This window comes from Neobacillus sp. NRS-1170 (assembly GCF_050468025.1).
In genome coordinates, this window is sequence record NZ_JBITPF010000025.1 from 173015 (window position 1) to 288357 (window position 115343).

Annotated in this window: 109 protein-coding genes and 2 riboswitches (1 of these 111 cut by a window edge); of the genes, 88 read left to right on the top strand and 21 right to left on the bottom strand. The window is 38.9% G+C overall.

The features are described from left to right. From cstA to ACIFOT_RS11080, 16 genes are all read left to right on the top strand, one after another. On the top strand, positions 1–1290 hold the 3' portion of the coding sequence (gene cstA, locus ACIFOT_RS11005; protein ID WP_430064524.1) for a carbon starvation protein CstA. It extends 504 nt beyond the left edge of the window; only the last 1290 of its 1794 coding nucleotides appear in the window; its start codon lies off the left edge, out of view; it ends in the stop codon at positions 1288–1290. Positions 1291–1594: 304 nt separating this feature from the next. Continuing rightward, a complete protein-coding gene (locus ACIFOT_RS11010) occupies positions 1595–3010 on the top strand; it encodes an amino acid permease (RefSeq protein WP_430064525.1) in 1416 nt (471 codons plus the stop codon). Positions 3011–3186: 176 nt separating this feature from the next. Beyond that, positions 3187–4428 (top strand): ATP-binding protein, encoded by a 1242-nt coding sequence (locus ACIFOT_RS11015; protein ID WP_430064526.1) that lies wholly within the window; start codon positions 3187–3189, stop codon positions 4426–4428. A 218-nt stretch (positions 4429–4646) separates the two neighbouring features. Next, entirely contained in the window at positions 4647–5807 is a 1161-nt protein-coding gene (locus ACIFOT_RS11020; protein WP_430064527.1) for an HD-GYP domain-containing protein, read from the top strand. A 142-nt stretch (positions 5808–5949) separates the two neighbouring features. Next, complete coding sequence (locus tag ACIFOT_RS11025; protein WP_430064528.1) at positions 5950–7131, top strand: hypothetical protein; 1182 nt, start codon at positions 5950–5952, stop codon at positions 7129–7131. A 149-nt stretch (positions 7132–7280) separates the two neighbouring features. Continuing rightward, a complete protein-coding gene (locus ACIFOT_RS11030; protein WP_430064529.1) occupies positions 7281–8369 on the top strand; it encodes a hypothetical protein in 1089 nt (362 codons plus the stop codon). Beyond that, positions 8356–10536, top strand: coding sequence for a molybdopterin oxidoreductase family protein (locus ACIFOT_RS11035; RefSeq protein WP_430064530.1), 2181 nt, complete (start codon positions 8356–8358; stop codon positions 10534–10536). The genes ACIFOT_RS11030 and ACIFOT_RS11035 overlap by 14 nt, the downstream gene beginning before the upstream one ends. Further along, complete coding sequence (locus ACIFOT_RS11040; RefSeq protein ID WP_430064531.1) at positions 10537–11097, top strand: 4Fe-4S dicluster domain-containing protein; 561 nt, start codon at positions 10537–10539, stop codon at positions 11095–11097. Positions 11098–11109: 12 nt separating this feature from the next. Continuing rightward, the gene (locus ACIFOT_RS11045; RefSeq protein WP_430064532.1) at positions 11110–11634 is read left to right on the top strand and encodes a Rieske 2Fe-2S domain-containing protein; all 525 of its coding nucleotides are present in this window, start codon (positions 11110–11112) and stop codon (positions 11632–11634) included. Beyond that, positions 11624–11815, top strand: a complete 192-nt coding sequence (locus ACIFOT_RS11050) for a hypothetical protein (protein WP_430064533.1) — start codon at positions 11624–11626, stop codon at positions 11813–11815. The genes ACIFOT_RS11045 and ACIFOT_RS11050 overlap by 11 nt, the downstream gene beginning before the upstream one ends. Beyond that, positions 11808–12119: a hypothetical protein gene (locus ACIFOT_RS11055; protein WP_430064534.1), complete on the top strand. Its 312-nt coding sequence runs from the start codon at positions 11808–11810 to the stop codon at positions 12117–12119. The genes ACIFOT_RS11050 and ACIFOT_RS11055 overlap by 8 nt, the downstream gene beginning before the upstream one ends. Beyond that, positions 12106–12420, top strand: a complete 315-nt coding sequence (locus ACIFOT_RS11060) for a hypothetical protein (RefSeq protein ID WP_430064535.1) — start codon at positions 12106–12108, stop codon at positions 12418–12420. Before ACIFOT_RS11055 ends, ACIFOT_RS11060 begins: the two co-directional genes overlap by 14 nt. Before the next feature lie 129 nt (positions 12421–12549). Then, the gene (locus tag ACIFOT_RS11065; RefSeq protein ID WP_430064536.1) at positions 12550–13203 is read left to right on the top strand and encodes a sensor histidine kinase; all 654 of its coding nucleotides are present in this window, start codon (positions 12550–12552) and stop codon (positions 13201–13203) included. Positions 13204–13227: 24 nt separating this feature from the next. Further along, complete coding sequence (locus ACIFOT_RS11070) at positions 13228–13881, top strand: response regulator (protein ID WP_430064537.1); 654 nt, start codon at positions 13228–13230, stop codon at positions 13879–13881. A 15-nt stretch (positions 13882–13896) separates the two neighbouring features. After that, positions 13897–14349: a GAF domain-containing protein gene (locus ACIFOT_RS11075; protein WP_430064538.1), complete on the top strand. Its 453-nt coding sequence runs from the start codon at positions 13897–13899 to the stop codon at positions 14347–14349. A gap of 15 nt (positions 14350–14364) precedes the next feature. Beyond that, positions 14365–15384 carry a PAS domain-containing sensor histidine kinase gene (locus ACIFOT_RS11080; RefSeq protein WP_430064539.1) on the top strand — a complete coding sequence of 340 codons (1020 nt, stop codon included), beginning with the start codon at positions 14365–14367 and terminating at the stop codon, positions 15382–15384. 32 nt (positions 15385–15416) lie between these two features. On the opposite strand, the gene ACIFOT_RS11085 is transcribed toward ACIFOT_RS11080, so the two are convergent. Beyond that, entirely contained in the window at positions 15417–17072 is a 1656-nt protein-coding gene (locus tag ACIFOT_RS11085; protein ID WP_430064540.1) for a glutamine--tRNA ligase/YqeY domain fusion protein, read from the bottom strand. A gap of 186 nt (positions 17073–17258) precedes the next feature. Between ACIFOT_RS11085 and ACIFOT_RS11090 the strand changes: the two genes are divergently transcribed. The 8 genes from ACIFOT_RS11090 (at position 17259) to ACIFOT_RS11125 (ending at position 27316) form a co-directional block, all read left to right on the top strand. Continuing rightward, on the top strand, positions 17259–18245 hold the full coding sequence (locus tag ACIFOT_RS11090) for a Gfo/Idh/MocA family protein (RefSeq protein WP_430064541.1): 987 nt from the start codon (positions 17259–17261) through the stop codon (positions 18243–18245). A gap of 161 nt (positions 18246–18406) precedes the next feature. Further along, positions 18407–19423: a 4Fe-4S binding protein gene (locus tag ACIFOT_RS11095; protein WP_430064542.1), complete on the top strand. Its 1017-nt coding sequence runs from the start codon at positions 18407–18409 to the stop codon at positions 19421–19423. Between the two features lie 300 nt (positions 19424–19723). After that, positions 19724–20326, top strand: coding sequence for a TetR/AcrR family transcriptional regulator (locus ACIFOT_RS11100; protein WP_430064543.1), 603 nt, complete (start codon positions 19724–19726; stop codon positions 20324–20326). Positions 20327–20614: 288 nt separating this feature from the next. Beyond that, complete coding sequence (locus ACIFOT_RS11105) at positions 20615–21982, top strand: alkaline phosphatase (RefSeq protein ID WP_430064544.1); 1368 nt, start codon at positions 20615–20617, stop codon at positions 21980–21982. A 118-nt stretch (positions 21983–22100) separates the two neighbouring features. Beyond that, entirely contained in the window at positions 22101–22799 is a 699-nt protein-coding gene (locus tag ACIFOT_RS11110; protein ID WP_430064545.1) for a DUF4352 domain-containing protein, read from the top strand. A gap of 402 nt (positions 22800–23201) precedes the next feature. Then, positions 23202–23567 (top strand): SCP2 sterol-binding domain-containing protein, encoded by a 366-nt coding sequence (locus ACIFOT_RS11115; RefSeq protein WP_430064546.1) that lies wholly within the window; start codon positions 23202–23204, stop codon positions 23565–23567. Positions 23568–23601: 34 nt separating this feature from the next. Further along, the gene (locus ACIFOT_RS11120) at positions 23602–25485 is read left to right on the top strand and encodes an AMP-dependent synthetase/ligase (RefSeq protein ID WP_430064547.1); all 1884 of its coding nucleotides are present in this window, start codon (positions 23602–23604) and stop codon (positions 25483–25485) included. Positions 25486–25600: 115 nt separating this feature from the next. After that, on the top strand, positions 25601–27316 hold the full coding sequence (locus tag ACIFOT_RS11125) for a WG repeat-containing protein (RefSeq protein ID WP_430064548.1): 1716 nt from the start codon (positions 25601–25603) through the stop codon (positions 27314–27316). A gap of 38 nt (positions 27317–27354) precedes the next feature. Here the strand turns inward: ACIFOT_RS11125 and ACIFOT_RS11130 are convergent, their stop codons facing one another. Beyond that, the gene (locus ACIFOT_RS11130) at positions 27355–28443 is read right to left on the bottom strand and encodes a copper resistance D family protein (RefSeq protein ID WP_430064549.1); all 1089 of its coding nucleotides are present in this window, start codon (positions 28441–28443) and stop codon (positions 27355–27357) included. Continuing rightward, entirely contained in the window at positions 28444–29076 is a 633-nt protein-coding gene (locus ACIFOT_RS11135) for a copper resistance CopC family protein (RefSeq protein ID WP_430064550.1), read from the bottom strand. A gap of 226 nt (positions 29077–29302) precedes the next feature. Here ACIFOT_RS11135 and ACIFOT_RS11140 point away from each other — a divergent pair, with 226 nt between their 5' ends. The 4 genes from ACIFOT_RS11140 to ACIFOT_RS11155 all read left to right on the top strand — a co-directional run bounded on the left by ACIFOT_RS11140 (position 29303) and on the right by ACIFOT_RS11155 (position 32974). Then, positions 29303–29602 (top strand): DUF5658 family protein, encoded by a 300-nt coding sequence (locus ACIFOT_RS11140; protein ID WP_430064551.1) that lies wholly within the window; start codon positions 29303–29305, stop codon positions 29600–29602. 111 nt (positions 29603–29713) lie between these two features. Continuing rightward, positions 29714–30859, top strand: coding sequence for a DEAD/DEAH box helicase (locus ACIFOT_RS11145; RefSeq protein ID WP_430064552.1), 1146 nt, complete (start codon positions 29714–29716; stop codon positions 30857–30859). Between the two features lie 454 nt (positions 30860–31313). After that, positions 31314–32783 carry an amidase family protein gene (locus ACIFOT_RS11150; RefSeq protein WP_430064553.1) on the top strand — a complete coding sequence of 490 codons (1470 nt, stop codon included), beginning with the start codon at positions 31314–31316 and terminating at the stop codon, positions 32781–32783. Between the two features lie 56 nt (positions 32784–32839). After that, entirely contained in the window at positions 32840–32974 is a 135-nt protein-coding gene (locus ACIFOT_RS11155) for a hypothetical protein (RefSeq protein ID WP_263297732.1), read from the top strand. A 37-nt stretch (positions 32975–33011) separates the two neighbouring features. Here ACIFOT_RS11155 and ACIFOT_RS11160 read toward each other — a convergent pair whose 3' ends face one another. Then, positions 33012–34550, bottom strand: coding sequence for an FAD-dependent oxidoreductase (locus tag ACIFOT_RS11160; protein ID WP_430064554.1), 1539 nt, complete (start codon positions 34548–34550; stop codon positions 33012–33014). Positions 34551–34684: 134 nt separating this feature from the next. Here ACIFOT_RS11160 and ACIFOT_RS11165 point away from each other — a divergent pair, with 134 nt between their 5' ends. Then, complete coding sequence (locus tag ACIFOT_RS11165; protein ID WP_430064555.1) at positions 34685–35593, top strand: phosphotransferase; 909 nt, start codon at positions 34685–34687, stop codon at positions 35591–35593. Here ACIFOT_RS11165 and ACIFOT_RS11170 read toward each other — a convergent pair. Continuing rightward, the gene (locus ACIFOT_RS11170) at positions 35590–35736 is read right to left on the bottom strand and encodes a hypothetical protein (RefSeq protein WP_430064556.1); all 147 of its coding nucleotides are present in this window, start codon (positions 35734–35736) and stop codon (positions 35590–35592) included. The two genes, ACIFOT_RS11165 and ACIFOT_RS11170, sit on opposite strands and share 4 nt — an antisense overlap. 102 nt (positions 35737–35838) lie before the next feature. Next, positions 35839–36213 carry a DUF1360 domain-containing protein gene (locus tag ACIFOT_RS11175; RefSeq protein ID WP_430064557.1) on the bottom strand — a complete coding sequence of 125 codons (375 nt, stop codon included), beginning with the start codon at positions 36211–36213 and terminating at the stop codon, positions 35839–35841. Between the two features lie 104 nt (positions 36214–36317). Here ACIFOT_RS11175 and safA point away from each other — a divergent pair, with 104 nt between their 5' ends. The 12 genes from safA (at position 36318) to ACIFOT_RS11235 (ending at position 48835) form a co-directional block, all read left to right on the top strand. Continuing rightward, the gene (gene safA, locus ACIFOT_RS11180; RefSeq protein WP_430064558.1) at positions 36318–36932 is read left to right on the top strand and encodes a SafA/ExsA family spore coat assembly protein; all 615 of its coding nucleotides are present in this window, start codon (positions 36318–36320) and stop codon (positions 36930–36932) included. A 141-nt stretch (positions 36933–37073) separates the two neighbouring features. Next, positions 37074–37421, top strand: coding sequence for a flagellar basal body rod protein (locus tag ACIFOT_RS11185; protein ID WP_335715054.1), 348 nt, complete (start codon positions 37074–37076; stop codon positions 37419–37421). Between the two features lie 212 nt (positions 37422–37633). After that, a complete protein-coding gene (locus ACIFOT_RS11190; protein ID WP_430064559.1) occupies positions 37634–38278 on the top strand; it encodes a PspA/IM30 family protein in 645 nt (214 codons plus the stop codon). Positions 38279–38395: 117 nt separating this feature from the next. Continuing rightward, positions 38396–39139, top strand: coding sequence for a cell wall-active antibiotics response protein LiaF (gene liaF, locus ACIFOT_RS11195; protein ID WP_430064560.1), 744 nt, complete (start codon positions 38396–38398; stop codon positions 39137–39139). After that, positions 39136–40185, top strand: a complete 1050-nt coding sequence (locus tag ACIFOT_RS11200; protein ID WP_430064561.1) for a sensor histidine kinase — start codon at positions 39136–39138, stop codon at positions 40183–40185. The genes liaF and ACIFOT_RS11200 overlap by 4 nt, the downstream gene beginning before the upstream one ends. Then, positions 40178–40810, top strand: coding sequence for a response regulator (locus tag ACIFOT_RS11205; RefSeq protein ID WP_430064562.1), 633 nt, complete (start codon positions 40178–40180; stop codon positions 40808–40810). Before ACIFOT_RS11200 ends, ACIFOT_RS11205 begins: the two co-directional genes overlap by 8 nt. 291 nt (positions 40811–41101) lie before the next feature. After that, entirely contained in the window at positions 41102–41950 is an 849-nt protein-coding gene (gene efeO / locus ACIFOT_RS11210; RefSeq protein ID WP_430064563.1) for an iron uptake system protein EfeO, read from the top strand. Continuing rightward, positions 41951–43237 carry an iron uptake transporter deferrochelatase/peroxidase subunit gene (efeB, locus tag ACIFOT_RS11215; RefSeq protein ID WP_430064564.1) on the top strand — a complete coding sequence of 429 codons (1287 nt, stop codon included), beginning with the start codon at positions 41951–41953 and terminating at the stop codon, positions 43235–43237. Between the two features lie 30 nt (positions 43238–43267). Beyond that, complete coding sequence (locus tag ACIFOT_RS11220; RefSeq protein WP_430064565.1) at positions 43268–45013, top strand: FTR1 family iron permease; 1746 nt, start codon at positions 43268–43270, stop codon at positions 45011–45013. Between the two features lie 108 nt (positions 45014–45121). Next, the gene (locus ACIFOT_RS11225) at positions 45122–46468 is read left to right on the top strand and encodes a polysaccharide biosynthesis protein (RefSeq protein ID WP_430064566.1); all 1347 of its coding nucleotides are present in this window, start codon (positions 45122–45124) and stop codon (positions 46466–46468) included. A gap of 67 nt (positions 46469–46535) precedes the next feature. Beyond that, entirely contained in the window at positions 46536–47054 is a 519-nt protein-coding gene (locus ACIFOT_RS11230) for an RNA polymerase sigma factor (RefSeq protein WP_430064567.1), read from the top strand. Positions 47055–47095: 41 nt separating this feature from the next. After that, positions 47096–48835, top strand: a complete 1740-nt coding sequence (locus ACIFOT_RS11235) for an aromatic amino acid hydroxylase (RefSeq protein ID WP_430064568.1) — start codon at positions 47096–47098, stop codon at positions 48833–48835. A 43-nt stretch (positions 48836–48878) separates the two neighbouring features. Here the strand turns inward: ACIFOT_RS11235 and ACIFOT_RS11240 are convergent, their stop codons facing one another. Together ACIFOT_RS11240 and mscL are read right to left on the bottom strand one after the other, a co-directional pair. Next, on the bottom strand, positions 48879–49514 hold the full coding sequence (locus ACIFOT_RS11240; protein WP_430064569.1) for a Bax inhibitor-1/YccA family protein: 636 nt from the start codon (positions 49512–49514) through the stop codon (positions 48879–48881). Positions 49515–49562: 48 nt separating this feature from the next. Next, positions 49563–49961, bottom strand: a complete 399-nt coding sequence (mscL, locus tag ACIFOT_RS11245; RefSeq protein ID WP_430064570.1) for a large conductance mechanosensitive channel protein MscL — start codon at positions 49959–49961, stop codon at positions 49563–49565. Between the two features lie 157 nt (positions 49962–50118). Then, positions 50119–50165, top strand: a riboswitch (PreQ1 riboswitch). 90 nt (positions 50166–50255) lie between these two features. Here mscL and queF point away from each other — a divergent pair. Continuing rightward, on the top strand, positions 50256–50753 hold the full coding sequence (gene queF, locus ACIFOT_RS11250; protein WP_223589673.1) for a preQ(1) synthase: 498 nt from the start codon (positions 50256–50258) through the stop codon (positions 50751–50753). A gap of 38 nt (positions 50754–50791) precedes the next feature. On the opposite strand, the gene ACIFOT_RS11255 is transcribed toward queF, so the two are convergent. Beyond that, positions 50792–52294: a response regulator transcription factor gene (locus ACIFOT_RS11255; RefSeq protein ID WP_430064571.1), complete on the bottom strand. Its 1503-nt coding sequence runs from the start codon at positions 52292–52294 to the stop codon at positions 50792–50794. Between the two features lie 204 nt (positions 52295–52498). Between ACIFOT_RS11255 and ACIFOT_RS11260 the strand changes: the two genes are divergently transcribed. From ACIFOT_RS11260 to ACIFOT_RS11270, 3 genes are read left to right on the top strand one after another with little or no spacing between them, the layout of a single operon-like run. After that, complete coding sequence (locus tag ACIFOT_RS11260; protein WP_430064572.1) at positions 52499–53071, top strand: DUF6230 family protein; 573 nt, start codon at positions 52499–52501, stop codon at positions 53069–53071. Positions 53072–53084: 13 nt separating this feature from the next. Then, positions 53085–53471 carry a DUF6114 domain-containing protein gene (locus ACIFOT_RS11265; protein WP_430064573.1) on the top strand — a complete coding sequence of 129 codons (387 nt, stop codon included), beginning with the start codon at positions 53085–53087 and terminating at the stop codon, positions 53469–53471. Positions 53472–53484: 13 nt separating this feature from the next. Continuing rightward, on the top strand, positions 53485–54678 hold the full coding sequence (locus ACIFOT_RS11270; protein WP_430064574.1) for a hypothetical protein: 1194 nt from the start codon (positions 53485–53487) through the stop codon (positions 54676–54678). 66 nt (positions 54679–54744) lie between these two features. On the opposite strand, the gene ACIFOT_RS11275 is transcribed toward ACIFOT_RS11270, so the two are convergent. Together ACIFOT_RS11275 and ACIFOT_RS11280 are read right to left on the bottom strand one after the other, a co-directional pair. Beyond that, positions 54745–55977 (bottom strand): aminopeptidase, encoded by a 1233-nt coding sequence (locus ACIFOT_RS11275; RefSeq protein ID WP_430064575.1) that lies wholly within the window; start codon positions 55975–55977, stop codon positions 54745–54747. A 345-nt stretch (positions 55978–56322) separates the two neighbouring features. Beyond that, on the bottom strand, positions 56323–57594 hold the full coding sequence (locus ACIFOT_RS11280) for an MDR family MFS transporter (protein ID WP_430064576.1): 1272 nt from the start codon (positions 57592–57594) through the stop codon (positions 56323–56325). Positions 57595–57725: 131 nt separating this feature from the next. On the opposite strand from ACIFOT_RS11280, the gene ACIFOT_RS11285 reads away from it, so the two are divergent. Both ACIFOT_RS11285 and hutH read left to right on the top strand, forming a co-directional pair. After that, positions 57726–59915: a DNA topoisomerase III gene (locus ACIFOT_RS11285; RefSeq protein ID WP_430064577.1), complete on the top strand. Its 2190-nt coding sequence runs from the start codon at positions 57726–57728 to the stop codon at positions 59913–59915. 330 nt (positions 59916–60245) lie between these two features. Continuing rightward, positions 60246–61763 (top strand): histidine ammonia-lyase, encoded by a 1518-nt coding sequence (gene hutH, locus ACIFOT_RS11290; protein ID WP_430064578.1) that lies wholly within the window; start codon positions 60246–60248, stop codon positions 61761–61763. A 31-nt stretch (positions 61764–61794) separates the two neighbouring features. On the opposite strand, the gene ACIFOT_RS11295 is transcribed toward hutH, so the two are convergent. Then, positions 61795–61995 (bottom strand): hypothetical protein, encoded by a 201-nt coding sequence (locus tag ACIFOT_RS11295; RefSeq protein WP_430064579.1) that lies wholly within the window; start codon positions 61993–61995, stop codon positions 61795–61797. A 142-nt stretch (positions 61996–62137) separates the two neighbouring features. Here ACIFOT_RS11295 and ACIFOT_RS11300 point away from each other — a divergent pair, with 142 nt between their 5' ends. Then, positions 62138–62512: a DnaJ family domain-containing protein gene (locus ACIFOT_RS11300; protein WP_430064580.1), complete on the top strand. Its 375-nt coding sequence runs from the start codon at positions 62138–62140 to the stop codon at positions 62510–62512. A gap of 539 nt (positions 62513–63051) precedes the next feature. Further along, positions 63052–63142: riboswitch (cyclic di-GMP riboswitch) on the top strand. A gap of 29 nt (positions 63143–63171) precedes the next feature. Then, complete coding sequence (locus ACIFOT_RS11305; RefSeq protein ID WP_430064581.1) at positions 63172–63321, top strand: anti-repressor SinI family protein; 150 nt, start codon at positions 63172–63174, stop codon at positions 63319–63321. Positions 63322–63401: 80 nt separating this feature from the next. Here the strand turns inward: ACIFOT_RS11305 and ACIFOT_RS11310 are convergent, their stop codons facing one another. After that, positions 63402–63731, bottom strand: coding sequence for a helix-turn-helix domain-containing protein (locus ACIFOT_RS11310; protein WP_223589693.1), 330 nt, complete (start codon positions 63729–63731; stop codon positions 63402–63404). Positions 63732–64016: 285 nt separating this feature from the next. Here ACIFOT_RS11310 and map point away from each other — a divergent pair, with 285 nt between their 5' ends. Then, positions 64017–64769, top strand: a complete 753-nt coding sequence (map, locus tag ACIFOT_RS11315) for a type I methionyl aminopeptidase (protein ID WP_430064582.1) — start codon at positions 64017–64019, stop codon at positions 64767–64769. A gap of 28 nt (positions 64770–64797) precedes the next feature. Here map and ACIFOT_RS11320 read toward each other — a convergent pair whose 3' ends face one another. Continuing rightward, positions 64798–65022 (bottom strand): DUF1128 domain-containing protein, encoded by a 225-nt coding sequence (locus ACIFOT_RS11320; RefSeq protein ID WP_223589697.1) that lies wholly within the window; start codon positions 65020–65022, stop codon positions 64798–64800. Between the two features lie 201 nt (positions 65023–65223). Here ACIFOT_RS11320 and ACIFOT_RS11325 point away from each other — a divergent pair, with 201 nt between their 5' ends. Both ACIFOT_RS11325 and ACIFOT_RS11330 read left to right on the top strand, forming a co-directional pair. Beyond that, entirely contained in the window at positions 65224–65562 is a 339-nt protein-coding gene (locus ACIFOT_RS11325) for a YtxH domain-containing protein (protein WP_430064583.1), read from the top strand. A gap of 30 nt (positions 65563–65592) precedes the next feature. Then, entirely contained in the window at positions 65593–66429 is an 837-nt protein-coding gene (locus ACIFOT_RS11330; protein WP_430064584.1) for a YihY/virulence factor BrkB family protein, read from the top strand. A 228-nt stretch (positions 66430–66657) separates the two neighbouring features. Here the strand turns inward: ACIFOT_RS11330 and ACIFOT_RS11335 are convergent, their stop codons facing one another. After that, on the bottom strand, positions 66658–68574 hold the full coding sequence (locus tag ACIFOT_RS11335) for a heavy metal translocating P-type ATPase (RefSeq protein WP_430064585.1): 1917 nt from the start codon (positions 68572–68574) through the stop codon (positions 66658–66660). A gap of 197 nt (positions 68575–68771) precedes the next feature. Beyond that, positions 68772–69947: an MFS transporter gene (locus ACIFOT_RS11340; RefSeq protein ID WP_430064639.1), complete on the bottom strand. Its 1176-nt coding sequence runs from the start codon at positions 69945–69947 to the stop codon at positions 68772–68774. A 185-nt stretch (positions 69948–70132) separates the two neighbouring features. On the opposite strand from ACIFOT_RS11340, the gene cax reads away from it, so the two are divergent. The 13 genes from cax (at position 70133) to ACIFOT_RS11405 (ending at position 83958) form a co-directional block, all read left to right on the top strand. Continuing rightward, positions 70133–71191, top strand: a complete 1059-nt coding sequence (gene cax / locus ACIFOT_RS11345; protein ID WP_430064586.1) for a calcium/proton exchanger — start codon at positions 70133–70135, stop codon at positions 71189–71191. A gap of 386 nt (positions 71192–71577) precedes the next feature. Further along, entirely contained in the window at positions 71578–72219 is a 642-nt protein-coding gene (locus tag ACIFOT_RS11350; RefSeq protein ID WP_430064587.1) for a YczE/YyaS/YitT family protein, read from the top strand. A 92-nt stretch (positions 72220–72311) separates the two neighbouring features. Beyond that, the gene (locus tag ACIFOT_RS11355) at positions 72312–73100 is read left to right on the top strand and encodes a YfkD family protein (RefSeq protein WP_430064640.1); all 789 of its coding nucleotides are present in this window, start codon (positions 72312–72314) and stop codon (positions 73098–73100) included. A 116-nt stretch (positions 73101–73216) separates the two neighbouring features. Next, the gene (locus ACIFOT_RS11360; RefSeq protein WP_223589708.1) at positions 73217–73417 is read left to right on the top strand and encodes an SE1561 family protein; all 201 of its coding nucleotides are present in this window, start codon (positions 73217–73219) and stop codon (positions 73415–73417) included. Positions 73418–73756: 339 nt separating this feature from the next. Continuing rightward, positions 73757–75304, top strand: a complete 1548-nt coding sequence (locus tag ACIFOT_RS11365) for a fumarate hydratase (protein WP_430064588.1) — start codon at positions 73757–73759, stop codon at positions 75302–75304. A 770-nt stretch (positions 75305–76074) separates the two neighbouring features. Then, positions 76075–77040: a nuclease-related domain-containing protein gene (locus tag ACIFOT_RS11370; RefSeq protein WP_430064589.1), complete on the top strand. Its 966-nt coding sequence runs from the start codon at positions 76075–76077 to the stop codon at positions 77038–77040. A gap of 63 nt (positions 77041–77103) precedes the next feature. Next, complete coding sequence (gene pdaA / locus ACIFOT_RS11375) at positions 77104–77862, top strand: delta-lactam-biosynthetic de-N-acetylase (RefSeq protein WP_430064590.1); 759 nt, start codon at positions 77104–77106, stop codon at positions 77860–77862. 69 nt (positions 77863–77931) lie between these two features. After that, a complete protein-coding gene (locus tag ACIFOT_RS11380; RefSeq protein ID WP_430064591.1) occupies positions 77932–78096 on the top strand; it encodes a hypothetical protein in 165 nt (54 codons plus the stop codon). A 77-nt stretch (positions 78097–78173) separates the two neighbouring features. After that, entirely contained in the window at positions 78174–79034 is an 861-nt protein-coding gene (locus ACIFOT_RS11385; protein WP_430064592.1) for a DNA-3-methyladenine glycosylase family protein, read from the top strand. 15 nt (positions 79035–79049) lie between these two features. Further along, positions 79050–80429 (top strand): 23S rRNA (uracil(1939)-C(5))-methyltransferase RlmD, encoded by a 1380-nt coding sequence (gene rlmD / locus ACIFOT_RS11390; RefSeq protein WP_430064593.1) that lies wholly within the window; start codon positions 79050–79052, stop codon positions 80427–80429. A 262-nt stretch (positions 80430–80691) separates the two neighbouring features. Then, positions 80692–81675 (top strand): tRNA dihydrouridine synthase, encoded by a 984-nt coding sequence (locus ACIFOT_RS11395; RefSeq protein WP_430064594.1) that lies wholly within the window; start codon positions 80692–80694, stop codon positions 81673–81675. Between the two features lie 768 nt (positions 81676–82443). Further along, positions 82444–83601, top strand: coding sequence for an NlpC/P60 family protein (locus ACIFOT_RS11400; RefSeq protein ID WP_430064595.1), 1158 nt, complete (start codon positions 82444–82446; stop codon positions 83599–83601). Positions 83602–83730: 129 nt separating this feature from the next. Further along, entirely contained in the window at positions 83731–83958 is a 228-nt protein-coding gene (locus tag ACIFOT_RS11405) for a hypothetical protein (RefSeq protein WP_430064596.1), read from the top strand. A gap of 55 nt (positions 83959–84013) precedes the next feature. Here the strand turns inward: ACIFOT_RS11405 and ACIFOT_RS11410 are convergent, their stop codons facing one another. Then, positions 84014–84796 carry an acetoacetate decarboxylase gene (locus ACIFOT_RS11410; RefSeq protein ID WP_430064641.1) on the bottom strand — a complete coding sequence of 261 codons (783 nt, stop codon included), beginning with the start codon at positions 84794–84796 and terminating at the stop codon, positions 84014–84016. Positions 84797–85048: 252 nt separating this feature from the next. On the opposite strand from ACIFOT_RS11410, the gene ACIFOT_RS11415 reads away from it, so the two are divergent. Together ACIFOT_RS11415 and ACIFOT_RS11420 are read left to right on the top strand one after the other, a co-directional pair. Then, a complete protein-coding gene (locus ACIFOT_RS11415) occupies positions 85049–85738 on the top strand; it encodes a CoA transferase subunit A (protein WP_430064597.1) in 690 nt (229 codons plus the stop codon). A gap of 1 nt (position 85739) precedes the next feature. Further along, positions 85740–86444 (top strand): 3-oxoacid CoA-transferase subunit B, encoded by a 705-nt coding sequence (locus tag ACIFOT_RS11420; protein WP_430064598.1) that lies wholly within the window; start codon positions 85740–85742, stop codon positions 86442–86444. 42 nt (positions 86445–86486) lie between these two features. Here ACIFOT_RS11420 and ACIFOT_RS11425 read toward each other — a convergent pair whose 3' ends face one another. The 4 genes from ACIFOT_RS11425 to ACIFOT_RS11440 all read right to left on the bottom strand — a co-directional run bounded on the left by ACIFOT_RS11425 (position 86487) and on the right by ACIFOT_RS11440 (position 90188). Beyond that, entirely contained in the window at positions 86487–87977 is a 1491-nt protein-coding gene (locus ACIFOT_RS11425) for a peptide MFS transporter (RefSeq protein ID WP_430064599.1), read from the bottom strand. A 269-nt stretch (positions 87978–88246) separates the two neighbouring features. Then, positions 88247–89323 carry a GIY-YIG nuclease family protein gene (locus ACIFOT_RS11430; RefSeq protein ID WP_430064600.1) on the bottom strand — a complete coding sequence of 359 codons (1077 nt, stop codon included), beginning with the start codon at positions 89321–89323 and terminating at the stop codon, positions 88247–88249. Between the two features lie 99 nt (positions 89324–89422). Then, on the bottom strand, positions 89423–89794 hold the full coding sequence (locus ACIFOT_RS11435; RefSeq protein ID WP_430064642.1) for a DoxX family protein: 372 nt from the start codon (positions 89792–89794) through the stop codon (positions 89423–89425). A 91-nt stretch (positions 89795–89885) separates the two neighbouring features. Further along, positions 89886–90188, bottom strand: coding sequence for an EthD family reductase (locus tag ACIFOT_RS11440; protein ID WP_430064601.1), 303 nt, complete (start codon positions 90186–90188; stop codon positions 89886–89888). 243 nt (positions 90189–90431) lie between these two features. Between ACIFOT_RS11440 and ACIFOT_RS11445 the strand changes: the two genes are divergently transcribed. From ACIFOT_RS11445 to ACIFOT_RS11545, 21 genes are all read left to right on the top strand, one after another. Further along, positions 90432–91196 carry a MerR family transcriptional regulator gene (locus tag ACIFOT_RS11445; protein WP_430064602.1) on the top strand — a complete coding sequence of 255 codons (765 nt, stop codon included), beginning with the start codon at positions 90432–90434 and terminating at the stop codon, positions 91194–91196. Positions 91197–91324: 128 nt separating this feature from the next. Next, positions 91325–92941 (top strand): acyl-CoA dehydrogenase family protein, encoded by a 1617-nt coding sequence (locus ACIFOT_RS11450; protein WP_430064603.1) that lies wholly within the window; start codon positions 91325–91327, stop codon positions 92939–92941. 216 nt (positions 92942–93157) lie between these two features. Next, on the top strand, positions 93158–94171 hold the full coding sequence (locus tag ACIFOT_RS11455) for an ABC transporter ATP-binding protein (protein WP_430064604.1): 1014 nt from the start codon (positions 93158–93160) through the stop codon (positions 94169–94171). Beyond that, a complete protein-coding gene (locus ACIFOT_RS11460) occupies positions 94152–95120 on the top strand; it encodes an ABC transporter ATP-binding protein (protein WP_430064605.1) in 969 nt (322 codons plus the stop codon). The genes ACIFOT_RS11455 and ACIFOT_RS11460 overlap by 20 nt, the downstream gene beginning before the upstream one ends. 52 nt (positions 95121–95172) lie before the next feature. Next, a complete protein-coding gene (locus ACIFOT_RS11465) occupies positions 95173–96789 on the top strand; it encodes an ABC transporter substrate-binding protein (RefSeq protein ID WP_430064606.1) in 1617 nt (538 codons plus the stop codon). Between the two features lie 70 nt (positions 96790–96859). After that, on the top strand, positions 96860–97867 hold the full coding sequence (locus tag ACIFOT_RS11470) for an ABC transporter permease (RefSeq protein WP_430064607.1): 1008 nt from the start codon (positions 96860–96862) through the stop codon (positions 97865–97867). Between the two features lie 12 nt (positions 97868–97879). Beyond that, positions 97880–98779: a nickel transporter permease gene (nikC, locus tag ACIFOT_RS11475; RefSeq protein ID WP_430064608.1), complete on the top strand. Its 900-nt coding sequence runs from the start codon at positions 97880–97882 to the stop codon at positions 98777–98779. 327 nt (positions 98780–99106) lie between these two features. Beyond that, positions 99107–99625, top strand: a complete 519-nt coding sequence (locus ACIFOT_RS11480) for a shikimate kinase (RefSeq protein ID WP_430064609.1) — start codon at positions 99107–99109, stop codon at positions 99623–99625. A gap of 42 nt (positions 99626–99667) precedes the next feature. Next, entirely contained in the window at positions 99668–100432 is a 765-nt protein-coding gene (gene aroD / locus ACIFOT_RS11485; protein WP_430064610.1) for a type I 3-dehydroquinate dehydratase, read from the top strand. A 217-nt stretch (positions 100433–100649) separates the two neighbouring features. After that, on the top strand, positions 100650–101687 hold the full coding sequence (gene argC, locus ACIFOT_RS11490) for an N-acetyl-gamma-glutamyl-phosphate reductase (RefSeq protein ID WP_430064611.1): 1038 nt from the start codon (positions 100650–100652) through the stop codon (positions 101685–101687). Between the two features lie 69 nt (positions 101688–101756). After that, positions 101757–102986, top strand: a complete 1230-nt coding sequence (gene argJ, locus ACIFOT_RS11495) for a bifunctional ornithine acetyltransferase/N-acetylglutamate synthase (protein WP_430064612.1) — start codon at positions 101757–101759, stop codon at positions 102984–102986. 14 nt (positions 102987–103000) lie between these two features. Continuing rightward, positions 103001–103798 (top strand): acetylglutamate kinase, encoded by a 798-nt coding sequence (gene argB, locus ACIFOT_RS11500; protein WP_430064613.1) that lies wholly within the window; start codon positions 103001–103003, stop codon positions 103796–103798. Then, positions 103798–104997, top strand: coding sequence for an acetylornithine transaminase (locus tag ACIFOT_RS11505; protein WP_430064614.1), 1200 nt, complete (start codon positions 103798–103800; stop codon positions 104995–104997). The genes argB and ACIFOT_RS11505 overlap by 1 nt, the downstream gene beginning before the upstream one ends. A gap of 5 nt (positions 104998–105002) precedes the next feature. Beyond that, the gene (locus ACIFOT_RS11510; RefSeq protein WP_430064643.1) at positions 105003–106079 is read left to right on the top strand and encodes a carbamoyl phosphate synthase small subunit; all 1077 of its coding nucleotides are present in this window, start codon (positions 105003–105005) and stop codon (positions 106077–106079) included. Beyond that, entirely contained in the window at positions 106066–109302 is a 3237-nt protein-coding gene (carB, locus tag ACIFOT_RS11515; RefSeq protein WP_430064615.1) for a carbamoyl-phosphate synthase (glutamine-hydrolyzing) large subunit, read from the top strand. Before ACIFOT_RS11510 ends, carB begins: the two co-directional genes overlap by 14 nt. Further along, complete coding sequence (gene argF / locus ACIFOT_RS11520) at positions 109286–110251, top strand: ornithine carbamoyltransferase (RefSeq protein ID WP_430064616.1); 966 nt, start codon at positions 109286–109288, stop codon at positions 110249–110251. The genes carB and argF overlap by 17 nt, the downstream gene beginning before the upstream one ends. Positions 110252–110334: 83 nt before the next feature. Continuing rightward, positions 110335–111546 carry an argininosuccinate synthase gene (locus ACIFOT_RS11525; protein WP_430064617.1) on the top strand — a complete coding sequence of 404 codons (1212 nt, stop codon included), beginning with the start codon at positions 110335–110337 and terminating at the stop codon, positions 111544–111546. A 67-nt stretch (positions 111547–111613) separates the two neighbouring features. Next, complete coding sequence (gene argH / locus ACIFOT_RS11530; RefSeq protein WP_430064618.1) at positions 111614–112990, top strand: argininosuccinate lyase; 1377 nt, start codon at positions 111614–111616, stop codon at positions 112988–112990. Positions 112991–113107: 117 nt separating this feature from the next. Beyond that, a complete protein-coding gene (locus ACIFOT_RS11535; RefSeq protein WP_430064619.1) occupies positions 113108–113968 on the top strand; it encodes a carbon-nitrogen hydrolase family protein in 861 nt (286 codons plus the stop codon). An 11-nt stretch (positions 113969–113979) separates the two neighbouring features. Beyond that, positions 113980–114642 carry a GNAT family N-acetyltransferase gene (locus ACIFOT_RS11540; protein ID WP_430064620.1) on the top strand — a complete coding sequence of 221 codons (663 nt, stop codon included), beginning with the start codon at positions 113980–113982 and terminating at the stop codon, positions 114640–114642. Positions 114643–114663: 21 nt separating this feature from the next. Beyond that, the gene (locus ACIFOT_RS11545) at positions 114664–115335 is read left to right on the top strand and encodes a GNAT family N-acetyltransferase (protein ID WP_430064621.1); all 672 of its coding nucleotides are present in this window, start codon (positions 114664–114666) and stop codon (positions 115333–115335) included. Positions 115336–115343 lie beyond the last annotated feature (8 nt).

The window sequence follows — 115343 nt, forward strand, 5'->3', positions numbered from 1 at the left end:
ATTCCAATCGCAATGTTTGTAGGAATTGCTTATAAAAAAACAGGCAACTTGAAATTAACCTCAACAATTGGCTTTATACTTGTTATGGTTGGAGTTTTTGTTGGTCCTTCTATCCAAGAAACGGTCTTAGGTGATTGGCTGACACTAGACACAAGAACATTAGCTATTATTCTTCCAATCTATGCATTTTTTGCAGCAGCCTTACCAGTTTGGCTTTTGCTAGCACCACGCGATTATTTAAGCAGCTTTATGAAAATTGGGGTATTTATTGCATTAATTATAGGTGTATTTATTATTAATCCTAGTATTGAGATGCCGGCTTTTACAAAATTCACTCAAGGCGGCGGGCCGGTGTTAGGTGGACCTGTATGGCCGTTTATCTCCATAACTATTGCTTGCGGAGCAATTTCCGGCTTCCATGCATTTGTTGGCTCAGGTACAACACCAAAAATGCTTGATCGTTGGTCAGATATTAAAGTTGTTGGTTTTGGAGCAATGTTAGTTGAATGTGTTGTTGGAATCATGGCGTTAATTGCTGCAACTGCTCTTCAGCCTGCAGATTACTTTGCTATTAACTCAACACCTGAAGTATTCAAGACTCTAGGCATGAATGTGGTGGAGTTACCGAAACTTGCGAACGAAATAGGGATAAATCTAGAAGGCAGAACCGGCGGCGCAGTTACATTAGCTGTCGGGATGACCTACATCTTTACTGGTATTCCATGGTTTGCAAAGCTATCATCTTATTTCTTCCAATTTGTTATTATGTTTGAAGCTGTGTTTATCCTCACGGCGATTGACTCCGGAACGCGTGTAGCGCGTTATTTAATACAAGACTTTTTCGGTGAATTTTATAAACCATTGAAAAAAACCGATTGGCTTCCAGGGTCAATCCTTGCAAGTGCTTTAGCCTGCTTTATGTGGGGATATTTACTATTCTCGGGCGACATTGGTTCAGTTTGGGCTCTGTTTGGAGTTTCAAACCAGTTAATGGCTTCAATTGGTCTAATTGTCGGGGCCACTGTTATTCTCAAAATTGCAGATAAACGACGCTATATGCTCACTTGCCTTGTTCCGCTTTCGTATTTGTTCGTGACGGTAAACTATGCAGGATACTGGATGGTGAAAAACGTTTATCTCAATACCGCTGCAACTGGCTATAGTGTTCTTAATGGAATTTTATCAATCATCATGTTAATACTTGGAATGGTTATTATGGTGAGTGCAATAAAGAAATGGATTAGTATGTGGAATTCACCGCGAGTACAGCTGGAATCAAAAGTTGCATAATAAAAACTAATAAATGATGACATCAGTTTCTAGTGATGTCATCTTTTTTTATTAAAAACAGAATTATAAAATAATTTTACTTTTTGAATATAGTGTATATTGTCATTTGTTTATTTTATTTGGATATATGTATTTGTTGAAGGATGTGGTAGTTCCAGGGTTTATCCATTGGAAGTAATTCCAAATAATTTTATTTTTCAAAAAACATTGCTTTTTTTAGAAAAAGATTATATTATTTGTATATAATTTTTTTACAAGTTATTTTGTCAGAACATTTCGACAACATAACAAGGAGGTTTTCAAAATGAATTTATTTAGAAAGAAATCGATACAGGCACTGATCCAAGAAGTAGGCAAAAAGGATGTAACCTTAAAGAAGGATTTAGGAGCCTTTGATTTATCAATGCTAGGAATTGGAGCAATTATTGGAACTGGAATCTTTGTTCTTACAGGAGTTGCTGCTGCAGAGCATGCTGGTCCCGCTCTTATTCTATCATTTATTTTATCCGGATTAGCTTGTGTGTTTGCAGCACTTTGTTATGCAGAGTTTGCTTCCACCGTACCGGTATCAGGCAGTGCCTATACTTACAGCTATGCAACGTTTGGTGAATTGATCGCTTGGATTTTAGGCTGGGATTTAATCCTGGAATACGGACTTGCGTCATCAGCAGTTGCCAGCGGATGGTCGGGATATTTTCAAGGATTACTTGCAGGGTTTGGCATTCATTTTCCAAAAGCATTAACAAGTGCATATGATCCTGCGAATGGGACGTACATTGATGTTCCAGCCATTCTTATCGTTTTAGTGATTACATTATTGTTAACGCAAGGCGTTAAAAAATCAGCTCGTTTTAATACAATTATGGTTATTATCAAGTTAGCAGTTGTTCTACTATTTATTGGTGTTGGAGTATGGTATGTAAAGCCAGGTAACTGGACTCCATTTATGCCATTTGGTTTCTCAGGAGTTACAGCCGGTGCTGCTACCGTGTTCTTTGCTTATATAGGTTTTGATGCAGTATCTACCGCTGCTGAGGAAGTAAAAAATCCACAGCGCAATATGCCAATCGGTATTATCGCTTCTCTTGCTGTTTGTACGGTTTTATATATTGTTGTTTCTGCCATTCTGACAGGAATCGTTCCTTACACTGAGCTTGGCGTGAAAAACCCTGTTGCTTTTGCTCTTAGCTATATCCATCAGGATTGGGTAGCTGGATTTATTTCACTAGGTGCTATTGCTGGTATTACCACAGTATTACTTGTAATGCTATATGGACAAACTCGTTTATTCTATGCAATCAGCCGTGATGGTCTATTACCAAAGGTATTTTCAAAGGTTGATAAGAAGAAGCAGACACCAATGTTCAACTCATGGATTACATGTTTGCTAGTTTCCATTTTTGCTGGATTAGTACCATTAAATAAACTAGCCCATTTAGTAAACATGGGTACATTATTCGCCTTTATGACAGTTGCTGTCGGTATCTTGTATCTTCGTAAAAACAAAATGGCTCCAAAAACTGGTTTCCGTGTTCCGTTTGTACCTTATATTCCGATTCTCGCTTTTGTTTTCTGCGGATATTTAACTCTTCAGCTACCAGCAGAATCATGGATCAGCTTCGGTATTTGGTTAGTAATTGGATTAGGTGTTTACTTTGGATATGGTCGAAAGCATTCTACATTGAATACTCAAGTGGATCAATTGAAAAAAGTAAGTTAATAAAATTCGCAAAGGGCTTGCATCTCGCAAGTCCTTTTTTACATATTGGCGAAAAATGTCGAAAACAATCATTAATACACAATAATTGTCTGTTCTTATTAGAGAAAAATGATAAAATAGTAGCATGATTTATTTACTTATTTTGTTCAAAGAAATTAAACGAGGGAGCAGCAATCATGAACGAAGGCATCAGGAGTCCCAAATTATTATTTGAAGAAAAAAAGGCGATAAAATTATTTTTATGGTTATTTTACTTCTTTTTTGTAACGTTTGATATTTTTTGGTATTTTGTTTTGCCGAAATATACATCATATGGCAAAAACGATTTTCCTGAAAGTGGACTCGGATATTGGCTGTATTTTTGGGTTTTTAGCTTACTTCCCATATCTATTTCTTTTATTAAGAAAGGTAACCCCTATCTTGTAAAATACATATTCCTATTAGGCTACTTACTAATAGATATTATAGATAATCTGTTGATTTATTTCGGTACTTCAATTCCATTTGCTTCAGGAAATATTGTAGAACTATTATTTTTATTTTTCTCACCAATTTTTGTTAATAAAAAATACTTCTGGACCGTTTCGATAGGTATTGTCGGAAAATATCTTTTATTAGGTATAGTTTTACAAGATGCCAATGTATTACCGCCAATAATAATAACAATCATTTTATCCGCAATCGCATTTATACTGTTAATTCGATTTTATTCTTATATTAGTTCTTTAACTTCAGTTCATGAAGAACTTCGCCAAAAAGAGAAGTTAGCTGTTATTGGACGAATGGCTGCTGCAATTGGTCATGAAATTCGGAATCCATTGTCTTCTCTAAAAGGGTTTACGCAATTACAGCAGGAACGAAATCCAAGTACAAATGAGTTTTATCCGATTATGATTCAGGAAATTGACCGGATTAATTTAATAGTTAATGATTTGATGTATCTTGGAAAACCACGAGTTACAGAATTTGAAAAAGCGAGTATTGAAAAGGTTATTGCCTATACACTTTCGATTACACAACAACAGGCAGAAAGACAAGGGGTAACAATTGAAAAGATGATGCCAGTAGCCATTCCGCCTATCGAGTGTGATGAGAAGCAGTTAAAGCAAGTTTTTATCAATTTGATAAAAAATGCAATCGAATCCATGTCTGAAGGCGGAACGATAAAAATAATTACCGATTTATTACAGGGGCAAAAATTGCACATCATAATTCAAGATGAGGGCATTGGAATTGATGATGAGAACATTCTAAATTTAGGAGAACCTTTTTTCACTACTAAAAAGGATGGAACTGGTTTAGGATTGATGGTTTCAAATCAAATTATAAGAGATCATAATGGTGAAATTAATATTGAAAGTAATCTGGGCAAGGGAACGAAGATCACTGTAAAATTACCTATATCCCAAAAAAGTTAAAAAAAATAGTTCTATAAATATACAAAAATCTTAAATTTCAAGTATTACTTAGGTATTACGAATGATATATAATGTAGAAGAATACGGGAAATTAATAGATTTTGTAAAAAATACTTGATTCTAATAATAAAATTGTCGAAATTGTGCTAATATTACACCAATAAGACTTTAAACTAAATTGATATAGGGTAGATGTGTTAGATAGCCTGGAGGATTATATGATTTCACATGAAGAAAAGCGCACCGTAAAATGGATACTTTTATTTTTCTATATTATCTTAATGGGTTATGATTTGTTTTTTTACTATCTTTTACCTGTGTTTATATCTCATAAAAAGAGTGGTTTACCTAGTAACTTTTGGATTATTAACTATCTAGTATTAGCTCTCTTAATTCCTGTCATGATGTATTTAAGTAAGGTGAAAAAGGAATCTTGGATCAAATATGTATTTTTTATCAGCTATCTAGTAACAGCTTTTTCAGTTGATGTAATATCCTATTATCATAAAGGCGAGGAATATACCAGCGGGAATGTGGTAGAAGTGTTTTTAATTTTTACGCTGCCTTTATTCTTGAATACGAGATTCTTTTGGATCGTAAGTGCAGGAGTAGTAATTAAATACATTCTAACGAGCATTGTTTTACAAAATTCCTTTCTTATCCTGCCAATCATATTATTTGTTATCCTATCGATTATGTCTTTCTTCTTACTTGTAAGATTTCAAGGCTATGTCCGTGCAATCAGCACTTCATATGATAATCAGTTACAGGGAATTGTTAAAGGCGTTATTGCAACACTTGAGTTAAAGGATCCATATACAAGGGGACATAGCGAACGGGTGGCCAGCTATGCATTAATGTTAGCTCAAGAAATAGGCAGGCTTTCAAAAGAGGACCAAAAATCATTTTATTATTCCTGCTTATTACACGATATTGGAAAGGTTCATATCCCTGATTCCATCTTAATGAAACCTGGAAAGCTAACAAAAGAAGAATTTGAGATTATTAAATCACATCCTGGTGTTGGTGCAGAAGCAGTCAAGAATGTTGAGGGGATAAGAAATAGTATTTCTGTTATTCGTTCCCATCATGAACGCTGGGATGGAAAAGGGTATCCTGATCAGTTAATAGGTGAGGAAATTCCTTTACTTGCTAGAATTGCTTCTGTTGCTGATGCTTTTGATGCAATGACATCATCAAGATCTTATCGAGCAGCGATGCCAGTTGAAGAGGCATATCAACGTATCATTGAAGGTAAGGGTTCCCAGTTTGATCCAATATTAGTGGAAGAATTTAAGCAGGTATTCCCTGCTTGGGTCAAATTTCATGAAAAATATCCATGGACAGAAAAGTGGGAAATGCTTAAGGAGGTGGAATAATGAAAATCCGAAAGCTAAAGAAAGTGAAAACAACTTGTTGGTGGTGTCCATTTGTTGGAATTAAGCCTTAAATTTGTGTTGGATGCTAGTTTAAAGCCTGGCATCCTTCTTTTTTTTAAAATTCAAGTTAAAGGGTGCTAATATGAGCCTTACACTCGAGTCATTTCTTTCATTAGTCCCACTAGAAATCCGCAAGGATAAAAAACATTATATTGTTGAAGATAAAATTTCTGGTGAGTTCTATGAAATGCCGGAAGTCTGTATTGATGCAATTAATTTGATTAATCAAGGTGAACAGCTCAGTGCAATTGAAGGTCTCTTAAAAGATAAATATCCTTCTGAAGAGATTGACCTCATGGATTTTGCTAAGCAGCTTTTGGAATTAGAATTGATCAATGAAATTGATGGCATAAAGGTTGAAGTAATTGAAAAGAACAAGGAAAGCCTTGGCTTTTTGTGGATATCTCCACTACTAGGAAAATTCTTTTTTAATAAAATATCTCTTCTAATTTATAGTGCACTTTTCGTCTCAAATATTTATTTATTCATTTCCCATCCGAATTTATTTCCAGATTATAAGGATCTTTTTATTTTTGATTACATGATGTTTAATATTCCAGCTTGGATGATCATAACATTTATTCTTGTGTTAACCCATGAATTTGGCCATGTATTAGCAATGAGGGCACAAAATCTCCCAACTAAATTAGAAGTAGGTCACCGGTTATTTCTTGTTGTCCTTGAGACTGATATGTCTGGAGTATGGAAGTTGTCTTCAAAGGAACGCAATGTTTTATATGTAGCAGGGCTTTGTTTTGACACGGTTGTTCTTTCGCTTGCTTTAATTTGCCAATTGAATTTTGCAAGTGGATCAGGGATTTTCCTAAGCATCATGAATGTAGTCGTTTTGGATACATTTATTCGCATGGTGTACCAATGCTGCGTATACATGAAAACAGATTTATATTATGTTTTTGAAAATGTATCTGGCTGCTATAACTTGATGGAAAATGCACAAAGGAACATTAGAAAATGGCTCCCATTTCAAAAATCTTATTTAAGAGATGATGTTATTTTTGAAAGTGAAAGGAAAACTGTTTACACGTATTCCATTATCTATTTTATTGGTGTAATCCTAACAGTGTCCTTATATTTTACTTTTTATATCCCGCAATTAATATTTGCCTTGAAAAAAGTTCTTCCAGGATTCTTGGCAGGAGCGACCTCGTTTCCTTTTTGGGATGCAGTCATATTCACAATGCAAATCATAATTGGTTTGTTATTACTTTTATATTCCTGGCGAAAAAAATACCAACATAATTAGTTTGTGACAGAACTTTGTCAAAAACGAAATTTCTAGGGGTTTTTTCCCCCCATGATGGGGGAGTTCCCCTATATAGATAACACTGCCGTTTTTCTTACAATTAGCTTAAGAAAACGGAAGTGTTATTTTTTTTGAGGAGGATCAAGAAAATGCAGTCAACTATTTCAGCTACAACGACTAAAAAGCCGGCAAGAAGTGTAAATGATGCATTTGCATCTCATTTTGCCAAATCCATGTTTTTAACTGTCGCAGGAATTGCCATTTTAGTGTTTATCGGAACAAGAATGTTTACACATATAGACTTAAACCTTTACGGATACATGGTCGGAACGATGGTATTCCTTGGAGGTTTTTTCTACCGCTTTATCGCTTGGGGCGAAAGACCTCCAACCAAAATTATCATCAAAAAAGGCTTAAAGCTTTTATTTAGAAAAAGCACCCCAAAAACAGCTGTAAATCATTTAGCTATTTACGATTTCATTCGCAACCGCGGTCTTTACCGTTGGATTCAGCATATTTTAATCGGCTGGGGCTGTGTGCTTGCTTGTTTAGTCACTTTCCCGCTGGTATTTAGCTGGATGTATTTTACGATGGAAGAAAACGGCTACTACACAATCGTCCTTTTTGGAATGAATGTTATGAAGGTGCCAGCAGAAGGAATTATCGCCTTCTTCTCCTACAATGCATTAAACATTGCAGCCATTATGGTTACTGCCGGGGTCTGCATGGCGCTTCGCCGTCGCTTGAAAAATATGCAGGCAAGAGCGGAACAAAAATTTATGTACGACTTTTTACCACTTTATCTATTGTTATTTATTTCAATTACTGGGCTTTTATTAACAGTTCAAAACGTATTTCTACATGGCTGGATGCAGCCGCAAATGTCGCTGATCCACCAATATTCCGTGATCGTAACTTTGATATATCTGCCATTCGGAAAGCTTGCACATATTCCTTTCCGTCCAATGAGTGTCTTTGCAAGAAACTACCGAGAACATTATGGTGAACAAGAAATGAAAACATGTAAAGTGTGCGGCGATCATTTTGTATCAGTTGAACAATCAAACGATGTGATTCAAGTATTGGGAGTCAATGATATCGAGTTTAATATGAAAGACGGCTTTAATCTTGCTGAATTGTGCCTGCCATGCCGCAGAAAATACCGCATTGCAAGATTCTCAGGCTTCGCAACGCATCAAGTTAAGGTCAAGGAGGCAAATCAAAATGCAAGAGGTTAAGATTAGAGATAAATTTTTTAAAGAAGTCGAAAATGTTCGTCATCCAAATGAAACTCTTATCAAAACACACTGTGCTTATTGCGGCATGCAATGTGGGATGAATTTACGGGTTAATACAAAAACAAACAAAATAATTGGGGTTGAACCTCGTTACGACTGGCCGGTAACAGTCGGAAAAATGTGTCCAAAAGGGGTTACCGCTTATCAGCAGACGAATCACCCAGATCGTATCCTAAAACCATTAATCCGTGATGATGCTTCCCTAAAAGGAACACAGAAAGGCTTCCGTGAAGCAACTTGGGAAGAAGCATATGATCTAATTGCGAAAAAGTTTTCTGAGTTACAAGCCAAGTACGGTAAAGATACATTATCAGTATTCAGTGGTGTATCGATGACAAATGAAAAATGTTATTTAACAGGGAAATTTGCACGTGTAGCCCTACAAACACGCTACATCGATTATAACGGCCGTTTCTGTATGTCGAGTGCGGCAGGCGGATTCCTCCGCTCTTTCGGTGTAGACCGAGGATCAACCTTGCCTTGGACAGATATCCATGAAACAGATTGCTTATTCATCGCAGGAAGCAACACAGCCGAATGTCACCCAACCTCCATGTTCCGTGTTTGGCATGTTCAAGAAAGAGGGGGCTACTTAATCGTTGCAGACCCGCGTGAAACACCAATTGCCAGGAGAGCAGATGTTCATTTGGATTTAAGACCGGGTACAGACCTTGCACTTGCAAATGGAATCTTAAATCTTCTCATTCAAAACGGCTATGCCGATGAAGAATTTATTAAAAACCATACAAACGGATTTGAAGAAACAAAGGAATTAGTTAAAGAATTTACACCTGAATACACAAGCCAAATCACTGGCGTTGCACCAGAAAAAATCATTCGTGCTGCTGAGATTTACGGAAAAGCACCAAATGCCGTTGTCATGTTTGCACGGGGTATTGAACAGCAGCATAAAGGTGTCGACAACGTTTCAGGTTACACGAATATGGCGCTGGTAACCGGCAAAATTGGGCGCCCTAAATCTGGTGTCGCAACCTTCACGGGTCAAGGTAATGGTCAAGGCGGACGCGAACATGGCCAGAAATCAGATTTACTTCCTGGCTATCGCAAAATCACTAATCCAAAACATGTGGAAGAGGTATGTAAGGTTTGGGGCATTACTCCAGAAGAAATGCCGCAGCCAGGTGTTTCAGCTTATGAAATGTTTGAATTGATGGAAGAAAAGACAATTCGCGGTTTATATTTGCTTTGTTCCAACCCAGCTGTTTCTGCGCCAAATCAAAACTTTGTCCGTAAAGCCTTAAAAGGATTAGATTTTATGGTTTGTGCCGATTTCTATCTTTCAGAATCAGCTGAGTCTGCAGATGTGATTCTTCCTACTGTTACATGGTCTGAAGATGAGGGTACAGTTACAAATCTTGAAGGACGGATTATTAAAATCAATAAAGCACAAGAGCCCCTTGGCGAGTCAAAACCAGATTGGCAAATTCAAGCTGAGCTAGCTGAAAAGCTTGGAAGAGGAAAGTATTTCTCTCATTTAAAAACAGCAAAAGACGTTGCAGACGAATTCCGTCTCGCATCAAAAGGCGGTTATGCAGACTACTACGGAGCAACATGGGATAAAATCGACAAGCAGGATGGCGTATTCTGGCCATGTAAAGATGAAAATGATCCAGGTACACCGCATATGTTCTTAGATAAAAAATTCTATCATCCAGATGGAAAGGCAAAAATCTGTGCTTTACCATATCGCCCGCCAGCTGAAGAACCGGATGCCGAATATCCGTTACGTTTAACAACTGGGCGCGTCGTTTTCCACTATTTATCAGGAAATCAAACAAGAAGAATCCAATTTTTACGAGATATGTGCCCAGAGCCATATGTAGAGGTACATCCGGAAACAGCAGCAAAATACAACATTGAACATGAAGAATTTGTTCGTTTATATACTCGCAGAGGCGAAGCAGAATATAAAGTGAAAATCACCGAAGCCATTCGTAAGGATACCGTATTTGTTCCGTACCATTTTGGCCACGAAAAATCTATTAATCTCTTAACCATTGCCGCACTTGATCCAATGTCACGGATGCCTGAGTTCAAGGCATGTGCAGCACAGATTGAAAAACTAGAAATGAAGAAGGTGCAGTAAATGAAGAAGAGGCTTTATTTAGAACTGGAAAACTGTATAGGCTGCCGCTCTTGTCTGGCAGCCTGCACACAGTGCGGAGGACATGAGCAGCGCAACCGTAACTATGTTTACGACGTTAACCCGCTTGTTAACCGTCAAACGATGCCTCTTATGTGCCTTCACTGTGTAAATCCGGCATGTGCAAGAAGCTGCCCGGCTCAGGCGATTCAAATTCATGAAACAGGGGCCGTTTTATCAGCTCTTGTAGAAAAGTGCATCGGCTGTCAAAACTGTACGATTGCCTGCCCTTATGGAATACCGAAGTTTGATACTGAGCAAAATTTAATGTATAAGTGCGACCTCTGTATAGATCGTTCTAAAGATGGCATCCCGCCGATGTGTGCGAGCGTTTGTCCGTCCAATACATTGCAATGGTTGACAGATGAGGAAATTGAAGCAAAGCAAAAACAATTTAACCTTGATAATGGTAAATGGGTAACAAGCATGCCTTATTTAGAAGGCGAAACAAATGTAAAAGTGAATCTCCCTGGAATCCTGCAGGGTGTCACAAAGTTGTTTTAGGAGGGATTAGACATGACAGATAAAAATAATAAAATCCCGTTTGATGAAGATAATTACACACATAATATAAACCGTAATAATGAACGAAAGCTCGACCGACGCGGATTTATGAAGACCCTTGTAGGGGCTGCCGGGGTATTCGCCGTTTCATCCCTTCCATGGGGAGCGTTGGCGGCGAAGGAACTTGCAGGTTTAGGAGACAAAAAATATCCTAAGCAGAAGATTACTGAGGTTAAATCCATCGCGATTGGAGATGCCGTAGACTTTGCTTTTCCTGGTGAGCACGATAGCGCCATCTTAATAAGACTTTCAGAAAAGAAATATGTTGCATATCAAAATGCCTGCACTCATCTTCGTTGTCCTGTTTTTTGGAAAAAAGACGAGGGAGAAATGCTTTGTCCTTGCCATCACGGAAAATTTGATGTAGAAACGGGTGCACCAATTGCCGGACCACCAAGACGTCCGCTTCCAGAAATCCATGTAAAAGTTGAAAACGGCGCTGTTTATGCCGTGGGGGTGAAGCGTTATGAAGCGTAGTTACGTACCGGTTATTCTGCTTCTGGCCGTCCTAATGTTAAACGTTATTTTTACGCAATACATGGTACATCAATATTTTTATGAACATTATACAAACACGATTATTGCAGCAGTTATCAATGTGATTTTATTCCCGGTAGCCTTCCTCATCTATAAAAAAGGTGTGAATGTCAATGACTAGCGAAACCTATATCGATTTTTGTTTTATGCGAGCGGAAAAAGGCGGGTTTGCTGCAGAAATTGAGAATCTTTTAAAAAACACGTTTGCTAAAAAACGCTTAAATTGGTTTTTAGAAGAAAAAACAATTGATGGTGCTGAAATGGTCGTTGCCGAAATAAAAGGAATGAGTGATTGGGGTTCAGAGGATGAAACGATTCAATTCCTAGAGGCACATGCCGAAGATAAATTTTGGGAGTATCTGCAAGGCTACAAAATGTTCATCTATCCTGTAAAGAGAGGATGCAGTAGCTGTGGAACTCATTAAATTAGAAGATGTGGAACGGTTTGTCGGTGTGCCGGTTGAAATTGCAATCCAGGATGAAGTGGGCGGAGAAAGGGCACCATCCGTTAAGAAAACAGTGAAAAAGGTTCAATATTGTCCGGATCGAACCCATATCCGTTTTTATTTTGATGACTTTTATTTTCTAGCAGCGCCGCTGTCAAGCCAGGTAAGTCAATTGGAAAATGAATGGGCTGCCTACGACTCGGAAAGCGGTTTAACATATAAAGTAAAAAAGGTTCAGGTCTTAAAGGAAAAGGGGCGGAGCGTCGCAAATATATATTGATTTAACCAGGTATAGGTTATAAACATATTTGGCCCTATTGGATTAGTTCAGTTTAGCTCTGCTCACACCGCCTTTTTTTCTATATATTAGGATGGTTTCTAGCGGGAGGCGTTAGAGGAGGGGTGATGAATGGAATTAATAAATCCAAAACAGCAAATTAGCTCATACATTATTGATTCACAAGAAGAAGAAATAAAAAGGATTGCTCTTGAACTTCATGAGGGGGTCGGACAAAACCTGTATAGCATATTAACAGGCATGCAGTTTGTTGAAACAAATATAAAAGAGCCGCATATGAAAAATCACCTGCGTGAAATGTCCTTGTTGATCGAAAAGACAATTCAAGAAATTAGGCTGCTTTCGGTTGAATTACATCCGCCTGCCCTAACAACCATTGGTTTACTTCCAGCCGTGAAAAACTATATTAAGTTATATACCTCCACCTTTGGCATTCTAGTTGATTTAGAATCATATGGTGATGAAAGGTCGATTCCAGAAAGAAACAGGATCGCTGTATTTCGGGTATGCCAAGAAGCACTTGTGAATATTGCAAAATTTGCAGATACCTCAGAGGTAAAAATGAATTTTTATTGGAATGAGGATGAGTTAAAGATTAACATTCATGATTTCGGTAAAGGATTTCAACCAGTAGAACCGAAAGATCATACCTCTTCATCAGGTCTTGCGGCGATGAAGGAAAGGATGCATCTGACTGGCGGGGAGTGTACGATTTCCTCTAAAATAGGGGAGGGTACATCTATACAAATTTCTCTTCCGTTTTAAATAGTCTCTAAAGGGGAGTTTATTTTGATAAAAATTCTGTTGGTCGATGATCATGCTGTTGTGAGAAGCGGTTTAAAAATGCTATTGAATACCAATCCCGAAATAGAGGTAGTCGGTGAGGCATCCGAAGGAAATGAAGGAATCAAAAAAGCACAAAAACTTAAGCCCAATGTAGTAGTGATGGATTTAAGCATGCCCCATGGTAAGGATGGACTGACAGCTACAACCGAGTTAAAAAAACTCATGCCAGAAGTAAATATATTGATTTTGACGATGCATGATGATGAAGAATACCTGTTTCGTGCCATTCAAGGCGGAGCATCCGGGTGTATTTTAAAAAGCGCTCCCCATGATGAATTAATGTCAGCAATTGAATCAGTTGCTAAAGGAGATGCCTATCTTCATCCTTCGGCTCAAAAGAGATTAATGGAAGAATACTTAGCTGGTGTAAAACAAGATGGCAATGACACATACAATCTCTTATCTGACCGTGAAAAAGAAGTATTAACCTTAATAGCTAAAGGATATTCGAACAAGGAAATAGCCGAGCAGCTTATCATTAGTGTGAAGACGGTCGAAACCCATAAAGGAAATCTAATGGAAAAATTGCAAATGAAAACCCGGCCTGAGTTGGTTGAATATGCCGTTAAAAAGGGGTTATTAGGTTATGGTATTTAAGGAGAATTATAAGGGATGACAGAGTTAAAGGAACACCCAGCAGTAATTGAGGTTTGCAACCAACTAAAAACTTTAGTCAGCTGTGATTTTGTGGGGCTTGCCCTCCAAAATGTATCCGGCCCTGATGTCAGATGGCATTATGCAGCCGGCAATTTAAATGATAAATATAAAAGAATAACGGTCCGATTCGGGAAAGGTGTTGCCGGAAAAATCATTTCAAGTGGAAGTCCTATGATGCTGGCAAATTTCCCTAATGAAATCATTGGAAAAGTGACTGATTATCCTATTATGCTGGCTGAAAATCTCATTTCCTCCTATGCCGTTCCTTTATTTTTTAATGGTGTTCCCAAAGGCGTATTGCTTGTTGGGAAAAGGGAAGCGTATACGTTTACCGAAAACGAGCAGCAGTTGGCAGATGAATCTGCTCATACCCTGGAACACCTATTAAAAGCTCATATTATTCTTTGATGCAGGGGGTTGGAAATGGAAAGGGAATTTCAGCTGACGAAAAATGAACTGATGGACTATAAATTTGCCCTGGATGCATCTTCGATTGTAGCGATTACGGATTCGCGGGGCATTATTACATATGTAAATGATCAATTTTGTTATATTTCTAAATACAATCGGGAAGAATTGCTGGGGCAAGATCATCGGATTATAAATTCGGGTTATCATTCCAAAGCCTTTTTTAAAGAAATGTGGAGAACAATTGGTAATGGAAAGGTATGGAAGGGCGAGATTCGTAATAAAGCGAAGGATGGAACATTCTATTGGATGGATACCACAATTGTCCCTTTTTTAAACGAAAAGAACAAGCCTTATCAATACTTATCGATTCGCTATGAAATTACCGAGAGAAAACGTGTAGAGCAGGAATTACAAAAAATGATGACGACGATCATCGATGTTCAAGAAGAAGAGAGAAAGCGATTATCGCGAAATTTACATGATGGAATCGGACAAAATCTATACAGTCATTTAATCACGATTAATCGTTTGCTTTCTGAAATGGATCATCCTTTGCTTGAGCAAATGCAAACAGAAGCGACCCAATTAATTGAAGAAATTCGCGAAATTTCATGGGAACTTCGCCCCTCTGTTTTAGATGACCTTGGGTTAGTACCAGCCATTCGTTCTTTTTTATCACGATATTCAGATCATTATAATATTGATGTATTTTTTGAATGCGTATTACATCGACGGCTTGCCATTAGCATTGAGTTGACGATTTATCGGATTATTCAAGAGGCGTTAACAAATGTCCGAAAATATGCGGATGTTGATAAAGCTAAAGTCACCGTTAGAGAAATGGACGATATTGTCAGGGTGATGATTGAAGATACGGGGAAAGGCTTTAACTTAAAAAAGAAGTCGCCAGGTGTCGGCCTATTCAGCATGGATGAACGAGCACGGTCCGTTGGGGGTGAACTTACCATCAATACTACACCAGGGGCAGGAACAAAGATTATCTTAGAGGTCCCTGTTTCAACTACAGAATAAGAAAAGAGGGTGTATTTGCACCCTCTTTTTTCTTATATTTTAAATGAACTTTTCAAGGAAACAATCCGGTTAAAGACTAGTTTATCGACTGTGGTGTGTTTTGGATCGACATTAAAGTAGCCGTGTCTAAAGAATTGGAACTTATCGTACGGTCTGCTTTCCTTCATATTTGGCTCAACAAAGCCTTGGAGTACCTCAAGTGAATTGGAATTGACTTGGTCAAGGAATGTTTTTCCATCTTGGCCTTCATTTTCAGTTTCATCCATAATAAGTGGTTCGTATAAGCGAAACTCAGCATGTACGGCATGAGTTGCTTCCACCCAGTGGATCGTACCCTTTACTTTCCTTCCTGTAAAGCCTGTGCCGCTTTTCGTCTCCGGATCATAGGTACAGCGAAGCTCGATAACTTTACCGCTTGCATCCTTAATGACTTCCTCACATTTAATGAAATACGCATTTTTGAGGCGAACTTCGTTACCTGGGAACAGCCGGAAATATTTCTTTGGTGGATCTTCCATAAAATCGTCTCGCTCGATGTAAATTTCACGTGAAAATGGGATTTTTCTCATACCCATTTCTGGAACCTCAGGATTGATTTCTGCATCAAGTAATTCAATTTGTCCTTCAGGATAATTTGTAATGACTACCTTTAATGGATCAATGATACCCATTGTCCGAGGCGCTTTTAATTTCAAATCCTCCCGGACAAAATGCTCGAGCATTTGAACATCAACCATAGAGTTGTTCTTTGAAATGGCAGTTTCACGAACAAATTCACGAATGGATTCGGGAGTGAAGCCTTTTCTTCTCATTCCAGAAATAGTCGGCATGCGGGGATCATCCCAGCCATCTACAAACCCTTCATCGACAAGCTGCTTGAGCTTACGCTTACTCATAACAGTATTAGTAATATTTAAGCGGCCAAATTCGATTTGCTGAGGCGTGTTCTCCATTTCACATTGTTCGACAACCCAATTATAAAGCGGACGCTGATCTTCGAATTCAATTGTACAGATGGAGTGAGTGACTCCTTCAATTGCATCCTCAAGCGGATGGGCAAATGCATACATCGGATATATGCACCATTTATCGCCTGTGTTATGGTGTGTTGCATGTGCAATACGGTAAATGACAGGGTCGCGCAGATTAATATTTGGAGAAGACATATCAATCTTGGCTCGCAGTACTTTTTGACCGTTCTCAAATTCACCATTTCGCATTCGATCAAATAAATCAAGGTTTTCTTCAATTGAACGATCGCGATGAGGGCTGTTCTTTCCAGGCTCTGTTAGTGTACCGCGGTACTCGCGAATTTCGTCAGCGGAAAGATCATCCACATAGGCTAAGCCTTTCTTGATGAGAAGAACCGCTCGCTTGTACATTTCCTCGAAATAATCAGAGGCAAATAATAAGTCATCCCAATCGAAGCCCAGCCATTTGACATCCTCTTTAATGGAATTGACGAATTCGATATCTTCCTTTAATGGATTCGTGTCATCAAATCGTAAATTGGTTTTGCCGTTAAATTCATCGGCTAACCCAAAATTGATGAAGATCGATTTCGCATGCCCAATATGTAAATATCCATTTGGCTCCGGCGGGAAACGAGTCACGATTTTGTTGTGTTTACCTGATTCCAAATCTTTTATCATAATATCTTTTATAAAATTTGATGTTTGATTGTCCACCCATTTCAACCTCTTTCATCTTATCTATTAATTATAAATACCATAAATATTGATAATTTTCCATTGTTCCCATCAATTCATGAACAAAACATTCTGATTTGGAAATTTTTTAGTTCAAAATGGAAAGCAGGAGAAAAAAAGGCTAAAATGGTGTTTTAAAAGTAAACAACAGAAAGGGGTACAAAGATGATCCATTTTGGAACAGTCGGAACCGGCTGGATTACAGAATCCTTCATTCAGGCAGCGAAGCTAAGCGGTCAAATGCAGTTAGCAGGAGTCTTTTCCAGGACAGCAGAAAAAGCGAAACAACTTGCTGATACATATCATGCACCAAAATATTATACAGATTTAGAAGAAATGGCGAAAAGCGAGGAGATAGAGGCTGTTTATATTGCTTCACCAAATTCTGTTCATTTCGAACAGACACTTGTTTTTTTGAAAAATAAAAAGCATGTCATTTGTGAAAAGCCAATTTTTTCAAATTCGGCCGAGATAGAAGAAGCATACCGAATTGCAGAGGAGAATGGTGTGTATTTATTTGAGGCAATTCGCAACATGCATACGCCGAATTTTCAAATACTAAAAGATAAGCTTCATCTAGCCGGGCCATTAAGAAGCACCATACTGCCCTATATCCAATACTCTTCCCGGTATGATTTGTTTCTCCAAGGAGAGGAACCCAATATATTTTCTGCAAAATTCTCTGGCGGTGCCCTCGTTGATTTAGGGGTCTATCCACTTTATTTAGCAGTGGGGCTTTTTGGGGAACCGGAATCTGTCGCGTATCACCCATTCATATTGAGGAGCGGTGTAGATGGAAGCGGTACGCTTCTCTTAAAGTACGATGATTTTGTTTGTACGATTATGTGTTCAAAAATTTCCGATTCCGTTCTTCCTTGTGAAATTCATGGAGAAAAAGGAACCTTTATACTCGAAGACGCGGCCCCTATTTCAGAAATTAAATTCATTGATAGTCACTCAAAAGAAAGTCAGATCCTGAGTGTCGACCAAGAGGAACAAAATATGGTTTATGAATGTATAAATATCGCTAAGATAATTAGAACAAATAATGTAACAGAATATGAGAAGTTTAAAAAATGGAGTAAGATTGTTCTTCGCATAACGGAAGAGGCCCGAAAACAAAATAATATTATTTTTGGTTCAGAAAAATAAAAAGAGCCAGAGGATATCTCATCCTCTGGCTCTTAAGATTTTTGACAAAATTTAGATGGCAATGTGACATCTTTATGAAATGAATCTTAGCGATGATTAATATCACATACCCTGTTTTTCTAGTTACTTATAGTAAAAGTATTAGGAATGGAGGAATGGGGATGAAATCAAGAGCGTGGTACAGGAAACAGCTGAAGCGTAAGCCAGTTCAGATTACTAGATATACCGTTCAGGCTGTGTTTCTTTTGTTTTTGCTATATGCAGGTCTTACGTTCTATCAATTTTATATGCACTTTGAGACGCTTGGAAAGACCCCTTTTGTAGAACGGCCACCGGCAGTTGAGGGATTTCTTCCGATCAGTGCGCTGGTTGCCTTAAAGGTATGGATGGTGAACGGGGAGTTTGATCAAATTCATCCTGCCGGTCTCGTTTTATTTGCTTTCTTTGTTGGAGCAGGAATTATTTTTCGAAAATCCTTTTGCAGTTGGATTTGCCCAGTGGGAACGGTCAGTGAATGGATAGCCTGGCTTGTTAAAAAGATTTTTAAGAGAAATTTTGAAATTCCGACGTGGCTCGTTTGGCTGTTAACTCCTCTAAAGTATTTATTACTCTTATTCTTTATCAATATGATTATTTCAATGCCAATCTACAGCGCCAAGTCATTTTTAAATGATCCCTATAATAAAATTTCCGATGTGAAAATGCTTTTGTTTTTCTTGAATATCAGCGGTTTCGCTTTAAAATTTATTATTGTTATCTTCATCTTATCCATGTTCTTCAAAAACTTTTGGTGCCGATTCCTTTGTCCGTATGGTGCGATGATTGGACTTGGCAGCATCCTTAGAATCACTAAAATCCGTAGAAATGAAGATACATGTATAAACTGCGAAATGTGTACAAAGGTTTGCCCTCAGCGATTAAAGGTTCATAAGGTAAAAACAGTCAATTCACTTAATTGTACAGCCTGCATGTCCTGTGTGGAGGCCTGTCCGATTAAAGATACATTGTATATGACGGTAGTAAACAAAAAAGTAAACAAATGGTTTGTGCCGGTTGGTTTCCTAGCCCTCTTTGTCTTGATTGTCGGAATTGCCAAAATTACAGGGCACTGGGAAACCATCATATCCTATAATGAATGGAAACAATTAATCCCTGATGCCAATTATGTTGGTCATTAGGGGTTAGACAGCCCAATATGAAGGCTGCTCTTACTTTTTAAAAGGATGTGTTAAAGGCTAGTGCTAATTTTTAACACTGTTGATTGGAGCGGAAGGCGCGAAGACTCCTGCGGGAGACCCCGCAGGCGCCAAAGCGCCGAGGAGGCTCCCTGGCACGCCCCCGGAAAGCGAAGCGCCTGGAGCGCATATCAACAACCAAGTTTAACAGCGCTATTAAAAAAAGAATCTTGTGAAACAAATTAATATCTTTTAATATTTAAATAATACGTTTTCGTACGAATGAGATTGGAATGATGAACAATGCTATTTGTTGAGGAAATGCCAAAAGAAGCAAAAGATAAAATCCTTTATGCAGGACTATCATTATTTACCACCACCGGTTTTAAAAATACCTCTGTCCTAGATATAGTCGAGATGGCAAGGGTATCAAAAACAACCTTTTATCAACACTTCACCAGTAAAGAGAATTTGATGGCCGGTCTTTTTGAGGTACTGTTCTCAGAAATTATAAGTGAGGTTAAACAAGCGAGTGAACAAGAAAATCGGTACGCTTATAAAGCCTATTTTGGAATTCGGCGTTATATCGAAATTTGCTTTTCAGATGTTAAAGTTGCAGGCTTAATGCTCGTGGAATCTGTCGGAGTATCCCAAGATGTTGAAAAAGTAAGGAGCGATGCGCACCGGCGTTTTGCCCAGCTTATTTTTAAGACAGTTCAAGGACTGCTGCCCTCAACTGTTTCAGAAATCGAAATGCAAGTCGTTTCCCAAGCGATGGTTGGAGCTATTAATGAAGTGGTTGTCCAGAACTACAATGTAGATGGGGGAACGCGCATAAGCTATGATGACCTCGCCCGCCTCCTAAATCGGATAGTAATTAGTGCATTCGTTAATCTCGCCAATTAACGGATGCTTTTTTTTCAAAAAAGTTCAAAGTGAAGAACGGTTAAATCACATATGAAAACACAAGCAATATGTATTATTGCTTAAGGGAACTGAAAAAGGTTCCTTTTTTTGTTAGTCGCAGTGTTAATCTCGCCATATTTATTAAGACTTGTAACATACTATAAACAAAATCTTTACATTGTTTTCATAGTGGATTAACAATCTTATTTTATAGTTTAACAGTAACCAAAAATTAAAATTTGATGAGAAATTCATTAGGTTTTAATTAAAACGGGGGAGGAAATTATTTTGTTTAAAAACAAACTTAAAAAGAAAATCTTACCAATAGCGGTTTTATCTTCAGTAGCATTCGGAGCCTTGTTCAGTACGGCTAATAACGATGTTAAAGCTAATGAGGCGGTACAAAACAATGCAGAAATTAAGAATGTTATTTTCCTAATTGGAGACGGAATGGGAGTTTCCTATACTTCTGCATATCGTTACTTAAAGGACAACCCATCAACAAAAGAGGTAGAACAAACAGAATTTGATAAATATCTAGTTGGTCAACAAAAAACATATCCGGAAGATCCTCATCAAAATGTTACGGACTCAGCGGCTGCAGCTACTGCCATGTCTGCTGGTGTAAAAACATACAATGCAGCTATTGGTGTAGATAATGACGGTTCTTCTGTAAAAACTGTTCTTGAGGCAGCAAAAGAAAAGGGTAAATCAACTGGATTGGTTGCTACTTCAGAAATTACACATGCAACACCTGCTTCTTACGGTGCACATGACGTTAGCCGTAAAAACATGAACGCTATTGCTGATGACTATTATGATGAAATGATTAATGGTGAGCATAAAATCGATGTCATGCTTGGAGGCGGTTTAACAAACTTTGTCCGTCAAGACCGTAATTTAACAGAAGAGTTTAAAAAAGATGGATACGCCTATGTTACTAACAAAGACGAAATGATGAAAAATGACAACTCTAAAATGTTAGGATTGTTTGCTCCAGGCGGAATGCCAAAAATGCTTGACCGTGAATCATCTATGCCTTCTTTGAAAGACATGACTGATACAGCATTAAATAAATTGAGCAAAAATAAAAATGGTTTCTTCTTAATGGTAGAAGGAAGTCAAATTGACTGGGCAGGACATGATAATGATATTGTAGCAGCTATGAGTGAAATGGAAGACTTTGAGAAAGCATTTAAAGCTGCGGTTGAATTTGCTAAGAAAGACAAGCATACTCTAGTTATTGCAACTGCAGACCATTCAACTGGCGGATACTCTATTGGTGCTAGAGGGGATTATAACTGGTTTGGAGCTCCTATTTCAAAAGCAAAACGAACACCTGACTTTATGGCAGAACAAATTGCAAAAGGTGCCGATGTAGAAACAACTCTTAAAAACTACATTGATTTGCAATTAACACCGCAAGAAATCGGTTCTGTTAAAAAAGCTGCTGAATCGAAGAATGTTACAACGATTGATAATGCAATCGAAACTATTTTTGACCTTCGTTCTGTAACTGGTTGGACAACTGGCGGTCATACTGGTGAAGATGTTAACGTATATGCTTACGGTCCAGGAAGTAACCTGTTTGCTGGAAATATTGAAAATACTGACCAAGCAAAACATATCTTTGACATTCTAAAAAATGGTAAGTAATCTTTGTAAATAAAAATATTAATATCCCCGTTGGGTGTTTGTGCTCAACGGGAACTTTTTTTAAGACATGTTGATTAAAAAAATTTAACCTACTATCCAAAATAGGAAGGGGATTTTTGTGAAATTATTGACTCCTATCATACTAGGATTATCCGTCGTATTGTCTGGCTGCAATGCCGTTCAAAATATAGAACCTACAGCGAAAGCAACAGAAAAACAGGAACATGTGTCTGAAAAAAAGAATGATGATACAAATCAAGAAAAAAACAGAGCTAAATCTTTATCTGATGTCTATGTCCCAAACCCACAAGTGTCTGATGATACGAAACTTCTTAATGTTGGTCAAACAATAGAAGATAGTAAAGGTAAAGTGACCTTAAAAGGGTTTGCCTCTTTAAATAAGATCTATACAGTAGGACCAGTTGAAATGAAAATCAAGAATGTTAAGCTCATTCACAATATGCCGACATATTCTTTAATGGATTATTTTCATTATTATACAGAACACTATGAAGAATTTGATTTTATTAAAGTAGAAGTGGAATTAGTCAATAAATCTGATCAAACAGTTCAATTCGGGCCTATTGCTCATCTTAATACAAGCAATGGTGAGACAAGAAACTTCGAAGATGACTTTTATATAGAGTATTTGGGCGGGGAAATTGAGCCAAATGGTTCAAAACAGGGAGCACTTGGTTTCATTGTTGAAAAATCAAGTCCAGATGTAAAATGGGTAGAAATTCAAACTAGCGATGTTTTGGATAAAAATCGTAAAGAAATTGGCAAGTCGCAAAAAATAAAAATTGATTTCAAATGATATATTGTTTAATGACCTATTCAAATGTGAGTAGGTCATTTTTATATTATTGACTACAATTACAGCCAAATACTACGTTTTCCGTCTTTTGTCGAGGGATTTTGAGAAAAGGATGAAGAACAAGGGAAAGTATTTTTGTTTTTTATAATCATCAATTACTGGTTCGTTGTTCTTTCGTAATATAAAATTAATGAATATAAAGGGCATTGTTGATTTTAACACTGTTGATTGGAGCGTTAATCAACAACTAAGTTAACAGAGCCTTTTAATAAACACTTAATCCATGTTGAAAAAATGTCGAAAAATATTAGTTGTTTGATACGAATACGTATTGGTATCATATGAATATGATAAAATACTGAATTTACAGAAAATTCACATGTGTTAAAGGAGAATGAGGGAATGTCGAAAAAAATAGAAGAGTATTCTTTAGAAAATCTAATGAATAAGATTGAAGAGTTATTAAATGCGAATTCAGCGCCGTTTCAGGGGTTTAATGCAAACTATCAATTTGACATTGATGGGGAGGAGTCAGGGGTTTACCAGCTCCGCTTCCAGGATGGAAAAGCTACCATGCAGGAAGGCTCTGGAACCCCTGCTGATTGTAGATTGATCATGTCACTAGGAAACTTCCATTTATTTTTATTAGGGAAACTAAACGGAACGATGGCTTTTATGACAGGAAAGTTAAAAATTAATGGTGATATTGGCAAAGCAATGAAAATAGAAAGCATTTTACGGCAATATAGCGTGAAAGAACAACTCTAAAAGCCAAAATGTTAATTTTCGAAGGTGGTGTCAAATGAAGGCAATAAATTTAGTAGAAATGGTGTCTCGTTCAGCCGAACGATTTTCCGAGAAACACGTATTTTTATGGAAAAAAGACGGAAAGTATCAAGGCATCAGCTATCATTCCTTTTGGGAAAAAGTAAAACACATTGCAGCCGGACTTGTCCATCTAGGAATAAAACGAAATGACAAGGTAGCGATTTTATCAGAAAACAATCCGTATTGGCCTGTTGCAGATGTGGCTATCATGAGTCTTGGGGCTGTATGTGTGCCGATTCACTCCACCCTGCCGCCCGAGCAGATCGATTACATTTTGCAAAATGCCGAATGTGCTTTTATTTTTGTTCAAGATGATAAGTATCTAAAAAAGATCCTTCTTAATGGTAAAGTTCCCCTTCCAACAGCGATTATTTTTCCAGGAGAGAATTTCAGAGAAACTGAAGCCCTATTATCCTTGCAGCATTTAGCCTATATTGGTTCCGTCCATCCTTTCGATCAGTGGGAAGAGGTATGGAGCGGATTAACTAGGGAGAATCTTGCCACAATCATCTATACTTCAGGAACTACCGGAAAACCAAAGGGTGCCATGCTGACTCATGGAAATATCCTTTCCAATGTGGAAGGGATTCAATTCTGGGTGCTGGAAGCAAGGCCAGATGATGTTTTACTTTCTCATTTGCCCCTCTCGCATGTGTTCGAGCGGATGGCAGGGCAATTTATGCCACTTTCTGTTGGGGCAACGATTGCCTATGCGGAAGGAATTAATAAAGTCCAGGAAAACCTTTTAGAGGTCCGGCCAACAGTTTTGGTCAGCGTTCCTCTTCTTTTCGAAAGAGTCTATGCTCAGGCCCAAAAAATGGTGGAAACAGGCACACCATTAAGAAAGAAAATTTTTAAATGGGCAATCGAAATCGGCATGAAAAAATATGACCATTATTTAAAGTTAACTTTCGATGATGCGATGAAAAATGGTTTTTTGCCAAAAGAAATAAAGAAAAGCTGGAAATTGGCCAATGCTCTTGTTTACAGCAAAGTGAAAAAGAAACTAGGAGGAAGAGTCAGAGGGCTTATTTCTGGCGGAGGTGCCCTTAATCCGGAAATAGGGAAGTTTTTTTGGGCAGTGGATATCCCTGTGCTCGAAGGCTATGGTCTAACAGAAACTTCACCAGTCGTATGCAGCAATCCAATGAGTCGCTCAAAGGTCGGAACGGTTGGCAAGCCGCTTCCAAATCTAGAGGTTAAAGTCGCTTCAGATGGAGAAGTGCTGGTAAAAGGTCCGAGTGTTATGAAGGGGTATTACAAGGATGAAAAGGCAACAGATGAAGCTTTTAATGATGGATGGTTTTTAACGGGGGATATTGGTAGGTTTGATGAAGAAGGCTTTCTAAAAATTGTTGACCGGAAAAAAAGAATTATCGTGCTGACAACCGGAAAAAATGTCGCTCCCCAGCCAGTGGAAAATGCGATTACACAAAGTATCTACATTGACAATTCGGTTTTAATCGGCCAGGACAGAAAATATGTCATTGCCTTGATTACGCCAAACTTAGAAAATCTTTTGCCCTGGGCCAAAAAGAAAGGGTTTTCAGGGAATCTCCAGCAGCTGCTTAAAGAAGAAGAGGTACATCTTCTTCTAACCAAAGAAGTTGCCGGATTCACCCAGAAATTTGCCCGATATGAACAGCCGAAAAAAGTGGTCATCATTGGGAAAGAATGGACAGTGGAAGATGGAGAATTGACACCATCTTTAAAGGTCCGCTTCCCAGAAATTCAAAAAAAATACAAAGAAGTCATCCATCATGCCTATACCGAGGAAATGTTCACCGATATGCAAATCGCGGCAAACGAAGTCGCCGTCGGAATATCACTTGAGTTTAGCAGAGGGAAAGAGCATTAATCATAATCAACAGCTATCGAGTAAATAGCTGTTTTTTTTATCCAATGCAAAGGGTGACAAACCAAAAGCCCATATTTTTCATATACATATAAAAAAATAAAATGGGTGAGCTCTAATGTTTGGAAATGAAAGAACGGTTTATCTTTTTCCGGCTGCCATAAAAGAAGTTGGAGGGAACAAATGGGGATATATCAATGAAAAGGGAAAATTCATTCTTCCCCCGATTTACGAAAATGCTGGGGATTTTCAGGATAATGGATTAGCTATAGTAAGAGTAATGAATCATGCGGGTGTCATCAATTCATCAGGATATTTTATTGTAAAACCAAAATATGATACCATCAACCCATTTTCAGAGGGGAGGGCCACTGTCATTGATCATCAGGGGTTTAAGGTGATTGATGAGAGTGGAAAAGAGATTACTTCAAGGGCTTATTCCTATATAGGGGACTACAAGGAAAGCCGGGCATTAATGGCTGATTATACTAAAGAGGGCTGGTATAGATATGGATATTTAAATAAACGAGGGAAAGAAGTAATCCCCCTTACCTATGAAGCTGCTAGTGATTTTACAGATGGCAGAGCAGTTGTAAAAACAAATAGAGGAAGATTTGCACTAATTGACCTTACAGGGAAGGAAGTAAATTCGTATCCTTTTTATTTTGTTGGCAATTATGGACAGAGGATGATGGCATTTCAAGTGCGTGCCAATGAAAAATGTGGCTATATCGACGAGCAAGGCAAAATCACCATTGAGCCAAAGTTTTCAGGTGCACAATCTTTTATCAATAATCGAGCAATAGTCAATGTTTCCGAGGATTATAAAGATCATTATGGATTAATTGATCAGACGGGCAGCTTTATCATTAAACCAAACTATAATCTTATAGAATATCTAGATGACAACCGTTATTCGATTGGCAAAGCGATAGACCCCTCTAAACCATTTGCTGGTTCTAAATATTCGGTTGCTGATGGTGATGGGCGTATTTTGACAGGTTTTATTTATAATGAAATTAGCAAATTTACAGATGGTTTTGCTTCAGTCTCCGATGATCAAAATACCTTTTTTATAGATAGGAGGGGTCAGCGAGTTGAGCACCTTCCGATTGTGAGCGGCAGCGGCAGATTACTGTTTGAGAAAACACTTATCAAAGGGGAAATAGATTTTCGCCTTATATATCTTTCTAGTAAAGGTGAGATTATCTGGAAGCAAAACAAGGTGATTCCGCTCAATGAGCATTATGCTGTATTAGAGGAGAAATACAAACCGAATAAGGACTATTTAGTTTATTTTCCTCAAATACAGGGGATGGGGAAGAGTGAAAGTGTAAATGCTGCATTAAAAGAGCTTTCTGGGGTAAAAGCTGTACCATCCCATAAACAATTAGATTCCAATTATTTAGGGGACTTTGAGGTTACGTTTTTTAAGGGGAATTTATTGGTCATAGAAATACATGGCTACAAATACCCTTTCGGTGCTGCCCATGGAATGCCAGTAAAAAAGTATGCCCATATCAATCTCAAAACAGGTTCCTTTTATAGCCTTAAGGATTTATTTATGCCAAAAAGTCCATATGTAACAACAATTAGTGAGATTATTGGCAAGCAAATCAAAAGCAATTCCGAGTATTCCTATGTTTTCCCCAATAGCTATAAAGGGATTCAAGCTAATCAACCTTTTTTTATCAGTGACGAGTCTTTGAATATCTATTTTTCCCCCTATGAAATCGCCCCATATGCTGCAGGGTTTCCAACCTTCAGGATACCGTTTAAAGAGGTAATGAGTATCATTGACCAAACAGGTGAATTTTGGAGGTCCTTTCATTAAAAAAAGCGTGAATCTAAAGCAGATTCACGCTTCTTATTTTACACACTTAACATAAGAGCTAAGTATCCTATAACGATGAATAGCAGGCTCAAAACAAGGGAAAACATTTTCGGCGCCTTTTTTATAAAAGTAAGAATCATCAAGATTAAGAAAAATACCGCCCATACCATTAGGCTTTGCGATGCAATTCCAGGTGAAAAATGTAACGGGAATGTTAGACCGCCTTGATGTGATAGGCTAAAAAGCTTTGAAGCTCCTTCAGCTTTAATTGTTGTTTTAATATCATGTGGCGGTGATTCCTGGCCTAATGCCCCGGTTATAGCAAAGATGATTAACACGAGAATACTTTCAAGCCTCATCCAAGGAATAGGATTAAAGGGAACCCCTTTTGAAAGCTTATTGCGAATTAGGACACTGTTGATAAATGCAAAAACAAGCAGCGGTACAATCGCCAAATGCTTCAATAACAGTGCCTGGTCATAGGATAACGGCCAAGTATTGGCGTAGTCGCTTAAATCCATAACAAAGGTCATTAAGGAAATACCAGTGATGATGATGGTTAGTAAACAAATGATAGCAATCGGTGAAAACCATTTTAAAAACTTGAGCCAATTGTCATGATTCTTAGAGAACCAGCTTACTGCGATAAGGATGCCTATCCAGGTACTCACAGCTAAAAAATGGGCAGTATGAATAAAAAAACCTGGCCATTTTGATAAAGAGCTGGCATGGCTGGACCATCCAAGTGCAGCGATTAAAGCAAGTGTAAAAATTAATCCTGTTATTGAGAAGTGCGGTTTTCGCTCCAGTTTAATCGGAATTAGATAAATAAATAAAATAAAAGAAATGACCCCCGTGCTAATCCACGACTTACCAACCTCAAAATTGGTCAAAACAGACTGTATAGTCAAACCTAATCCAAGGTCCTTATATAAATAGAGAATAATTTTTAATACCGGAACAAAAGAAAGAAGAGCTACTCCAAGAGCAGCAGCTAATAAAATACCTTTTGGAACTTTAATAGATGGGCGAGCTGTTTTTGGAACGAGATGCAAAATAAAACTGCCCAGCAGTACAGAAAAGCATAAATAAAGCAAAGCCTCGCTAATGATATTTAAAACAAACATTTAAGCATGCTTCCTTCGATAAATTAACCAGTAGGCGCTAATTCCGAAAATAATCAACAACGCTGCAGATCCAGGGACAACATAGTCTTTAAATGAAGGCTCCACAGTTTTGGTGTTTTCGGTTAATAAGGCAGCATTCTCAATCTTCTTTGGTGCAGCAGCTTCCTCCATTTTATTTTTATCAGCTGGTTTCACTTCATTTGATGCTGATGCTGCAACAGTAGTGGTTTGGCTTGCTGCTAATTGAACAGAAAAAGGAATATCTCCTTCAAGTGGATGCCCATCCGTTCCGATAATTTTCCAATGAATTTTATAACCGCCGTTTGGCAGTTCATTGTTCAATGATCCGATTAATTTATTCCCTACAATAGAGACTTTGGAAAGTGGTATCGCGGTACCTTTTGTATCTTCTAAAGTAAATGTGCTGGTGCTTTCCAAAGTTGTTTCGAAGGTAAGAGTAATATCCTTTAATGGCTGGGTTAGCACTTCTCCATTTAGGGGGGATGAGGTTTCTAAATGTGAATGTGCAAGGACAGTAGTTCCTAATAGAAAAAACAACATTGATGCAATAAGAGAGATTTTCTTAAACATCATTTTCAACTCCGTTATATTGTTATCTTGCTTGTTGTTCATTCTATCATCAAATCTTCTAGGTTTTATCATTTTGGCGACATTGTTCACAAACCTTTCGAAAATGCTCCCTATAAATTTCCGGAAAAAATTCTTTATTAAGAACTGAAATGTTCTTGATTTTGTATTATTATATAAATACGTACTTAAAAATAATAAACATTCCGAACGTATTAGCATAAGACAAAGAAGAAACAATGGTTACTAAATATTGATTTTGGAGGAAATCATGAAATTTTGTTTATTCCTATTGTTTGCTGGAATATTGGATGCTGTCCTAACCCATTTTGGGATTGTATCGGGTTTCGTAGAGGAAGGAAACCCAATTATGGAGTTCTTCATAGAAAAAGGCTGGTCTTACTTTTATTTAATAAAAATTCTTCTGCCAATTATTCTGATAGGTCTTGTTTCCCTTCGTCCATTTAAAGGTGGGGTTCGGACGCTTTTGCTTTCCGCATGCGTGCTTTATTTTTCCGTCCTTATATACCATATCGCCTGGATCCTTCTTTATTTAAATACATCGGCATAACTCCATAGAAACTAGACACACCTTGGTTAATAAGTTAGTATCAATACGATATGGATTGATCATTGCAAAAAACGAATACTATGAAAAAAGAGTTTAAATAAGGAGTATTTTATGTTGAACAATTTAAAGCCATTTTTACAGGAAGCGTGGGAGAAGTCTGGGTTTCAAACGGCTACTTCTATTCAAGACGCCGCCATTCCAGTCATCCTAGAAGGAAAAGATGTAATTGCCGAATCGCCTACTGGTACAGGGAAAACACTTGCTTATTTATTGCCATTATTAGATAGAATTGACCCGACCGTCCAATCCCTGCAAGCAGTCGTCTTAGCCTCTTCGCAGGAACTAGTTATGCAGGTTTATCAAGAATTCCAAAAGTGGTCAGAGGGAAGCGGAATTCGTGGAACTTCCATTATTGGCGGGGCAAATCTTAAGCGCCAGTTGGAAAAATTAAAAAAACGACCTCAGGTGATTTTTGCAACTCCTGGTCGCTTGCTTGAACTGATCAAACAGAAAAAAGTAAAAATGCATGAGGTGAAAATGGTTGTGCTGGATGAGGGAGATCAGCTATTGATTCCTGAGCACCTTGGCACTGTTCAAAATATCGTAAAATCAACGATGAGTGACAGGCAAGTTGTGTTATTCTCAGCAACGATGAAAACAGCAACAGAAAAATTGGCAAAAGATTTGACTAAGGAACCCGAAGTTCTTCGTATTGAAAAAGATGAAGTGGCTTCCTCGGGAAAGGTGGAGCATATTTACTTCCTTTGCGAACAAAGGGAAAAAATTAAGCTCCTCGAAAAAATAGCCCGTTTAGAGGGAAGTAAGTCGCTTGCGTTTATAAATGACATTGGAGAGATTCAGGTTTTTAAAGAAAAATTACATTTTAAAGAGTTATCTGTCGGAATATTACATAGTGACATGAAAAAATTAGACCGGCAGGCTGCGTTAAAATCCTTCCGTGATGGCAAAATGAAAATGCTTGTTGCCACGGATGTCGCGGCAAGGGGCCTTGATATTCAAGGGGTTACCCATGTCGTCCAAATTGATTTTCCTAAAGACATCACCCAATATGTCCATCGCGCTGGAAGAACAGGCCGGATGGGTGCAGATGGAATCGTTATTTCACTTGTCACCGAAAGAGAAGAACGGGAATTGAAGAGATATTGCAGAGAGTTGAATCTTCCTCTTCAAAAAAGAATCTTTTACAAGGGGCAAATTGCAGAGGAAACGGAAAAAGGGCAAAAGTTGCGGAAGTAAGGAAGAAATCTTGGCTTGACTCTATTTAGATCTCATTACGGTCACGTAGAATTTCTCTACGTGACCGTTTTAGTTGTTCAAGGCCCTTTATGGTCGCGTAGACCGCCACTATGTGACCGTATTAATGTTCGCAAGGTAGTTTGAGTAACGTAGACCGTTTCTAGGTGACCGAATTAGTGATCGCAAGGTAGTTTAAGTAACGTAGACCGCCTCTACGTGACTGTATTAGAAGTCGCAAGCTAGTTCGAGTCACGTAAACGCCTCTACGTGACCTTATTAGTGGTCGCAAGCTAGTTTGAGTAACGTAGACCGCTTCTACGTGACCGTATTAGAAGTCGCAAGCTAGTTTGGGTCACGTAGGTTACTTCTCAATGAAAAATCCCCATTTCAAGCAGAAAAAAAAGGATTTACTCCACCCGTCTTGAATAAATAAATTTAAACGGAGGGAAAAACGATGGAAAATCCAAAATTAAAGAAATTGCTTAATGAATGGCTGGAGGAAGCCACAATAAGTGAGATGCAGGAGAGATTAGAGAGCGGAGAGATTTCGTCTAAAGAGCTAGTTTTGATGTATTTACATAGAATTTCGAGCTTTGATAAAGAAATTCAATCCGTCCTGGAGGTAAATCCAGACGCGTTACATATTGCCGCGGCGCTTGATGCTGAACGAAGGGAATCCGGGCCGCGCAGCCGCTTGCACGGAATCCCCATTTTATTAAAAGATAATATTGATACACACGATAAAATGCATACGAGTGCGGGGTCCCTTGCATTAAAGGATTCCATTGCACTTAAGGATTCCTACGTTGCGGAACAAATGCGCAAAGCAGGCGCAGTTATTCTCGGAAAAACAAATATGACCGAATGGGCGAATTTTATGGCTATCGGCATGAAAAGCGGCTATAGCTCCCGCGGCGGACAAGTATTAAACCCATACGGCCCTGGTAAGTTTGATGTAGGTGGTTCAAGCTCAGGCTCTGGGGCAGCCATTGCATCAAACTTTGCAGCTGCCGCTGTCGGAACTGAAACATCCGGTTCCATTTTAAATCCTTCTTGTCAAAATTCACTTGTAGGAATCAAGCCAACCGTTGGCCTCATTAGCCGAAGAGGTATTATTCCAATCGCGCATACCCAGGATACGGCGGGGCCGATGACTCGAACAGTGGAGGATGCAGCGATATTGCTAACAGCCTTAACGGGAAAAGATGAAGAGGACACAATCACCCAAACCAATCCTTTATTTAATATTGAATTCACGGAATACCTGTTTAAGGATGGTCTTAAAGGGAAAAGAATTGGAATCGCCTTACAGGGATTCATTGAGCAATTAAGTGAAGAAAAACAAAAGGTCGTCACTGAGGCATTAGAAGTTTTAAACACATCAGGAGCAGAAGTTATCGAAAACATTGAGCTTCTTTCTGCAAAAGCAAACTGGAAATATGATGTTTTAACTTATGAATTTAAACCTGATATAAATGTCTATTTAAATGGTCTGCATCCTTCCATCAAGGTTCGCTCTTTAAAAGATCTTATTGAATTCAATAATCAAGATGAAGAAAAAATGCTAAAGTATGGTCAAGCAGTTTTGATCCAATCAGAAAAGACGAGCGGCTCCTTAACTGAAGCAGAGTATGTCCAAGCATTGGAGTTTGATTTATATCACTCCACCCAGCAAGGGATTGATTCCGCTTTAGAAACCTATAATCTAGATGCAATTGTTTTTCCACACGAAGAAGGCTCACATATCAGCGCGAAAGCAGGCTATCCGTCGATTGCGGTCCCCGCAGGGTATACGTCCGAAGGGGAACCAGTGGGGATTACCTTTGCAGGGACTGCTTATAGTGAACCAATGTTAATACAGGCAGCCTATGCTTTTGAGCAGATGACAAAATTCAGAAGATCGCCAATGTTAGATAAAGAATAAGTCCATTTGTTTTCACTCATACTATCAATGAATTTCTCAAAAAGGAGCTGACAGCAGTGGGAAGAACGAAGCTGGGAAACGCCAATGCCAATCGTAATAATAATCGAAAAAAGGGCATGAGAAACAGCGAAGAACTGGTTGAATTTACAACTGGTGAAGATTTAAAACGGAACCGTCCAAATAGTAAATAGCGAATAACGCCTCCTAACAATTAGGAGGCGTTAATTATTATATTTGCTCTTCTTCCTTAAGCAATTCCAATGCTCTAAGTGCAGGTCCCTCAATCACATCGCCGGAATAGGCATAGCGGGAACCATGGCAAGGGCAGTCCCATGTTTTTTCCGCTACATTCCATTCACATTCACAGCCTAGGTGGGTACAGGTAGTGTCAACAATATAGAGTTTGCCGTCCTTATCCTTGTAAGCTCCTGCTCTTTTACCATTATACATAACAGCCGAGCCTTCCCCATTCTGCAAGTCCTCCGGATTCTTTGGCACAAATTCCAGCTTCCCTTTGATTAAATGCTTGGCAACATCTAGATTAGCGGTAATAACATTTTTTAGATCCGGGTCTGCCTGAAATCTAGATGGAGAATACAATTCTTTGTATGGATTTTCCCTATCCAAAACATAATCTGTGAGCAAGTGGGCAGCGAAAATGCCTGTTGTCATGCCCCATTTTTTATAGCCTGTTGCTACTAAAATATGCTCTCGCTCGGAGGTGGTTGGACCGATGTACGGGACTTTGTCAAGTGTCACTAAATCTTGAGCCGACCAGCGGTAAGTATATTCTTTGATGCCGAACACATCTTCTGCAAATGCCTCCAGTGCTTCATAATGCGCCATCGTATTGATGCCTTGGCCGGGTTTATGCTTTTCCCCGCCGATGATGATAAGCTTTTCATCTCCATCAAGCGGCGTATACCGTATGGAGCGAGGAGGGCTTTCGGCACTGATATACATACCGCCTGGATAGTCTTTATCTGTTTTTATTCCAATGGCGTAAGACCTGCTCGCATACATTCGTGCAAAATAAAGACCTACTTTATCAGAAAAAGGAAAATGTGATGCCATAATGACTTTTTTGCATGTAACGGTATTGCCAGTTTTGGTGATGACTTTTGTCTCTTCGTCATCATCATCAATTTCATCAGCCGTTGTGTTTTCATAAACAGCACAGCCATTTTTTACTGCTTCATCCAGAAGGCCCTTCAAAAATTTTAATGGATGATATTGGGCCTGGTTGCTCATTTTCAAGGCTGCTTTCGCAGGAATATTAAAAGGAATCGTATCCTTTAAAGCACCATCTATACCGAGCCTTTTATAAGCTTCCCATTCGGTTTGCAGCTTGTCCACATACTCTTCCGTCGTTGCATAAATATAGGCATCTTCTTTGCTAAAATCGCAGTCAATTTCTTTTTCCTTCATTGTTTTTTCTACAAATTCAATGGCACTTGAGGCGGAATCATAGTATTGTCGAGCCTTTTCTTCACCAAAATGATGGATTAGCTCATCATAAAGGATGTCATGCTGTGCCGTTAATTTCGCAGTTGTATGACCTGTGGTCCCATTTAAAACACTGCCGGCTTCCAAAAGCGCAACCTTTACCCCCTCTTTTGTGAGCAAATAGGCTGCTGTGATACCCGTTATCCCTGCTCCGACAATGGCAACATCGACCGTTATATCTTCGTTTAATTTTTTAAAAGTAGGTAATTCAATTTCACGCCAATACGTTTTTGGGAATTGTGGGATATTCTCTGAAGTCATATGTACTCCTCCATTTTACCAAAATGATCTCCTGTTTAATTTTTCCTAAAATGATAAAATTAATCTAAAAGTAAAAAAGAAAGAGTCTTGCTTGATTGGCAAGGCTCTTCTTTTGAAATATGGAGGCTTGTTGAATGACCAACCCTTGGACGCCGGAAATTGAATTATCCTCTCAAGAAGCGAGCAAACTTATTGGTACGCAATTTCCTCAGCTTAATCCTATCAAAATTTGCTTTTTAGGGCTAGGCTTTGATAATACTGTCTTTAAGGTGAATAACCAATACATTTTTAGGTTCCCTAGAAGAACAATTGCGGTGGATTTATTAAAAACAGAAAATAAGCTTTTGCCACACCTAACAAATACGCTTAATCTGTCTATTCCAGATCCCATTTTTTTCGGAAGCCCCAGCAGTACATATCCATGGCCGTTTACTGGTTATAGAGCTGTTAAAGGAGAAACGCCAGGTCAATTAACAGAAGAAAGAAGACTTTTATCTGTTGATCTAATAGCAGAGTTTTTACGAACGCTTCATCAGTTTCCAATCGACACGGCTAAAAACCTTCATGTACCAAATGATCAATTGAATCGATTAAGTATTCCAATCAGAAGAAAAAAATTAGAGGAAAATGTGAATATAGCTATCACGGATGGGTTGATAAAAAATCCAAAAGTTATAGGGAATTATCTTAAAAGGTTAAAAAATGTTGAGGTGAATCAAGAACTTGCCCTTGTCCATGGCGATCTTCATTTTAAGAATCTATTAGTCGACAACAAAGGATTGATTACAGGCATTATTGACTGGGGAGATGTGCATATTGGACATCCGGCTGTAGATTTATCGATTGTCTACAGTTTTTTTCCGCCTGCAGGCAGAAAACGATTTTACGAAATTTATGGCAGGGTAGACGAAATCACCATGTTCTTAGCCAGGTTTAAAGCCATCTTTACAAGTGTAATGCTGGTAAGGTTTGCCCATGACCAAAATAATCAAGAAGCTTTGGATGCTGCCGGACAAGCATTAAATTTGGCTTTAGCAGATTAAGGAGAATCATTTTCTGTTGGAATTGGATCAATTCGTTTTGCATCATCAGAATTAAGACCTTTGCTTAAAAAATGAATCCAGGTTCCTAGAGCAAATCCAAGGCACAGAAGAAATCCGATGGTTGTAATCCACAAAAGAGCCATTGTAAATCCCCCTTTAGTTTAGCTTAAGCGTCCAAGGAAGCTGAGCTTTCTAAAATATATGCACAAGGGGGATTAATTTTTCCAACCATTACAGTGTTTTCTTTATTCCTTTTTCTTCAATTCAGCATAATAATCGACTTTTTTAATATTAACGCCAACAAAGGTTTCGATAATGGACTGCCCGCCAGCAATCGAAAAAATCAATATAACCACATATGTAACCCTTGGGAATAATAAGTAAGCAGTACCGAAGAAGATAGCACTCCAAACGCCGGCACACCAGTAACACTTCAATAAATACCCAAACATGGACGTTGGGACTTCCTTTGTTTTGGTTCCATTTTCTGTTTCCACCTTCACTTTTTTCACAAAGGGCTTCCGGATGGATTCGGTAATTTTATCGAAAACAATTAAATGGGTGAATCGGTAGCTTGCTAAAATTAACATGATATAGGTCATCCACGAAATGTCCTTCAAATTTAGTCCTCCAAAACCTATTGAATTCAACCTCAATTTATTTTTTCAAGTCCTGTATATTTTGAGCCTGAAATCAAAAATATATATTCGGAGGAGGCTAAAAAATGAAAAAATCTTTTTGGTTTAGTTTAATGTTTCTACTTTCTCTTTTCTGCATTCCAAGCGTTTCATTTGCCCAGCAAGTTTATACGGTACAGCCGGGAGACTCGCTTTGGAAAATTGCCGTCAGGTATCAAGTGGGGCTCTCAGAAATTATTTCAGCAAACCCGCAATTTAATAATCCCGCTTTGATTTATCCTGGTCAAAAAGTAACCATTCCAGATTTAGGCGGGGTTAAATCGATTGAAAATCAAGTCATTTCGCTGACGAATCAGGAACGGGCGAAAAATGGGCTAAAAGCGTTAACGCCTGATTGGGAGCTTTCGAGGGTGGCACGCTATAAGGCCATGGATATGCGGGACAAAAATTATTTTAGTCATACCAGCCCAACCTATGGCAGTCCTTTTGACATGATGAAAAACTTTGGCATTCAATATAGCTCTGCAGCTGAGAATATTGCCGCAGGACAAACCACCCCAGCATCAGTCGTCCAAGCATGGATGAACAGCTCAGGTCACCGTGCCAATATTTTAAGCACGAGATCGACTTATATTGGTGTAGGTTATGCTGCTGGCGGTTCAAAACGTTATTATTGGGTTCAGATGTTCATATCAAAATAAAGCAAGAAGGGTCAGCTTCTATTAGAGGCTGACCCTTTCTACGTCTCAGGTCTGAGTTAAAAATCAAGCTCTAGCGCAATTATGGGAAATAAAGAAAAAAGGTAAGATGATATCAAGATAAAGAAAGGAGTGAAAAACAAAATGAAAAAATTTGGTTTACTATTAGCAGGTGGGATTGCAGCAGTCGTTTTACTGTCAACTATCGGTCCGATGGTGGGGCTGCTCGTTAGTTTAGTGCTCCTGTACTTCATTTTCAAACAGTTTTTAAAAGCTAAATCGACTGGAGCAAAAATCGGTTTAGGGATTATCGGTGCTATCGTCCTAGTGGCTTCTATCCATAACATACCTGCCATCATTGGAGTAGCGGCAGCATATGTGCTTTACCTTGTCTATAAAAAATGGAACGAGAACAAGCATACCAAAATCAAAGAAGAATCAGATCCATTCGTGAATTTTGAAAAACAATGGAATGAATTAAAAAATTATTAACATAAAGGCTGTGTTTAAGGACATTGTTGATTTTTAACACTGTTGATTGGAGCGGAAGGCACGAAGACTCCTGCGGGAGTACGGGGCAGGGGAGACCCCGCAGGCGCTAAAGCGCCGAGGAGGCTCCCCGGCACGCCCGCGGAAAGCGAAGTGCCTGGAGCGCAAATCAACAACCAAGTTTAACCGAGCCAACATAAAAGGAGAGAATGAAAATGACAAACCTGTTTACAAGAATTAAAGATACCATTACTGCTGATTTACATGAAGCGATTGACAAAAAGGAAAAGCAAAACCCAATTGCACTGCTTAATCAATACCTCCGTCAGTGTGAGCAGGAAACGGAAAAGGTTAGGAAGCTTTTGGAACGTCAATACACACTAAAGGATGAATTTACGAGGGAATACCAACAGGCCGTAGAATTAACCGAAAAAAGAAAGCATCAAGCGGAAATTGCCTCAAAAGCAGGCGAAACCGAACTTTATCAGTTTGTAACAGCAGAATTTCAACAATATTCCGACCGTACCCAACGATTAAGTGCTTCCCTAGAACAAGTAAAAGGTCAGCTTGAAGAATTAGAAAGAAAGTATCAAGAAATGAAGCACAAATTAAAGGATATGCATCTTCGCCGGATGGAATTAATGGGCCGAGAAAATGTTACACGTGCTAACCATCGGATCAATCAAGTGCTAGAATCTAATTCTTACTCTGATAAATCATACTCAAAATTTAAAGAAATTGAAAACTACCTAGATCGACTAGAGCATCAAGTAAATAGTTCTTTTTACCGCAGCACCATAGATGCCAGAATCGCTCAATTAGAAAAAGAAATGAAACTGGAAGAAAGCAAGTCCATTTAATAGAAGATTATGGTATTCTATATAGAAAAGCAGAAGCGCCCCTTAGGCGTTGGAGCTGGACAAAAAGGCGTAGGTTTTACGCCTTTTTAGACATTGTCAATTTTACAAAAAGGGAGGGTGGGCCGTTTGCTAAAAAATAAGAAAAATGAATATACAGGCTGGTTAATTGTCATTGGAGTAGTCGTTCTTCTGCTTGAAATATTGTTTTTCAATCCAGGGCTTATTTTCTCCCTTTTTGTTTCTGGCGGAATGATTTATTTGGGCCGTAAATGGGCAGGAAAAAAGAAAGGGAAAGTGCTGTTATACGGTGGAATTTTTTTCTTTGCTATTAGTATTTTATCAATGAAAACGTTCAAGTTTTTATTATTCGCTATTCTTCTGCACTATATTATTCAATTCTATCAATCGAAAAAGAATCCTAAGAAAATCCCGCTGGTCTTAACAGAACCAGACAAAGTCCCACACGAGGAAACGCTAATTAAGAGCAAGCCGCTCTTTGAAAATATTTTGTTGGGGCAGCAAAAAACTCCTGCGGCTGCATATGAATGGGATGACATCAACATACAGGCAGGGATTGGCGATACAAGCATTGATCTTAGCTATACCATGCTTCCAAAGGGTGAAACAGTTATTTTTATTCGTAACATTATCGGCAATATTCAAATACAAGTCCCATATGAATTGGAAGTAAGTGTTCATCATTCTTGTTTGACCGGTTCCACATCTGTTTTTGAACACCATGAATCGAAAGTTTTTAATCAAGTCTTTCACTTAAAAACACCGGGATATGAAACGGCAGAGCAAAAAGTGAAAATCTTTACTTCGTTATTGGTGGGGAATTTAGAGGTGAGCCGGATATGAGCGCAACCCAGCGGCAAATTGTATGGAGTGTCACATTTTCCTTTCTAACGGCAATTATTGTCTCAGCCATTTTTCTGAAAGTGTTCCCACTTTCGGACTGGTCCCTGGTATGGGAGCGGCATTTCATGGGGATTCCGTTCATTGTATTTATTCCTGCTTTTAGTATAGCGATAGGTATTCTATTAGGCGCCTACTCTGGAGTCTTTTGGAGAAGGCAGCTAGTGGATGTGGAGCAGGCATTGCACCTGCTTGAAGAAGGAAAACAACAAGAAGTAAAACCAAAACCTTCTTTAAGTGAAATCCAAAGTATCGCCAAGCGAATCGATAAAATAGGCAAACAAATGTCTGAGCAGGCAAAGCTCTCGCAGCGCCTTGCAACGGAAAAAGTAGAAGATCTCGAATCGAAAATACAAGAAATTATAGAACAAGAACGGAATCGGCTTGCCCGCGAACTTCATGATTCTGTCAGCCAGCAATTATTTGCGGCATCGATGATGATGTCAGCAATCAATGAAACAAAGGAACATACCGAAGAAACACGGGAAGCAAAACAATTGAAACTAGTTGAAGAAATGATTCATCAATCGCAGCTTGAAATGAGGGCACTCCTGCTCCATTTGCGGCCGGTTGCCTTAAAGAATAAGTCCCTGCAGGAAGGAATTGAGGAGCTGCTAATCGAATTATCACAAAAGGTAACAATGGATATTAACTGGAAGGTGGAAGCTTTTCCGTTAGATAAAGGGGTAGAAGATCATCTTTTCCGGATTCTGCAAGAGTCGATATCAAACACACTAAGGCATTCGAAAGCAAATAAGCTCGAAGTCCTTATGATAAAAAGAGATGATCTTGTTATTTTAAGAATTGTTGATGATGGCATAGGTTTTGAAGTGGACGAAATGAAAGCAGGCTCTTATGGAATGCAAAACATGCATGAGCGGGCGCTGGAAGTCGGCGGAACGTTAAAAGTGATTAGTGTTAAAAATCAAGGGACAAGACTGGAAGTGAAGGTTCCAGTGATGGTAAATGGAGATGGTGTAAATGATTAGAGTAGTATTTGTGGATGATCATGAAATGGTACGAATCGGGGTTTCTTCTTACCTTTCAGCCCAGTCGGACATTGAAGTTGTTGGTGAGGCTGATGATGGAAAAAAAGGGGTGGAATTAGCATTAGAACTCCGCCCGGATATTATATTAATGGACTTAGTCATGAAGGAAATGGATGGAATTGAGGCAACAAGGCAAATCGTTGAAAAATGGCCTGAGGCAAAGGTCATAATCGTGACCAGCTTTCTCGATGACGAAAAGGTCTATCCTGCCCTTGAGGCAGGGGCGACAAGCTATATGCTTAAGACCTCAAAAGCAAGTGAGATTGCCAATGCTGTCCGCGCTACATACCATGGCCAGTCGGTTCTAGAGCCAGAAGTAACCGGCAAAATGATGGTGAAAATGCGCCAGAAGACCCAGCACCTGCCACACGAAGACCTTACCAGCCGTGAATTAGAAATCCTGCTTCTTATGGCCCAAGGGAAGACCAATCAGGAAATAGCCGATGAATTGTTTATCGCACTCAAAACTGTTAAAACCCATGTCAGCAATATTTTAAGCAAGTTAGATGTCCAGGACCGCACCCAGGCGGTAATCTATGCTTTTAAACATTCCTTAATTAAATGATTTTCAGGCTTTCCGATTTAAAATTGGGAGGCCTTTTTTATTTAGGCTATGTTAATTTACAATTTGATTTTTCCAAGTTAAAAAACATTAATTCTTAGCGGGTCATAACGCCCAACAGAGCAGAAAAAATGATGAGGCGGTCGATAAGAGTGAATCATGAAGCCCTCCAATAATATTGAACATAGTTTTTATGAAAAATTAAAAAATAATTGAAAATTGTTCTCATTAACTATATTATATTAGTTAATGAAAACGATTATCATTATTATTTAGGCGGAGGGTTTTATAAACATGAAATTGTTAAAAGTAACTGGAATTGTAATTTTATCTAGTAGTCTATTATTTGGCTGTTCTAATACTGAGAAGGAATCATCAACACAAAAGGTTAAAGAAACAAAGAATACATCAGCAGAAGCTCTTAAAGGGGTAACAGATGATTACCGCCAATATGCTATTGGTGAAGTTGAAGAATTTGTTAAGGCAACAGAAGCTTTTACCACTGCAGTTAAAAGCGGTGATATCGAAAAAGCGAAAGAGCTTTATGGAACATCTAGGATGCATTATGAGCGTGCTGAACCAATTGCAGAGGTATTCGGGGATTTGGATCCTAAAATTGATGCCCGTGAAGGAGACGTCCCTGAAGCAGACTGGACGGGATACCACCGCATTGAAAAGGGGTTATGGGTAGATAAAACGACAAAGGGCTATGAACAATATGCCGAGCAATTAATGAAGGATGTCAATCTATTAAGAGCTAAAGTAGATACTGTTGAAGTAACTCCTGAATTGTTAATTACAGGTGCGGTTGATTTATTAAATGAGGTCTCAACATCTAAGGTTACCGGTGAGGAGGACCGTTATTCTCATACAGATTTATATGACTTTGCGGCAAATGTTGAGGGAGCGGAAAAAATTTATCAGCTATTAAATCCAGCTTTAAAGAAAAAGGATGCGGAGCTTTCAAAGGATATTCAATCGAAGTTTACTGATGTTTATAATCTATTAAACAAGCATAAAACAGATAGTGGATATAAATCCTATACAGATTTATCAGAGGCAGAAGTAAAAGAGCTTAGTCAGGCTATCGATGCTCTTGCTGAGCCGCTATCTCAAATTGGAATTGTAACGGAGGCGTCTTAATTGACTAACAATCCAAACAGCGTAGAGGCACAAAAGGCAAATAAGATTTCGAGACGTGATGTCCTGAAAACTGCTGGTGTTGGCGGGGTAGGAATACTTTTAGGGGCATCAGGATTTGGCGGCTTGATGTCCATAACGGAAAGCAAAGCAACCGGTAAAATTGAAAAGGAAATCGTCCAGTTCTATGGAAAACACCAAAGCGGTATTACAACAAAAGCACAAAACCATATATATTTTGTTTCTCTAGATGTGACAACTTCAAAAAAAGAAGATTTGATAAAACTATTCAAAGATTGGACAAAGGCCTCGGCACTAATGACTGAAGGGAAGACAGTTGGTGAACTTTCCAGCAATGAGTTTCTTCCACCTAAGGATACAGGGGAGGCGGCAGGCTTATCTCCATCGAATTTGACGATCACCTTTGGAGTCGGACCGAGTCTTTTTGTAAAAAACAATCAGGATCGTTTTGGGTTAAAGCAGAAGCAGCCAAAGGAATTAGTCGATCTTCCAAAATTCCCGCTCGATGCATTAGAAGAGGAGTGGACGGGTGGAGATCTTTGTATCCAGGCTTGTGCGGATGATTTACAGGTAGCCTTTCATGCTATCAGAAACTTGATCAGGATTGCCCGGGGAAAAGCCATATTACGCTGGGCTCAGACAGGCTTCCAGCGGAGCAAGCAGGCTGATTCAAAAAATGAAACACCTAGGAATTTGTTTGGCTTTAAAGACGGAACCGTAAACCCGGATGTGAATAGCGAAAAAGAAATGAACGAAATTGTATGGGTGCAGTCAGGAGATGGTCCCAATTGGCTGGTGAATGGCAGTTATCTCGTTGTCCGCCGTATTCAAATGTTTATTGAAGTGTGGGATCGCACTTTATTAAAAGAGCAGGAGAATACCTTTGGACGCCAACGCGAGAGCGGTGCGCCTATTGGTCAAAAAAATGAATTTGATAAACCCGATTTCAATCATAAAGATGAAAACGGACGAGATTATATTCCTGCTGATTCACACTTCCGACTCTCTCGAGGGGATGGCTCTCAAAAAATTCTTCGCAGGGGCTTTTCCTACTCTGATGGTATGGACGTAAAAACTGGGGCCCTGGATGCCGGCCTGCTTTTCGTTGGTTTTCAGCGGACGCCAAGCAAACAATTTATCCCTATTCAAACCCGTTTAGCGAATATGGATAAATTAAATGAATATATTTCACACCGCGGAAGCGCCATTTTCGCTTGCCTGCCCGGAACGAAACAGGGCGGTTTTATTGGAGAGACACTATTTAATTAGTGTTTTTCCTTTTATAGAGGGGAGAGTTATATGCAAAAATTGTTGAAGCCATTTCTATTCCTGACGATATTATTTGTGTTTTTGCAAGCGGTACAACCAATTTCTGCAGCAGAAAATCATGATGAGCTTTTTGTCCTGATAGGCGATAGTTTAATGAAGGCGAAAGATGGAGATAGGGCTAATGTTGCCAAAAACATGGAACAATTCGCAAGCGAATGGGTTTCCATAAAAAAGTCAGACAGCAAGCAGGCAAAAAAGGTGGATGAAAACCTTAGTAAGGTTCAAAGTTTACTAGCCAAAGAGAATGTGGATAAAGAGGCACTTTCAAGAAGCCTATCGGCTCTGTCAAGTTCAGTTGTTCTGTATGATCAGGAACAAAATCCAGAAGATAAGGCAAAAGGGAAAGAGCAAGTAAAACAGTTGCTTACGATAACCGCAAAATTAAAGGAATCGATTAAGGAGGGGAATCCATTAACCCTAAAGGCTGAATACCAGTCGCTCCTAAATCAATGGAATGCATCAGAAAAGATTGTTCATGATGAAAGTATTGCGACATACGGGAACATTGAAAAATACATGGCATTAATCCGGATCGCGATAACACAAAACCCAGCGGATCTGAAAAAAGCCGAAACGAATGTAGATAAATTAACAACCGTAGTGCAGGATTTTTTAGCGGGAAAGGTTTCTAAGCAGGAAAAAAGTGATTATTCTTTATCAGACCTTACGACTTTATTAAGTAAGGCTGAGAATGAAATTGCTGACAAGAATTATCAAACTGCTATCAGTCACTTAAATGAAATTCTTGATATCTGGCCAATGGTTGAAGGGGATGTGTCAACAAAGGACAACAAACTCTACAGCGATATTGAAACGCAAGTTCCTGCCGCTATCAGTATATTAAGCTCCAAAAAAGTAAATGGCTCAAAAGCAATGACGATTGTAGAGGACTTAAACTCACGACTTGCTCCATTAACGAGCAAAACTGATTATTCTTTATGGGATGCGGCTCTTATTTTATTACGTGAAGGGTTAGAAGGGCTGCTAATCGTGGCCACTCTAATTGCTTTCTTAAAGAAAATGGGCCAGCAGACTAAACAAAAATGGATTTGGGCTGGTGTTGCGGCAGGAGTGCTGGCAAGTGCAGTGCTTGCAGTCATTATCAATATTGTCTTTTCGAAGATCACTGCAGCCTCAAGCCGGGAGTACATCGAAGGTATAACGGGTGTTATAGCGGTTGTCATGATGCTGACGATAGGGGCATGGCTTCATAATAAATCCAGCATCGGGAATTGGAATAAGTATATAAATCAGCAGATGCAGCAAGCCATTGCAAGAGGAAGTCTTCTTTCTTTTGCGTTTATCAGCTTTTTATCTGTTTTTCGTGAAGGTGCGGAGACCATCATTTTTTACGCGGGGATAACCCCGTATATAAGCATGCAGCAGTTAATCTTGGGGATACTTCTAGCTGTAGGATTATTAGTGATTGTCGGATTTGCGATTATTCACTACAGTGTTAAAATTCCTATCCGCTTATTCTTTAAAGCTGCAACTCTATTAATATATTTCTTAGCATTTAAAATACTGGGCATTAGCCTTCATGCCTTACAAGTTTCAAATGTGCTTTCCACCAGTACCGTACAAAATCTTCCGTTCATAGATTGGATGGGATTATATCCAACCTGGGAAACCACTTTAACTCAAGCTTTGTTAGTAGCTGTCATCATTCTAATGACATGGATGGTTAAGAAGCGCGCGGTTACAACAAACATTTAAAAGGGCGAATGCCCTTTTTTTTGTTGCCTCCCAAAAATATTCTCCTAATAATCATGGAACTTGTCTCATAAGTTATAAGGTGATATTAAAATAAGGGAGAATAAAAATGTGGCTATTTACTACAAAAGTGTTTTCTTTTTAGCGGCTTCTGCATTTTTGGGAGAGGGAATTGAGTTCTTAGTAAATATGATTCTTGCAAGAGAGTTGGGAACACACGGTTTAGGGCTTTATATGTCCATTCTGCCAACGATCTTTTTGATTGTCCTGCTTTCGAGCTTCGAACTGCCGGTCTCGATTTCAAAATTCATTGCTGAACGGGAAGAACGCTATCACCGAAATATTCTTTATCATGCCATTACAATTACCATTGTCTTTACAAGTATTCTATTTTTATTGGCTACCGTGATTATCCCGTTCATCCCGATTTTTAAAACGTACCATCCGTATGTAAGATGGTTTGTCATGATTCTCATACCGGTTATTTCCTTTACTTCGGTAGCAAGAGGTTATTTTATGGGGAAGCAGCAGATGGGGAAAATTGCCGTTTCCAATTTTTTGAGGAAAGTCGTGCAGCTTGCCGGCCTATTTATCCTATTTCGATACCTTGCCTTTGACTCAGAAAGGGCTCTATTAATCGCTATTGGCACGTTAATTGGCAGTGAAATTGTTGTTTTCCTTTACCTCATTTACATGTTTATCATTCAATTTCAACAAATCAAGCGACAGCCTTTTTCCAATCTAAATCGAAAGGCCGTTCGGAAAAATCTAATGGCCGTTTCAATACCAACAACTGGGATGCGCTTGTTTTCTGCTTTTACCAACGCCATTCAACCCTTTGTCATAAAGGCAGCATTAGTGCACTCTGGAATGACGGAAAAACTTGCAACCGAGCAATTTGGGATGCTGATGGGTGTGGCGATGTCGATTGGCTTCTTCCCAGCTTTTATTGCTCATTCGCTATTAGTTGTTCTCATTCCTGCTGTATCGAAAGCCCATTCTCAGCGTGATTATCCAGCCTTACAAAAAATGCTCCAGCAGGTGATGAAACTTACCCTTTTGTACGGTGTTGCAGCAGTTACTATTTTCTATTTTTATGCTCCTGAATTAACGTCCCTTTTCTTTAAATCGGAAACACCTGCTATCTTCCTGCAATTACTGTGGCCGTTTTTCTTGTTCCATTTCTTTATTATGCCGATGCAGGCTTTTATGATCGGTTTAGACATGATTAAAGAAGCGTTTATTCATATTATTTGGTCAACCGTAATCTCTTTTGGACTTATACTTTGGCTTGGCTCTCAAGCGGAGTGGGGAATGAATGGCGTTATTATTGGAATGAATACGGGTTCCGTCTTATTAGCGATGATGCATTATTTAACCATTTGCAAGAAAATAGGATTTTCTATTTTTATGAAGGGGCTTGTTCAAAAAGGGCAGAAATTTAATGATGGGGTGTAGGGGTCATTACCATCCTTTCCGTCTAATAAAGTAGGTATTATTTTATTGAAGGGAAGGATGGAACGAAATGGGAAAAGGATTTGTGCAACTATTTGAAGAATTAATAATAGAACATGGGCCAGCCATTTTTAAATATATTTTGTCGTTAGTGAAACAGAAAGAACTTGCCGAGGACCTTTATCAAGAGGTGTTACTTTCTGCGTATTTGGCATATCCTGCAGTAAAGGAGCATTCAAAATATAAAAGCTGGTTGTTTACAATAGCAGTAAATAAATGCCGCGATTATTGGCGTAAAGAAAACAAGTCCAAATTATTCTGGAAGGAGGAGGTTTATTCCTACTCAGCCTCGTCTTATTGCTCTCCTATTCCAGAAGAGGAAGTCCTACATAAATTTTCCGCTAAACAAATGGCTGAAAAAGTAAACCTGCTGCCTGAAATTTATCGTAAACCTATTTATCTTTATTACTATCAAGATTTAACTCTAGATGAAATTGCACGAAAAAGTAATCTTCCGATGTCTACGGTAAAAACTAGGATGAAACGAGCGAAGGAACGACTGCGTCCCAAAGTACAATCTCTCGCTTGATGCTCCTTATTAAACTTTTCACTTAGAGGAGAATGTTCACGATGACTGGTAATGGTACATTAAAAATCCCTGCTCATTTAAAGCCGTTTATTTCCAAACAATACTACCATCTCTATACTCCCATCGAACATGCAGTCTGGCGATTTGTAATGAAGCAAAATCACTATTTTTTGAAACAAATTGCGCATCCAGCCTATGTAAATGGCATGCGAGATTCTGGAATCAAAACCGAATCGATTCCAAAGGTAGAGGATATGAATACGAGCTTGGCAAAAGTGGGCTGGGGGGCCGTTACGATTGACGGCTTGATTCCAGGTTCGGCCTTTTATGGTTTTTTAGCAAACGGGATTTTACCGATTGCAACAGAAATAAGGAACATCCAAAACATTGCGTATACGCCGGCACCAGATATGCTTCATGAAGCAGCTGGCCATGCTCCGATTTTATTGGATGAATCTTACAGGGAATTCGTTAAGAAAATTGGCGAAATGGGCGCGAAAGCCCTGTCTAGTAAAGAAAAGCTAGAGGTATTTATGGCGGTTCGCCATTTAACAATTGTCGCTGAGGACCCAAAATCAACTCCGGAGCAGGTCAAAGCTGCGGAACAAGAAGTGGCTGAAGCTAGAAAGAAGGTAAAAGGATTATCGGAATCTGACCAAGTATCACGCCTTTTTTGGTGGACCGTTGAATATGGATTAATTGGCGAATTAGATAATCCAATAATTTATGGTGCTGGCTTGCTGTCTTCAGTAGGAGAAAGTCAAAGCTGTTTAAAGGAAGATGTAAGAAAAATTCCTTTTTCAGTCGAGGAATGTACGAAGACTCCTTATGATGTAACAAAGCCGCAGCCGCAATTATTTGTTTGTAAAAGCTTTGATGATTTAGTAGCAGAGATTGATGAATTTGCTAATACGATGGCATTTCGGAAAGGCGGAACAGAAAGTCTCGAAAAGGCACTAACTACTGAAAATACAGCTACTATGGTTTTCTCTTCTGGATTGCAGGTAACTGGCACAGTTGCGGATATTTTGAAGGATGATACAGGAGAAGCTGTTTATTTCCGTACTGCAGGACCTACTGCTTTATCCTATGATAACCACCAATTAGCAGGCCATGGAACCGAAAAACACCGAAAAGGCTTTGGAACGCCAATCGGTAAATTAAAGGGTGATATTGTTCTTGAAGACTGCTCGTTGGATCAATTAAATGCATTAGGGATCATAGAAGAAAAGGAAGCAGTTTTAAATTTTCGAAGCGGGGTTAAGGTAGAAGGCACCGTTAAGAGTATTTTGTGCTCAGAGGAAAAACCTATCATTATGTCCTTCAAGGATTGTACAGTGACCTATAAGGACAAAGTTCTTTTTGAAAAAGCTTGGGGTACCTTCGATATGGCAGTCGGATCAAAAATCACCTCTGTCTATGCCGGTGCTGCCGATCCTAACAATTATTTTGATATTGAACCAAAAGAGGAAATCGAGGAAGAAATGGATCAGCCAAGCTGGAGTGAGCTTGAGGGCTTATATGAAAAGGTCCGGAATTTACGCGAGGCAGCCGTTTGGAATGAACAGAGTTTCGCCAGTTTAAATGAAGTTTTAGACAAATTGGATCAAGATTATCCGTACGAATGGCTGTTGCGCTTGGAGATATTAGAACTCTATAAAATTCATAATGGCAGTCATTCCAATGTTGATAGAATTTTAAAAGTTTTAAATAAAGCTGATTGGGAGTCATCTGTGAAACAAATGATTGGTCGTGGTCTGACTTTGTTTAACGGTAATTAAAATCAAAAGGAGCTAGGGGGTATGACCCTCTGCTCCTAATTTTTTAGTCTTTACTATTTAAAATTCCAAAGATACGGAGAATGCTGATAAATAGATTAATGAAGTCCAAATATAAGTTTAATGCCATCAAAGGCACTTCCTCTGCTCTAACTCCATAATGCTTCATACGGCTGATATCAAAGAGAACGTAACCGCTGAATACCAATACTCCGATAAAGGAGTAAGCAAGCATTCCGGTTGAGCTTAATGGAACGAAAAAATTAAAAATTGCAATCGCCATCATGGCAAGAAGGGCAGCAAGTAAAAATCCGCCTAAGAAAGAAAAGTTCTGCTTTGACTTTGCAGCATAAACGGCAACTCCCGAAAAAACAACCGTTGTAGTGGCAAATGCCATTATTACAATTTCTCCGCCTGATGCAGCAATGTAATGAGCTACAATTGGATACAAGGTTATCCCTGAGATAAATGTGAAAATGTAAAGAAAAGAATACGAAATGGCTTTTTTGCGTCTAAAGAAGAAGGCTGACATAAGCATAACAAATTCTAAAATCATTAACGGAATCATTAACATCGGTGGTACAAATACTCCTGCCATTGTGCCAAGAAAGGCGATTGCAAGAGAAAAGGCAAACGTCCGTAAAACAGATGGCATAAATTCAGTTGATGTTTGTGGATACAATTTATTTCACCTCAAAATATTGTATTACTAAGTTATACGTAAAAGTGGTCAAGATGTTTCATTTTTTCTAAAAAAATCTTTGTCTTCTTTTAAAAGGTCGCGAATCTCAGCTAAAAGTTGTTCTTCACGGCTGATTTTTTCTTCAACCACCACAGGCTCTTCTTTCTTCTTAAAGCGGCTCAGGAACTTTATAAAGAGGAAAATCGAAATGGCGATAATGAAGAAATCAAGGACTGATTGAAGAAATACGCCATATTTTATCGGTCCATAGGCTAGATCCTTAATATCCTCTACGTTTACCGCACCGCTAATTACTACAATTATTGGCATAATAATATCTGCCACAAGGGATGAGACGATTTTACCGAAGGCTCCGCCGATAATAACCCCGACAGCTAAATCAATAACATTGCCTTTCATAGCAAATTGTTTAAATTCTTTCCACATGAAACAATACCTCCGAGAATAGTTTCTTAATTGTATATTGTAACCATATGACTCTTAATATTTCAAACTCAAAGCATTTCCAGTAAAATGTTGATTGACAGTTACTTGAATATTAACTATAGTTACTATGTTAAATTAAATTTATCTGCGCCCGTTTATGGGAGAGGTTCATAGCTTATACCCTCTATAAAAAACTATGGAATGGACAAATTGACCATATCCTTAGGATATGGTTTTTTATTTCTTAGTTTTATGAGCTCCTATAATGCGCGGTTAACATAAGGAGGACTAAAAATGGCAGGAAGAACAGATGCCGAATTAGAAGGTGTAACTCTACTTGGTAACCAAGGTACAAAATACTTGTTTGAATATACTCCAGAGGTATTGGAGGCGTTTGATAATAAACATCCAAACCGTGATTACTTTGTAAAATTCAATTTCCCTGAATTCACAAGTCTTTGTCCAAAAACAGGGCAGCCTGACTTTGCGACAATTTATATCAGCTACATTCCAGATCAAAAGATGGTCGAAAGTAAATCTCTTAAGCTATATCTTTTCAGCTTCCGAAACCATGGAGACTTCCATGAAGACTGCATGAACATTATCATGAATGATTTAATCAAGCTGATGGACCCAAGATACATCGAGGTTTGGGGCAAATTCACTCCAAGAGGCGGTATCTCCATTGATCCTTACTGCAACTACGGCAGACCAGGGACAAAATATGAGCAAATGGCCGATCACCGCATGATGAACCACGATCTTTATCCTGAAAAAATTGATAACCGCTAATATGAAAGAGCAGCAATCCATCATGGAGCTGCTCTTTTTTACGAAATCAAGTTCATTTTGAATGCTTTAACCGCGGCATCGGTTCTGTTTTTAGCCGCTAATTTTTGAATAATGACAGACACATAGTCACGAACCGTATAGCTGCTTAAATGAAGCTCACTTGCTGCTTCGTTAATCGACGCACCTTCTGAAATTAACTTTAATACTTCTTTTTCACGCTGGGTCAATAAGCAATTAGAGCCCCCAAATTGTTGAATGGCCTCATCCCATATTGAATACATTAATTCCCCTGCGTACCTGCCAAATTTAATCAGTGTCGCCAAGGTTTGTGAAGATACTGCAAATTCGGAGTCCTCGCCCTGGTCCAATAAGGCAATTCCAAGCAATCTGCTTTTAGAGGGTGCATATATTGGCAAGATAACTAATGAACGAAGCTTATACTCCTGTACATATTTTTTCGGTAAAATCTCAGCTGCATCCGCAAAGTAAAGTGGCTGGGATTGAATCAAAGGAAGTAAATATTTCTGAATTAGGGAAAGCTTGAAAACCTCTTCTTTAATTTGCTGTACAGATGGGATGCTGACATTATAACCAGAAACACCAATTCCGGTATCTTCGTAGTGATTATATAAAAATAAGGCACAGCGGCTGAAGGGCATATAATCCACTAATCCCTTTGTTATGGCTTTAACTGCATCATCGGCATTTCGAGAGCATAATAAGTGCTGCAAAAACAGGAGGGAAGCATCCTTCCAAATTATTTTTCTTTCAAGATGATAAAGCTTTAATTGGCGAAGATACATATCCCGAATAAACTGGATTTGTTGTTCACCAATCGCTAAATCGTGTTCCTGCAGACAAACGAGCAAAATTTCATTCAAACAGGGAATTTTGAGGATTCTCTCCTCATCTGTACCTACTCCAATCAGTCTGGAGATTGCCAGTGACAAATGGTCAATTTCTCCTGATTTTAAACCTGAACACATATTAAGCAAATGGCTGCCCACTTCATGCTCAGGAGAACAAACAACACTATCAATTTGAAAATCGTCCTGTTCTTTTTTTACAACAGCCACCCATTTCATCGAGAGAATGTTCGTTGCCATAATCATTTTAACCCATTTATCGGTCAGGTTCTCACTGTCCTGGGTTAAAAGCGCTTGGTCAAGGGTTCTTGCAAAAAAAGCTTGGATTGCCTGATGGTCAAAAAAGGTTGCAGATGCATTGGCAGCTGCCAGCTTATGAAAAATATTTTCTATTGTTGTAACCAGAAAGATTGTTTCATTTTCGTCAAACTTGCCAGAAAAGCGTTTTTGCCATTCTGTCAGCAAAGAAAGAATAAAAGAGTCTATACGGGGCGTCTGTTCACTTAAAACTTTTTGGATAGCTATTTCAATCATGATATCAAATTCATCTACTAAACTTTCGTTTCGGTATTTTAAGGTGGGCAGGAGCTCTTTCCATTCTTTCATAAATGGCTCACGATGCTCCATAAGGATTTCGAGACCTTTCAGTAAAAGCTGTTCCACTTTATGCTCCATGTGCTTCCGCCTCCATAACCTCTCTATGAATAAAATATTCGATGAAAAAAATTCCAATATGTCCGTAGTGGAAACTCATACCCGACATTTGACGGGGTCTTAATAATTTTACGATATTTTTCGTGATTGTAGTAGTAAACCAAGGGTAGTAAGGTATAGAAAAGATAGATTGTTTAAAAGATTCAAAAAATAGGAGGGGTTTAAATGGAAAGCCCAGTTCAACTCGTGGAGGGTACGACAAGCAAAAAAGTTTTTTGGTCGGCATTAGGTGCTGGAATCTTAACGTTAGCACTATTATTAGTTTCATTTGGTGTATCAGGGGTAGCCTATGCTGTTCCGATAGCGGGTGTCGGGGATTTTTATGTTGAGTTTGACAAATTAGTTGGAACCGGTTACACCTTCTATCCCAAAATGGGGGAAACAAGCAGTTCTGATTCGGCCCCACAAGGTACCAATTTAATCGAAAATCTAACCATCGACAATTTGCAATTGTATAAGGATTTTAATGTAGGCGGAGAGTGGATCCGTGTGAAAATTGCTGCTTCTAAACCAGTTCAGATCAGCGGATTGCAGCATGACGCCGGTCTTATTCAGGCAGATGCCAAATTCCAGAATTTAGTCCTTCAGGAAAAGCACAGCGATGACTGGCAAAAACAATTCAAGCAAACTTCTTCCTCAATTGTTTTAGAACATGCCAAATTAAAAACGCATTATCTCTTCCAGAAGACCATTAATATGAATGGAATGAAACTTACCGTAGAAAAAATTAACAAATAGGGGGTGCGTACAGATGGGTTTTAATAAATGGCGAAAACAACGGCCGTTGTGGGGGGCATTACTGACTATTGTAAGTGGTTTAATGATTTTATGGGTTCCTTTAAATCTTTATCTAAGTACCTTCCTGCCAGGGTCGATTGCAATAATTGGATTATTATTTGGCGGATTAATAACCTTAATTGGCATTGTAGCTTTATTTTTTCCTAATGCTTCAAAAATTCTTGGAATTTTCACCATATTTTTATCCATTCTTTCTGTTATAGGTGCCTTAGGGGGGTTCCTATTTGGCACTATTTTTGGAATTATAGGCGGCGCACTGTTGATGGCATGGCAACTTGGTCCAGCGAAGGTAAAAGTCTCACGTTCTGGCAGCGTTGAAGAGACGGTACACAATTTTTAAAGGAGAGCTTAATATGTGGTGGAAAAGCAAGTTTATCTTGTTAAGTTGCAGTCTAACGCTCATGTTTTTGTCAATATGCTCTCTCGGTAAAAGTGTAGATGCCGAAAAATTGGATACTGATGGTTTTATTATTGAAGCAGATCGAGTGGTTGGCTCAGGAATGACAGCATCGATTGTAAAACAAGAAACCACAGAAAATGATAAGGAGCCAATGCTTCGCTTTCAATATCAGTCGGCAACGATTTATGGTATGAGATTAACGAAACTTGTTGAATCATCAAATGGTCCAGTCAGTATCACCTTAAAAGCCAGTGGACCAGTTACGGTAAAAGGGATGACTATTGATACTACAGCCATTTCCTTTAAAGGCGCATGTATTAATGCATCTGAAACAGTTCCTGAGTTAGGGATGGAGGATGTGGTTATGGTCGCACATTATATGAAATCGGAAGATAGTTTAATAGAAAAGTTAGTCCTTAATACTATTTCCGGAAATGCTGGTGCTGAAAAGCCGGGGAAATTGCAAATCCTCCAGGATTTAAGTTTGCTCCCATTGAATCAATTGGATAATGAAATTGCAAAAATTTCGGCTGGGCATCTGCCTCTTACTTGTGCAGATGGTTCAAAAGCGGACGTGCCGTCTGGCGGCATTGGAGAAATTACCGATCCGATTCACGATGTCATTGATGTCGTGACCAATCCGCTTGATCCGGTAACAAAGCCACTAGAACCAATTTTGAAACCGCTTGATCCCATAACCAAACCGCTTGAGCCCGTCTTAAAACCGGTTGAGCCTGTCCTGAAACCTTTAGAACCTGTTGTAAAACGGCTTGAACCAGTGTTGAAGCCGCTCGAGCCTGTAACAAAACCACTTGAGCCGGTAGTTAGCGGTACAACGAAAAAAGTGGAACAGGTGGTAAAATCTGTTTGTGAGCAAATGGAGGATGCAAAAGGAGTGATTAATAAAGAGCTTGCATTGGCTTTAATTGATGATGCGATTGCAAAGAAATTGCCGTTGAATAAAGTTTGCCAAAGTAACATATCCCTGACCGAAGCGCTTCAAAGCTGGGAAGAGAGCCTGTTTAAATCACTCGGACTTTTTGATTTATTAGGAAATGTCATCGTGCAGGATCCAATGCAGCAGCTTAATAAAATACGCGATAAAATTTCAAAAGCAAAAGATGGAGCCATCATTTTTACTCCATAAAAAAGAAGATGTCAGGCACCATGTAAGATATTCACATAGTGCCTGACACCTTGTTCGCTTATCTTATTAAAAAGCCCAATTTCCGCCTCTAAATACTGGTTCAGTTTTACCATCGGCGGTAATGCCATCGATATCCATTTGATCGGATCCGATCATGAAATCAACGTGGGTGATACTTTCGTTCAGTCCATTTTCAGCCAATTGCTCAGAGGACATTTGCTTTCCGCCTTCAATACAGAAGGCATAGGCACTTCCAATGGCTAAATGGTTCGATGCATTTTCATCAAACAACGTGTTAAAGAATAGAACATTAGATTGTGAAATTGGCGAATTGTACGGTACAAGAGCCACTTCTCCAAGGTAATGGGAGCCTTCGTCTGTATCGACTAGGCGTTTTAAAATTTCTTCGCCTTCTTCCGCCTTCACACCAACAATTTTTCCATTTTCAAAGGTAATCGAAAAACGGTCGATGATATTTCCGCCGTAGCTTAGCGGCTTAGTACTGGCAACGGTACCATTGACACCGGTTTTAAATGGAACGGTGAATACTTCCTCGGTCGGCATATTGGCCATAAATTCAAAGCCTTTTTCATTCACACTGCCGGCTCCAACCCAAATATGTTTATCCGGAAGCTCAATCGTTAAGTCAGTCCCAGGAGCTTTATAGTGAAGCTTTGCATAGCGTTTTTCATTTAAATAATGTACTTTTTCGTGCAGGGTTTCATCATGCTTCTTCCAAGCTTCGACCGGATTTTCAGCATCCACTCTCACAGACTTAAAAATTGCTTCCCAAAGCTTATCAACTTGCTGTTCGCTTGGAACATCTGGAAAAACTTTAGCAGCCCATGCTGATGAGGCAGCTGCAATAACTGTCCAGCTGATTTTATCCGATTGTGCTGCTTTTCGATAGTTGGCTAATGCTTTCCCAGCAGCTTTATTAAAGTTGGCAATCCTTTCAGGATTCACACCTTTAAGTAAATCAGGGCTAGAAGAAATAATGGACATAAAGGCAGCGCCCTTTTCTACAAATTCCTCCTGCTCTTTCGCACGCAATGCTGGATACTCAAGAAAGGCTTCATCTGGAGCCAAATCGTATTTTGTCCTTGTGACCGTATCATCGTTCCAATTCACCACGACATTGTCGGCACCCGTTTCATAAGCCTTTTTGACTACTAGACGGACAAATTCTGCTGCATCGATCGCTGCTCCAATGACCAGAGTCTGCCCCTTCTGAATATTTACCCCGACCTTAACGGCAAGTTCAGCATATTTTTCAAGATTTCTTTGAAAATCACTCATATGTATGTCTCCTTTTCAGAATCTTCCTATATATTGTAGCTTTTTTAATTGGAAAAAGAAACCGTTGGCATGAAACCATAAAAAAACAGTAAAGACTGTTTTCTTTACTGCAGTTTGCTGCCATATACTTTTATATTAAAATAAACACCTGCTGAAAATAGAACGATAAATGTAATGATACCTGATAATGAAGTTGGAGCCATGAATTGCGATAATTCCATTGATTCCACCGTCCTTAAAATAATAAAAAGTTTACACTCTAATTATAATGTTAAAAGGGGTGAATGTGAATAAATTAGTACAATTTTTTGGACAATTTTTGAATTTCAACAAAAACGGGACCCTTTAGGCCCCGGCTTTAATAGATTGCTTTTCAAAAATATAGAACATCAGCCAATATAAGAAGCTGCTTAGGAGTGCTAAGATAACCAAGACCAAAAACGTCCAGTCATACCCAATCCAAACCGTCAAGGGGATCGAAAGGGGGGCGATTGTCCGGCTGATGGTAAACCGCAGACTTGCAGCGGCAAAATATTGACCTCTCATATGTTCGGGGGCCAGTTTAGAAACAAAGCTTTGCTGGAGCCCTGCGCCCATAAGTTCAGCAAACGTAAATACGGCCATTGCTAAAATAAGTCCCCAAATCATATGGGTTTGACTAAAGATCACAATGGATACCGCATAAACAATAGATGAAAGCACAAATACGTTTCGTTCATAATATTTACTCATCCATTTTGTTACAACCACCGTCAATAATGCGACAAGGAAGCCATTCTCCGCAAGGACAATTCCAAAGGCCTGCTCTGCTCTTACAGAAAAAGACCAATCTCCAAAGGAAAACAGATTTTGATTTTTAACGACATCCTTAATATAGACAGGAATCAATAAGTCCAACTGCATAAACGTTTGACCAGCTAAAACACCAGCCAAAATAAATAAAAGGAATGTTTTATCCTTAATAAGGAGCGAATAATCCCTAAACTGGTTGATTAAAAAATAATACCATTTTCTATCAATCGAAGCGTCTGCCATTTTTTGAAGGGGAGCCGTTTCACGGGTCCATTTTAATAAAATAAAACCAAGCAGAATGCACACCATGCCTGCTACAAGCAATAATTGAAAACGATAGTGAACATAAAATATAGATCCTAAAATAGGACCAATAACAACGGCAATATTGATAGATGTGTAGAATATCGCAAAGACGCTGCTTCTGTCTTTTTCTTCGACTACATCCGCAATCATCGCTTGACTTGCCGGCCAATAAAAGGAACCGAAAACACCGGCAACCGCAAACGATAAAAAGCCTACCCAAGGAGAATGAAACCATGGTGAGCTTGCAAAAGCAAATGCCAAAAAAGAAAGTCCCTGTCCAATGGCGGACAACACCATCATCCGTTTTCGACCAAAGCGGTCGGCACAGTATCCGCCCATCAGATTGGCTATCACGGAAAAAACCTGTGAAAACACTAATAATAACCCTGCTTTATTTTTACCAAATTCATCTGCAAAATAAATCGTTAAAAAGGGAAAAAACATCCAAAAGGTAATGTTCATCATGGCTTCACTAAACAAGCGAACCTTTAGATTTGGATCCCAATCCTTTATCTTCATACTGTATCCTCGTTTCACTTTTGATGCCATTTCATCATACTAGAATATGGCCCTTTAATGGAACAGTTTTATTATTATTTTTGTACGTATGCTATATTTAACTTATGGAAACTTGAAAGGATGTTTTAAATATGGCAAAAAGTGTTGTAATTGCTGAAAAACCTTCTGTCGCACGTGATATTGCACGTGTGCTTAATTGTAATAAAAAAGGAAATGGGTATCTTGAAGGTAATAAATATATCGTTACTTGGGCACTTGGGCACCTAGTTACACTTGCTGATCCAGAAAGTTACGATGTGAAATATAAAACATGGAATTTAGAAGATCTGCCAATGCTGCCTGATCGTTTGAAATTGACAGTAATTAAGCAGACTGGAAAACAGTTTAATGACGTTAAGAGTCAACTGTTTAGAAAGGACGTCAGCGAAATAATCGTGGCTACAGACGCAGGCAGAGAGGGAGAATTAGTTGCACGTTGGATTATTGATAAAGTAAAAGTCAATAAACCTATTAAACGTCTTTGGATTTCATCTGTTACCGATAAAGCAATAAAAGATGGCTTTGCCAATTTGAAGCCTGGCAAGTCTTATGACAATTTATATGCTTCAGCTGTCGCCCGCTCAGAAGCTGATTGGTATATTGGGCTAAATGCAACCCGAGCATTAACAACCAGGTTCAATGCCCAATTAAACTGCGGTCGTGTTCAAACACCAACTGTTGCAATGATTGCAGCACGCGAGGATGAAATAAAAAATTTCAAAGCACAAACTTATTACGGCATTGAAGCCCAAACATCGAACAATTTAAAGCTGACTTGGCAAGATGCAAAAGGGAATAGTCGCAGCTTTGATAAGGAAAAAACCGATACGATTGTAAAAAAACTAGGAAAACAAAATGCCTATGTAACTGAAATTGAGAAAAAACCGAAAAAGTCATACTCCCCAGCACTTTATGATTTAACAGAACTGCAACAGGATGCGAATAAAATCTTTGGTTACTCTGCAAAGGAAACATTAAACATTATGCAAAAGCTGTACGAGCAGCATAAAGTTTTAACCTATCCGCGTACGGATTCGCGATACATCTCTTCAGATATTGTCGGAACACTTCCAGAACGATTGAGGGCATGTGGGGGAGGAGAATATCGTCCTTTAACTAATAAGATTTTAAGCAAGCCGATAAAAGCTTCTAAAGCATTTGTTGATGATAGCAAAGTATCAGACCACCATGCCATTATTCCAACAGAAAGCTATGTAAACTTTGCAGCTTTTACAGATAAAGAACGGAAAATTTATGACTTAGTTGTAAAACGATTCTTAGCAGTATTATTCCCGGCATTCGAGTACGAGCAATTAACGCTTCGTGCGAAAATCGGTGATGAGAACTTCGTTGCAAGGGGAAAAACAATTCTATCAATTGGTTGGAAAGAAGTATACGGAAATCGCTTTGAAGATGATGAAGCAGCAGATGACCTAAAGGAACAGATTTTACCTCGTATCGAAAAAGGCGACACATTATACGTGAAGCTAATCGCTCAAACATCTGGCCAAACCAATCCACCTGCACGATTTAATGAGGCAACCTTACTGTCGGCAATGGAAAACCCTACGAAGTATATGGAAACAAAAAATAAACAACTGGCAGAAACGTTAAAATCAACTGGTGGATTAGGTACTGTTGCTACACGTGCTGATATAATTGACAAGCTATTCAATTCATTCTTACTCGAAAAGCGCGGAAAAGACATTCACCTTACTTCTAAAGGCCGTCAATTGTTAGATTTAGTGCCTGAAGAGCTAAAGTCTCCTACTTTAACTGCTGAGTGGGAACAAAAGCTTGATCAGATTGCTCATGGAAAGTTGAAAAAAGAAGTCTTTATTAGTGAAATGAAGAACTACACAAGAGAAATCGTAGCTGAAATTAAAGCAAGTAATAAAAAATACAAGCATGACAATATTTCAACTAAAAATTGTCCAGACTGTGGAAAACCAATGCTTGAAGTAAATGGAAAAAAAGGTAAAATGCTCGTGTGCCAAGATCGGGAATGTGGTCATCGTAAAAATGTATCCCGAGTCACCAATGCACGCTGCCCACAATGCCATAAAAAACTGGAGCTTCGCGGCGAAGGCGAGGGCCAAATCTTCGTATGTAAATGTGGACATCGTGAAAAACTATCTGCTTTCGAAGCACGCCGCAAAAAAGAATCTAGCGGGAAAGTGGATAAGCGCACTGTACAAAAGTATCTGAAAAATCAAGAGAAAGACGAAGAACCATTGAATAATGCGCTGGCAGAAGCATTAAAAGGGTTAAAATTTGATTAACTAACTAATAAAGGGGCCATTCACAAAGATAGAATATCTTTATGAATGGCCCCTTTATCAATTTCTATTACCTTTCATTTGTTATTGTGCTAAAGTATTATCGTGTTAAAATTCAGAAAATTTAATTGACAGTAAGGGTTTTCTTCGCATACAATAATTATCGACTCGATAGTTTTATAATTTTTTTGAATGGGATGATAACAATGAGGCATCGCAATAAATTCATACAATATTCCGTTATGTTCATAAAAGAGGCTGGACTCAAAATCTAATCAGATACGAGTTCAGCCTCTTTCTTTATTATACTAAAGTATTAGAGGAGATGGAGAAATGATTACACTTACTGGGAATAGTTTAACGTTGGAGCAAATGAAGGATGTTTTATTTCGCAAGCAAAAGGTCCGTGCTTCTGAACAAAGCATGGAGGCTGCTGCAAAAAGCAGGGAAGCAGTAGAAAGAATCGTATCAGAATCTAAGGTTGTTTATGGAATTACTACCGGTTTTGGTAAATTTAGTGATGTTTTAATTGATAAGGACCATGTACAGGACCTTCAACTTAACTTAATTCGTTCACATGCCTGCGGCGTAGGCGAGCCTTTCCCTGAAGTTGTTGCAAAGGCAATGGTTCTTCTTCGGGCAAATGCACTTTTAAAGGGCTTCTCAGGAATCAGACCGCTTGTTATTGAAAAGCTTATCGAATTAGTAAATAAGGACATTATCCCTGTCATTCCGCAACAAGGATCGCTTGGAGCAAGTGGTGATCTAGCTCCATTATCACATCTTGCCTTAGTGCTAATCGGTGAAGGAGAAGTTTTTTATAAAGGAAATCGCATGGACTCCCTTTCAGCACTACAGCAGGAAGAAATCCTTCCTGTTACATTAGAAGCGAAAGAAGGTCTCGCTTTGATTAATGGTACTCAAGCAATGACTGCAATGGGGGTAGTAGGATATCTTGAGGCTGAGCAGCTTGCTCATGAGAGTGAGCTTATTGCTTCCATGACAATCGAAGGATTAAATGGAATAATTGATGCCTTTGCTGAAGAAATTCATGTGGCAAGGGGCTATCAACAGCAGATTGATACAGCAGCGAGAATCCGCCAATATTTAAGTGACAGCTTATTAACGACCATGCAGGGAGAGCTTAGAGTTCAGGATGCTTATTCTCTTCGTTGTATTCCACAAGTTCATGGTGCATCTTGGCAGGCTCTTGATTATGTAAAAGAAAAACTAGAAATTGAAATGAATGCGGCAACTGACAATCCGTTAATTTTTGATGATGGTGAAAAAGTAATCTCTGGCGGTAACTTCCACGGTCAGCCGATTGCATTTGCAATGGACTTTATGAAAATTGCTGTTGCCGAATTAGCTAACATTTCTGAAAGAAGGATTGAACGTTTAATCAATCCGCAATTAAATGATTTGCCGCCATTCTTAAGCCCTGAACCAGGCTTACAGTCAGGGGCAATGATTATGCAATATGTAGCCGCTTCATTGGTTTCAGAAAATAAAACTCTTGCCCATCCTGCCAGCGTAGATTCGATTCCTTCATCAGCGAATCAAGAGGACCATGTCAGCATGGGAACGATTGCATCCAGACATGCTTATCAAATCATTCAAAACACTAGAAAGGTTCTTGCAATTGAGTTGATTTGTGCCATGCAGGCTGTAGAATTCCGTGGAGTCGAAAAAATGGCGACACATACAAAGATGCTCTTTGAAAAAGGCCGGGAACAGGTTCCTGCCATTACTCAGGACCGAGTATTTTCTAAAGATATCGAAAAGGCATCTGAGTGGCTTAAAAATATTGAATTTTCCCAGATGGTTAGAAGCTTAAAACAAACATTCTAAAGGAAAAAAGGCGTGAGTTGCTCACGCCTTTTTATTCTGTCTGTTCCGGCAGCACACGGGCGGTATCACCGCGTCCTCCGTCTTCCTCGATTCTATTCTTAAATGCTTCCTGGGTTACAATGAATTCTTCGTCGCCAATGGCTTCCTTTCCATGCTTTTCCGCAAGGCTATTCTGAGGAAACTCACCTGGATGGTGTTTCCTTTTGTGGTTAAAATGTTCTCCACGAGCCAAACTCAACACTCCTTTCGTATACGCATGTAGCATGCCCCAACTGAATAGAAATAATTACTTGTCCTTAAAGACGTTAACTTAAAAATTTAACTTAGAAATTGATATAATTAACTTACATATATGGTAAAAAGGAGGCTTTAACATGGACATGTTTCAAATTGTCTCGGAAGACCGTATTAAAAAGGCATATAAAGATGGAGAGTTCGAAAATCTTCCAGGATTGGGTAAACCAATGCAGCTAGAGGATTTGTCGGGAATTCCCGAGGAGCTGCGGATGGCTTATAAATTGCTGAAAAATGCAGGATATACCCAGGAGGAAAGTCATTTACGTCAAGAATTAATGACGATCGAGGATTTAATTAAAAAAACAGATGATAGTAATGAAAAAGAAAACCTACAAAGAAAGTTAAATGAAAAGCTGATTCGTTTTAATCAAATCATGTCCAAAAAAGGTGTAAAAACCAATTCTTCCATTTTTAAAAATTACGAGTTAAAGGTACAAAGTAAGTTAAAATAAAAAAAGCTGTGTCGTAGAGGAGCCGTTAACAGTTCACTCTTCGCCAGCTTTTTCTTCTGTTTTTGCGGGTTTACACATGCGGTCAAGAAAATATCCTGCAAATACCATAAATGCAATCGGAATCGAGAAGTTTAAGACATGAATAAAGGTCAAGGTACATCACCTCTTATTATTATTGGAATATTATTAATATTAAGTATATTTTTATGTTGGTTTCATTATATGCTCTTAGTCACATTTTAGACAAATATTAAAACCAAATATAATAAGGGATTTTGGAAATTAAAAGGGGAATTCGACGTAATTTTCCTCCCTTTTCCAATTTAAACAGCTAGAAATGTAAAACAAAAGGGGATATTTTGTAGGATTTTGGGATTATTTGTTTTAAAAAATTGTTGGAATTTTATAAAAAAATGACAAAATCTAACACCCTGTTATAAATGGACTATATATAATGAACATATCGAAAACGATTAAGTATATTGACCTAGAAATGTTAGTGATGATTGGTAAGTCGGTGATGAATTAGTTTCATTAAAGACAGAAAAGGGCAAACCTGTTGAAAAACAGGGACGCAAAGCCGAGGATCTAAGGTAGGTATTTGCTTACTATGATGGCCGGGCTACCTGGAATACGAATGTATTTTAGGGGTGAAAACGATGGTGATTACAGAAAGAAAAATGGATGTCATCGACGAGGAATGGATGGGTCTTATATTAGAGGCGAAAGAGCTCGGATTATCATTAGAAGAAGTACGGGAATTCCTCAATCAACATCAGGTAAAAGAGCTAATAACTAAAAACATCTGAGTACATATGGGAAAAGAAAAAGCATTCTACAAAAAATTTATGTTTTGTAGAATGCTTTTTCTTTTCATTGTGCAAAAATCCTATTGGTTATTGTTTTGGTTTGTCCGCCACTTATTAAATTCAAGAAACTCACGAAATTGATCTTTTGATACACCAGAATTCATGGCTTCTTTCACAATATTCATCCATTCACTATCTAACTCAGTTTTATCTATTTGTTCATGTATTAAATGCTCCACAGGAAGATTTAGTACAGCAGCAATCTTTTCAAGAAACTGAATCGAAGGATTCTTTTGCAGGTTTCTTTCAAGTGAACTTAAATAAGATTTAGCAACACCTGCCTGCTCAGCAAGTTCGGATAGTGACATTTTCTTCTCTAAGCGAAATTTTTTTACGCGGTCACCAATCATTGAGCCTCACACACCTATTTATTATTGTTTATATGTTAATTCTACCAAAAAGAATATGTAAGTACCATATTACGAACGGAGGATTATGACAAAATTATGAACTTTGAGAATTAATGGTTAAGTTACCGAGGCTATAAGTAATTTTGAAAAAATAATCGGATAGAGTTAATATTAATAGTGTTGCCAATTTAGTCTTAAAGTATAATTTTTATATAAGTATGTTTCTATAACGAACAATATTGCTTAACCTACATAAAATTAAACAAAAAGGAAGGGGCCCCTTACATGATTGTCCTTAAGTCACAACGTGAAATTGAAGCGATGAAAAAGGCGGGAGAAATACTGGCTGCCTGTCATAGAGAAATAGCGAAGCGAATTAAACCGGGTATAACAACTTGGGAGATTGATCAGTTTGTCGATCAATTTTTAAGCGAAAATAATGCTACCCCTGAGCAAAAAGGCTATAAAGGGTACGAATATGCAACCTGCGCGAGTATAAATGACGAAATCTGCCATGGCTTTCCAAGAAAAGAGCCACTAAAAGAGGGAGACATTGTTACGATTGACATGGTTGTTAATTATAACGGTGCTTTGGCTGACTCTGCATGGTCTTATGCAGTTGGCAAAGTTTCACCGGAGACAGACCATTTATTAAACGTAACAAAAGAAGCACTATACAAAGGGATTGAACAGGCCGTTCCTGGCAACCGAATTGGGGATATAGGACATGCCATTCAAAAATATGTTGAAAGTGAAGGATTCTCAGTCGTTCGGGACTTTATTGGACACGGAATTGGAACTGTCATCCACGAAAAACCGGATGTACCGCATTATGGGCTGCCAGGTAAGGGACCTCGAATTAAAGAAGGAATGGTGTTTACGATTGAACCAATGGTTAATGTTGGCAGGTACCAAACAAAGATGGATAACAATGGCTGGACCGCCCGCACCATTGACGGTAAAAACTCAGCTCAATACGAACACACAATTGCTATTACCAAAGACGGTCCGATTATTTTAACTGATCAGGGAAAATAAAAAAAACAGATCCTCGTGATCTGTTTTTTTACCTTTTTCGAAGATTTCCTAATTCTTCTACAAGAGCCTGCATTTCATTAGGACTAAAGGAATTCTTTCGAAGTACCATTTCATAGATTTCTTTTAATTCCTCGTACATTTCCTCATCGAAGTGGGAGGGTTTAATCGCACCAAGGTTTAATACCTTCAGTTTTTCTTTTATCTGTTCGATCATAAATTCAACATTTTCTACTGACTTTTGGGATAGATTCACTCCGGTCACCCTTTCCAAAATATTAATCCCATCTTTTCATGTTAAAAAGGTTATGTCAATACAAAACTCATGATAAAGTTAGCGGACGTACTTGCTTAGGGAGCGTGAATAAAGCAAAATAAAAGGTAGATTGTATTTTTGGTATTATTTTCATTGAAAATTCGATTTATGATAATTAGAAATAAGGAAGGAAAGGTTAAGATGACGAAGAAAAATCAATTTTGGAAGGGTATGTTACTGGGAGCACTCGCAGGGGGAGTGATCAGTTTATTAGATAAACAAACCAGACAGATTATGAAGGAAAACGTTTCAAAAACTTCAAGTAAGGTTACCTATATTTTAAGGCATCCTGCAGAAACCGCTGGGAAAATCCGGTCTACGTTTGAGCAGGTAAGTGAGGATATCTCCTATCTTGTGGACAAGGTTGAGGAGTTGCGCGAATTAACTCCCCAGGTGAAGGATATCGTCAAAGAAACGAAGGACTCATTCTCCAAGAGTGACGAAGAGGAGCTCTTAAAAGAAGTTATTGTAGAAGATTAAAAAATTTATTGAAAAAGGAGAGAGTAGGACGTGGAAAAGACCGTGAATGTACGCTCTTCATTGCTTAGATTGCTTTGGCATAGAATTGAAGAAGATGACCTTCCAGGATTAAGTGCCCAATTGGCCTACTTTTTTCTTCTTGCCCTGTTTCCGCTCCTCATTGTTATTTTTTCACTTATTCCCTATATCCCGATTCCTCATCAAGATATGCTGGGGATGATCAGGGATTTTGCACCGGCTGAAGCAATGGAACTTATTGAAAAAAACGTAAAGTTTATTATGAATCATCGCAGCGGCGGCTTGCTTTCATTCGGGGTTATCGGGACGATTTGGTCCGCATCCAATGGTATTGATGCGGTAGTGAGGGCTTTTAATAAGGCGTATAATGTCAAGGAAAGCCGCTCCTTTATTGTTGCAAGAGGAATGGCTATTCTATTAACCCTCGGTATGATTTTTGTGTTTATCCTCGCGATTATACTACCGATATTCGGCAGGGAAATTGGACTCTTTTTATTTTCGCAATTAGGATATACACAACAGTTCATAAAGCTTTGGGATACATTTAGCCTGCTCGTTAGTGCGATTATTTTATTTCTCATTTTTACTGGTTTATATTGGGTTGCCCCTAATGTTAAATTACGCTGTCGCAGTGCCTTTCCAGGAGCAGCTTTTGCGACATTGGGCTGGATTATATCTTCGATGGGATTATCCTTATACGTAGAGAACATTGGTAACTATTCGCTTACATACGGTAGTATTGGAGCGATTATCGTGTTAATGATCTGGCTTTACATATCTGCCTTCATTATAATTTTGGGCGGAGAAATTAATGCCTTTTATAGTGAAAAAAACCGTACGAACTGCTAATACTTTCCTTTATGAAAATAGGTTTTCTGTCAAAACTATAATTGGGTATGACATGACCCAACATAAACGGAGGTATGAATCGATGACAAAACATACTAAAAAAGATGGCGGTACGAAGCAAAAAGGTAAGGGCAGCAAAGGGAATAAAACTTCTGGATCTGCAAATGGATCAAATGGATATCATTAATGAAATAAAAAGGCCTGGTGAATTTATTCACCAGGCTTTCATTATGATTTTAATAAGCGTAGACTGTTCAGAATGACTAAGATAGTACTGCCTTCATGTCCAATGACCCCAAAAGGCAAATCAAGCACCTGAAAGAAATTGGATGAAATCAAAAGCATAATGACCGTAATGGAAAAAACAACATTTTGCTTAATGATTTTGTTCATACGTTTGGAAAGTAGAATCGCTTCAGAGATCCTAGGCAAGTCATTTTTCATGAGGACAATATCTGCTGTTTCAAGCGCAACATCTGTTCCTTCTCCCATGGCGATGCCGACATTGGCAATGGCAAGAGCAGGTGCATCGTTAATGCCGTCACCCACCATTGCGACGGTTTTATATTTGGTTTTTAATTGCTTTAATTGCTCCACTTTTTCTTGTGGTAAGCATTCAGAGTAAAATTCATCAACATGGCTTTCAGACGCAATCGCCCGAGCTGTTTTTTCGCTATCGCCAGTAAGCATTACGGTGCGAATACCTTGTTTCTTTAAATGGTCAATAGCCAGCTTTGTTTCCTTACGGACAACATCTTTTAATGCAATCATGGCACTTAGTTCGCCATTAATTTCAATGAACACTAGCGTATTACCTTGGCTGGCAAGCACTTTTGCTTTTCCATCTGCAAAGTGATTTACCCGTTCTTTCCCAACAAATGCAGCTTTTCCAATTTTCCATAGTTCCCCGTTTATTTCTGCTTTGACACCCCATCCAGGCACATCCTCTAAACTGTTAGGATGGAAAAGATCTATGTTCAAGTTCTGTTTTGCATATTTGACAATGGCTTGAGCAAGCGGGTGGTTCGAATGATTTTCGATAGATGCGGCTTTCAAAAGTAGTGTTTCTGTATCAAGCCCTTCCTTAACAATAACTTCGGTCACTTCAGGTTTTCCTTTAGTCAGTGTTCCGGTTTTATCAAAAGCGATGGCTTCTAAATGACTCAAATTTTCCAGGTGTACACCGCCCTTAACCAATATTCCATGCTTTGCACCATTTGAAATGGCTGAAAGCGTTGCGGGCATGATGGACGCGACTAGGGCACAGGGTGAGGCGACTACTAATAATATCATCGCTCGATAAAAGGATTCATGCCAGCTCCAGCCAAGGGCGAAGTGCGGCAGGAAAAACATCGCAAGCACAACGGCTAGAACGACTTTTACATACGTTCCCTCAAAACGTTCAATGAAAAGCTGAGAAGGTGACTTTTCACTTTGGGCAGATTGAACGAGCTGAATGATTTTTTGAAAAAGGGTATCATGGCTCGCTTTTGTTACTTGAACCGTAATGGACCCAGTCATATTAACTGTACCGGCAAATACTTCCTCTTGATTACCTTTAGAGACAGGCATGGACTCTCCAGTGATTGCTGCTTCATCAATATTGGTTTGTCCTTTGATGATAATCCCGTCTGATGGTACACGTTCACCCGGTTTTATAAGGATGTGGTCACCAACACGAAGCCGGGAAACGGGAACCCGCTCCTCATCTCCGTCTGTAATTAAGAGCGCCTCTTCTGGTTGAAGCTCCATTAATGATGAAATCTCTTTATGGCTTTTATTCATGGTGTAGGTTTCAAGGGCTCCGCTGACCGCAAAGATGAAGATAAGAATAGCTCCTTCTGTCCAGTAGCCAATCATGGCTGAACCAATTGCAGCGAATATCATAAGCATTTCCACATTTAGTTCCTTATTTTCATAAGTAGCTTCGATGCCTTCCTTTGCCTTGGCAAAACCGCCGATCACAAAAGCCAGCAGATAGGCAATGATGGAATCCGCTCCCTGCTCATATTTATTTAATAACCACCCGGTGGCTATCAGTAACCCGCTTAATATTGCTGCAATCAGTTCGGCATGCGGCTTAATCTTTTCAATTACTCCTACTTTTTGTATACCCTTTGTTAGAGACTTTGCTTCAGAACTCATTGATTTTCCCCCCTTGGTCCTTCTAATTGATAAGATTTAAATCTAATTGAGAAAAATAATCAAAATCATTACCCTAAAAAAGCACGAAAGCTGTCATCTTGGTGATGACAGCAGTTTCTAGAAAAATTCTTTATTTATATTAAATTTTATTTTATTTTACCATACATTTTATGCTTAAGATATGAAATTGCTCCGAATTAATTTTTTTGTTCAGTGAGAACGGGAGCTTTTTTTCCAAATGTATAAATAATAAAAGAAAGAGCCAGAAGCAGTGCACTAATAAAATAAAAAAAGCTTATATTTTGGAAAAACTTAATAAACAGACCTCCCAGAATGGGGCCGCTTAGGCTTCCAACACTATAGAAGATGCCGCATAACAAATTGCCTGTCGGTAAAAGATTTCTTGGTACTAGATCAGTCATATAACTAATACCAAGTGAAAAGGTTGAGCCTACTACCATTCCTGCAATGAGAATGGCTATGAAAAGACCAACAAAAGAGTGTTCAAGAAAACTGGCTGCTGTAAAGCTGATAAACCCAATAAATAGAACCGTCATTAAAATGGTTCTCCGACCATATTGATCGCTTAACATCCCTAAAGGCAACTGGGTAATGATACTGCCTATGGCAAAAGCAGACAATACAAGCGAGACACTGGAAACATTAATATCCATTCTTAAAGCATAAACTGGGAATATCCCGTTTAGAGAAGATTCTAAGAAGCCATAGCATAATGGCGGCAAAAAAGCTACCCAGCCATATTTAATTGCCTTTCTAAACTGCTTGATGGTTGAAAAAAAAGTATTAATTCTCACTTCTTGTTCGGGAAGTTCATTTTTTAAACTAAAAACAAATACCCAGCCAATCAAACAAAGAATGGAAGAAACAATAAATGGGAGGGCTTCATTAACATTCACCAATGGGGTCATTAACGGCCCAGTGGCAAATCCAATTCCAAAAAACAGGCCATACAAGGAAATATTTCGTCCTCTTTTTTCTGCGGGGGAAAAGGAAGTGATCCAGGTCTGGGTGGCAAAATGCAAGGAATGGTCACCGATTCCAATTAACAAGCGTAAAACAAACCAAAACCAAAAGGTTTGCCAGAGGGGGAATAAGGCAAGCGAAATCACAACCAGTCCACCGCCGAAAATAATTATAGGCTTATATCCATATTTTCTTAAAGGCATCTCCATAAACGGCGATACCAGCAAAACCCCTATATAAAGAGCAGTGGCATTTAAACCATTTAAAGAAGAGGAAACACCACTTTTTTCAAAAATAACGGCTACGAGCGGAAGAAGCATCCCCTGAGAAAAACCGGAAATGGCAACAATACTCACTAGGATCCAAAAACGGAAATTAAGTTTATTCATCATATTTTCCTCTATTCATAGTCCTTAAATGATGGTACCGTAGAATCTTTCACCTTTGCAAGAAAAATGTTGCATATGTCTTTTGAAAAATGATACTCTTTTTTTGGCTAATTATGGAGAAAATGACAGCAAAAAATGTAGTAGAAAAATTAGTGAGTAAAAAACTAGACTATGGAGGGAATGCGGTGACAAATAAAATTTTTATGATATTGACGTTTGCAGGAGTCCCGTTATCTATTATTGGAACTTTAATGCATTGGTCAAATGGTATCCTATTTGTTCTTTATTGCTTAACAATTATTGCTCTAGCCAGCTTTATGGGAAGGGCGACAGAAAGCCTGGCGATTGTTGCCGGCCCAAGGATTGGCGGACTATTAAACGCTACTTTTGGAAATGCAGTTGAATTGATTATTTCGATTTTTGCGTTAAAAGCTGGCCTTGTTGGGGTCGTTTTGGCATCTTTAACCGGTTCTGTATTAGGAAATCTGCTTCTCGTCGCTGGTCTTTCCTTCTTTGTAGGGGGGGTAAAATATAAGCGGCAGGAGTTTAATGTGTATGATGCCCGCCATAATTCCGGACTTTTAATGTTTGCAGTCATCATTGCTTTTGTAATTCCAGCGGTTTTTTCCTTGGATATGAGTGAGGGAAAAACACTAACCTTAAGCGTCGGAATTTCCGTTACCCTGGTGATTCTTTATTTAGCAGCATTATTTTTTAAACTGGTGACTCATCGAGGGGTGTACCAGACGACTAATGATACCGAAACACATGATGAAGAAGAACCTGAGTGGGGGAAAGGGAAGGCTATTGCTGTTCTCGCCATTGCAACGATTGCCGTGGCCTATATTTCTGAGCATCTTGTCCACACGTTTGAGTTTGTCGCAGAATCCTTCGGCTGGACAGAACTGTTCATCGGAGTCATCATTGTCGCCATCGTCGGAAACGCTGCCGAACACGCCTCTGCCGTTTTAATGGCTTATAAGAATAAGATGGATATCGCTGTAGAAATCGCAATCGGATCAACGCTTCAAGTAGCGATGTTCGTCGCACCCGTTCTTGTCATTGTTTCTCTTTTCTTTAATCAGTCCATGCCATTGATCTTCAGCTGGCAGGAACTTATCGCGATGGTTTCATCCGTGCTTTTAATGGTTGTTATCTCCAATGACGGAGAAACGAATTGGTTTGAAGGCTTAACGCTGCTAGCAGCATATGTCATCATAGGCATAGGTTTTTTCCTGCTCTAATGAATGGTAATGCTTTCAAAAATAAAGACTCTAAGCCAATGCGGCTTAGAGTCTCTTTTTTCAAACTTCCTTATTAATGTACGGGGTAAAACCTAACAGCTGTGCTATAATGTAAAGCACCTAGTTTCTATAAGGGTAAAAAATCAATCGCTTTTCTTGGGACCATCGATCACCAACCTTCATGTTTAGTTATAATTTGAAAAAACACGAGTGTTGAATGTCATTTTATTAGTGAATCCCAACCTCCTTAATGAAAATCAATAATTCGCCAGCAGATTGATTACAGCCCTCCTTTTTGAAAGGTTAACCTCATTATAAAGGAAAAATTGAATCTTGTAAATGTTCTGATTATTACAATTCCATTACTTTTTTTCAAGGAGCAAAAGATGAAATTATTGATACGATTTTTATTTTTTATCTTCGGTTTGTTTATCATGACCTTCGGTGTATGTATGACCATTGAGGTAGCGGATATCGGCGTTGGCGCATGGGATGCGCTCAATGTTGCACTAACCGAAAGAGCCGGGCTATCGGTTGGAAAATGGGTCATGATTGATGGCGCCGTCTTAATGATTGTGGTCTCCCTATTGTTGAAAAAAAGACCAGATATCCTTTCTCTCTTAACGATTATTGTAATTGGTACTTTAGTTGACTTTTGGCTGAATACTATATTTGATTTGTTTGCCGTTGATTTACTTTTTGCTAAACTGGCGATGCTGCTGATAGGCATTCTGATAATTGGATTTGGAGCATCAATTTACTTACAAGCTAAATTTCCACAGAGTCCGATTGATAATTTCATGCTAGCTATTAAAGAACGCTTTCGTGTGAATTTAATGGTTGCCAAAACCATCGGTGAAATCACCGCCTTAATTCCGGCCTTCTTCCTGAATGGACCAATTTCCTACGGCACAATTATTATTACCTTCGCCGTTGGACCGGCGATCCAATTGTTTTTTCCATATTTTGAAAAATTAATGCAGAAGCTTCAAGCGAAAGATTTGAAATTTACTAAAGTGAATGGATAATATTTGGGGACTCCGAAAAAACTATGAGCAGACCTTATTAATGCTACTAGTGAAAGGAGTTCAATACAGTGAGGAAAAATGTTTTAATCCTTATGACACTGTTATTAATGTTAACTATTATTCCGTCTGCTTTTGCTGAAAAAGCCGGTGCGGTGAAAAAAAATCCTGTAAAATACCAGGTTCCAGCTTCAGTTCGAAATATTACGAAGGAAAATACCTATCCTAATTCAACACAGGATTTGCCATTCTTGCAGCCAAGCGATTTAACTAAAAAGTTAATCAAAACTTCTAGGGTTAAAATTGATAATCCCGATTTAATTCGGATGCTCAATGAGTCTAGTATTAATAGTACTCCGTTTGCGATTGGTTACCGTGCGATTGTTTATTTAGGGCAGTGGCCTTTAAATTATGAATCAACAGAGACCTCGCCTAATTGGGAATACCAAAAAATTAATACCAACTATTTTGATAATCGCGGAGGCAAGGTTCCATACCAGATTAAATATGTTCAAGAGGCACAGAAAATCGTCAGAGGCGGTCTGACTGCAAAAATCCCAAATGCTGAAGACGTTAAAAAGATGATGCTTTTAAAAGCGATGGAGAAGACCAATCTGCCGCTAGCATTTGAAACGATTATTGGCTCAGGAACAAAAAATGATCATATTTATAACATTCCGCCCAACCGCTTAGGTTACTTATATGCGTATGCACCAGGGGTAAATGAAAAAGGGAAAGTCACTTACGGTGAAGTTTATTTAATGCTAAAAGGAAACCGGAAGTTTATCGTCATAAAAAACGTTACTTCGCAGGGCATTGGGGCCTGGATTCCTGTTCAGGATTACGTTTCCTTTGGATTTGCAGCGTCTGAGCGGCCAAGGTAATTTGATGGAAAGACTCCTACATGGTGGGAGTTTTTTTATTGTAAATTAGGGCAATATATTGAAAAAGTATGAAATATTCGATAGGATGAGAACGGTAGTGAAAGGAGATGAAGTTCGTGGGTAGTCCAGTCCAAGATAAAAATTCTCAGGTTGACTTTTTAAAACATCGCTTAAATATGTTTATTGATGTGCTTGATGCCATAGATCCGGAAGATGCGGATCTGGAGGATATTGACCGTTTAATTTCGATGCTAGATGAAATGGAAAATAAATGCAAAGAATTCAATAACCGTGAAGCCAGCGAGTCTGTTAAATAGCAGACTCTTTTTTATGGCTGTATTAAAGACCGTTGTTGATTTTTAACACAGTTGATTGGAGCGGAAGGCGCGAAGACTCCTGCGGGAGTACGGGGCAGGGGAGACCCCACAGGCGCCAAAGCGCCGAGGAGGCTCCCCGGGACGCCCGCGGAAAGCGAAGCGCCTGGAGCGCAAATCAACATAAAGTTTAACGTAGCCTGTATTTTTGGAAAAGTTACCATGAATTCGCTTGCAAGCTTATCCTTTAAATCTAGTGCCTATAGGAGTATAATGAAAAAGTCAAAAAGTTGTAAATTTATATAGAATAATTTGGGGAATTTCGGGAAAGGGGAAAACGAAGTGAATATCACAAAATTTCAAGAAAGCATGTACAAGCTAATCGTTGAAACATCTACCAAACTTCCAAAGGACGTGCGCCGTGCCGTTAAGTCCGCAAAGGAAAGAGAAAACGCAGGCACAAGTGCTGCAATGAGCCTTGCAACCATCACAAACAACATTAAAATGGCTGACGATCAAGTATCGCCAATCTGCCAGGATACAGGTCTGCCAACCTTCAAAATTAAAACTCCAGTTGGTGTGAATCAATTAGAAATTAAAGAAGCGATTAAGAACGCTATTGTTTTGGCGACAAAAGAAGGTAAATTACGCCCAAATTCTGTGGATTCCTTAACAGGTGAAAACAGCGGAGATAATCTGGGTGCAGGTGTGCCAGTTATCAAATTTGATCAATGGGAAAAAGATTATATCGATGTCCGCTTGATTTTAAAAGGCGGCGGTTGTGAAAATAAAAACATTCAATACAGCCTTCCATGTGAGTTAGACGGACTAGGCCGCGCCGGCCGTGATTTGGACGGAATCCGCAAATGTATCATGCATTCCGTTTATCAGGCACAAGGCCAAGGCTGCAGCGCCGGCTTTATCGGTGTCGGAATCGGCGGGGATCGTTCTTCAGGCTATGATTTAGCAAAAGAGCAATTATTCCGTTCGGTTGAAGACGTTAATCCAAATGAAGAACTTCGTAAGTTAGAAGAATATGTGATGGAAAATGCAAATAAATTAGGAATCGGAACAATGGGCTTTGGCGGCGAAGCAACCTTGCTTGGCTGTAAAATTGGCGTGATGCACCGCATTCCTGCCAGCTTCTATGTTTCTGTTGCCTACAACTGCTGGGCATTCCGCCGTATGGGAGTGAACGTGGATCCAGTGAGCGGTGAAATTAATGAGTGGGCTTACCAAGAAGGTGAGTTTATTGATTTTGCTGAGGTGGATGAGGCTGCTTCTAAGGAATCTGCCGTTTCTTCAGAGAGCGTGATTACATTAGAAGCTCCTATTACTGAAGAGCAAATTCGTTCGCTGAAAGTCGGTGACGTTGTTCAAATTAACGGTTTAATGTACACTGGCCGCGACGCAATTCATAAGTATCTAAGCGACCATGATGCACCAGTGGATCTAAATGGTCAAGTCATTTACCACTGCGGTCCTGTTATGTTGAAAGACGAAGATGGAGCGTGGCATGTCAAGGCTGCTGGACCGACTACAAGTATTCGTGAGGAGCCTTACCAAGGTGACATTATGAAGAAGTTCGGTATCCGCGCTGTAATTGGTAAGGGAGGAATGGGCCCTAAGACGCTGGCAGCTCTTCAGGAGCACGGAGGTGTGTACCTGAATGCTATCGGCGGTGCAGCGCAGTATTACGCTGACTGTATTAAAGGCGTCGAAGGCGTTGACTTGATGCAATTTGGTATTCCGGAAGCAATGTGGCATCTTCGTGTAGAAGGCTTCACAGCAGTAGTAACGATGGACTCCCATGGAAACAGCCTACATGCTGATGTAGATAAGTCTTCATTAGAAAAATTAGCGCAGTTTAAAGAGACAGTATTTAAATAAGATTGTGGGGATAGGCGCTGGGGTGGCGCCTATTCTTTTTTTGTAAAATTATTCGCAATTGTAGAATAGGGATGTGAAATTTGTAGAATAGCCAGTAACTTTTGTAGGATATAGCCTAAAAATTGTTGAATATCACCACAAATTTGTAGGATGATCTAGAGTCTGGATTGAATTTATTCGCAATTGTAGAATAGGGCTGTGAATTTGTAGAATAGCCAGTAACTTTTGTAGGATTTAGCCTAAAAATTGTAGAATATCACCACAAATTTGTAGGATGATCTAATGTCTGGATTGAATTTATTCGCAATTGTAGAATAGGGCTGTGAATTTGTAGAATAGCCAGTAACTTTTGTAGGATGTAGCCTAAAAATTGTAGAATATCACCACAAATTTGTAGGATGATCTAGTGTCTGGATTGAATTTATTCGCAATTGTAGAATAGGGCTGTGAATTTGTAGAATAGCCAGTAACTTTTGTAGGATATAGCCTAAAAATTGTAGAATATCACCACAAATTTGTAGGATGATCTAGTGTCTGGATTGAATTTATTTGGCAATTGTAGAATGGGACTGTAAATTTGTAGAATAACCAGAAAGTTTTGTAGAATGTACTCCAAATATTGTAGAATACCACCACATATTTGTTGGATGTCCTAGCATTTATTTTTAGAATTTGATCCGACAAAATATATTCACAAATGCTGATATTTATAAGTAGGTATTCGTTAATTTTCGTTGAAATATTATGTTAAATTGAAAGGAGGAGTTGCTTTGTTCCGAAAAGATCTAACAATCCCAAGGGCTTTACTTCAAGCAGAGGCGGCTGAAAGACGAATAATTGAAAATCATATTATGATGCCAGAAATTAAGAAGAAAATAAAAATACTTAGGTCGGGCTACAATGGAGAAAAAACAATTAGACATTATCTTGAACAAATCCCTGATAAAAAGTACCTTATTTTTCAAGGTCTCCGCTTTCCCGTAGGAAATACCTTCTTCCAAATTGATGCTCTTCTATTATCTCCAAAAAACATTCTCATGTTTGAAGGAAAAAATCATTCAGGAACTTTACGAATAGGTAAAAATCAAATGATTCATGAGAATTGTGACATAAGAGAAATTTATGAAAACCCAGTATCTCAAGCGATTCGTCACAAAATATTGTTAAAAAACTTGCTGGAATCCAACAATATTCCAAAAGTTCCAATTGGATTTTTTGTCGCCGTTTGCCGTACATCTACGGAAGTAATTATCGAACCTGGCTACAAAGAAGCAGAAGAAAAAGTTTGTAGGGCCTATGATATATTAAATAGGATTGCCGTCACTGAAAAATCTTTTACAGAGGAGATATTCAATAAAAAACAAATTGAAAAAGTAAGCCAACTTTTATTAACCAAACACACACCAGAAATCAGCAATATATTAAAGCAAATTGGAATAAATAAATCTGATATAAGGCCGGGAGTCCAATGCCCACTTTGCTTATTTATTCCAATGAGTTACGACAGGCAAAAATGGATTTGCCCGAATTGTCAATGCATATCCAAGGATGCATTTTTACAAGCTATATATGACTATTTTCTGTTAATTAATCCTCACATAACGAATCAGCAATTATGTTGGTTTCTTAAACTTCCTACCCCAAGGGCTGCTTCATACATATTTTCTTTATTAAATTTCCCGTATACTGGAAATAGCAGGGGCCGCACCTACCACCAACCTCACCCATTTCCTTAATCTGCTAATCATCTTTTCCCTTCAAAAACAAACAATATAACAAACAAAATAGGGGGAGCATGGATGAAAAGATTTATTGGCAGCATAATGGTGCTGTTTTTACTTGTGCCGGCTTCAGCCAGCGCTGCGGTTTCTAGTAAGCCCATCCACTGGGGCTTTAAAAAAGCTGTGGACGAGCAGCCGGCAGAAGCAGGCCCAGAATATGATGAACTGCTAGCGAAATATGGGGCTTTTTATAAGGGTAGTCCAAACAAAAAGACCTTGTACCTTACTTTTGACAGCGGCTACGAGAATGGATATATGCCAAAAATTCTTGATGTGTTAAAGAAAGAAAAAGTACCTGCTACCTTTTTTGTGACAGGACATTTTTTAGAATCACAACCTGAGCTTACAAAGCGAATGGTAAATGAGGGACATATCATCGGCAACCATTCCTACTATCATCCCGATTTTACAGCGGTAAGTGATGAGAGGATCCGCAGAGAGCTTCAAAAAGTTAAGGAAAAAACAAAAGAAATAACAGGACAAAAAGAAATGAAATATTTACGCCCTCCGCGAGGGACTTTTAGTGAAAGAACATTGCAGATTGCGAAAGAGGAGGGCTTTACGCATGTATTTTGGTCGTTGGCCTTCGTTGATTGGAATGTAAATCAGCAAAGGGGCTGGCAATATGCATATGACAATATTATGAACCGAGTCCATCCCGGATGTGTGATCCTGTTACACTCCATTTCCAAGGACAACGCCGACGCCCTTGAAAAAGCCATCCAAGACCTGAAAAAGAAAGGCTATAAATTTAAAAGCCTCGATAAATTAAAATGACCGAATTTCGCTTGAAATTCGGTTTTCTTTTTTCGTAGTGGGAAATTATTATAGAAGGAGTTTTTTGTTATGTGGGATATAGATGAATTAAATACTAAATCTTGGTATGCTTTATTAAAACATAGGATTTTGGAAGTTACATGTATGTTAATTGGAGATGAAATATATACCAAAGAGAATGCGGCGGATGCTTTAATGAGAGTAATTTATTCAATTGAGGAAATGGAACCATGATTTTTGAACATATTCTTTACGGATATTAAAAAGTTCATGCTATAATACGGGGTAAAATAACAAAGGATGGATCTCCTGTGTGGCAAGAAACAATCCAAATTGATGGTCCTTATAATTTTGATAGTGTATTACAAAGACATGCGTCAGATCCATTAAAACAGCTAGACTTAGAAAAACGAACAATAAGAGTTCCAACCGCTATCGCCCAAAAAGCACAGGTAGTGGATATAACGGCGACAGGGACAACGAATCAGCCAGCCTTCGTCCTAAACGGAAAAACTGACAAAGAAGCGGCAATCAAAAGGGTGTCTGAAATTTTTCAATGGAATGTTCCATTGGATAAAATCCACAACCATTTTCAACAAACGGACCTCAAGGAAATATTCAACCTGTTCATCGGAACACCCCTTGTGCTTGATTTCGACCTGTTTGGGAGTCTTATCAAATGTATTATCCACCAGCAGATTAATATGACCTTTGCCTATACCCTTACTGAACGATTTGTCAAAACCTTCGGCTATGAAATCGATGGTGTATGGTTTTTCCCAGAGCCTGAAATCGTAGCTAGCCTTCAAGTGGAACAATTGCGCGAACTGCAGTTTAGCGGCAGGAAGGCAGAATATATCATAGGAATCGCAAAAGAATTCACCGAAAACGGATTAAGTCTAGATGTTTTGAAACATCAACCCGATGAAGCGATTTTTGAACAACTAACAAAAATCCGGGGCATCGGCAGGTGGACAGTCGAAAATTTCCTCTTATTTGCACTTGGGAGGCCGAACCTTTTTCCGCTTGCGGACATTGGAATTCAAAATGGATTGAAAAAGCTCTACCAGCTTGAGAAAAAACCAACCTTTGAGGAAATGGGACGTTATAAACAGGGCTGGGAGCCCTATTTAAGCTACGCTTCCTTTTATTTATGGAGAAGCATCGAATAATTTGGAGTTGAATTTATGAAGACCGAGCAAAGTATTAAAATTGAACCAAAACAGACCTTCCCGCTGACCATCAAAAGACTTGGCATCAACGGTGAAGGCGTCGGATATTATAAAAAGCAAGTCGTGTTTGTGCCTGGGGCACTTCCGGGTGAAGAAGTAGTCGTGGAAGCTACTAAGATTCACCCCAAGTTTGCAGAGGCAAAGGTTAAAAAAATCCGTATCCAGTCACCAAACCGGGTAAAACCGCTCTGTCCGGTTTACGATCAGTGCGGGGGCTGCCAGCTTCAGCATTTGCACTATGATCAGCAGCTTAAGGAAAAGCGCGATATCATTATCCAAGCGCTTGAACGCCATACAAAGCTCAAACCCGAAAGCCTTGATATCCGTGAAACAATTGGCATGGAAAACCCTTGGGGCTACCGTAATAAAAGTAGCTTTCAAGTCGGTGAAAAAGGGGGCAAGGTCCTTGCGGGACTTTATGGACTTAATTCCCATCAATTAATCAATATCGAGCAATGTGCGGTCCAGCATTCACATACAAACGAAGCGACAGCCAGGGTGAAACAAATTTTAGAGGAATTACGGATACCTATATACAATGAAAAAACAAGAAAGGGAATCGTCCGAACCATTGTTACCCGTGTTGGCGTTCAAACAGGTGAAGTTCAAGTTGTATTAATTACTTCGCAAAAAGAGATGCCGAAAAAAGAACTTATCATTCAAGAAATCCAAAAACGGCTGCCAAACGTCAAATCAATCGTTCAAAATATAAATGGAGAAAAAACCTCACTCATTTTTGGCGAAGAAACTCATAACCTAGCTGGTGAGGAATTTATCCAAGAAACATTAGGCGATCTGCAATTCGAGCTTTCGGCGAGAACTTTCTTCCAGCTGAATCCTGTTCAAACAGTAAAGCTATATAATGAAGTAAAAAAAGCAGCGGCCTTGACAGGCAAGGAAAAAGTAGTCGATGCTTATTGCGGTGTCGGGACTATCGGATTGTGGCTTGCAGAGCAGTCAGCAGAAGTCCGCGGGATGGATATCATTCCTGAATCTATCGAGGATGCTAAGAAAAATGCAAAACGTCATGGATTCACTAATACAAAATATGTCCCGGGGAAAGCGGAAGAGGTCCTTCCAAAATGGGTAAAGAAAGGCTGGAAACCGGACGTTATTGTCGTCGACCCGCCAAGAACAGGGCTGGACAAGCAATTATTGCAAACCATTTTACAGGTGAAACCGGAAAAGCTGATTTATGTTTCTTGCAATCCGTCAACCTTAGCTAAGGACATTCAAACCTTAAGTTCAAGATATGAAGTAAAATATGTCCAACCGGTGGATATGTTTCCACATACAGCACATTGTGAAGCGGTCGCGCGGTTGGAGTTGGTATAATAGAAAAGCAGTTGATATAGAAAAAATCTATACAATCTGCTTTTTTGTTTATAAAAATACCATTCAGGACCGATTTTCGTTAAAATAAACATTGCCTATTTTCACAATAGTTTTTCACAAATTATTAATGTCCAAATGTACTTGTGTTTGATAATAAATTATTAAGCATGATATAAGTGTAAAAGAAGTGGAACATTTGGCCTAATATTTCTTAAACCGAGAGTTTGATGTTGTATCCATAGTGAGAGGATTTGAGTTTGAAATGATAGATAATTTTTGGCGTGATTTACCACGACCATTTTTTGTACTTGCACCAATGGAAGATGTGACAGATGTTGTTTTTCGTCACGTAGTAAGTGAAGCCGGCCGACCGGATGTATTTTTCACAGAGTTTACAAACTCGGATAGCTTTTGTCATCCAGAGGGCATGAAAAGTGTGCGTGGCCGTTTGATTTTTACAGAAGATGAACAGCCAATGGTGGCACATATTTGGGGGGATAATCCCGAAAATTTCCGTCAAATGAGTATTGGCATGGCAGAGCTTGGATTTAAAGGCATCGATATTAATATGGGCTGCCCTGTACCGAATGTGGCATCGAGAGGGAAGGGTAGTGGCCTTATTCTGCGTCCTGACGTTGCGGCAGAACTTATTCAAGCAGCAAAAGCGGGCGGACTGCCTGTCAGCGTGAAAACACGACTTGGCTATAAGGAGGTTCAGGAGTGGGAGGAGTGGCTAACGCATATTTTAAAACAGGATATTGCGAACCTTTCTATTCATTTACGTACAAGAAAGGAAATGAGCGAAGTAGATGCGCATTGGGAGCTAATTCCGGAAATCAAAAAATTACGTGACCGTATCGCACCTAATACGCTACTAACAATCAATGGAGACATTCCTGACCGTCAAACTGGGCTGCAGCTTGCTGAACAATATGGTATTGATGGCGTTATGATCGGACGAGGTATTTTTAAAAATCCTTTTGCTTTTGAAAAAGAGCCAAAAGAGCATAGTAGTAAAGAATACCTTGATCTTTTAAGACTTCAGCTTGATCTTCAAGATCAATATGCGGAAGTATTGCCACGTTCAATCACAGGGCTTCATCGCTTTTTCAAAATTTATGTCAAAGGATTCCGAGGAGCTGGTGAATTAAGAAATCAATTGATGAACACGAAATCAACAGATGAAGTGCGTGCATTGCTCGATAACTTTGGGTCAAAGAATCTTGATGGAATAGGGGAACAGTAGAAGTGCCCCAATTTCAAGGTAAAAGCAAAGTAGAACTTTAAACACTTATTTTAAAGGAAGGCAACTAACCCTTTTGGGCGTTGCCTTTTTTCGTTTAGGGCTGTTTAGCTTTGTGTGTACCATAGTATTGTGAACTAATTATAGTTTTCGCTGCAGATATTCCTTATTTTGTAACATTTTTATTTATCAAATGGTAGTATGATAATTATGTGAAGGGTTTCACAATTATATTTTGCAGGGGAAGAGGCGATATGTCATGTTCTCTAGAAATAATACTATCGTGTTAGATTTGTATAAACATTATTCGTCACAAGAAGAGTTAAGTCAGGTTGTGGTTCACGATCTGATAGAGAGAGGAAAAGAGTGTAAAAAATTAGATAACAATACTTTTTTAGTAAATAACAAAAACTACACTTTTTCAGAAAGAATGTATCCTATACGTGGATTCATCGTAAGGCAAGCAGTATTAAAGAAGATAAATTAACATCTGAAAAGAAGATTTAAAAATAAATAAAAAATTTAGCCCATTCTTTAAGGAACGGGCTTTTTATGTTGATAGGATATTAGTTCTAATTAGACAAAGGATCAATCCCAAAATTACTCGACATAATCCGTTAAACTTCGGGTCGTGACAGGAAACTTTTTCTACATAAAATTACAATTATATTACATTAGCGACAGATTCATTGTTTTTCGGCCAATTGAATTATAAACTAGGAATATATTAGTATTTTGATTAAATGATAGGTTACAAAAGGAGTTTTTGTGATGATAAAGAAACTATTAAAATATACAGTATCGGCTGCCGTCCTTGCCTCAATGATACAAGTAACACCAACATTTGCTAGTCCAAAAGATTCACAAGTGACACAAGGACAAATCGATGAGACAAAAGGACAAATCGATAATTTTGAAACGAAGATTCAACAATTAGATGATCGAATCAGCCTTTCAATGGAGAAAAGCCAAAAGCTAAACGATGATATTAAATCACAACAAGGAAAAATAGTAGATACAGAGGCTGACATTGAAGAAGCCAAAAAGTCATTAGATAATCACAAAAAGGTCTATTCTGAACGGCTGAAAAGTATTCAATTAGAGGGGAAACAATCACTCGCTGCATACGCAGAGCTTTTACTTTCTTCTCAAAACCTTTCTGAGTTTTTAACCCGTTTCACAGCTATTTCGACGATTATGGAAAGTGACACTGCCCTGCTGAATGGTTTAAATCAAAAAGAACAGGAATTAAAAAATGCAGAGCAAAAATTACATAACGAATTAGACAAATTGAAAAATAGTCAGGCTGAATTAGCTTCTGCACAAAAAAAGATTGAACAAGATAAACAAGAAATAGCAATGGAATTGGCGGCCGCCAAAAACAAATTGCAAAACCAACAGGATCAACTGGCTGAACAAAAGGCTAAGCAGGAGGCGGAGCGTCAGGCTCTTTTAGCCCAGCAGCGAGCACAGCAAGCACAGCAAGTACAACAAAAGGCTAAACCGCATACTTCAGTAAGCAAAGGTACAAAATCATCAACGCCAGCTTCTGTCGCAGCCATTCCAAGTAGCTCAGGGGATGCAAGCGCAGTTATTGCTTATGCTAAACAGTTTTTGGGTGTCCCTTACGTTTGGGGCGGAACAACACCAAGCGGTTTTGATTGCTCTGGATTCACTTCATATGTGTTTAGAAATGCAGCTGGCATTAATCTTCCAAGAGTGTCCCGTGACCAACAGAATGTTGGAACGAGAATTTCCCCGAGTCAAGTACAGCCGGGAGATTTAGTATTCAGGGGTAACCCTGCCTATCATGTAGGCATTTATATTGGTAATGGACAATATATCCATGCCCCGCAAACAGGTGATGTTGTGAAAATTGCTAAATACGATTCATCAAAATTTTCGAGTGCTGCTCGAGTATTGCGATAATATTATCCCAAAAAGCAAAGGAATCATAATCGATTTCTTTGCTTTTTTGCATTAAAAATTAAAATTTGGAACAAATGGATATCCATGAATAGATTTGAAAAAAATAATGGGGAAAAGGAGGCTATTCCTATGGATTTAAATTTTTTTAATAAAAAAAATGAGGAACAGGAAACACTTGAAAAAGTTCTAGAACATTCAATCGAAGTGGAAGAAGATTTGATGAGGACCTATTTGATTACAGCAGAAAGGGTTCACGACGATGATGAATTAAAAGAGCGGTTAGAAAACTTTGCCGAAGGAAATGCGAAAAGGACAAAACAGCTCCTTGATGAGCTGAACGATAGAAAAGAGAATTAAAATGGATGAGGACCCTTACATCAAAGTAGGGGTCCACTTTTTTTTAACTAACGATTTATTTTTGACTAATTAATTCCTTCTTCTCAACGGACTGCTCTGCCGCAAGATAGTCATGGACAACTTTAGTACGAGGCAAAGAAAGGTCAGTGAGAATATGCGATGCCGACACAATCTCGAGCACTGGTAAATCAGCCATTGGTGCAAGTGCATGAGCAAATAGCTGCAAGCGGGCAGGGGAGGTCCAGGCGCCTTTAATCGTGATATCTGTAATTTCGCCGCGAACCAGCTCACAAATCCTCGGTTTCCCATCCTGGCCTCGAATCAGCTTTAGCATAAAATAGGGTTTACAAATTTCTTCTCGGGCCTGCTCTAAATCAATTTGCTGGTGCTTATATCCCATAGTAGCGGTGGCCACTCTTAATGTCCCATAATCCAACGTTCCGACTAACGTATCTGAATCTATGTAAAGATTTGGTTTTCCAAGTTTTTTCGGGTAAGCCCCAACTTCTCTTCCTGCCGCAATTGCTGGATGGTTATCCACGTACATGGAGTGAACATAGTCCCCTTTTTCGCCGTTGAAACCTACAGGGATGACTTGACCAGACTCCGTGTAAGAGCCTAAGCCGGTTACGTCCGGCATGCGGATAACCTCGAACTTAACAAGCGGTTCATCAATCTCTAATGGCTCTGGAACAATTTTTCTCAATGCTTCCATATCCGTACGATAAATAATGTTCAAATATTCCCGGTTATTAAACCGATACGGTCCACGCGGAAATGCTGGAGCATCTAATGGTGTTGAGATTTGCTTAGCTACTTGATCTAGTTTCATTTTAATTTATCCTTCCTTTGATCCCGGGTCAAAACTCGGAGATAATATTATTTGTTAATGGTCTAAATGAAAAATAAATTTAGACTAAAGAAATGCCGAAATAAAAGGGAAACACAATCAGAATAAAAAAGAAATTTGTCGAAATTTTTTTCAAAAATTATTTAGATAATAACAATTGACAGAAAATTTATTATTTTGTTTAATAATAGCATACCAACCGGTCAGTATCAATACAAAAACAACAACAAAGGAGAATGGATGATGAACGCTACAAGTAATCAAATTGAAACACATGTCCAATTCTTAACCGCTGAAGAAGCTGTTAAACAAATTCCTGAAGCTGCTAAAATTATGGTGGGTGGTTTTGGCTTTCCCGGGATGCCTAGATACCTATCGAAGGCACTAATAAATAAGACTAACCTACATAACCTTACCCTTATCATGAACAGCCTGGGGAGCGTATCTATCCTAAATGATTTGTTCGTTCAGAACCGTATTAAAAAAGTGATTGGCAGTTTCTTTTCAACCAATAAGGAATTAGTAAAGGCTTATCGTGAGGGTGATGTTGAGATTGAGCTGTTACCTCAAGGTACGTTTACTGAAGCTATTCGACTGGGAGGAGCGGGGATTCCAGCTTTTTATACTCCAACTGCCGCAGGTACGGATTTGGCAAAAGGGAAAGAAATTCGTGTCTTTAATGGCCGCGAACATGTTCTTGAACAATCTTTAACCGCTGATGTAGCAATCATCAGAGCACATAAAGCAGATAAGGCCGGAAACCTTGTCTACAAAAAAACAGCTCAGAATTTCAATCCGGTAATGGCGACTGCCGCGAAGCTTACAATTGTAGAAGTAGATGAAATTGTTGAAATTGGTGAACTTGATCCAGATACAATCGTTACACCATTTATCTTTGTGGATATCGTTGTGAAAAGGGAGGAAATTTGAAATGAGTGATTCAATTAAGCACTACATTGCATGGCGCTGCGCACAAGAATTAAAATCAGGTGTTGTGAATCTCGGAATTGGAATTCCTACTTTGGTTGCCGATTATTTACCGAAGGGAAGAATCACCCTGCATTCTGAGAATGGTATTCTTGGGGTTGGACCGGAGCCAGGGCCAGATGAGATCGTTCAAAATGTTGATCAAATGGATTTGGTAAATGCTTCAGGTGTACAACCGATTACGGCCTTGCCCCATGCTTCCTTCTTTGATAGCTCTCTCTCTTTTACGATCATGCGAGGAGGACATCTGGATGCTACTGTAATTGGTGCCCTGCAAGTATCTGAAGGCGGGGATATTGCAAGTTGGGCTGTGCCAGGAAAGGATGTTCTCGGTGTGGGTGGTGCAATGGATCTTGTCATTGGAGCAAAACGAGTAATCGCGGCAATGACTCATCTTTCACCTAAAGGAGAACCAAAGATTCTTCAAGAGTGTACCTATCCTCTTACTGCTAAAAATAGAGTGGATACCATTGTCACCGAATATGCGGTATTCAAATTCCGTGAGGGACGTTTATGGTTGGTAGAATTGGTGGATGAACTTACGTTTGAACAATTGAAGGAAATGACACCTGCTTCCTATGAAATTGCGGAGGATTTTCAATGGGTGCAAAGAAAAGAATTAATAGAAAAAGAGCTTGTCTTAAAATAAACAAAAGGCTGTTGATTCGCTCAACAGCCTTTTATCTTTTAATTAACGTACACCTTTCATGAAGCTTTGAATCTTTGGTGATAGAATAAACAGGATAATACCAAGGACAATCGAAGCTCCACCGATTACACCGAAGTATGTCATTTCGGTTTCAGGTGTATAGAATTTAACAATTTGTGCATTAAGAGCTTGTGCAGCAGCACTTGCTAAGAACCATAAACTCATCGTTTGTGCTGAGAAGGCAGCTGGTGCTAATTTTGTAGTTGCTGATAACCCAACAGGTGATAAGAGTAATTCGCCAAATACGCAAATTAAGTAACTTAAAACAAGCCATAATGGGTTAACTAATGAATCTGTACCGCCAAGGTAAGCAGGTAAAAGTATAACAAGGAATGATACGCCAGCGAACAATAATGATAACGAGAATTTCTGCGGGATCGTTGGTTGACGTTTTCCTAATTTCACCCAAATTGCTGCAAAGATAGGTGCAAAAATAATAATAAATAATGGGTTTAAAGATTGGAACCATGCAGGAGAAATATGGATTCCTGCAAAGTCTAACTGTGTGCGTGTATCCGCATAACTAGCAAGGATCGTTGAGCCTTGCTCTTGAATTGACCAGAACATTACAGCTGCAATAAATAACGGAATATATGCAATGACACGTGAACGTTCTACTGCTGTTGTTTTAGGGCTGCGGTACATAACAATGAAATACATAGTAGGAATCAAAATACCAAGAATCGTTACTAGATTGATAAAGCTCTCAAATGTTAACATCCCCATTGAAATTAAAACAACAATTAAAACTGCAATAATGACTGCACTTAATCCAATAATAGTGAAAACTTTTTTCTTTTCATCAGGTGACAATGGATTATGAACCACTGTACCAGCAAGGCCTAGATTCTTTTTCTTTGTTAAAATAAATACGATTAATCCTAAGAACATCCCTACAGCAGCAATACCAAATCCTAAATGGAAGCTGTAATCCATAACGGATCCAACGATTAACGGTGATAAAAATGCCCCTGCGTTAATCCCCATATAGAAAATAGTAAAACCTGCATCACGGCGATTGTCTTCTTCACTGTACATTTCTCCGACAACTGTCGAAACGTTTGGCTTCAGAAGTCCTGTTCCAAGGACGATTAATACCATCGAAACGAAGAACATTGAAACGCTTCCTGGTATGGCAAGAACGATATGACCGAACATGATCAAAATTCCACCGTAAAAAACGGCTTTTGACGTACCGAAAATTCTGTCAGCTAACCAACCGCCGATAATTCCGGACATATAAACGAGTGAACCGTAAATGGACATAATGGAAAGAGCGAGGGTTTTATCAATCCCCAATCCGCCTTTGGATACTTCGTAGTACATATAGAATACAAGGATGGCTCTCATTCCATAATACGAAAAACGCTCCCAAAACTCAGTAAAGAACAGTGTAAATAATCCTTTCGGATGTCCAAAAAAACCCTTTTGAGGTACACTGTCCACAATTTTCTGTCTATTCAAGTCTGACATCTTACTACCTCCCTTTTTTACTATTTTATAATACTTTTTTTGTTTAGAATCGTCAAAAACTTTTTTTGGAAATAAAAAATGTAAACGTTTTAAATGCTTGATATTAGCGGGTTTTGAGGATATTTACGCTGAAAAGAAAGTTTTTTTGAAATAATATTTTTTTTCGGAAAAATAGAATTTTCATTTAAAAGAACTCTTAGGAAAATTAATTATATTTCGAGGATTCTGAAATAAAAAAAGCCCTTGGTTTCTAATTACTAAACCAAGGCTCAAACATAATGAATAATTAGTTCATTAAGGGCTTCATCTATTAAGGTTCGTTTTTCAGATTCAAGCCAAATTTCGGGGATAATTTTATAGCTGCAGTTTTCGCTCATTAAATAACTATATATAATTTGTGCTTCATCAAGATCATTTTTGCTAACTTTCGTGGGAGAAGTGGATGGATTAAAATTCGTTAATATTTTTTCTTTAATGCTCTGAAGATGTTCAAGACCATTTGTACATCCTAAATGATACTTTTCGCTAAATAAAACTTTATTTCCCTTAATAAAAAAGAGTTTAAAAGTGGAGTCATTTAACGATTCCCTGACAACTATAGTTTTATTTTCTTCGGTAAACTCAATGACTTGCTCCTTATATATAATAGGGTTTATAGCATCTAGCATGTTCCGATATTTTGCCGCAGTTTCAAAATCAAATTGTTCGGAAGCAGTAATCATGCTCTGATTTAGTTCTTCAAGTATGCTAAAGTCGGTGCCGCTAAGTAAATCGATTATTTTGTTTATAATGTTATCGTAATGATCGAGCGCATGTCCTCCAAGACACATGCCAATACATAATCCTAAGGAATAGTTTAAGCATGGACCATTTTTCATAAAAGGTTTACTGCAGCTTATTTTAAAAGCTTCTTTTAATCCTTGAATGGCTCTTTCTGTCGTGTATTTGTTAATAAAGGGACCAAAATATAGATTTTTGTCATTATCGATAATTTTATCTGTTACTTCTAGTATTTGATGACCATTATCCATTTTAATAACGATATAGGGATAGGATTTTGGACTTTTCATCTTTCTATTAAATATTGGTTTCATTTCTTTTATTAATTTACATTCCAGCATGAAGGCTTCAAATTCTGTATCTGTAAGGATATAGTCAAAATCGTTTAAGTTTGCCATGAGCTTTTTTATTTTTTGTGGATGAGCTTTTATGTTTTGAAAATAAGATTGTACTCTTCTCTTAAGATTTTTTGCTTTTCCAACATAAATGATGTGGCCTTGGGAATCTTTCATTAGATAAACCCCAGGGGTTAAGGGCAGGTCCTTTACCTTTTCTTTTATATTCAAATGCATTCCCTCTCTAAGTAATAACTTGATAGAAGTTATTTTAACACAATAAAAAACCAAATTGCTGTTAACAATCTGGTCACTTCTTGGATTGAATGTTCAATTGGGATACCTTTTATATAGATAGAAGAGTAATACTATCATCACAATATCTAATCTCGCATTAAAAGCAAATTGCAATAGACCGATATTCAAGGTTGGCAGTTTTGTTAATATAAGAGCGGCAATCATAATTCCAATTAAAGGAATTACTGCATTTTTAACTGCTTTATTAAGCATGATTAAAAGTCCGCAAACAATTTCTAGTAAGATGACAACCTTTAATATTATGTGAGGATAGGGTAGCCCTAAACGGAGAAAACTACTTGCTAGTTCAGCACTCATTAATTTCATAAGTCCAGATGTAATAAATACAAAGGCTACTGCAAATCGAATAAGACTGCTTGATGAAAACGAAGTATAAATGAGAATCCCCCCTTAAACATAAATGTATGCAAAAGCTGGGACAATCCATTACGGAAAAATAAAAAGATCCTATTTTTTTAGGATCTTTCCTTCGCTTCTAATCTACTAAGATAATTACAGGCGGTTTATTCAAGAATTGCATAAGATTTAATACATCTCCTTGCACTTCACGACCCTCTGGAGATGCAAGTGACTGACCTAAAGTCTGTGGATCATCAAAATGAAGCTCAGCTAAGAGAAATAAATCTTCATTCGTATTTTGAGCTTGTAAAACGTGATGAATTTCTGCCCCTTTAAGATTAGGGATTTTTTGCACTAAAGGTATATGTACATTGTAGTAATACTTTTCAAATCCCTCTTTATCTTTTGGTTGATTATACATAACAATAACCTTTGCCATAACCCTGCTCCTTTCAAAATTCTAAAGTATTTTATTCCTAATAACATATATAAAGGGGAAAAAGTCCTAGTATTATCAAAACTGTTCGACAAATATTTCTTTTGTTGGTGCCTGACACCGTCCGTGGACATTTGTCCACGAGTGGTGTCAGGCACCATTTTTTTTAAAAAGAAAATTAGGCATAATAATGATTGACATTGACGCTGCGTGAAGGTATATCGTTAGCTATGAGGAGATGATCGAATGGAATATACAGTGCAAAAGCTAGCAAATCTCGCGGGTGTCAGCACCAGAACGCTCAGGTATTATGATGAAATTGGAATTCTTAAGCCGGCAAGAATCAATTCGTCAGGATATCGAATTTATGGGCAAACGGAAGTGGATAGACTCCAGCAAATCCTATTCTACCGAGAATTAGGAGTGGGCTTGGACAGCATTAAAGAAATCGTTACGGCTCCTTCCTTTGACAGAGCAAAGGCACTCAGAGAACATCGCGAGAAGCTCCTCGAAAAGCGGGTTCAATTAGATTTATTAATTACTAATGTTGAAAAAACTATAGCATTATCAGAAGGGAGAATGAACATGTCAAATAAAGAAAAGTTTGAAGGCTTTAAGAAAAAAATGATAGATGATAATGAAAAAAAGTACGGAAAAGAAATTCGTCAAAAGTACGGAAATGACACGGTTGAAAAGTCAAATGCAAAATTGCAGAATATGACCGAGGAACAGTATACGGAAGTGTCAAAACTAGCAGAACAAGTCCAAGAAACCTTAGCTGAGGCTTTTAAAACAGGTGATCCTGCAGGGGAGCTGGCGCAAAAAGCAGCTGAACTTCATAAGCAATGGCTCACTTATTATTGGCACGAATACAGCAAAGAAGCCCACGCAGGACTTGGACAAATGTATGTCGATGATGAAAGATTTACTGCCTACTATGATAAAGAACAGCCAGGGACAGCAGAATTTTTAAGGGATGCTATCCTCATTTATACTGGATTGAAAAAATAGACAGTAAAAAGACTCTGTAAATGTCCCAACATTACAGGGTCTTTTACTTTTTGATTAATCGTCACTTTGCCTTTATAATAAATACTGAAAATTATGAAATTTTATCCAAAAAGGGAGTGTGCCATTCAATGAACCTAGCTTCCCAAGAAACTGAAACACGAGGAAAAAATACGTATTCTTTTGATGAATTCTTAGCAAAACGTGAAAATCTTGACTGGTACCGTGATGAACCATTTTTGCAAAAAGCAGTAAGAAAATTTACAGGGTCCCAATTTGAGAAACTCCATGAAACCATTCTCTCTTTCTCACCTACTGTTTCTACGAAATGGAACCATTTAGCTGAACGAATAGCAAGACCAGAAGTTAGGCCATATATGCTTCATTATGATGCTTTTAATCATCGAATTGACCGCATTGTCCGGCCTATGGAAGTCCATCAATTAGAACGCGAGGTATTTGGGGAAGGACTATTTTCTAGCAAAATGACTCATTGGGAAAGCTTTGTGAAGCGAATGCTGACTCACCAAATTGGCGAAGGCGGAGTTACCTGCCCTTTAACATGTACACATGGATTAATAGCTCTGTTAGAGCAATTTCCGAATGAAGACTACCCGGAACTTCAAGAAATTTTGCAGCATACAAAAGAAGGGGGAGACGGCGAATTTGCGATTGGCGCCCAGTTTATGTCAGAAATTCAAGGCGGTTCGGATCTGCCAGCCAATGTTCTTGAAGCGGTTCCTGATGGAAAGAATTATCGTCTATTTGGAAATAAGTTCTTCTGTTCTGCGGCCCATGCGGATTATTCCGTTGTTACTGCCAAAATCTCTGGGACAGATAAAGTATGTACATTTATTGTTCCTGCTTGGCTCCCTGGCGATAAGGAAAAAGAAAAACGCAATGGATACGAAATTAACCGGATAAAATGGAAGCTTGGTACCGCCGAATTGCCGACTGCTGAAATTCAATACAATGGGGCATTGGCCTATCCGATTGGTCCTAAGGATAAAGGAGTTGCAGTCGCTGTTGGCATTGTTTTGACCTTATCCCGACTCGAGATCGGCATTGCCTGCGCAGGATTTATGCTGCGGGCATCAAGAGAAGCCAGCCTTTACAGCGATTTCCGAACCGTTTTTGGAAAAAAAGTAAATGAATACCCGCTTGCGGTGAGCAAGCTGAAACGAATCGAAAAAGCTGCTAAGCGTACAACTGCCGGTGCTTTTAAAATCTACGATTTGTTTTTGCGTTTAGAAAAACCTCTTAATCCGGGCATAAAATCAGATCTTCCGATTGAAACCAGAAAACAATTGTTTAACTTACGTGAACTTATTTTATTGCAAAAAATTTGTGCCACCAATGAAGGTGCTGAAATATTAAGAGAGACCATATCAATGTTTGCCGGGCATGGGGTAATGGAGGAGTTTTCTTCTTTGCCGCGAATTTTTCGTGATGTCGTCGTTAATGAACAATGGGAAGGCCCGCGCAATCTACTATTAACGCAAATTTATCGTGATCTCCAAAGAGTGGCAGACTGGTATTCTCCTAGAGAATTTGTGAGCAGTGTATTAAAGGGGGCAAATCCAGATTCAATTAAGAAATTCTCTGAACAGCTGGAGCATTTACTGCAAAGTCCTGTTTTAGAAGAAGTTAGCGAAGCTTCAATCCAAGCAGCGGCTGAATGGGATACATTCTGTGATTTCTTCTTCAAAGCCTATCAGGAAGTTGCACTAAAAGAAATCGAACAATAGAATTTTAAAAAAATAAATGAAGCCTGTCACTTATTGGAATACGATGGTGTCAGGCTTTTTTTAAAGCGCTTACATATGTGGAAGCGTTGGATAAAAATTTAATCATTGACAAGTTTCAATAAAAAAGCAAAAATAATTATATATTGAATAGTTATAAAATTTATTATTTTAAAATATTTCCATTTAATCAGAAAATACTATTAGGTAGGTGTAAGTGTGATCAAAGAACCTATTCTTCAAATAAAAGACTTAAAGGTATCATTTCAGTCTGGGAAAAAACTTTTACCAGCAGTTGATGGTATTAGTTTTGAATTAAAAGAAGGAGAGATCCTTGGAATTGTAGGAGAATCAGGGAGCGGTAAAAGTGTTACATCCTTAGCTACAATGGGGCTAATTCCTTCCCCTCCAGGTAAAATCGAAAAGGGTGAAATAATTTTCGAAGGAAACGACCTAAAAAACATATCCGAAAAAGAATGGCGAAAAATCCGTGGAAATCAGATTTCGATGATTTTCCAAGAGCCGATGACTTCCTTGAATCCATTATTTACGGTTGGAAATCAACTGTTGGAAGCAATTCGATTACATACTGATCTATCAAAAAGAGAAGCAATAGTTCGAAGCATCGAACTATTAAAGCTGGTGGGGATTCCAAGGGCAGAAGGAATACTAAAGGAACACCCGCATCAGCTGTCAGGCGGAATGAGACAAAGGGTCATGATTGCCATGGCGATGGCCTGTAATCCAAAGGTATTGATTGCGGACGAGCCAACAACGGCGCTCGACGTTACGATTCAGGCACAAATCCTGGCATTAATGAAGGATTTGAATAAAAAAACAAATACCTCCATTATTCTGATTACCCACGATTTAGGCGTCGTGGCGGAAATTTGTGAACGTGTCATTGTTATGTATGCCGGTCAAATTGTGGAGCAGGGTGATGTCAGAAGAATATTAAAGGACCCACAGCACCCTTACACAAAAGGTTTATTAAAATCAGTTCCTGACTTAAGAGGAAAAAAAGACCGTCTTTACAGTATTCCGGGAACCGTTCCGACACCTGGGACTGTCCATAAAGGCTGCCGATTTGCCGCAAGATGTGCAGAACAAATCGGGAGATGCCATGTGGAATCACCAGATTTATATCATTTGGAAAAAGACGGACATGAAGTGCGATGTTTCCTACATACATTGAAGGAGGAGAGTAACCAGCATGTCAGAATTACTTCTTGAGGTAAATGGACTTAAGAAATATTTCCCAATCACTGGTGGTGTTTTTGGAAAGAAACAAGGGGAAGTCAAAGCAGTTGATGATGTTTCTTTCTATGTAAAAAAAGGAGAAACATTGGGCATTGTAGGCGAAAGCGGTTGTGGAAAGTCAACAACAGGACGGCTGCTCATGCGCTTGATTGAAGCGAGTGATGGACGAATTGTTTTTGAAGATAAAGAGATTACAAGAATGTCGAAAACAGATTTAAGAAAGATCCGCAGAGATATTCAAATGGTGTTCCAGGATCCCTATGCTTCATTAAACCCAAGGCATTCGATTGAGCAGATTTTAGAAGAACCGTTGATCGTCCATGGAATTGGGACAAAGGAAGAACGAAAAAAACAGGTAAAAGAAATGCTTGAGGTAGTAGGTTTAAGCAGCTACCATGCCAAGCGATATCCGCACCAATTCAGCGGCGGACAGCGTCAGCGGATCGGAATTGCCAAAGCATTAATGACAAAACCAAAGTTGATTATTGCTGATGAACCTGTATCTGCACTAGATGTTTCCATCCAGGCACAGGTTCTTAACCTAATGAAGGACATTCAAGAAGAATTCCAACTTACATACATATTTATCGCCCATGATTTAGGTGTAGTGCGTCATATTAGTGATCGGGTAGGCGTAATGTATTTAGGCAGATTAATAGAATTAGCTGAAAGTGAAGAGCTTTATGAAAATCCAAAGCATCCATACACGAAGGCACTCCTTTCGGCTGTACCAATACCAGATCCAGAATTGAAGAAAAAAACAATTTTAATTGAAGGTGAACTGCCAAGCCCGGCAAATCCTCCTTCAGGCTGTGCTTTCCATACTAGATGCTCTCAAGTAATGGATATTTGTAAAACGGCGAGACCTGCGGAACAAGATCTTAACGGTCATTATGTTGCCTGTCACTTATATAACAAGTGATAGCCAGCATTCATGATAAATAAAAAAAAGATTTAGGGGGTAAAAATTGCTTATGAAGAAAAAGTCTTTTAAACTGCTGTTGATTTCTCTATTGGCCATCAGCATGTTTTTAGTTGGCTGCAGCAGCAAAACAAATAATGAAGCAGGCGGAAAGAAAGATCCTGCTACTAACAGCGGTTCCAAAAAGGATACACTAGTTTATGGCCGCGGAGGAGATTCTACTTCTCTTGATCCTATCACAACTACTGAAGGTGAAGCTTTCAAAGTAACAGAAAACATTTATGAAACATTGCTGCAGTACGGTGACCAAGATACAACAATTAACCCTGGACTTGCTGAAAAGTGGGAAGTTTCTCCTGATGGATTAACTTACACCTTCCATCTTCGTCAAGGAGTTAAATTCCATGACGGTACTGATTTCAATGCAGATGCGGTTGTATTTAACTTTGATCGCTGGATGAACGGCGATTCTGACAAATTCCCTTATTACACAATGTTTGGCGGATATAAAAAAGATGAGGGCCACGTTATTAAAGAAGTAAAAGCAGTCGATGCGAATACAGTTCAATTTGTATTAAAGCGTCCACAAGCTCCGTTCTTAAAGAACTTGGCGATGTCTCCATTCGGAATTGCCAGCCCGACAGCTGTGAAAAAATGGGGCGACGATTTCAGAAGCCATCCGGTTGGAACAGGGCCATTCAAATTCGTGGAGTGGAAACAAAATGATACCATCACTCTTGAAAAGAACCCTGACTACTGGCAAAAAGGTCTTCCTAAGTTAAACAAAGTTATTTTCCGTGTAATTCCTGAAAACACTGCACGTCTTAATGCTCTTGCCAACGGCGAGATTGACGTGATGGATGGATTAAACAATTCAGATGAAGCAACTGTTAAAGGAAACGACAAGCTACAAGTTATTGAGCGTCCTTCTATGAACGTTGGTTATATTGGTTTAACAACCACTCGCAAACCATTCGATAACAAGCTTGTTCGCCAAGCTATCAACTATGCTATCGATAAGAAAGCGATCATTGATGCATTCTATGGCGGCAAGGCTCTTCCAGCTGTCAACCCAATGCCTCCTTCCATTGAAGGATATGACAAAGACATTCAGCCATACCCATATGATTTAGAAAAAGCAAAAGCATTATTGAAAGAAGCTGGCTACGAAAAAGGATTCTCAATTGATTTATGGGCAATGCCTGTAGCACGTCCATATATGCCAGAAGCTCAAAAGGTTGCTGAGGTTATTCAAGAAAGCTTGAGCAAGATTGGTGTTAAAGCAAAAATCCAATCCGTTGAATGGGCAACATATTTAGACAAAGCCGCTAAAGGCGAGTTTGATATGTTCATGCTTGGATGGACAGGCGACAATGGAGATCCAGATAACTTCTTATACACGCTTTTAGACAAAGATAGCATTGGAAGTAATAACTACTCTTACTATAGCAGTGATGCACTGCATGATGTATTAATTAAAGCTCAGACTGAATCTGATCAAGCAAAACGTAACGATCTTTACAAGAAAGCTCAAGAAATCATCCATGAGGATGCTCCATGGGTACCGCTTGTTCACTCTACACCATTGTTAGCAGCTTCTAAGGATGTCGTAAACTATTTACCACACCCAACTGGTTCTGAAGCATTAACAAAAGTAGATTTTAAATAATCATTTGTGAAAGGGGAGGGAGCATTGCCTCCCCTTTTGTTAACGAAAATGTTAAAAAGAGGTGATAAGCTTGTTTACATATACGGTCCGACGCTTGTTTTCATTAATACCAGTATTGTTTGGGATGACTCTAGTTGTTTTTGGTATTATTCATGCCATCCCGGGAAATCCTGCACAGGTTATCCTCGGTCAAAGGGCAACAAAAGAAGCCATAGCCGTATTATCGAAACAACTGGGGTTGGACAGGCCTTGGTACATACAATACGTGGATTATATTAATAAACTATTGCATGGGGATTTAGGGACTTCACTCCGGACAAGGGGTCCAATTAACCATGAAGTATGGCCATTTTTAGCTGCCACAATCGAACTCACAGTAGTTGCCATGCTGATTGCTATCATCATTGGTGTGAATGCAGGGATTATTAGTGCTTGGTTTTCTAAATCCTGGTTCGATTATGTCGCAATGGTCCTAGCCCTAATTGGGGTTTCACTGCCGATTTTCTGGCTTGGCTTAATGATGCAATGGGGATTTGCAAATGAATTAGGCTGGCTGCCGACAACTGGAAGAGAAGATGTCAGGGATCCAGTCTCGGCCATTACTAATCTCTATTTAATAGATACGTTCATACAGGGAAGGTTTGACCAATTTGGTACCGTTATCAAGCATCTGATACTGCCAAGCTTTGCTCTTGCAACCATTCCAATGGCGATTATCGCAAGAATGACACGTGCAACGATGCTTGAAGTTATGAGAGCTGACTATGTAAGAACAGCTAGAGCAAAGGGTCTTAGGATGTTTTGGGTGGTTTACAAACACTCTTTAAAAAATGCTGTTATCCCAGTTCTTACTGTAATTGGTTTGCAAACAGGACTGCTATTAGGCGGTGCGATTCTAACAGAAACAATCTTTGGCTGGCCGGGGATTGGACGGTATTTATATGATGCGATTGGATATCGCGATTATCCGGTTATTCAATCCGGGATATTAATTATTGCAGCAATCTTTGTCCTAATAAATTTAATCGTGGATCTATTATATGTTTTTGTTGATCCAAGAATTAAATATACGAAATAGGGGGGATTACCAGTGGCTGAACTTGCAAAAAACACAGCGGACATCACTATGATGCCTGCCGAAGAAAAGCTGACACCTCCATGGAAGGAGGCGTGGCAATCCTTCTATAAAAATAAATTAGCCGTGATTGGCTTAGGGATTGTCCTCTTTTTTATTATTTTAGCCATCGCCGCTCCTTGGGTGGCACCATATAGTTTTAAAGGTCAAGTATTGACTGAGCGGATGCAGGCTCCATCTTCTAAGCATTGGTTCGGAACAGACGACTTTGGCAGGGATATTTTTTCGAGGGTTGTATATGGAGCAAGGATTTCTTTATGGGTTGGTTTTTTCTCTGTTTTGGGCTCTGTTGTTATCGGAACTTTTCTAGGTATTGTGGCTGGATATTATGGACGCTGGATTGATAATATCATATCTCGTATCTTTGATATCATGCTAGCTTTTCCGAGTATTCTTTTGGCGATTGCGGTTGTGTCTATCCTTGGACCATCGTTGCAAAATGCCCTTATTGCGATTGCGGTTATCAATATTCCAAACTTTGGCCGGCTTGTCAGGTCAAAGGTGTTAAGTGTAAAGCAAGAAGAGTATATTATGTCAGCCCGTGCAGTTGGAATGAAAGATGGAAGGATACTTTTCCGTCATATTTTACCGAATAGTATTTCTCCGGTAATCGTTCAGGCAACTCTAGCGATTGCGACTGCTATTATCGAGGCAGCTGCCCTTGGTTTTCTAGGATTAGGTGCTCAGCCTCCTACACCAGAGTGGGGGAAAATGCTGGCGGATTCAAAAAACTACATTACCCAAGCTCCGTGGACATTGATTTTTCCAGGTCTCGCCATTATGCTGACCGTCCTTGGATTCAACTTAATGGGCGATGGTCTTCGTGATGTTCTAGATCCGAAAATGAAACAATAAACTTTGAGACTCCGTGTGGGGTCTCTTCTTTTTTGGGCAACAATATCATTTGTAGAATGGGCTATTAAATTTGTAGAATGTATCTTTTTAATTGTAGAATGTTCCTTAAGAATTGTAGAAAGTATTGCTAAATTTGTAGAATGCATTGGCAAATGTAGAATGTACCTTCAATTTTGTAGAATGTAGGCGTAAATTTGTAGAATGTACCCTAATAATTGTAGAAAGTATCCACAAATTTGTAGAATTCTTCAGCTTTAAGGCTTATAATTGTAAAAAATTCAGAAAAATCACTTTAACGTATTGCTTAGTCGTAGGGGGATCGAAAAATTGAATATTGATCGTGAAAATAGTATTGTGTTTATCGGATTCATGGGTGCTGGAAAAACAACGATAGGTAAACTAGTAGCAGAAAAACTGAATCGAGAATTTATTGATATTGATGAAGAGATTGAAAAGGAATTTAATATGCCTGTAACGCAGATTTTTAAAGAATTCGGGGAAAAGGCATTTAGAGATAGGGAAAAAAGTTTAATTACTAGTTTGAGTCAACAAAAGAATTTAATAATTTCTGTTGGTGGGGGAGCATTCTTACAGGAGGAGATTAAAAAGGTTTGTTTATTCTCCTCTATAGTAATATTTCTAGATATATCTTTTGAGAGTTGGAAGGAACGAATAAGCCAAATTATTGATAGCCGGCCAGTTTTGCAAGGAAAATCAATTGAGGAGATGCAAGAGCTGTTTAACAATAGGCAAAAAGTTTATGCAGATCATCATTTCAAAATTCAAACCGATAATAAAAATCCGGTGGATATTGCAAACCAAATCATAGAAAAAATTCTGAATTAGTAAGATAAATCGCTTTCGAGGTATTCAAGGAGTGGGTTTTTTATGAAAAAAACAATAACTATTAAAGGTCTTACAATTGGGGAAGGGACACCAAAAATCTGTACGCCCATGGTGGGGAGGTCAGTATCAGAATTAATAGATGAAGCAATACATATTAAAACAATTGATGCAGATATTGTTGAGTGGCGGGTCGACTTTTTTGATGAGGTAGAAGATTTTTCAAAGGTAAAAGAAGCTCTTGAGGAAATCCGTGGTATCTTGCCTAATGTTCCGCTAATCTTTACATTTAGAAGTGAAAGAGAAGGTGGAGAAAAGGAATTAAGTAATCAAACCTACTTAGAATTAAACAAAGCAGCTGTGGAAACTAGATTGGTTGATATCATTGATGTTGAGCTGTTATATAATGAAGGTATAATTAAATCCTTAATTGAAGCAGCTCACTTAAATGGTGTGTTCGTCATCATTTCTAATCATGATTTTGAAAAGACACCTTCTAAAGAGGAAATCGTATCTCGCCTACGAAAAGCTCAAGAACTCGGAGGCGACATTCCGAAAATAGCTGTAATGCCTAAAAGTACTTCAGATGTTCTGACCCTATTAGATGCCACTTGTTCAATGTATGAACATTACGCTGACAGACCGATTATTACCATGTCGATGGCTGGTCAGGGTGTTATCAGCCGAATAGCAGGTGAGGTGTTTGGATCTGCAATTACTTTTGGAGCTGCCAAAAAGGCATCCGCACCTGGACAGGTTCCAGTAAATGACTTACGCAAGGTCTTGGAAATCCTACAATCAAATTTATGAATATTAGAATGAAAGAAAGTGCCCAGCCTGGTCCTTTCTTTTTTTTGTTGAGCACTGCATAATAATTGTATAATCTTACAAAATGAAATGAAAGCGTTTTCAAAAAATAATGGTGTTATTTTCAGTTAAAACAGAAAATTAGGCAATTTAATTATTGAATAATTATATAAGTGGATGTATAATAATTCATTATGAAAGCAACTTAGGAGATGAAGAAATGAAAGCTGCGATAATCGGTGGAACAGGTTACGGATCAGTTGAACTAATTAGGCTAATTCATAAGCACCCTCATTTGGAGGTTGGTACGGTTGTTTCAAATTCCCAAGCTGGGAAAAACTTTAGTGAGACTTATCCACACTTGTCAGGGATTATCGATCAACCACTCGAAAAATTTGATGCGGATTCAATTAGTAATAAGAATGAAATCGTATTTTTGGCTACACCTTCGGGGGTTAGTTCGAATCTTGTTCCCCAGCTTTTAGATAAGGGAATAAAATGCGTCGATCTTTCGGGAGATTTTCGCCTTAGGTCTGCAGATGAATATGAAAAATGGTATAAGCATTCACCAGCTAGTGAAACATACCTGAATCAAGCAATATATGGGTTAAGTGAAATATATAAAGAAAAAATATCTAATTCCACTCTTATTGCAAACCCTGGATGCTATCCCACAGCTTCAATTCTTGCACTTTTGCCGATTATTAATACAAAAATTGCAGATTACGAGTCTATTGTAATTGATGCAAAATCGGGAGTGTCGGGTGCAGGAAGAGGACTTTCCTTAACATCACACTTTGCTGAAATTAATGAAAATCTTAAAGCATATAAACTTGGAGAACATCAACATATTCCAGAAATCGAACAAATCTTATCTGATGAAAATGGCAGTCCAATCAATATTTCTTTCACTACTCATTTAGTACCAATGAATAGAGGAATTATGTGTTCGGTATATGTAAAATTAAATGATTCTTTTTCGACTGAGGAAGTTCATCAAATTTACAACGAATTTTATAAAAATAAACCATTTGTAAGAGTAAGACCACAAGGGAATATTCCTTCGACAAAAGAAGTCCAAGGATCAAATTATTGCGACATCGGTTTACATGTCGATAAAAGAACAAACCGCCTAACCATCATCTCCGTTATTGACAATTTGGTCAAAGGGGCAGCGGGCCAGGCGATTCAAAACGTAAATATTATGAACGGGTGGGATGAGCGGACGGGGCTTACTGATATTCCACTATATCCATAATTAGAATGATAAATTGTTAGTTAACTAGTTTTGAAGACGGACAAAGTGAAAACTAAGGGGGTATTTCAATTGACTCAGGCATTAACAAGCAAGAAAATCGTTATTCTTGAAGAAGAAAGTGTTACATTACCACAAGGGTTCAAAGCAGGCGGCATGCATTGCGGGATTAAACGTAAGAGACTTGACCTCGGTTACATAGTTTCCGAAAAACCAGCTGTAGCTGCCGGTGTATATACAACGAACATTTTTCAAGCTGCACCACTTTTAGTAACACAGGAAAGTATCGCAAAAGAAAATAAAATTCAGGCAATCATAGTGAATTCCGGAAATGCCAATGCTTGTACGGGGGAGCAAGGTTTAAAGGACGCATATGAGATGCAAAAAGGATTTGCAGCTGAACTTGGGGTCCAGGAGCACCTAGTTGCAGTAACCTCAACGGGTGTAATCGGTGAACTACTGCCAATGGATAAACTAAATTTTGGAATTAAGCAAATTCTCGATAAAGAAAACGAAAATGAATTATTTTTTAAGCAAGCAATCCTTACAACAGATACTTGCCTAAAGCAGATTGCGGTACAACTACAAATCGATGGAAAAACAATTAGCATTGGCGGAGCCGCCAAAGGATCAGGCATGATTCACCCAAACATGGCTACCATGCTTGGCTTTGTCACAACTGATGCAAACATTGCCCACGAAGACCTGCTATTTGCATTAAAAGATGTAACGAACCAAACCTTTAATATGATTACCGTAGACGGTGATACCAGCACGAATGATATGGTTTTAGTAATGGCCAATGGTCTAGCGGAAAACAATCAGCTTACTAAAGACCATCCAGAATGGGCTGACTTTAAAGAAGGTTTAAAAATAGTCTGTGAGTCCCTTGCTAAGAAAATCGCTAGAGACGGCGAAGGGGCAACAAAGCTGGTTGAAGTTCAAGTTAACGGAGCTTTCAACGTAGAGGAAGCTTCAGCTGTGGGTAAATCAATTATTTCATCCAATCTTGTAAAAACAGCTATTTATGGAACGGATCCTAACTGGGGTAGAATCGTTACTGCAGCAGGCTATAGCGGAGTTCCTCTTGAACCAAATAAATTAAAGGTTTCCATAGGAACCTATACAGTTTTTGAAAATGGATTACCAAGTTCCTTTGTAGAAGAAGATGTGAAGCAATATCTAGAACAAGAAAATGTCAAAATCTATATTGATTTAAATCAAGGTGATTCCAGTGCTACCGCTTGGGGATGCGATTTGACATATGATTATGTGAAAATCAATGCATCCTACCGCACTTAAGGGAGGCAGGCAAAATGAAATACTTAGTCATTAAGTGCGGCGGAAGTGTGTTAGATAATCTGCCCAGATCATTTTATGAAGACATAGTTAAAATGCATGAAGCTGGTGAGTGGACGCCGATTATTGTACATGGCGGCGGCCCTCTTATTACATCGTTATTGAAATCCTTAAATGTACAAACCACATTTATTAATGGTTTAAGAGTAACTAATCATGAGGTCCTTGATGTAGTTGAAATGGTATTGAGTGGATCCGTTAATAAACAGGTCGTCAGAAATTTAATTGAAGTTGGCGGAAATGCTATTGGCGTCAGCGGAGTTGATGGAAGCTTGCTGCAAGCAGTTCCTACTCAAAACGCCGAAACGCTGGGTTTTGTTGGTGAAGTAACAGGGGTTAACAAAAAAGTTCTCGAAGGAATTATTTCTCAAGGAAATATTCCGGTAATATCTCCAATTGGAATAGATGCCAGTGGTCAACGCTATAACATTAACGGTGACATTGCAGCATCAGCAATTGCTAAGGCACTAGGAGCAAATCTTTGTTTTATCAGTGACATTCCTGGAATATTAGTCGAAAAAGATGGTGCTAAAACAAAGCTTGATAAAGTGTCTAAGGCAGTAATAGAAGAAATGATTGATAATCAAACTATTTATGGAGGCATGATTCCAAAGGTAAAAGCTGCAATTGACGGACTTGTTCACAACATTCCCGAAGTTGGAATCATCAATGGATTCGATAAAAATAGTCTTATAGATTATACCGCCGGTAAAAAGATCGGAACAAAAATTGTGTTAGATGAGGAGATTGCATAATGTCGAATACTACTTCCGTTTCCCAAATCTCGCCTGTGATGGCAACCTACGGACGCTTTCCTGTCACACTTGTAAAAGGGAAGGGAAGCTATGTATGGGATAATCAAGATAACCAATTCTTAGATTTCACTTCTGGAATCGCTACTTGTAACCTAGGGCATGTTCCCAATGCTGTAAAAGAAAAACTTGAAGAACAACTGCAAAATCTTTGGCACTGTTCGAATCTATACAACATTCCAAATCAAGAGGAACTGGCAGAACTTCTTACAGCTAACAGCTGTGGCGATCAAGTCTTCTTTTGCAACAGCGGTGCAGAAGCGAACGAAGCAGCCATTAAACTGGCCAGAAGATACTCCAACAAAGTAAAAGGGAATGAGTCACCCACAATTGTAACTTTCATGCAATCCTTCCACGGCAGAACGTTAGGAACATTAACAGCTACCGGTCAGGAAAAAATCCAGCACGGATTTGCACCATTAATCCCTGGATTTAGCTATCTGCCGTTTAATGATATTGATGCACTTGATGAACTTAACAGCATTAAACCTGCTGCAGTTCTTCTAGAACTTGTCCAAGGTGAAGGCGGAGTTATTCCAGCAAACCAGGTATGGATTGAAAAAATCGCACAGATTTGCAAGGAAAATGACATCCTTCTAATGGTCGACGAAATCCAAACAGGGATCGGTAGAACAGGAACTCTTTTTGCCTATGAGGAGTACTCCATCGAGCCGGATGTCATTAGTATCGCCAAAGGTCTTGGCTCTGGATTTCCTATCGGGGCTATTATCGCCAAAGAAGAAGCGGCAAAAGGCTTTGAACCAGGCAGCCATGGCAGTACCTTTGGCGGAAACCCTTTAGCAACGGCCGCCGGTCTGGCAACTCTTACTCATATAATTGAAACGAACCTATTAGATCAAGTTAAAGTAATTTCGGAGTACTTAGATTCACAGCTTCAAAGTCTGAAAGAAAAGTACCCTTTTATAAAAGATATTCGCGGAAAGGGTCTCCTAAAAGGGTTGGTTGTCGAAATTAACGCCCTAGAAATTGTCCAAAAAGCGATAACCAATGACCTGTTGATATTAACAGCAGGCCCAAATGTGGTACGGATTTTACCACCATTAACTGCATCAAAAGAGGAAATAAATGAATTTATTATCAAGTTGGAAAAAACATTCCAAAGTATAGAGAAAGGCGAGTGAGTGTTTTGAAACAAGGATATCTTACTTTGGAAACGGGAGAAGTATTTGAAGGAATCCTGATTGGTGCACAAAAGGATTCTCTTGGTGAAGTCGTTTTTAATACGAGTATGACGGGCTACCAAGAAATCATTACCGATCCTTCCTATGCTGGACAAATCATTACATTTTGTTACCCGATAATTGGAAATTACGGTGTTAATGCGCTCGATGATGAAAGCATCTCCCCAGCATTAGCGGGAGTAGTAATCGGGGATTTATGTGAAATGCCGAGTCATTATCAATCGATAAATAAATTTTCCGAAAAACTAAAGCAGGCAGGTGTCCCAGGGATTGCCGGAGTGGATACTCGACTTCTTGTCAAAACCATTCGAAGCCGCGGAACAGTTAAAGGATATTTAAGTACAGCGAAGGAAACACAATTCTTAGATACTGAAAAAGCACCACTATGGGTGGAAAAAGTATCGACGAAAAAGATACAATTTTTCAAAAACAATGGACCACATGTTGTATTAATCGATTTTGGTTATAAAAAGTCGATTCTGAATGCCCTTTTAGAGGAAGGCTGTTCCGTTACAATCGTGCCTTATAATACTTCATATGAAAAAATTAAAGCATTGAATCCGGATGGAGTCTTACTCTCAAATGGTCCCGGAGATCCGATGGCACTTCAGAAGTACTTTTCGGAAATAAAAAAGATTAGTCAGTACTTCCCAACACTCGGAATTTGCTTGGGGCATCAGTTAATCGCCTTGGCATACGGTGCGAAAACAGCAAAACTTGCCTACGGCCACCGCGGAGGCAATCATCCTGTAAAAGAATTGCAAACAGGAAAAGTGAAAATGACAGCCCAAAATCATGGTTTTGTGGTCATTGATGAAAGCATCGATTGTCAGGTGTTTGATATTACCTACCGTAATGTGAACGACCAATCAATTGAAGGATTAAAGCATCAAAGCTATCCAATCCAAACAGTTCAATTCCATCCTGAAGCCCATCCGGGCCCAAGTGATACAGAATATATTTTAAAAGATTTCGTAAGCCAGATAGCTTCACTAGGAGAGACTCGCTATGCCTTTAAATAAAAACTTAAAAAAAGTACTAGTAATCGGATCAGGCCCGATTGTTATCGGTCAGGCAGCAGAATTTGACTATGCAGGAACACAAGCCTGTATTGCTCTTAAGGAAGAGGGTTTAGAAGTCGTTTTAATCAACAATAATCCTGCTACCATCATGACGGATGAAGCCGTAGCCGATAAGGTGTATATTGAACCATTGAATGTTGAAACGATTGAAAAGATCATCCAAAAGGAAAAGCCGGATGGAATCATCGGTACCCTTGGCGGGCAAACTGGATTAAATTTAACAGTACAATTATATGAACAGAATATATTAGAAAAATACAATGTAGAACTGCTTGGAACTTCAGTAGAGTCAATCAAAAAAGGAGAGGACCGTGAAAAGTTCCGTAATTTGATGCTCCAGATCAGCGAACCAATTCCAGAATCAGCAATCATTCACAGCTACGATGAAGGCGTAGCATTTGTTAACGAAATTGGTTTTCCTGTCATTATCCGTCCAGCCTATACACTTGGAGGAGATGGAGGCGGTTTTGCCCACAATGCAGAGGAACTCGAAATCGTTCTGAAAAAAGGTTTAGCTGCAAGTCCGATACATCAGGTGTTAGTTGAACGCAGCATAAAAGGCTGGAAGGAAATCGAATACGAAGTCATGAGAGATGCCAATGATACCTGCATCATTGTTTGTAATATGGAAAACATGGACCCAGTTGGTGTCCATACGGGCGACTCAATTGTAGTTGCGCCATCACAAACCTTGACAGATGTTCAGTATCAGATGCTCCGTGATTGTTCCCTAAAGGTTATTCGTGAATTAGGGATTATCGGAGGCTGTAATATTCAGTTTGCGCTACATCCTGAATCCAATCAGTACTACATCATCGAAGTAAATCCGAGGGTTAGCCGCTCATCTGCTTTGGCATCTAAAGCTACCGGCTATCCAATAGCAAGAATGGCGGCAAAGTGCGCGATTGGCTATCACTTAGACGAGATTGTGAATCCGATAACAGGCAATACCTTTGCATCGTTTGAGCCAGCGATTGATTATATTGTGGTGAAACTGCCGCGCTTTCCGTTTGACAAATTCCCTGAAGCCGATCGAACATTAGGGACGCAAATGAAAGCAACTGGGGAAGTCATGGCCATTGATCGAACATTTGAAGGTGCTATGAATAAAGCAATCAGGTCGATGGAAATGAATGTATATGGTCTTTGCATAGAGGCAAATAAGTCATTAACAGAATCATCCATCATTGAACTTCTTAAAACAGCGAATGACCGACGTCTCTTTATTATTGCTGAAGCATTCAAAAGAGGGATATCTTTTGAAATAATTCAACAGCTGACCCAAATTGATTCATGGTTTTTGCACAAAATTAATTCAATCGTGGATTTAGAAAAGGCTTTAGTGTCATACCAATGGAGCGAAGTCCCAGTTGCCCTGCTGAAGCAAGCTAAACGAAATAATATAGCTGATAAGCTTTTATCGCAAATTTACAATATTCCTGAAAAACAAGTGAGAAGCAAATGGAAGGAACTAAATTGGAAACCAGGCTATAAGATGGTTGATACATGTTCGGCAGAATTTGATGCCGTTACTCCATACTATTACTCTACCTGGCATGGGTTTGATGAAGTGGAAATTACCAACAAGAAGAAGATTCTTGTCATTGGTTCAGGACCGATAAGAATTGGCCAGGGAATTGAATTCGATTACTGCTCAGTACATGCGGCAAAAGCAATAAAGAAAAAAGGCTTTGAGGCTGTAGTGATTAATAATAACCCAGAAACTGTCAGCACCGATTATTCGGTTGCGGATCGACTATATTTTGAACCCCTTGCTGCAGAAGATGTTTTGCATGTTATTGAAAAAGAAAAAGTCGAAGGGGTATTGATACAATTCGGCGGGCAGACGGCTATTAATCTGGCACATGATTTAGAAGAAGAAGGGGTAAAAATCCTGGGCACAGCAGTTCAGAATGTAGATCGATTAGAAGACCGGAAAGAATTTTATCAGCTTCTAGAGGATTTACAAATTCCTCATATTGAAGGAAAAACCGCCGATACCACAGAAAAACTGGTTGAAGCAGCAGGAGAATTAGGCTACCCAGTTCTCGTAAGACCATCTTACGTGATTGGCGGACAATCGATGTTTACCATTTTTTCAGAAGAGGAACTAAGAAACTACACGAAGCAGCTTGAAAATAACTCAAGCGAAAAAATGTGGCCGTTATTAGTTGATAAGTTTATACCCGGACTAGAATGCGAGATTGATGTGATTAGTGATGGGGAAACGATTGTGGTCCCAGGAATCTTTGAACATATTGAAAAAGCAGGTGTTCACTCAGGCGATAGTATCTCAGTCTTTCCACCAATTTCATTATCACAAAAGGTAAAAGAAACATTGATAGATTATGCGAGCAAAATTGCAAAGACTACGCCGATTGTTGGAATGATGAATATCCAGTTTGTTATTTATGAAAATCAAGTCTATGTATTAGAAGTAAACCCACGGTCATCAAGAACAGTGCCTATTATCAGCAAAGTAACTGGAGTTCCGATGATTGAGTGGGCCACGAGTGTACAATTAGGCCAATCCTTAAGTGATTTGTGTTTGAACCAAGGATTAATGCCGGAACCAAATTATTTTTCAGTGAAAGCACCTATTTTTTCATCAAGTAAACTAAAGGGTGTTGACCATGTACTTGGGCCTGAAATGAAATCAACTGGTGAAGCGCTTGGAATGGGTCTGACCTATCGAGAAGCTCTAAATAAGGCAATACCGGCTTTAGAGGGAAAAATGGAAGATAACTATATTTTATGCTCCATTTCTGATCGGGAAAAGCAGGCAAGTCTTCCAATAGTTGAAGAGCTGTTAGAAAAAAAGTTTAAATTAGCGGCCACAGAAGGAACAGCATTGTTTTTTGAAATAAATGGAATCCCTGTTGATAAAGTGGTAAGGGATGATCAGGATATAAACAACCTATTCCGTAATCAGAAAATGAAGGCAGTCATTAACCTGCCAAACCAAGGCCGAAATAAACTGAAATTTGGTTTTCAAATTCGGGAGCAGGCGATACGGTATAAGGTACCGGTTTACACGCATTTAGATACGGTGGAAGCGACCATCGGTTTACAAAATGCTCCACTTACTAATCTTGATGTTCGCTCAGTAAGCGAATTTTACAATTTGAATGAAAGAGGTGCCGTTCATGCTAGAAGCCATTAAGTTGAACGAGAATAAATTACAATTTAAAGGAAAAGATTTTTTACAGCTTTCTGATTTCAGTCCAGAGGAAATCCTATATCTTCTGGACGAGGCTCAGGAACTGAAGGCTTTGCAAAAACAGGGTAAACCGCATCCATACTTAAGCGGGAAAGTATTGGGAATGATATTTGAAAAATCTTCGACGCGTACAAGGGTATCGTTTGAGGTTGGCATGCTTCAGCTCGGGGGCCATGCGATATTCTTGAGTTCACGTGATATTCAGCTTGGAAGAGGCGAAAGTATTTCCGATACGGCAAAAGTATTATCGCGCTATGTTGATGGCTTAATGATCCGTACTTTTGGCCATGAATCAGTTGAAGAATTAGCAGAGCATGCTTCTATCCCCGTTATAAATGGTTTAACGGATTTGCAGCATCCCACGCAAGTAATGGCAGACCTTTTAACCATACTTGAACATAAAGGGAAATTGGCCGGATTAAAGATTTGCTATATTGGGGACGGAAACAATAATATGGCTCATTCCTTAATGGAGGGCGCGGTGAAAGTGGGAATGGATATTAGCATTGCCAGTCCGCCGGGATATTTGCCTGATGGAAAAATTACCGAAAAGGCAATTAAAGCAGGGAAACAATTTGGCAGCACTGTTATGATTGCCAATGACCCAATTCAAGCTGTGAAGGGTGCCGATGTCATTGTGACAGATGTATGGACCAGCATGGGCCAGGAAGAAGAAACAGAAAAGAGACTTAAGGATTTCGCATCCTATCAGGTCAATAAGGAGCTTTGTCAGTATGCTAAAGATGATTTCATCTTCTTGCACTGTTTACCGGCACATCGCGGCGAAGAGGTAACGGCCGAAATCATCGACGGGCCACATTCCGTTGTTTTTGATGAAGCAGAAAACCGCTTACATGCACAAAAAGCAATTTTAAAATTATTACTAGCATAATAGTATTTATTTTTTTGAGATTTAGTGTATAATAATTCTATCGGTTGAATAATAATACATGCAAACGTAAGGAGATATAAAAAATGACGAAAGAGAAAATTGTTTTAGCCTATTCAGGCGGTTTAGATACTTCGGTATCGGTTAAATGGATTCAGGAAAAATACGGATATGATGTCATTGCATTAGGCCTGGATGTTGGTGAAGGGAAAGATCTTGAAGCAATTAAAAATAAAGCGCTAAACGTTGGCGCTGTTAAAGCCATCATGATCGATGCGAAAGAATTGTTAGCAAAAGAATATATTCTTCCAGCTTTGAAGGCGAATTGCTTATATGAAGGGAAATACCCGCTTTCTTCTGCCCTTTCACGACCATTAATTTCAAAATTACTAGTTGAGGTTGCTGAACAAGAGGGTGCTGCAGCTGTAGCTCACGGCTGTACAGGTAAAGGAAATGACCAGGTTCGCTTCGAGGTTTCTGTTCAAGCATTGAATCCAAGTTTAAAAGTGGTCGCTCCGGTTCGTGAATGGGGCATGACACGTGATGAGGAAATCAAGTATGCGCAGGAAAACGGAATTCCAATTCCTGTTGATTTAGATAATCCGTTCTCGATTGATGCCAACATTTGGGGACGTGCTTGTGAAGCTGGTGTCCTTGAAAATCCATGGGCTGAAGCACCTGAAGAAGCATACGATTGGACGAATCCAATTGAACTTACTCCAGACCAAGCAGAGTATGTTGAAATTGACTTTGAACAAGGCGTTCCTGTTGCCCTTAATGGAGAAAAACTTCCATTAGTTCAATTAATTGAAACGTTGAACGCTCTTGGCGGCAAACATGGTGTTGGCCGTATCGATCATATCGAAAATAGATTAGTAGGAATTAAATCACGTGAAGTCTATGAAAATCCTGCAGCACTAATTTTAATCAATGCTCATAAAGAATTAGAGTTTTTAACATTGACTCGTGAAGTAACTCAATTCAAGACACAGGTTGAGCAGCAGATGGCAAAGATTATTTATGAAGGCCTTTGGTATTCGCCAATTAAACCAGCTCTTGATGCGTTTATTGATGAAACACAAAAAACTGTTACTGGAACAATTCGCGTGAAGCTCCATAAAGGCAATCATACTGTTGTTGGACGTAAATCTCCATTCAGCCTTTATAACGAGGAACTAGCAACCTATACAAAAGGTGATGCATTCGACCACAACGCAGCAGTTGGTTTTATTAAACTATGGGGACTCCCAACAAAGGTTTATTCAGAAGTAACCAAAAAAGACTCAGTTTTAAAATAATTCTAAAGCGCCCTCGAAGCCAAAATTTCGGGGGCAAACTTCTTAGAGGAAGTAAGGGGGAACACTGATGTCCAAGCTATGGGGCGGACGTTTTACAAAAGAAACGAATAAATTAGTCGAAGAATTTACTGCATCAATCTCTTTTGATCAAAAACTAGCAAAAGAAGATATCGCCGGAAGCCTTGCACATGTGGCAATGCTTGGGGAATGCGGTATCATCCCAATGGACGATGCCGACAAAATAAAAAATGGTCTTCTTAAGATTAAAGAGAAAGTGGATCGTAATGAAGTAGAATTTTTAATAGAAGATGAAGATATTCATATGAATATAGAAAAGCTATTAATTGAAGAAATTGGACCTGTCGGCGGCAAGCTCCATACTGGACGCAGCCGTAACGATCAAGTTGCAACGGACATGCATTTATATCTTCGTACAAAAACAACTGAATTGATTAAATTAGTCGAAGATGTCCAGCAGGCGATTATCAAGCAGTCCACGGAGAACGTAGAAACACTGATTCCTGGGTATACACATTTGCAGCGTGCTCAGCCGGTGTCATTTGCCCATCATTTAATGGCATATTTTTGGATGTTTGAACGTGATAAAGAGAGATTGTTAGATTCTTTGAAACGTGTAAACTGGCTTCCACTTGGTTCTGGAGCATTAGCAGGGACGACCTTTCCGGTAAATCGCGAACTTGTTGCCGACCTGCTGGGATTTGAAACAATCTATCCAAATAGCATGGATGCCGTCAGTGACCGAGATTTTATTCTTGAATTTTTATCAATCGGGTCGATCATCATGACGCATATCTCCAGATTTTCTGAAGAATTAGTGATTTGGTCCAGCCAGGAATTCCAATTTGTAGAGCTTGATGATTCGTTTTGTACCGGATCAAGCATCATGCCGCAAAAGAAAAATCCTGACGTACCAGAATTGCTTAGAGGAAAAACAGGGCGTACCTATGGCAATTTAATAGGTTTATTAACAGTCCTCAAAGGATTGCCACTGGCGTATAATAAAGATTTACAAGAAGATAAAGAAGGTATGTTTGATACCGTTGAAACGCTGGAAGGCTCATTAATGCTTCTCGCACCGATGATTGAAACAATGACCGTGAATAAAGATATCATGCGAAAAGCGATTAACAATGATTTTTCTAATGCTACAGATATTGCCGATTATCTAGTTAGAAAAGGATTGCCGTTCCGGGATGCCCATGAAGTTATTGGGAAAATTGTTTTATATGCGATCCAATCCAACAAATTTTTGCTAGATTTAAGCTTCGATGAATATCAGAAGTTCAGCCCATTATTTGGAGAGGATATTTATGAAGTTTTAGCCCCAGAACATGTAGTGGCTGTCCGCAATAGCTTCGGGGGAACGTCTCCTGAGCAGGTGAAGGCACAAATTAAACTTGCTGAGGGAAAACTGCAGCAATAATATAAAGCTCGCTAAATCGGCGGGCTTTTCATTTGGCCAAATTATTTGTATGAAAAACCAAAATAGGGAATAATTTCCTTAGGGAAAATTTCCAAATTAAAAGTGTGGAGGTTAGATATGAAATATAGAGTTTCTGTTGTGCAGTACCATTTACATACGATTAATTCGTTTGAAGAATTCGCCTCCCAATGTGAGCATTATATAAAAACAGCTGAAGAATTTGGGGCAGAATTTGTTCTGTTCCCTGAGTTTTTTACCACACAGCTTCTTTCCATTGGCAACGGACAGGGGAAAAGCTTAACGATTAACGATTTGCCAGGCTTTACGGAACAATACCGAGAGCTGTTTTCTAACTTTGCCAGACAGACTAACATGCATATTATTGCCGGCACGCATGTTATTAAAAAAGATAATAAGCTTTACAATACGGCCCATTTATTTTACCCTGACGGAAGAATTGGCGAGCAGGCAAAGCTTCATATAACTCCCACAGAAGTTAAGGAGTGGAGCATGGAACCCGGTGATTCGTTTCAAATTTTTGAAACAGACAAAGGGAAAATAGCGCTTCTTACCTGCTATGATATTGAATTTCCGGAAATAGTCCGTATGGCTAAGGCAAAAGGCGCTGATGTTATTTTCTGTCCATCCTGTACGGATGATCGTCATGGCTTTCATCGAGTGCGTTATACAAGTCATGCACGAGCAATCGAAAATCAAGTATATGTGGTTTTAACCGGAACAGTTGGCTCTCTTCCAACAGTTGACTTTATGCGGTCTAATTTTGGCCAGGCAGTTATTATTACTCCTAATGATATACCTTTCCCGCCGCGCGGCATTTTAGTGGAAGGGGAAATCAATGATGATATGGTTGTGACAGCTGATCTTGATTTAGATCTTTTGTATGAAGTCCGCGAACGTGGTTCTGTTACAACCTGGCGTGACCGCAGAATTGATTTATACCCTGATTGGGAAAAGTAGGATGTGATCGGATGTACAGAAGTGAATTTTTTGTTTTTGATAAGGATAAACCAATGCCGGTTATCATTCGCAATTATACAAAAGAGGATTTTGACCAGCTCATAAAGATCCAAGCGGAATGCTTTCCTCCTCCTTTTCCATCAGAATTATGGTGGAATAAAGAGCAATTAAATAACCATGTTACCCTTTTTCCAGAAGGAGCTATATGTGTGGAAGTGGATGGAGTATTAGCAGGCTCACTCACCGGGCTATGTGTGGATTTTGATCCAAAAGAAATGAATCATTCATGGGAAGAAATCACAGACCACGGGTATATCCGTAACCATAAACCGAATGGAAGTTCCTTGTATATTGTAGATATTAGTGTTCGCCCAAAGTACCGAAAACTGGGGCTTGGTAAGTTAATGATGCAGGCTATGTATCATGTTGTGATTGAAAAGGGGTTTGACCGTCTGCTTGGTGGGGGCAGGATGCCAGGCTATCATAAAGTGGCGCATCAAATGACGCCCGAAGAATACCTGGATGCCATCATTAAGGGGGATGTAAAGGACCCTGTCATTACCTTTCTCCTCGGCTGCGGCCGTGTGCCCTTAGGTGTTTCAACAAATTATCTAGATGATGAAGAATCCTGCAATCATGCAGCGATTATGGAATGGAGGAATCCATTCAAATAAAGAATGGGGGCGTATTTACAAATGGAGTATAAACGAATAACAAATATTGATGACCCAAATTTTAAAAAACTTCATGATTTAATGGGGAAGATATTCCCGCCTGAGGAAGTATTGGATTATGAGCTATGGAAAGAACCGTTAGAAGATCCAAGTATCCGAGTGTTTGTTGCTATTGATGATGAACTGGTAGTTGGAGCTACAGAATACCGCTATTACCATGATTGGAATATCGCAATGACAGATTTCACCATTATCAGTAAGCCAGGGTTAGGCCTTGGCCGATTTTTAGCTCAGAATCGTTTGAAGGATTTACAATTGCTTGCAAAAGAGAACGAAAAAGAGCTATTTGGTATGTTCGCTGAAATTTATGATCCTTATAGAGTGGAACATCATGAATTTGGCGGTGTGAAAGTGATGGATCCTTATGTGCGCAGGGAGGTACTATCCCACCTAGGCTATAAACGTCTAGATCTAGCTTACGTTCATCCATCATGGGAAAATAACGGTGAGGCTGTCTCCGGCCTTGACTTATGCTTTATGCCTACAAGTGATGAGGTAGATCGTTTGCCAGCAGCACTTGTAAAAGATTTTCTCACAACGTATTATTCAGTGCTTTCTAATAAACCGCAGGAATGGTTTTTTATGATTGAAAAAATCGGTAACAAGGAATCAATTGAATTATTGCCTCTATAAAAAAAACT

Bases quoted from the DNA above. Each gene is read 5' to 3' on its own strand.
- ACIFOT_RS11010 (WP_430064525.1), top strand. From the start codon at position 1,595: ATGAATTTATTTAGAAAGAAATCGATACAGGCACTGATCCAAGAAGTA.
- ACIFOT_RS11015 (WP_430064526.1), top strand. From the start codon at position 3,187: ATGAACGAAGGCATCAGGAGTCCCAAATTATTATTTGAAGAAAAAAAG.
- ACIFOT_RS11020 (WP_430064527.1), top strand. From the start codon at position 4,647: ATGATTTCACATGAAGAAAAGCGCACCGTAAAATGGATACTTTTATTT.
- ACIFOT_RS11025 (WP_430064528.1), top strand. From the start codon at position 5,950: ATGAGCCTTACACTCGAGTCATTTCTTTCATTAGTCCCACTAGAAATC.
- ACIFOT_RS11030 (WP_430064529.1), top strand. From the start codon at position 7,281: ATGCAGTCAACTATTTCAGCTACAACGACTAAAAAGCCGGCAAGAAGT.
- ACIFOT_RS11035 (WP_430064530.1), top strand. From the start codon at position 8,356: ATGCAAGAGGTTAAGATTAGAGATAAATTTTTTAAAGAAGTCGAAAAT.
- ACIFOT_RS11040 (WP_430064531.1), top strand. From the start codon at position 10,537: ATGAAGAAGAGGCTTTATTTAGAACTGGAAAACTGTATAGGCTGCCGC.
- ACIFOT_RS11045 (WP_430064532.1), top strand. From the start codon at position 11,110: ATGACAGATAAAAATAATAAAATCCCGTTTGATGAAGATAATTACACA.
- ACIFOT_RS11050 (WP_430064533.1), top strand. From the start codon at position 11,624: ATGAAGCGTAGTTACGTACCGGTTATTCTGCTTCTGGCCGTCCTAATG.
- ACIFOT_RS11055 (WP_430064534.1), top strand. From the start codon at position 11,808: ATGACTAGCGAAACCTATATCGATTTTTGTTTTATGCGAGCGGAAAAA.
- ACIFOT_RS11065 (WP_430064536.1), top strand. From the start codon at position 12,550: ATGGAATTAATAAATCCAAAACAGCAAATTAGCTCATACATTATTGAT.
- ACIFOT_RS11075 (WP_430064538.1), top strand. From the start codon at position 13,897: ATGACAGAGTTAAAGGAACACCCAGCAGTAATTGAGGTTTGCAACCAA.
- ACIFOT_RS11080 (WP_430064539.1), top strand. From the start codon at position 14,365: ATGGAAAGGGAATTTCAGCTGACGAAAAATGAACTGATGGACTATAAA.
- ACIFOT_RS11090 (WP_430064541.1), top strand. From the start codon at position 17,259: ATGATCCATTTTGGAACAGTCGGAACCGGCTGGATTACAGAATCCTTC.
- ACIFOT_RS11095 (WP_430064542.1), top strand. From the start codon at position 18,407: ATGAAATCAAGAGCGTGGTACAGGAAACAGCTGAAGCGTAAGCCAGTT.
- ACIFOT_RS11100 (WP_430064543.1), top strand. From the start codon at position 19,724: ATGCTATTTGTTGAGGAAATGCCAAAAGAAGCAAAAGATAAAATCCTT.
- ACIFOT_RS11115 (WP_430064546.1), top strand. From the start codon at position 23,202: ATGTCGAAAAAAATAGAAGAGTATTCTTTAGAAAATCTAATGAATAAG.
- ACIFOT_RS11120 (WP_430064547.1), top strand. From the start codon at position 23,602: ATGAAGGCAATAAATTTAGTAGAAATGGTGTCTCGTTCAGCCGAACGA.
- ACIFOT_RS11125 (WP_430064548.1), top strand. From the start codon at position 25,601: ATGTTTGGAAATGAAAGAACGGTTTATCTTTTTCCGGCTGCCATAAAA.
- ACIFOT_RS11130 (WP_430064549.1), bottom strand. From the start codon at position 28,443: ATGTTTGTTTTAAATATCATTAGCGAGGCTTTGCTTTATTTATGCTTT.
- ACIFOT_RS11135 (WP_430064550.1), bottom strand. From the start codon at position 29,076: ATGAACAACAAGCAAGATAACAATATAACGGAGTTGAAAATGATGTTT.
- ACIFOT_RS11140 (WP_430064551.1), top strand. From the start codon at position 29,303: ATGAAATTTTGTTTATTCCTATTGTTTGCTGGAATATTGGATGCTGTC.
- ACIFOT_RS11145 (WP_430064552.1), top strand. From the start codon at position 29,714: ATGTTGAACAATTTAAAGCCATTTTTACAGGAAGCGTGGGAGAAGTCT.
- ACIFOT_RS11150 (WP_430064553.1), top strand. From the start codon at position 31,314: ATGGAAAATCCAAAATTAAAGAAATTGCTTAATGAATGGCTGGAGGAA.
- ACIFOT_RS11160 (WP_430064554.1), bottom strand. From the start codon at position 34,550: ATGACTTCAGAGAATATCCCACAATTCCCAAAAACGTATTGGCGTGAA.
- ACIFOT_RS11165 (WP_430064555.1), top strand. From the start codon at position 34,685: ATGACCAACCCTTGGACGCCGGAAATTGAATTATCCTCTCAAGAAGCG.
- ACIFOT_RS11170 (WP_430064556.1), bottom strand. From the start codon at position 35,736: ATGGCTCTTTTGTGGATTACAACCATCGGATTTCTTCTGTGCCTTGGA.
- safA (WP_430064558.1), top strand. From the start codon at position 36,318: ATGAAAAAATCTTTTTGGTTTAGTTTAATGTTTCTACTTTCTCTTTTC.
- ACIFOT_RS11185 (WP_335715054.1), top strand. From the start codon at position 37,074: ATGAAAAAATTTGGTTTACTATTAGCAGGTGGGATTGCAGCAGTCGTT.
- ACIFOT_RS11190 (WP_430064559.1), top strand. From the start codon at position 37,634: ATGACAAACCTGTTTACAAGAATTAAAGATACCATTACTGCTGATTTA.
- ACIFOT_RS11200 (WP_430064561.1), top strand. From the start codon at position 39,136: ATGAGCGCAACCCAGCGGCAAATTGTATGGAGTGTCACATTTTCCTTT.
- ACIFOT_RS11205 (WP_430064562.1), top strand. From the start codon at position 40,178: ATGATTAGAGTAGTATTTGTGGATGATCATGAAATGGTACGAATCGGG.
- efeO (WP_430064563.1), top strand. From the start codon at position 41,102: ATGAAATTGTTAAAAGTAACTGGAATTGTAATTTTATCTAGTAGTCTA.
- ACIFOT_RS11220 (WP_430064565.1), top strand. From the start codon at position 43,268: ATGCAAAAATTGTTGAAGCCATTTCTATTCCTGACGATATTATTTGTG.
- ACIFOT_RS11230 (WP_430064567.1), top strand. From the start codon at position 46,536: ATGGGAAAAGGATTTGTGCAACTATTTGAAGAATTAATAATAGAACAT.
- ACIFOT_RS11235 (WP_430064568.1), top strand. From the start codon at position 47,096: ATGACTGGTAATGGTACATTAAAAATCCCTGCTCATTTAAAGCCGTTT.
- mscL (WP_430064570.1), bottom strand. From the start codon at position 49,961: ATGTGGAAAGAATTTAAACAATTTGCTATGAAAGGCAATGTTATTGAT.
- queF (WP_223589673.1), top strand. From the start codon at position 50,256: ATGGCAGGAAGAACAGATGCCGAATTAGAAGGTGTAACTCTACTTGGT.
- ACIFOT_RS11255 (WP_430064571.1), bottom strand. From the start codon at position 52,294: ATGGAGCATAAAGTGGAACAGCTTTTACTGAAAGGTCTCGAAATCCTT.
- ACIFOT_RS11260 (WP_430064572.1), top strand. From the start codon at position 52,499: ATGGAAAGCCCAGTTCAACTCGTGGAGGGTACGACAAGCAAAAAAGTT.
- ACIFOT_RS11265 (WP_430064573.1), top strand. From the start codon at position 53,085: ATGGGTTTTAATAAATGGCGAAAACAACGGCCGTTGTGGGGGGCATTA.
- ACIFOT_RS11270 (WP_430064574.1), top strand. From the start codon at position 53,485: ATGTGGTGGAAAAGCAAGTTTATCTTGTTAAGTTGCAGTCTAACGCTC.
- ACIFOT_RS11275 (WP_430064575.1), bottom strand. From the start codon at position 55,977: ATGAGTGATTTTCAAAGAAATCTTGAAAAATATGCTGAACTTGCCGTT.
- ACIFOT_RS11280 (WP_430064576.1), bottom strand. From the start codon at position 57,594: ATGAAGATAAAGGATTGGGATCCAAATCTAAAGGTTCGCTTGTTTAGT.
- ACIFOT_RS11285 (WP_430064577.1), top strand. From the start codon at position 57,726: ATGGCAAAAAGTGTTGTAATTGCTGAAAAACCTTCTGTCGCACGTGAT.
- hutH (WP_430064578.1), top strand. From the start codon at position 60,246: ATGATTACACTTACTGGGAATAGTTTAACGTTGGAGCAAATGAAGGAT.
- ACIFOT_RS11300 (WP_430064580.1), top strand. From the start codon at position 62,138: ATGGACATGTTTCAAATTGTCTCGGAAGACCGTATTAAAAAGGCATAT.
- ACIFOT_RS11305 (WP_430064581.1), top strand. From the start codon at position 63,172: ATGGTGATTACAGAAAGAAAAATGGATGTCATCGACGAGGAATGGATG.
- ACIFOT_RS11310 (WP_223589693.1), bottom strand. From the start codon at position 63,731: ATGATTGGTGACCGCGTAAAAAAATTTCGCTTAGAGAAGAAAATGTCA.
- map (WP_430064582.1), top strand. From the start codon at position 64,017: ATGATTGTCCTTAAGTCACAACGTGAAATTGAAGCGATGAAAAAGGCG.
- ACIFOT_RS11325 (WP_430064583.1), top strand. From the start codon at position 65,224: ATGACGAAGAAAAATCAATTTTGGAAGGGTATGTTACTGGGAGCACTC.
- ACIFOT_RS11335 (WP_430064585.1), bottom strand. From the start codon at position 68,574: ATGAGTTCTGAAGCAAAGTCTCTAACAAAGGGTATACAAAAAGTAGGA.
- ACIFOT_RS11340 (WP_430064639.1), bottom strand. From the start codon at position 69,947: ATGAATAAACTTAATTTCCGTTTTTGGATCCTAGTGAGTATTGTTGCC.
- ACIFOT_RS11350 (WP_430064587.1), top strand. From the start codon at position 71,578: ATGAAATTATTGATACGATTTTTATTTTTTATCTTCGGTTTGTTTATC.
- ACIFOT_RS11355 (WP_430064640.1), top strand. From the start codon at position 72,312: ATGACACTGTTATTAATGTTAACTATTATTCCGTCTGCTTTTGCTGAA.
- pdaA (WP_430064590.1), top strand. From the start codon at position 77,104: ATGAAAAGATTTATTGGCAGCATAATGGTGCTGTTTTTACTTGTGCCG.
- ACIFOT_RS11380 (WP_430064591.1), top strand. From the start codon at position 77,932: ATGTGGGATATAGATGAATTAAATACTAAATCTTGGTATGCTTTATTA.
- rlmD (WP_430064593.1), top strand. From the start codon at position 79,050: ATGAAGACCGAGCAAAGTATTAAAATTGAACCAAAACAGACCTTCCCG.
- ACIFOT_RS11395 (WP_430064594.1), top strand. From the start codon at position 80,692: ATGATAGATAATTTTTGGCGTGATTTACCACGACCATTTTTTGTACTT.
- ACIFOT_RS11400 (WP_430064595.1), top strand. From the start codon at position 82,444: ATGATAAAGAAACTATTAAAATATACAGTATCGGCTGCCGTCCTTGCC.
- ACIFOT_RS11405 (WP_430064596.1), top strand. From the start codon at position 83,731: ATGGATTTAAATTTTTTTAATAAAAAAAATGAGGAACAGGAAACACTT.
- ACIFOT_RS11415 (WP_430064597.1), top strand. From the start codon at position 85,049: ATGATGAACGCTACAAGTAATCAAATTGAAACACATGTCCAATTCTTA.
- ACIFOT_RS11420 (WP_430064598.1), top strand. From the start codon at position 85,740: ATGAGTGATTCAATTAAGCACTACATTGCATGGCGCTGCGCACAAGAA.
- ACIFOT_RS11425 (WP_430064599.1), bottom strand. From the start codon at position 87,977: ATGTCAGACTTGAATAGACAGAAAATTGTGGACAGTGTACCTCAAAAG.
- ACIFOT_RS11440 (WP_430064601.1), bottom strand. From the start codon at position 90,188: ATGGCAAAGGTTATTGTTATGTATAATCAACCAAAAGATAAAGAGGGA.
- ACIFOT_RS11445 (WP_430064602.1), top strand. From the start codon at position 90,432: ATGGAATATACAGTGCAAAAGCTAGCAAATCTCGCGGGTGTCAGCACC.
- ACIFOT_RS11450 (WP_430064603.1), top strand. From the start codon at position 91,325: ATGAACCTAGCTTCCCAAGAAACTGAAACACGAGGAAAAAATACGTAT.
- ACIFOT_RS11460 (WP_430064605.1), top strand. From the start codon at position 94,152: ATGTCAGAATTACTTCTTGAGGTAAATGGACTTAAGAAATATTTCCCA.
- ACIFOT_RS11465 (WP_430064606.1), top strand. From the start codon at position 95,173: ATGAAGAAAAAGTCTTTTAAACTGCTGTTGATTTCTCTATTGGCCATC.
- aroD (WP_430064610.1), top strand. From the start codon at position 99,668: ATGAAAAAAACAATAACTATTAAAGGTCTTACAATTGGGGAAGGGACA.
- argC (WP_430064611.1), top strand. From the start codon at position 100,650: ATGAAAGCTGCGATAATCGGTGGAACAGGTTACGGATCAGTTGAACTA.
- argB (WP_430064613.1), top strand. From the start codon at position 103,001: ATGAAATACTTAGTCATTAAGTGCGGCGGAAGTGTGTTAGATAATCTG.
- ACIFOT_RS11505 (WP_430064614.1), top strand. From the start codon at position 103,798: ATGTCGAATACTACTTCCGTTTCCCAAATCTCGCCTGTGATGGCAACC.
- carB (WP_430064615.1), top strand. From the start codon at position 106,066: ATGCCTTTAAATAAAAACTTAAAAAAAGTACTAGTAATCGGATCAGGC.
- argF (WP_430064616.1), top strand. From the start codon at position 109,286: ATGCTAGAAGCCATTAAGTTGAACGAGAATAAATTACAATTTAAAGGA.
- ACIFOT_RS11525 (WP_430064617.1), top strand. From the start codon at position 110,335: ATGACGAAAGAGAAAATTGTTTTAGCCTATTCAGGCGGTTTAGATACT.
- argH (WP_430064618.1), top strand. From the start codon at position 111,614: ATGTCCAAGCTATGGGGCGGACGTTTTACAAAAGAAACGAATAAATTA.
- ACIFOT_RS11535 (WP_430064619.1), top strand. From the start codon at position 113,108: ATGAAATATAGAGTTTCTGTTGTGCAGTACCATTTACATACGATTAAT.
- ACIFOT_RS11540 (WP_430064620.1), top strand. From the start codon at position 113,980: ATGTACAGAAGTGAATTTTTTGTTTTTGATAAGGATAAACCAATGCCG.
- ACIFOT_RS11545 (WP_430064621.1), top strand. From the start codon at position 114,664: ATGGAGTATAAACGAATAACAAATATTGATGACCCAAATTTTAAAAAA.